Raw genomic sequence first — 115,343 nt, 5'->3', positions numbered from 1 at the left:
TCGGTCTGAACGTGCCAAACATTACTTTGGACAAGACTACTGGTGAATACCGCGTTGCTCACCGTGTTTCTCCTTCTGGAATGTACAACGGCAAGCAAGTTACTGAAAAGAAGTAATTTAACTAAAAGCCCCCTTCTGTTTAACAGATTGGGGCTTTTTTCTTTTGCTTTTCTTAAGACTGGCCGGCCAGCCTGTTTTACATAGTCGAATGGCCTATAATGGAAGTAGCATTCAAAAAGGAGAAGCCTATGCCCCTTGACGGTCTCTTCGTGCACGCATTGGCGCACGAATTCAACGAAAAACTAGCTGGTGGTCGGATTACCAAAGTCCACCAGCCCTATCCAAACGAAATCATCCTGGTGGTTCGAAACAACGGCACCAACTACCCCCTCCTGCTGTCAGCCCATCCGGCATACGCCCGGGCTCAGGTTACCCAGATTCCATACCAGAATCCAAAGACACCGACCAACTTCGCCATGTTCTTACGGCGCAATTTGGAGGGGGCTCGCTTAGACCGCATCGAGCAGGTCACAAACGACCGCATTCTCAACTTTGCGGTCAACACTCACGATGAATTGGGCGATGAACAGACGCTACTACTCACCTTAGAGATGATGGGCCGGCATTCCAACCTCTTCTTGGTCCGGCAAAAGGACCAGCGAATTCTGGAATTGATTAAACACGTTCCGGCCGATCAGAACCGAGTGCGCTCGCTGATACCCGGTGCCACTTACGTACTGCCGCCAGCCCAAAACAAGGAAAACCCCTTCACTTCTGACTTGGGGGCCCTGGCAAAAATCCTCTTGGACGAGGAAAAAGCCGACTGGGCCAAGGCCATTCAACAGCAGTACGAAGGTTTCTCTTCCCAGGCGGCCAAGGCACTGGCCACGGCATTGAGCTCTGCCGACGATGCCATGGCTGCTGCCAAGGCATGGTTGGCCAATTTCGATGCACCCAAGCCGACTTTGTACCGGTCAGACAAGAATAAGCTTTCATACGCGGCCTTTGATTGGGGGCAGGAAGCCGCCGAAAAGACCAGCTTTGACAGCCTAGGCGAATTGCTAGACGCCTACTTTGCCGGTCAAGCCGAGGCCGACCGGGTCAATCAACAGGCCGCTTCGCTCGTTCGCCTGGTCAAAAACGAATTGAAGAAGAACCTGACCAAGCAAAAGAAGTTGCAGCAGACACTAACCGATTCAGAGAACGCCGAAGCCTTTAAAGTGAAGGGCGATTTGTTGATTACCTACCCTCACCTGGTCAAAAAGGGCATGCAGTCCGTTCAAATCGAAAACTACTACGATGAAAACAAGCTTTTGACGATTGCCTTGGACCCCCGCTTCGACGGCATGCAAAACGCCAACCGATACTTCCACAAGTACCGCAAGCTGCGCTTAGCAAAGGACTACGTGCTGGAGCAACTGGCCGCCACCCAACAGGAAATCGATTACTTCAATCAGATTCAGACCCAGCTGGCCGTTGCCTCACCAAGAGACGTCGCCGATATCAAAGTCGAACTGATCGACCAGGGTTACCTGCGCGAAAAGGCCAAAGTCAAAACCAAGGGCAAGCAGACCAAGAAGCCAAAGCACGTCATGGGCAAGCCCGATCAGTTCGTTTCAAGCGACGGCACGCTGATCGAAGTCGGGAAAAACAACCTGCAAAACGACCAGCTTTCCCTAAAGAAAACCAACCGGCACAAAATTTGGTTGCACGTTCAAAAACTACCCGGTTCCCACGTGCTCATAGATTCGGAGAAACCCTCGGAAGAAACCATCGAAGAGGCAGCTAAGCTGGCCGCCTACTTCTCAAAGGCCCGCGAATCCGCCAACGTGCCTGTCGATTACCTGCCGGCTGGAAAATTACGCAAGCCAAACGGCGCCAAGCCCGGCTTTGTCATTTTTGAAGGTCAACAGACCACTTATGTCACACCGGACGCTAGCTTAGTGCAAAAGCTAAAGAAAGCATGATAAGATAGAATAGATATCATTTGTTACAGAAATGAGGAGGCAGCATGAAAATCTTAAAAGAATTTAAGCAGTTCATCAACCGAGGCAACATCGTTGACATGGCCGTTGGTGTTATCATTGGTGGTGCCTTCACCACCCTGGTCAAGTCCTTTACCACCAACCTGATTAATCCCCTTCTTGGTTTGATCACTGGTTCGGACCACCCACTCTCCGACCTCAAACTACAGATTGGCCGCCGGCTCGTCTTCACCTACGGTGAATTCTTAAACGACGTCGTTTCCTTCTTGATCACGGCCTTTATCGTCTTCTTGGTGGTGAAGTTTGTTAATAAAACCATCATCAAGCCAAAGCAGGAAGCACCCAAGCAGCCATCCGACGAGTTGGTTACCTTACGGGAAATCAAGGACCTCTTGGCCGAACAGAACAAGCAAAAATAAGTCACAAAAAAAGCCTTCCAAGTGGAAGGTTTTTTTATTTTGCCAGTTCGCCAAAGGAACAGGACTTTTGATCAATTAACGGATCTTCTTCAAAGCTTCTTCAATTTGACCCAAGACGATTTCCTGGTTCTTTGGATCTTCCAAATCGTACTTTTGCAAGTCAACGCGAATTTTTGGTGACTTGTCGTAGGATTCGAACCAGCCTTGGTAGGCCGACCACATCTTGTGGTAGTAGTTGTACAATTCGTCGTTGTCTTCGAACTGTTCGTAGTCACGACCACGCTTCTTGATCCGGTGCAAAATCGTGTCAAAATCGGCATCGGCATAGACCATCAAGTCCGGCGCCTTCTTTGGCAATTCATCCAATTCGGCCATCATTCGAGTAATCAAGTTGTGGTAGACGTCCATTTCCATGTCGGAAATGTTACCATCCTTGTGGTTTTCTTCCGTGAAGAGTTCGTCTTCATAAATGGAACGGTCCAAGACGTTGTTGTCGTCTGCTAAGGCCTGCTTAATCATTGAAAAACGCCGGTTCAAGAAGAAAATCTGCAACAAGAACCCGTATTGCTTAGGATCCTTGTAGTAGAGTGGCAAGACAGGGTTGTCCCCGACTGGTTCGAAAAAGGCCTTCGTACCAAAGTGCTTCGCTACTAATTCCGTTAAGGTGGTCTTACCGACACCAATCATTCCCGCTGTAATTATCACCATGTCTACTCCATTTCAAATTAATTCGCCTTGAATTAGGCGAGCTGCTGCATTAGCCCTGAACGAGAAGGGTCAAGCCCTTTGACACCAGTTCAGAGGTCGTGCCTTCCTCCCCAACCAAGGCCTTTTTGACCTTCGTCAGATCGCGCGCTGCGTAGCCGAGCGCTTCCAAAGCGGCCAAAGCATCTTCCAGATTGGAACGATTGGCCACCTGCTGATTGCCAGCCTCAGCAAAAGTCTCACTGGCTTCTTCCGCCAAGCCGGAAAAGTCGGCCATTTTGCCGGACAGATCCAAGACAATTTGCTGGGCCGTCTTCTTGCCGACACCGGGGAACTGCGTCAGGTAATCCACCTGGCTGTTTTCGATGGCAGCCACCAAGTCGGCTGGCTTGGCACCAGCCAGAATGGCCAGTGCCGACTTGGGCCCGATACCAGAAACGTTCAAGAGCTTGTTAAAGAGCTGCTTTTCCGTCACGGTCGCAAAGCCGTATAGGGAGAGCTCGGTTTCGCGAACAATTTGTTCCACGAAGACCTGGGCCTCCTGATTGACTTCAAAGTGGTAGGGGTTGGCCGGGTAAATCCGGTAACCGACCCCGTCCTTTGTTTCGAGAACGATGGTTCCCGGCGCAATCTGGGTAATGCGCCCCTTCAAATATTCGTACATAGCACCGTCCTTTTAAGGCAAGATGTTGGTCTTTTGCTTCTTGAGGTCAAAATAGCCGACCTCGTCACTGTTCGCCTGGTTCCAGTTCTTGAAACTAACGTACTTGGCGTTGGTGATGATTCGCTTGGTCGTGTCTGGGAAGAGGCAGGTGACAATGGTCAACTTAGCCTTCCCGTCAATCCGGTCATCGGGGTTCAAGACGGCCCCGTCGTTTTGATCGACGGTTTTTTGTCCGGTAATCTTGTACTTAAAAATACCGTTCTGGTTAGCCAGGTAAATGGTTGTGCCGTTTAGCCAATCCGACTCCCCTAATTGACCATTTGAATCTTCGTAAGGGGCGTTTTGCTTGAGCTTTTCTTGCAGTGCCGAAAAGCCAGTATAGCCGTTATCCCAGTTATGGGCGGCCAGGGTGTAGTTCCCCTGGCCCATGACCGGCACGGCCGTGTTCTTTTGGGCCGTGTTGGCGCCCTTGTCTAAGGCGACTTTGGAATAGGCGTTATCGTAGATGGGCAGGAGAATGGAAAGCTTTGGAATGGCCACAAAGCCCTGCTTATTCAGTGGCACGTTCAACTGATCCTGCTTGGCCACGGCATCCTTAATGGCTTGCCGCTCCTTTTTCGAATACTTCCCCTGCTTTTGGGTCAGCACCTTATTGGCCGTCTTCTTAATGCCGTTCGTAGCCGGTTGACTCTGAACCCATTCCCAGGCCAGTAGGCCAATCAACACGATCGTTAGGACACCGAAAAAACGGTGGAGCCACTTTCTTACCTTTTCCTTCATCTACCTTCTCCCATCCGTTCCCTTCCTCTAGTTTACAAAAACAAGGTTGCAGGGCAAAGTCTTCTATAACAATTTTTGTAAAATTGTCCTCAAGACCCCGTCATGGTTATTATCGGCTACGGCTCTTTCAAAGCCCCGCCCCATCAAGAGTGGGTCGGCGTTTGGCATGATAAAGGGCTGCCCAACAAAGTCGAGCATCTCCAAATCGTTCAAGCCATCCCCAAAGGCGGCCATCTCGTCTTTTGCAATCTGCAAACGCTCACCCAGGCCAGCCAAGGCCACCCCCTTATTGACATTGGGGGCAACAAAGTCGATTGCGCCATAGCCCGAAGTCGTCACGTGGACGGGCAGCGAAAGTTCGTCGATCTGCTTGATAAAGGGCAGCTCGTAATCGGGCAGGTTGACCGTCATCTTCAGAATTGGCTCGTCGATTTCGGCCAAGTCGTCGATTAGCGTCAGCGACTTGAAGTAAGAAGCGGCCTTATCAAGACCGAGGCCCAGTGGCGCCTGGTCTTTTAGCATGAAGGCCTTCTCGGTTCCCGTAAAGACCAGGCCCATTTGGACCCGGTCCTTCAAGGCCCGAACCTGGTCAACGACTGGCTTGAAGGCGGTCGGATCAATGGCGTAGGTGGCTAGGACTTTGCCTTGGGCTGTCACGACTTCGGCGCCGTTGTTGGCAATCAACGTGTAGCCCTGGTCAACGTCTTTGAAGTAGTGGGCGACTTTGTCCGGGTGGTTACCGGTCGCGACCACAAAGGTCACCCCGGCCGACTTGGCCCTTTCCACCATTTCCTGGTAGAGGGCGTGGTCAAAGCCCTTGTCATCGTTTAAAAAAGTCGCATCTAAATCCGTTGCAATTAATCGCACTGTCATGAATTCTTCCTCTGCTTTGCTCTTTTAAAACCAGGCGAACCGTTTCCGGACGTCCTTACGCGCAATTTTGCTTACTATTGGCCGGCTGACTTGCAGCCAGGCCAATTAGTCGACGTGCTTACTTACGGCCGCGCTTCTTCTTCATCTTCTTCATCTTGCGAGCAGCCTGCTTCATGGCGAAGTTTTGGACCTTTTGGCCAAAGTTACCACCGGGCATGCCAGCGCCACCCATCATGGAGGACATGTCCATACCGGCCCCGCCCATCATCTGTTCCATGCCAGAGAAGTTGCCCTTCGTGGCCTGGTTCATCATCTTCTTCATTTGGTCGAACTGCTTGATCATCTTGTTGACTTCAACAATTGGACGACCAGCACCGGCCGCCAAACGACGGCGACGGGATGGGTTCAACAAATCGGGGTTTTCCCGTTCCTGCTTGGTCATTGACCCAACGATGGCCTCCATGTGGGTGAAGGTCTTTGGATCAATGGACAGGTTCTGCAGGGCCGGGTTGCCCGCCATTCCAGGAATCATCTTAATCAAATCTTCCATTGGGCCCATGTTTTGGACCTGGCGAAGCTGGTCAACAAAGTCGTTAAAGTCGAAGGTGTTTTGACGCATCTTCTCCAGCTGTTCGGCCTGCTTCTTTTCATCGACTTCACGCTGGGCCTTTTCGATAAAGGTCAGCATGTCCCCCATGCCTAAGATACGGGAGGCCATTCGATCTGGGTAAAAGACATCCAAATCGGTTGGCTTTTCCCCCTGTCCGACAAACTTAATTGGCTTTCCCGTGACATCGCGGATGGAAAGGGCGGCACCACCACGGGTGTCCCCATCCAACTTGGTCAAAACAACACCGGTCAAGGCTAAGGCATTGGCAAAGCCTTCGGCCGTTTCCGTTGCGTTTTGTCCAGTCATGGCATCGACCGTCAACAGGATTTCATCCGGCTTGGCGATATCAGCAATGTCCTTCAACTCGGTCATTAAGGCCTCGTCGATTTGCAAACGACCGGCCGTATCGATGAAGACGTAGTCGTTCTTGTTGGCCTTGGCTTCCGCCAGACCATGCTTGACGATTTCACGTGGATCAACGTCCGTTCCCTCAGAAAAGACCGGAATATCCAAGTCCTTTCCCAAGACTTCCAACTGATCAATGGCAGCTGGACGGTAAACGTCGGCCGCAATCAAGAGCGGACGGGCCTTGTCTTCCTTCTTCAGCTTGTAGGCCAGCTTGGCAACGGTCGTCGTCTTACCAGCACCCTGAAGACCAGCCATCATAATGATGGTTGGAATCTTTTCGGACTTGTTCAAAGGAACGGCTTTTTCACCCATCAAGGCTGTCAATTCGTCGTTAACGATTTTGACAACTTGCTGTGGGGCGTTCAAGCCATCGAGGATTTCGGCCCCCTTGGCCTTCTCCTTGATTGCCGCAATGAACTTTTTGACCGTTGGGTAATAAACGTCGGCCTCTAAGAGGGCCAAACGAATTTCCTTGAGGGAGGCCTGTAGGTCTTCTTCCCCAATCTTGCCCTTTCCAGTTAGGTTTTTAAGCGCCTTAGAAAGGCGTTCTGTTAAGTTTTCAAAAGCCATCGTCTGCTGACTGGACCAAAGGCCCAGCTGCCTCCTTCTTAGTTAATTTCTTGGTTGACCATTTGGTCGATTAAATCTTTTAAATGCTCGTCATTCTGATAGTGCTTGGTGACGTAAGCTAAAAGGTTTTCTTCCAGGGACTGCCGTTCCAGTGATTCCTGATAGAGGGCCAGTACCTGCTCGTAGTGTTCAAGCGCCTCGCAGCCCTTTTTCAAGTTGTCGGAAACCGCCTGCCTCGAAACCGCTTCTTCTTCGGCAATCTCAATGATGGAAAAGTCGTCTTCGTAGTAATAGCGCAGGTAGGCCTGCTGCTTTTTAGCCAGCAAATCCCCGTAAAAGGCGAGCAAGGCGTTAATGCGATTCTTATGCTCGATATCCATCAGTTCTTCACCAGGTCTTTAAAGAGACCGTAGACAAAGTCCTCTGCGGAAAAGGCCCGCAAATCGCTGGCCTTTTCCCCAAAACCAATCCACTTGACTGGCAGGTGGAGTTGGTCACGTATGGCAAAGACGATGCCACCCTTGGCGGTCCCATCCATCTTGGTCAAGACCAGGCCGGTCACTTCGGAGGAATCCTTGAATAACTTGGCCTGTTGCAGGGCGTTTTGCCCAGTCGTGGCATCCAGTACTAGCAAAACTTCCTGCGGTGCCTCCGGTAGGACTTTTTGAATGACCCGGTTCATCTTGGCCAGCTCCTGCATGAGGTTGACGTTGTTTTGCAAGCGTCCGGCCGTATCCACAAAGAGGATGTCGACCTGTTCGTCTTTGGCCCGTTCAACGGCCTGATAAACCACAGAAGAAGGATCGGCCTTTTCAGGACCGGCCACAACCGGCACCTGAGCGCGGTCGCCCCACTCCTGCAACTGCTTAACTGCACCAGCACGGAAGGTGTCGGCTGCGGCCAGCATGATTTTCTTGCCCTGGTCCTTATAGCGCTGGGCCATTTTCCCAACGGTCGTTGTCTTTCCAACGCCGTTGACCCCAACAAAGAGAATCACCGTTGGCTGACCCTTTGGTGCAAAGTGCATCGACTGGTCTTCGTTTTCTCCTTGCCGTTCATAGGATTCGACCATCAGGCGAACAATCAGCTCCTTGATGGCTTCCTTGTCCTTGACGTTTTCCAACTTGACGGCTTCGCGCACCTGGTTAGAGATGCTAATGGCCAAATCAAAGCCCAAATCAGCCCCAATCAAGGTGTCTTCCAGATCCTCGAAAAAGTCTTCATCGACCGAACGGAAGTTAGCCAAGAAACGGTTGAAGCGATCGGCAAAGCCCTTGCGGGACTGCGTCAGGCCCTCTTCATAGACGGCCTGCTGGTCGGCTTCTTCCGAGCTTTTATCTTCGGCGTCCTCCGACTTTTCCTCAGGGTCAAGGGCGGCGTCAGCTTCCGACTCTGCCTCCGCTTCTTCCACTTCGACCTTGGCGTCAAGAGCTGGGGTGTCTTCTGCTTCAGAAATCAGCGCCGGCTGTTCTGCCTTCGCTAATTCTTCAGAAGAAGCTAAATCTTCTGCCTTTTCTTGATTCTTCTTTTTAAAACGATCAAAGAGTCCCATTCGGTCCCTCCTTTAGGCGAGTTTTTCTTCTGCTTGGTCCAGGTTAACGGCAACCATCTTGGAAACCCCGGCCTCTTGCATGGTCACACCATACAAAACGGTCGCGGCCACCATGGTTCCCTTACGGTGGGTAATGGTAATGAATTGCGTGCTGCCACCAAAGTTCTTCAGGTAGGCGGCAAAGCGGTCAACGTTTGCCTCATCCAAAGCCGCTTCGGCTTCATCGAGCACGGCAAATGGCACGGGACGTACTTGCAAAATGGCAAAGAGCAGCGAGATGGCGGTCAAAGCCTTTTCCCCACCGGAAAGCAGAGACATCTGCTGGAACTTCTTGCCAGGCGGCTGGGCCTTAATGTCAATTCCAGTTGTCAGCAAGTGTTCTGGATCGGTCAGCTCGATTTGCGCCTGACCCCCGGCAAACATCTTGGTAAAGACGTCCTTAAAGTGTTCGGCCACCTGATCGAAGGTCTGCTTAAAGCGAACCTGAACCTCCTGGTCCATTTCATCAATGGTGGCTTGCAAAGTCGCCTTGGCCTGCTGCAAATCTTCTGCCTGCTGAGTCAAGAAGCTGTGCCGCTCCTTAATCTCATCATACTCTTGAATGGCGGCCACGTTAACAGGGCCAAGGGCATCCAAGCTACGCTTCAACTGCGTCAAGGCTTTGTCAATTTCATCATCGGCCAAGTCGGACTGCTTCAAGTCGGCTTCGCTTTCAACCGTCAAACCGTAGGTCTGCTGCAAAGTCGTCATCTGCTTAGCCAACTTTTCCTGGGCCGTTTGCAAACGATGTGCGGCGTTGGCCTGCTCCATCATGGCCTGGTTGACCTCTTCTTGCTTGGTTGACAGGGCCTCTTCCAATTCGCGAACCGACTGGGTCAGCTCTTGGAAGGAAGTCGTCAAACCATTGGAATGACTACCGGCTTCTTCCAAGGCCTTTTCCAAGGCGCTCAGCTGTTCAGCCAAGGCAGGGCCATTGGCGGCCTGTTCCAAACGGTCGCGGATTTCGGATTGGCGGGTCTGCAAGTCGTTTTGCTGATTCTGCAATTCGGCCAACAGGGCCTGGAGGCGCTTCTTGTTTTCGTCGGCAGCTTCCTGCTTAGCCGAAACCGTAGCGGCTTCGGCTTGGAACTGAGCCTTCTCTTCCTGATAAGCCGCCTGTTCTTCTTCCACTTGGGCCAGGCGTTCCGTCAAGTCTGCCGTTACTGCCTCAGACTGCTTTTGCGCCTGCTCCTTTGCTTCAAGAGCCCGCTTTGATTCGGACTGTTCTGCTCGGCTATCCTCTTCGGCAGCCTTCAAATCGGCCAAGTCAAGGGTCAAAGTCTGCACCTTCGTTTCCTCTTGTGCAACCGTGTCCCTCAAGGCTGTCAGCTGATAATCCACCTGCTGGCCCTGGTTTTCAAAGTCGTAGTAAGAAGCCGTCAGTTCCTGCACTTGATCGGCTAATTGGTTCACCAAGGTCTGCTTGTCGTTGCGGACTTTTTGCAAGTCCAAGACGGCTGCTTCCTGATTGGCTAAAGAGTCGGCCTTTTCCTTCAATTCCGCCTGTCGTGACAAAACGGATGGGCCCTGACGGTGGTTGGCTCCGCCGGTGATGGAACCACCGGCATTAACCAGCTGCCCATCCAAGGAAACCACTCGCAAGCGGTTCTGGCAGGCCTTGGCAACACGGGTTGCCGCATCCAGATCCGAAACGACCAAAGTCGTTCCCAGGAGGTTGGACAAAATGTTTTCCATCCCCCTTGGCATCTTGACCAAGTCAGAAGCCAGGCCAATGAAGCCCCGCTCCTGTTCGGCCCGGTAGATGTCGCGCGCCTGACGGGGCTTGATGCTTTCCTCTGGCAAGAGCGTCACACGGCCCTTACGGTTTTTGGTCAGGTAGTTGACGATGCCCTTGGCCGTCTTGGTTGTATCAACCACGACGTTTTGCAAGGCCCCACCAAGAACCGTTTCGATGGCCTTGGTGTAGTCCTTTGGCACGTCCACCAGTTCGGCTACAACCCCGCGAATGCCGGGAAAGTTCCGCTTAACTTGTGGTACCATCAGGTTTTTAACACCCTGGTAGAAGCCGGCGTATTCATCCAGGGATGACTCGGCCTGGTAAATCGACTGGGCCTTGTCTAAGGCGTAAGCACCCTCCTGCCAAGCAGTCTGGGCCTGTTGGTAGGCCTGCTTGGCTTGGTCCAGGGCGACTTTGGCCTGGTCCAGCTTGCCCTCATAGGGGTTTTCACCAGTCGACTGGTCCGGGTGTCCCTTTTCGTATTCGGCAACCGCCTGCTTGGCAGCAGCCAGCGCCTGTTCGGCAGCCTGCAAGGCTTCTTCCTTGCGGGCCTTCTGCTCCTGGTTTTGCGTCAGGGCCCGTTCTTCAAAGGTCACCTTGTTGTGCAAGGCCGCCAGGTCCTGCATGATGGCCACGTATTGCTGACGGTTTGTTTCCAACTCCTGCTTAATGCTTTGCACTTGCTCTTGGCCGTGCTCTTTTTCAATCTGCTCGACCGTCTTCTTCAGCTCGCTGGCCTTCTTTGTCAAAGACTGCGCTTCTTCATCGGCAACCGCCAGTTCGCCGGCGGCTTTTTCACCCTGCTCTTGCAAAGTCGTCAGCTGCTTTGCCAAGGAGTCCTGTTCGTGCTGCAGCGATTCAGCCTCCTGAGAAGCCAACTTCTGGTTTCCAATCAACTGCTCTTTTTGCTGGGTCTTTTCCAGGATGTCTTGTGAAAGCTGATCCTTTTGTTCCTGAACGGTCGTCAGTTCGGCACGGGTGGCAGCCAACTTTTCCTTTTGTTCGGCCAAGTCCCCTTGTTTTTTGGAAACGGCCTGGTTGACTTCTTTTAAGCCTGCGTCCTGGCTAACTACCTGACCCTGCAGCGACAGGATTGAACGGGTTAAGCGGACCTGGTCCAACTTTTCGTACTGTTCCCGCTTTTCCAGGTATTCCTTGGCCGTTTCGGCCTGTTTTTCCAGTGGCAGCAGGCGTCCTTCGACTTCGTGAATAATATCGGCCACGCGGTCCAGGTTGTCGTCTGTAACGGCCAAGTCCTTTTCGGCCTGGGTTTTGTTTTGCTTGTACTTATAAACGCCGGCAACTTCTTCGATAATGCCTCGTCGTTCCTCGGGCTTGGCGGAGAAAATCTTTTCAACCTGCCCCTGGGAAATGATGGAGAAACCATCCCGACCCAGTCCGGTATCCATGAAGATTTCGTGGATGTCCTTCAAACGGCACTCGGCCCCGTTTAGCTGGTAGGAGGATTCTCCAGAACGGTAGAGTCGACGGGTGATCCGCAGCTCTGAAAAATCCGATTGGATGTAGTGATCGGAGTTGTCGAAGGTAATGGAGACTTCGGCCCGGTTCAAAGCCTTCCGGTCCTTGGTTCCGGCAAAGATGACATCGGCCATCTTGTTACCACGCAAATCCTTGGCGGACTGCTCCCCCATAACCCAACGAATGGCTTCGATGATATTTGATTTTCCCGAACCGTTTGGTCCGACAATCCCCGTCATCCCCTTTTGAAAGTCAATGACGGTCTTATTGGCAAATGATTTAAAGCCAATAATCTCCAACGTTTTTAATTTCATACTTCTCTACTCAATTTACTCTGCTAAATCAACCAGGGCCTGCTGGGCAGCAGCCTTCTCGGCATCCTTGATTGATGAGCCAAAGCCATAGGCTAGGATGCGACCGTCAACGGCCACCGAAACCTTAAAGACTTGGCTGTTATCTTCGTTTCGTTCTTCGTCTTCAATTGTGTAGTCGATATCGACCGTCCCCTTGGTCTGCAACTTTTCTTGCAGGCGGGACTTGAAATCGATGAACTGGTCAAAGAAATTGGTATCAATGGCGGCAAAGACGGTTTGGTTTAGCAAGGAAACCACGGCTGCCTGCCCCTGATCCAAATAAAGGGCGCCAATGAAGGCCTCCCAAATGTCTTCGAGCAAGGATGGGCGCTGGCGGGCACCGCTCATTTCCTCACCCTTTCCCAAACGAATGGCCTCATTTAAGTGGATTTCTTTTGAAAAGTGGGCAAAGGACTTGGTTTGGACCATCGTAATCCGCATTTCGGTCAGCTGACCCTCGTCCCAATCCGGGTAACGCTTAAAGAGGTATTCGGTAACCGAGGCCTGCATGATGGCATCGCCCAAGAACTCCAAGCGCTGGTAGTCCCGTCCCTCTTCCTTTGGGTTTTCGTTCAAGTAGTTACGCTGCGTCAGCGCCTCTTTTAGAAGGTCCAAATTATCAAAGTCAATTTGGTAGTTTTCTTTTAAATAGTCTGTGAATTCTGCTGGTGACAATTTGTCTTCCTCTCATGGTTCAGTTACCAACTATTATACCAGATTTCGCCCTTTTTCTCGGGCGGGATAGCAAGAAAAAAACCAAGAAAACGGGGTTTTCTTGGTTTTCATTCACTTTTATTTCTTGGCAATGTCTTGAACAGTTTCCACTAATTCAGCCACATAACCATCGACCAATTCGGCCGTTTTCGCTTCGGCCATCACGCGAACCAGTGATTCCGTTCCGGAAGGACGGACGAGCACACGACCGTCGCCGGCCATCTTCTTTTCCACCGAGGCAATCTTGTCGGCCAAAGCAGGATCAGCCATCACGGCGTTCTTGTCAGCTACCGAAACGTTCACCAACTTCTGTGGGTAAATCGTAACCGGTGCTGCCAATTCCTGCAAAGTCATGCCGGAATCCTTCATCACTTGCAGCAGCTGCAGAGCAGTCAAGAGACCATCACCGGTCTTCGCCCAGTCGCGGAAGATGATGTGACCGGACTGCTCACCACCGAGGTTGTCGTCGTCTTCCAACATCTTTTCCATGACATAACGGTCACCGACTTTGGTCTTCACAGAAGAAATCCCTTCTGCTTCCAACGCCTTGTAGAAACCGATGTTTGACATGACCGTTGAAACGACTGTCTGGTGCTTCAAGCGGCCCTGGTCGTTCATCGCCTTGGCGGTGATGTACATGATTTTATCACCGTCAACGATGTTTCCGTCTGAATCGACAGCGATCAATCGGTCGCCATCGCCATCAAAGGCCAAACCGGCGTCAAATTCACCTTCTTGCACCATTTGAACGAGGGCTTCTGGATGAGTCGACCCAACTTCGTCGTTGATGTTCAAACCGTCTGGTTCCGTTCCCATCGTTTCAAAGTCGACCCCAAGGTCGGCAAAGAGCCGGGGAAGCAAGTCCGCCGTGGCACCATTGGCACCGTCCAAGGCAATCTTAAAGCCAGACAGGTCAGACGGCACCGTCTTCTGCAAGAAGGCCATGTACTTTTGAGCACCCTCTTGGTAGTGGGAAACCATCCCCAGCCCTTCAGCTGCCGGACGAGGCAATTGATCGCCGTCCTTGCCATCCAAGATGGCTTCAATTTCAGCTTCCAAATCATCGGACAACTTAAAGCCGTCCTGGCCAAAGAACTTGATCCCGTTGTCCTTGGCTGGGTTGTGCGAAGCCGTAATCTGGATACCGGCATCGGCTTCCAGTGCTTCGACCAGGTAGGCCACGGCCGGGGTTGTGATAACGCCCAGGTTCAAGACGTCAACACCGACTGACAAGAGTCCTGAAATCAGAGCCTCCTGCAGCATTTCAGAAGAAATGCGGGTATCTTGACCAACGACCACAACCGGCTTTTTGTCCGGGTTGTCGTTGTGACGAGTCAAAATGGCCCCACCGGCCCGACCAAGGGCCAGGGCCAATTCAGGGGTTAAGCCCTGGTTGGCCACCCCGCGCACACCGTCTGTTCCAAAGTATTTTAAATGAGATTCTGTCATTCCTTTTTCTCCAAATAAACCTACACTGTCTTTTGTTCAAAGCCGTTTATTAATTACTGGATTTAGGAGTAATCGTGACGGTCACCTTCTGGACGGACAGTTGGTCGACACCAGATGGCTTGTCTAAGCTGACACTCGTGCTGGTCTTGCTTGAAATGTTGGACAAATCGAGCGAGACGGGCAGCGAGTCAATGCTATTTAGTGTATCACTTGACCCCGTGATTGTCACGGTTGAAGGGTCAAAGGAAATGTCAAAGTTGCTCAAGTTACCAGCAGTCGCCTGGGCTGCGAGCTTCACTGACTTGGTCGAAGAAGCACTATCGCTTTGTGCAACCGTCAACTTCACGTTGGCCTTGCTTTGTGACAAGCTGACTTGGACCGGATCACCGTTCTTATCATAGGCCGTCAACTTAGCGGACTGGGAAACGTTAGACTTGGTGTTCTTGTCCAAATCCACGTCGGCGCCAACGTAGGAAACGGCGTCAACGTTTTCCTTTGGTCCAGTGACGGTGACTGACTTCACGTCTGTTGACGTGTCGGTCACGCTGTAACCACTGGCTAGCTTGCTGCTGTCGTACTGGACTTTGACATCCTTTTTGGCCGAATTCTTCTCCGCCAAAGTCACCGTTACCGTCTGAGGCGATGCGGTGGCTGACAAGGACGAACTGACACCGGCCAAGGCCACGTTGACCGTGTGCTGACCGACCCCAAGGCCGCGCAAGTCGGCAGAGGCTGAAATGTCGTTGTGGTTCTTAGCAGCCGTGACCAGGGCCGATGACCCCTGCAGGTTAACCGAAACCGTCGAAGCCCCACCAACGATGACGTAATCATCGCTATTGTACTGATAAGTCAACGGTACGGAAACCGTCTCCTTCTTTTCGGTCACCAGTGATGAATACTGGTTGGATGAATTCGAGTTTGAATAGTTTTTAATTGAAAGCACATAGGCCGCCAGCAAAATGGCTAGTAACAGTGAAAAGACAATGTTAACGGTCTTTGATGAACCAAACTTTTTCATGACTTCCTCCCTTTCAATAAGAATTGGAGCCAGGCAAAGCGCTTCTGATCCTTTTGAACCGGCTCAACCCACTGCTTTTCAAAGAAGTTCAGGTAGGATTCCTGGTCCATGTTGCGGAGCAAGTCGCCACGCTGGGTAATTGAAATTTCCCCGGTTTCTTCCGAAACCACGACCGTCACGGCATCGGTTGCTTCCGAAATACCAACGGCGGCACGGTGCCTGGTTCCCAATTCCTTTGGAATGCGGGTTGATTCAGACAGAGGCAGGTAAGCGGCGGCAACGGCCACTTCGTCATTGTTGATGATGACGGCCCCATCGTGCAAAGGGGTGTTTGGAATAAAGATGTTAATCAAAAGTTGGCCAGTCACCGTGGCGTTCAAGGGAATGCCCGTCTTGATGTACTCTTCCAAAGTATCTTTCCCGTTGATTGTGATCAGGGCACCGATACGGCGCTTGGACATGTACTGCAAGGCCATGTCTAAGCCCCGGATCAGTTCGCGAGCCTGCTCGTTATCAAGGTGTTGCTTGCGGACCATCATCCGCCGACCCAGACTTTCCAGTCCCCGCCTGATTTCTTGTTGGAAAATTACCACCAGGGCAATTGGTGCCCAGGTAATGATTTGGTCCATCAACCAGGAAAGCACCACCAGGCCAAGCGACCAAGCGATGACTTTAACTAAGACGATGACACCGACCCCGATTAGGATCTGCAACGCCCGCGTTCCTTCAACAAATGTAATCACCTTGTAGAGCAAGAACCAGATGATCAAAATATCGACCAAGTGGGCCAAGTTACTAGAGGTCATGTACGCCCAAATTCCCATGTTTTACTCCTCATTGCGGCCAACCAGTGCCCTGGTCTCCGCGTAGTTAATGTACTGTCTTAAATTGATGCTGGTCTGCCGGGAAATCCGCTTTTGGTCGTAAAGTTCTTGGACCATGTCACGTTCGGCAGAAAGCGTCTTCAATTCTAATTCCATGCGCGTCTTGTCGTCTTGTTCCTGCTGCTCAAACGACGGTACGTGCTTGGTCTTTTCAATCTGATAGCGGTAAACCACAATCAGGTTGTAGGCCGTCTGACGGAGAATCCGGTGCGTGACCGTATCTCCCACCTGGGCCCCGACGTAGTCGGACAGGGCCTTAATGGCTGCCTTGGCCATCTCGCGAATGGCCAGGCCCGATTCCTCGTGCACAACATCCGATTCCTGGTCGGACAACCAGATGCGGAAGTTGGCCCGCAAGCGCCTGTAGTACCACTTAAAGCGGACAAAGCCCACCAGGTCACGGTCGGAACCCAAATCGGCTTCGAACTGATCCAAGCGCTTGGCCTGCAGGGAATAAGTGATTGGCGAAATGCTTTCTTCCACCAGCAGCTGCTGCAAGCGGTTGCGCTGGGCCTCCAAGGCCAGTTCCTGCAATTCGATTTCCTTTTCAGCGGCGTAGTCGGACTGGTCCTGGTCATCGTGAAGACTGTGGCGCAGCGTTCTGGCCGACTTTTGCCGACGGGAAATCAACTCGTGAATAATCCGCCGGTTTTCCTCGGTTTGCAGGTCCCGCAGCCGTTGAATGCCAACACGGATAATCCACAAACGGGCCCGCTTTTCGGAAAGGTCAGCCCGCACTGGACTCTCGCTTTCCTCTGCTGCCATTGCCGATTCCGGCTGGGTAAAGTCGTGCTGGGTCACTTGCTTAGTGACCACCGGCAGCATAATCGAAGCCATCACCAGTGACAGCACGACCACGACCGCCGCGATAAAGATAACCAGGTCGCGACCAACGAAGGCCTTGCCGGCATCCGTGACGGTTGGCACCGTCAAAACGGCGGCCATGGTGACTGCCCCGCGCACACCGGTCAGACCAGAAACAATGGCTGAACGAAGCGAGGCCACCGTTTCCTTGTGGTGCCAGTGCTGACCCCATTGAATGGCGTAGGCCCAGAGAACCCGGAGAACAAAGACAATGAGCCAAACCAAGAGCCCGTATAAGAAGGCCTGCCAGTTGGCGATTTCCGTGTTCTTTAGGATGTTGTGCAAGGCGTTTGGCAGGGTAATCCCCAGCAAGACGAAGATTAGACCGTTTAAGACATAAACAACGACTTCCCAGGAATGGACCGAAACAATGGTCGCTTCAGCCGAGAGCAGGCTAGACTTGCGATCGGAAAGAATCTTGGCTGCAATCCCCCCCGTTACCACGGCAATCAAGCCAGAGGCGTGAATGCCTTCTGCTACCCAAAAGATGATAAAGGGCATCAGCAAGGTAAAAATCGTATAAAAAACAACGTCAGCCAAGCCGGAACGGGAAACCCAGTTTCGCAAGATAATCATGCCTGAACCAAGCAAGATTCCGACCAGGGCCCCCATCACCGTCATCCAGGCGAAGTTCAAAAGGGCGTCGCCAAGCACAAAGGTGCCGGCTACCGCCGCCTTGACCGCCGTGTTAAAGGAAACCAGTCCCGTAGCATCGTTGACCAGACTTTCACCGGTCACCACGTGGAGCAGGTTTTCCGGTAGCTTAACCCGCTTGGCAATCGATTGAACGGCCACCGGATCCGTTGGTGACAGCACGGCTGCCAAAGCCAGTGAGACGGCTAGGGGCAGCTGTGGAATCAGAAAGTGGATGGCGTAGCCACCAACGATCGTCGTGACCAGAACAAGGAGAATGGCGTTTCCCAAGATTGGGGCCCGCAGTTCCCAGAGTTCACGCTTTGGAAAGCGCCAGGAATCGTTAAACAAAATCGGCGCAACAAAAAGCATCATAAACCAGTGGGAATCAACTTCTACGTTGATCTGACCCCAGGTGGCTAGAAGCACCCCGATGGCGATTTGGAAAAGTGAAATTGGGATGGCCGGAACAAAGTGCGAGATGATGCTGGAAAGCGCCACCCCGGTCACTAAGACGACCATTAATTCAATTAATGTCATGCTTAGCGGTCTCCTATAATTCGAACCTCTGGTTCGAGTTTCACTTGATAATTCTTATAAACTTCTGCTTGAACGAGATGAATCAGGTCTTCGTAATCATTTCCAGATCCGTGGTCGACGTTGACCATGAAGCCGGCGTGCTTGGTGGACACCATGACGCCACCAACGGCCGTTCCCTGGAGCCCCGAATCCATGATGAGCTTCCCGGCAAAGTATCCTTCTGGCCGCTTAAAGACCGAGCCATTTGATGGCCAAGAAAGGGGCTGCTTCAGGGCACGAGCGTAGTTGTTTTCGTCCATTTTCGCCTGGATTTTTTCCTTCTTACCAGGCTTCAAGGCAAAGCGAGCCTGGACAATCACGCCCCCGTTGTCTTGAAAGACCGAGTGCCGGTAGGCAAAGGCCAGTTCCTCCCTTGCAAAAGTCTGCAAGGACAAATCCGGCATCAAAGCCGTCACCGATTCGACCACCATGTCCGCCTGCCCACCGTAAGCCCCGGCATTCATGAAGACCGCCCCGCCGACAGATCCGGGAATCCCGGCCGCCCACTCGAGACCGGTCAGGCCCTTGTCCTGGGCAACGGCCGCCAACCAGATAATGTCACAGCCGGCTTCAGCAATCAATTGATCACCTTCCTGCTGTACAGCCTTTAATTCAGTCATTAAAATGACCAGACCACGCAAACCACCGGAGCGAACCACCAGGTTGGATAAACGGCCAAAAACATGGACGGGCAATTCGTTTTTTCTTGCCCAGGCCAGGAGATCAGACAGTTCGTCTAAGGAATTTGGAATCGCCAAATAATCCGCCACACCGCCTGCTTGCGTGTAGGCGAATGGGGCGATGACTTGATTTTTCAAAAGGGCCTTTTCAATCGTTGACATACTGCTCAAATCTCCATTCATTCTCTTCTATCATAACAAATTTTCTCATTTACAATATGAAAAAAGACGAGGTCAAAGTAGTCAAAAATAATGACAAAGTCGTGATTATCAGTTAGTGACAGTGATTTAGAAAACAGAATTTAAGGAAAATTAAAAGCAGCCCCACAATAATAGGGCTGCTTTTAATCATTTAATTTAAATCGAGGACACTCAGCCCCGGTACTTCTTACTCATCCCCGCAAGCAGCTTCCGGACATAGCGGTCCCCCGCTTCCCGGTAGTTGCGATGGTCGGGCCGACGCAAAATGGCCGACAATTCACCGTTTGAAATGCTGTCGCCAGCCAATTTCATCAGCTCCTGAATGTCATCAGAAGTGTAAGACATGGCAATCTTAATCTTTTTGATGGTCACGTTGTTCACCAACTTCGCGCTCGTGGCGTCAAAAGTCGGCGGCACGACTTTGCCATCCTTGTCCTTGCGTTGCTCACGCTTATCGATGACGAGGCCGTTCAAAAAGGCCTCCAAGTCGTGGTTCGACAGGCTGTGGTCGTGGGGCAGGTCCTTGTCTTGGCGGGTTAAAATCCGGTCCAAGTCGGAATCAGAAACCGTCACGCCACCTTTTTTAAAGATCGCTTCGACCTGCTTGTTTGTCAGTGACAGCGCGTAGCGCAAGCGAATCACGACGTCGTTATTATTCATCATCGAACAGTCCTCCTTTCGTCAATTTCTTTTTTAGAATGGGTGGGTGTCGTAGTTTTGCCAAGACTCGTGGGAATCCTGGATCCGCTTAAACATCCGCTCCATTTCGGTCAGGGTAAAGGCGGTCAAAACAGGCCGTCCATGTGGACAGTTGTAGGGATTTTCGGCCTTAGCCAAATCGGCTAACAAAGTCCGCGCTTCGGCGTCTGAAATGTGCCAGTTGGCTTTGATGGCTCGCTTACATGACATCATGATCGCCGCCTTTTCACGAAAGGCCGCCACGGTCAATTCTTCACCCGAAAGCACCCAGTCAATCATTTCTTTGACGGTATCGGCCAGTTGATCGGCCTTCATCCAAGTCGGGTGCTCATACAAAGCAATCGTGTTGGGACCGAATTCTTCGACGTCCAAGCCAACCTCCAAGAGTACCTCGCGGTGGTCCATGATTTTCAAGACATCGGCAGTCGAATAGGTCAAAGTCAACGGCTGCAGGAGCACTTGCTGATTGTCCGACACTTCACCGACCTGCTTACGGTAGAACTCGTAGTTCAACCGTTCCTGGGCCGCGTGCTGGTCAATCAAATAGAGCTTGTCCTTGTCTTGGGCAAAGAGAAAGGTTCCGTGCATCTGGCCGATGTAATCCAAGTTGGGAAAACCCTTAGGATTATCGTCTGTCGCCTGATCATCGACGTCCAAGTCCAGGTTTTCGACCCGGACTTTTTTCTTTTCTTCAACAGTACTTTGTTCGTGAAAACTGGAGAGAGCGGGCTGGGCGTTCTCAGTCACCGACTCATCAGAGACAGTGTGCTCACTCACCTGGTAGTCCACCAAGGGCTCAGCCACTTGGTCAAACTCAATCCGGCCCGCTTCAGCCGACTGCTCCTCTTCAACCAAAACAGTCGAAGGCTTTACTGCTGAAACAGCTGCAAAGGGATCGAGATAGGCCTCGTCTTGATAACGGGTCTTGAAAGCCAAAACGGCCGCGTCCTGCAGATAGGCCAAGTCAGTGAGCTGAATGACAGCCTGTTCGTTGACCTTGATGGCGGGCAGCGTCCCCAACTTCCCCCCGCGCTGGGCTTGGTTCAAGATAGCGGGCTTTTCCTCGTTAGCCGCTTGCTGGCTCGCCTTTGGACTTTGCGTCCTTTCCAATCCTGGATGGGCCAGTTCATCTTCTTTTTGCCCCAGGTTCACCAGGGCGTCTGGAATCAAGTTCTCTTCAGCCAGACGTTCGGCGATGACTTTGGTCAACAGGTCCGTTAGTTCGCCCTGTTCAGACAGGCGGATTTCGGCTTTTTGCGGGTGGACGTTGACATCAACTAGGAGTGGGTCCAGCTCGATGGAAACCACCCCGATTGGGAAGCGGCCGACCATCAACTTGGAGCCGTAGCCCTTGATAATGGCGTTTGAAACCGAAAAATTCTTCACGAACCGGTGATTGACCAAAACGGCCAGATAGGACCGTGAGGCCCGCGTCTGCTCCGGCAAGGTCAAGTAGCCGGACACCTTGAAGTGTTCCGACTGACCGGCAAAGTCGACCATCTTCTCGGCCGTCTTCCGGTCGTAGATGGCCGCCAAAACCTGGCGCAGGTCGCCGTTGCCAGCTGTCTTTACCAAGGTCTTGCCGTTGTGGGTCAAAGTCAGCGCCCGCTCCGGATGAGCGAGGGCCAAGTGGTTGACCACATCCACAATCAAGGACAGTTCGGTCTGTGGCTTTTTTAAGTACTTTAAGCGCGCCGGCGTATTGTAAAAGAGGTTGCGCACCGACACGATGGTGCCTAAGCGACCGGCCGCCGGATTCTGCTGAATCACTTGGCCACCCTTGACCTGGTAAGTAAAGCCGTTTTCGGCTTCCTTGGTCCGGGTTTGCAAGGTCACATCGGCCACCGAGGCAATCGATGGCAGGGCTTCACCACGGAAGCCCAGGGTCATGACTTTGAAAAGGTCGTGCCGGTTTTCAATTTTAGAAGTGGCGTGACGAACGAAGGCCAGTGGCACCTGGTCTTCTTCAATGCCATCGCCGTTGTCGATGACTTTAATCAGGTCCAGACCGGCGTTGTCGAGCACCACGTCGACCTGCTGAGCGTTGGCATCAATGGCGTTTTCCACCAACTCTTTGACGACCGAGGCCGGCCGTTCAATCACCTCACCGGCCGCAATCTGGTTGGCCAGCAGGTCCGATAGTTCGTGAATCTTAGCCATGCTGTTCCCCCATTTCCTGCAACTTATAAAGCAGGTTGAGCGCGTCCAGTGGCGTCAACTTATTCAGGTTGGTTTCCTGTAACTTCGCCAAAACGGCACTTTCCGCTTCAGAAGAAACCGCCTTGCTTGGCTTGCTTTCGGCCACTTCAAAGAGTGGCAGGTCTTGGGCAAAGCCGCTTGGCTTGGTAAAGGCCGCGGCCGGAGCCTTCGCATCTGGCTCCGCTGAACCAGCCGCCTCCGCCGCCCTCTTCACTGTGTCTTCGACTTCGACCTGACCGGCCCCTTCCCTTTCCAAAGCCGCCAAAATCTTTTCGGCGTTTTGCAAAAGCGGACCAGGCAGACCAGCTAAGGCCGCCACCTGAATTCCATAGGAACGGTCGGCTGCACCGGGTTGGACCTGGTGCAAGAAGTGCAGGCGGCCGTCATCTGACAGCTTGGCGCCAACGTGCACGTTTTCGATGGCCGGATAGGCATCCGCCAAGGCCGTTAATTCGTGATAGTGAGTGGCAAAGACGGTCGTGGCGTGCAGGTGCTTGGCCAAGAATTCAATGATGGCCTGAGCCAGCGCCATGCCGTCGTAGGTAGCCGTTCCCCGGCCCAACTCGTCAAAGAGAATCAAGGACTGGGCCGTTGCGTTTTGCAAAGCCAAGTTGGCTTCGGCCATTTCAACCATGAAAGTCGAGCGACCAGCCACCAGGTCATCGTTAGCCCCAATTCGGGTAAAGATTTGATCAAAGATTGGCAGTTCGGCCGCCTCAGCCGGGACAAAGGAGCCCATCTGGGCCAAGATGACGATGATCGCCAGCTGACGCATGTAGGTTGACTTTCCCGCCATGTTCGGTCCGGTCACCAATTGGATAAACTGGTCCTGTGGGAAAGTCACGTCGTTTGCCACGTATTCCCCAGCCGGTAAGAGTGATTCGACCACTGGGTGGCGGCCCTGAACGATGTTGACCGCCCGGTTCCCATCTTCATGGAAGCTTGGTCGAACAAAGTGTCGTTCTTCGGCAACGTCGGCCAGAGCAGCCAGGACATCGACCTTGGCCAAGTCGTGGGCCAGGCCCTGCAGGCGGTGCATTTCGGCCTTGACCTGTCGGCGGATTTCCAAGAAGAGCTCGTATTCCCGGTCGTAGCGCTTAGTTTGCGCAGCAAAGATCAGGTCCTCGTGCTCCTTTAGTTCAGCGGTCGTAAAGCGTTCGGCGTTGGTCAGGGTCTGCTTACGGGTGTAGCGGCCCTCTTCAAGCTTTGACAAGTTGGCCTTGGTCACCTCGATGAAGTAGCCAAAGTTCTTGTTGTACTTGACCTTTAGGGTTGGGATGCCGGTTGCTTGCCGTTCTTCTTCCTGGTAGTTGGCTAGCCAGTCCTGGTTATCGGTCAAGGCCTGCTTGTAGGAATCGACCAAATCATCATAGCCCTCTTTGATCAGTTCGCCATCGCGAACTGACACCGGCGGATCATCCACCAAAGCGGCTTCGATTACCTCGGCCAAGTCTGAAACTGGATCCAAACCGGCCCCCAGATCCTGCAAGATGGGATCAGACGAGGTTCCGGTCAAGGCGTTTTGCAGGGCCGGTACGGCCTGCAGCGACTTTTTCAGCTGGACCATGTCCTTGGCGTTCAAGGTACCCAGAGCGGCCTTTGCGGCCAACCGTTCCAAATCGTAAACGTACTTCAGCTGGTCTTGAACCGTCCCCCGGGTGAAAAAGTCGGCCGTCAAAGCAGCCAAAACGTCCTGCCGGGCCTTGATGTCCTTACGGTTCTTCAGGGGCTTAATCAGCCACTGCTTGAGCAGACGGCCACCCATGGCCGTCTTGGTCTCGTCCAAAAGGGCAAAGAGCGAACCAGCCTTTTGCTTGGTCCGGGCGTTTTGGACCAAATCCAGGTTCACTCGGGTCACCTGGTTGAAGACCAGGTAGGCCTGTCGTTCGTAGGCCTGCACGGGCATGATGTGGTCCAGCGAACGCTTCTGCGTATCAAAGAGGTACTGGAGAAGAAGCGAGGTCACGGCCTGTCCCAGGGCATCTTTCAAATCCTTGGTCAGATAAGTCAACGTGGCCGAAGGCTGAGCTGGTCCCTGGAAGGAAACCACCAGGCCCTTTTCACCAACCAGGCTGGCCACGTCGGCGGCCTTCAGGTCGTCTTGCTTGGCCAAAACGACTTCCTTGACTTCCAAAGCGCCCAATTCATCGAGGACTTCCTCTGCCGATTCCAAAAAAGTCGCCTTCAGTTCACCGGTTGATAAATCAATGTAGGCCAGAGCGTAAGGACGGGGTGCCTCCCCTTTCTTAGCCGGTGCCATGCCGGCATTGTCATGGACAACGGCGGCCAGGAAGTTGTTGGTCTTCCCGTCCCCGTTTTGTCCGGCCAGCTTGGTTCCGGGCGTGATCAGCTGAACGACGTCCCGCTTGACCATTCCCTTGGCAGTGGCGGGGTCTTCCATCTGTTCGACAATGGCGACTTTGTAACCGGCATCAACTAGGATGTCGATGTAGTTGGAGGCGGCGTGGTAGGGAATACCGGCCATGGGCACGGGATTTTCGGAGTTCTTGTTGCGCGAGGTCAGCGTCAACTCAAGAATCTTAGCCCCCTTAATGGCGTCCTCTTCAAAGAGTTCGTAAAAGTCCCCCAAGCGGTAAAACAAGAAGGCGTCGGGATAGAGGTCTTTGATCTGATGGTATTGCACCATCATTGGTGTGTCGGTTGCTTTGGCCATGGTTGTTTTCCTCCTTTAGGGACAATTTTCGTTATTTTTCGTATGTACAAGCTGACAAGTTCAGCTTTTTGGATAATCCCAAAATTTTGGATGAGTGTACGAATACATCATGTCTGCAGCAACATCGATTGCATCGTCTTCATTTCGATCAATGTCGTAGCACAAATCATCATAAAAGGGATCATAACTTTTTTCTTTAACAATGAATTGAAACATTAAATCATCATAGTTATCCTGATTCATCGAATCATAACCAGCCTGCATATTCTCACCGTAAATACCGTAATGAACAGTACAACGTTTGCCGTGATCAGACCATGTCTCCATCGTTTCATCAACGCCTTGAATTGCTAATCCGAGAGTAAATTGACCTGCATCAAACGTTTTGCATTCATAAAATTCGTCAGAGAACACTTCTTTTGGAATGATTTTCTTTTGATCATAGTGGGAATGTAAGACTAAGTCATCAAAAGAATATTTTTTTGGCAGAACAGGTTTCATGAACCATGTGTGTTCGATATCTAATGGGTATTTGAAGAAATTATGGTTTTTCAAATACCATTTTCCTTCTTTAGTGACGTCTATCAGCTGAGTATCGATTTTCTTTCCATCTTTTTCAATCCAAAATTTAATCGGACCAATATGGACATCTTTCCCTCTTTTGTATGCTTTGGAAAAGGCATCATTGGGATACACATTTGGATTAGCCCATTTAAAATGATCATGTAAATCGCGCATTGCATCGAAAGATGCGGCAATGGCAGTATCCTTCCCTCGACGTCTCACTTGTTCGTCGTAGTCAGACTTTAATTCACAACTCACCTGAAAGAACAGCCAGTTATTCTTTTTTAGTTTAATATCAGAATAAACTGCTTTAAATCGTTTAGCATTAACTTCAGGTGCTACACGATTTGAATTTGAAAAGTAATGATCAAAATGAAATAAATCGTAGATCGCTAGGCCGTATAACATGCCATTTACATTAAATATGCCACCATCGCAAAAGTCGTTATCCGCCTGGTCAATATATTCATAATCATCACCAAGTCGGTCAGTCTTAAACTCTAATTTATGAAATTCCACTTCATTCGAAATTACAGGATGAATAACAAACTCATCCTTTACAGGATGGTTTTCAGCGTTAAACCGGAAGTTTTCAATTCCACTAAAGTCATAAACCTCAAACTCAACTCTCTCCCCATCCATTTCCATCCAGAAGGTTACGTCGTTGATTTTCAATTGTTTATGAATTGACTTTTTCATCTAAAAATTCCTACTTCCGCACCAGCTTCACCACCGCTTCCACGTGCATGGTCTGTGGGAACTGGTCAACGGGCTGAACACGGCCGTCCACTTCATAGCCCTGCTCAATCAGGTCCTTGACGTCACGGGCCAAAGTGGCCGGATTACAGGAGACGTAGACCAGGCGGTCGGGTTTCATCACCCCAACGGCCTCGATAAAGTCCTTGGTCAAGCCCTTGCGGGGTGGATCAACGAAGACGACGTCGGCCGTCTTGCCTTCGCTGGCCCACTGGTGCATCTGCTCCGGTGCATCAGCCACGACAAAGTCGGCGTTCCAAATGCCGTTTAGCTTCGCGTTCTTCTTGGCATCTTCGATGGCCGGTTCGACCACTTCGACACCGAGCACCTTTTTGACGCTGTCCGCCACCGTCAAGGCGATCGTTCCAATCCCACAGTAGGCATCAATGACCGTATCGGTTGGCTTCAAATCAGCGAGGTCCTTGGCCAGGCTGTAGAGCTTGGCCGTCGTTGACGGATTAACCTGGTAGAAGGAATTCGGTCCGATCAGGTAGGCCTTGCCGAGCAACTGGTCTTCGATTTCAGGCTGACCCCAAAGCAGGTGGTTCTCTTGGCCCATAATGACATTGGTCTGCTTGGCGTTCACGTTTTGGACCAGGGAAACCATCTTGGACAGACGTTCTCTTAAGGCCGCCACAATGGCCTCCTTTTCAGGCAGCCGTTCCTTAGCCGTCACCAAGACGACCATCAATTGGCCAGTTGCCTTCCCGTAGCGGGCCATAACGTGACGAACCAAGCCCTTGCCAGTCTCTTCGTCATAGGCCGAAATACCCAAATCTTGAAGAACGTCGCGCGTAACGCGAATGGCTTCATCGACGTTTTCGTCTTGAATGTAGAAGGAATCGGTTGGAATCAACTTGTGGGAACCACGGCGGTAAAAGCCGGTTTCTAAGCGACCATTAACCATCTGCGTTGGTACCTGGGCCTTGTTTCGGTAGTGGGTTGGGTCATCCATCCCCAAGGTTGGTGCAACCGCCACCCGTAACTGGGCCTTCTTGAAGAGTTCGCGGACCTGCCGCTGCTTCCAGGCCAACTGGGCTGGGTAAGACAGGTTGGCCATCGGCGCGATTCCCGTTGTCAGGGCCAGCTTGTCTTGCAATTCGACCCGGTCGGGGGAGACTTTGACGATTTCTTGAATGCGGGCAAAGCCGTAGTTCTTCAAAACCTTGGTTACCGTCAGTAAGACTTTTTCACCGGGCAGGGCATTGGCCACAAAGAGTGGAAAACCTTCCACCTTGGCCACACCCATCCCCTGGTAGGTCAAATCAATAATGTCGGCCTCGACCCGGTCGTTCTTTTTGACCGGCGCCTTCGGCTTGTATACGCGATTGGCTTTTGCCATGTGTGTTCGCCTTTCATCTTCTTAATAACGCAAAATTGGCCGCACCAGGTGCCGCCAGTCTGCTTACTTACCGGCCTTATCAGCCGTTTCTTCGGACAGGTCATCGTGACCGCCCGTTGCTTCTAATTTTTCAACTTGTTCGACGAATTGCTCTTGAATCTTGGCCGTCGTGTCATCGGTCTTCATGGCTTCAATGTTGGCCACGAATTCGATGTGCTGCTTCAAGTTTTCAAAAGTCATCGGTGCATCGCCACCATACTCCCCGTCCAAGTTCACCTTGATCGGATCACCGTTGGTTGGCTCAATCTCCACCTTGGCTGTCTTCTTGTAAATCAAGTTCGGGTTGTGGGTGTGGGCCCCGCCCTTCAAGACTTGAGCGGCCAACTGGGCAATCTGCCAGAGGTTGGACTTTTTCACGATTAACAGCGTGAACATGCCGTCGTCCAGCTTAGCGTCGGGTACGATGGTTTCAAAGCCGGCGACCGAGTTGGTCAGGGCCAAGAAGATCATCGAAATATCGCCCTCGTATTCCCCATCGTCAAAAGTCACTTTGGCCGAGACCGGCTTCAAGCGGGTCAGCAGTTCGGCACCCTTGACCAAGTAGGCCAGGTAGCCATAGAGGGACTTCATGGCCGATGGCACGGCGTAGGTCAGTTCGGACAAAGTCCCCAGGGCCGCGATGTTCATGAAGTAGCGGACCGGCTGCTTTTCCAAAGCCGAGCCTTCCTTGCCAACTTCAGCGGGCGAAAAGGCTTGGATTTGGCCGATGTCCATCTTGATGCTCTGATTCTTCAAAATGACCTTAGCGGCTTCCAATGGATCATCACGGGAGACTTTTAAGGCCCGGGCGTAATCGTTAGTTGTACCAGCCGGAATGATAGCCATCTTTGGTCGCTTGGCCAAGGGGGCAATCCCGTTGACGACTTCGTTGATGGTGCCATCCCCACCGGCAGCGACAATCAGGTCAAAGCCAGCCAGGGCCGCCCGGGTCGCTTCCTTTTGTGCCGAAAGGGGTTCCGGTGTCGTTGCAAAAGTCGACGTTTCGTAGCCAGCCTGTTCATAAACGTTTAAAATACCAAGCATTTCCCGCTTAACCATTTCGCGACCGGAACTTGGGTTGTAAATAATTCGTGCACGTTTCATCTTGCTCACCAAAGGCGGGTCGGTCTTCTGACAAGGCCAACCACGCCCTTTCCTCCTAAATCTATGTACGGAAAACCAGGACGGTTTTCCATTTTAACAATTGCTTGGGTCAAAAAACAGCAAACCGACAGAAGGCAAGCCTTCTTCGGCCCGCAGCCGTGGGCCTGAACCACAAACAACCTTTAACGCTTGTTCAATTCTTCCAACAACAGCTTGTTCAAGACACCGGGGTTGGCCTGACCCTTGGACTTCTTCATCAACTGTCCGATCAAGAAGCCAGTGGCACGGTCCTTTCCACCCTTAAAGTCTTCAATTGACTGTGGGTTGGCGTCCAAGACCTCTGTAATCCATGGCAAGAGCGTGGCGGGATCAGAAATCTGCACCAGCCCCTTGGCCTTGGCATAGGCTTCCGGTTCTTCCCCATCCATGATGGCTTCGAAGACTTTTTTGGCCTGCTTGGTTGAAATCGTACCGTCTTCGACCAACTTAACCAAACCGGCCAGGTTATCAGGGGTCAACTTCGTCTCCTGCAACTCGACCTGGTTCTTGTTTAGGTAGGCGTTGACATCACCAATCAAGTAGTTGGCGGCACGCTTGGCAGCTGGCTTTGAATTAGCACCAGCAGCAACCGTGTTGTCAAAGAAGTTTGACATGGCCAAAGTCTGCGTCAACACTTCGGCATCGTATGGTTCCAAGCCGAGTTCGTCGACGTAGTCCTTTTGACGGTCGGTTGCTGACTTTGGCAAGTCCGCAGCCACCCGGTCAATCCAGGCCTGGTCAATCCGAACCGGTGACAGGTCGGGTTCTGGGAAGTAACGGTAATCGTCGGCCGTTTCCTTCACACGCATCAGAATCGTTGACTTGGTTGGTTCGTCGTAGCGGCGGGTTTCCTGACGGACTTTGCCACCGGAACGAATCAACTTGGCCTGGCGCTTTTCTTCAAAGGCCAGGGCTGCTTCAACGTAGCGGAAGGAAGAAACGTTCTTCATTTCAACACGGGTCCCATATTCCTTGGATCCATGCGGACGCAAGGAAACGTTAACATCGGCACGCATCTGCCCTTCCTGCATCTTGGCTTCGGAAACACCGGTAAAGAGAATCACGCGGCGCAGCTGTTCCAAGTAGGCGTAGGCTTCTTCGGGAGAGGCCAGGTCCGGCTTGGAAACAATTTCGACCAGGGGCGTTCCCTGACGGTTCAAATCAACGTAAGAATAACCATCGGTCCCGTGGGTGTTCTTTCCGGCATCTTCTTCGACGTGGAGCTCTTCGATTCCGATTCGCTTCACGTTCCCGTCGGGCATCGTCACATCCAAATAACCGTTACGAGCCAGTGGTGTCTGGTTCATTGTCGTCTGGTAAGACTTGGGGTTATCGGGGTAAACGTAGTTCTTTCGGTCCCAGCGAATTTCTTCGGTGATGTCAGCGTGCAAGGCCATGGCCACGAGCATACCATAGTCAATGGCACCCTTGTTAGCCACTGGCAAAACACCAGGGTAAGCCCAGTCAATCACGTTGGTGTTTTCGTTTGGTGAGTCCCCGTAGTGGACGGGGGATGGCGAGAGCAGCTTGGAATTTGTCTGCATCTCGACGTGGACTTCGAGTCCAATCACTGTTTCAAAATTTTCATTTCCCATCAGCTGGCCTCCTTAGAAATCCGCCCCGATTGCGGGGATGTTGTCAGTAAAGTTGTTTTCCTGTTCAAAGGCGTAGGCCAACTGGTAAATCGTCTGCTCGTCAAAGGCCTTTCCAATGATCTGCAAACCGATTGGCAAGCCACCGTTAAAGCCGGCGTTAACCGACATGGCGGGCAAACCAGCCAAGTTGACTGGAATCGTCAAGACATCGCCCATGTACATAGCCTTTGGATCGTCAATTTCAGCCCCCATCTTGTAGGCCTGAGTTGGCGTCGTTGGTGCAACAATCAGGTCGTACTCTTCAAAGACTTTGTTAAAGTCCTCAATGATCAAGGTACGAATCTGCGCGGCCTTCTTGAAGAAGGCATCGTAGGCACCGGCTGACAAGGAGTAGGTTCCTAGCATAATCCGGCGCTTGACTTCGGCACCGAATCCTTCGGAACGCGTTTCCTTATAAACTTCTTCCAGGCTCTTGGCTTCCGGTGCACGGTAGCCGTAACGGATGCCGTCGTAACGCTGCAAGTTCGAAGAAGCTTCTGATGACATCAAGACGTAGTAGGCCGCCACACCGTACTGGGTGTGTGGCAGGGATACTTCGGATACTTCGGCACCCAAGGCCTTCAACTGTGCGATGGCCGCGTTGACTTGGGCCTTGACTTCAGCAGAAATCCCCTCTTCAAAGTATTCCTTTGGCACGGCGACTTTCATTCCCTGAATGGACTGGCCCATCTTCTCGGTAAAGTCCGGCACGGCCACTTCGGCAGAAGTCGAGTCCCGGTCGTCAAAGCCAGCAATGGCGTTCAACACCAAGGCGTTGTCACGGACCGTTCGGGTCAAGGGACCAATTTGGTCCAATGAGGAAGCCATGGCAAAGAGGCCAAAACGAGACACGCGACCGTAGGTTGGCTTCATGCCGGCCAAGCCGTTAAAGGCGGCTGGCTGGCGAATCGACCCACCGGTATCGGAACCAAGGGAATAACCCACCTGACCAGCAGCCACTGCGGCGGCCGAACCACCCGATGAACCACCGGGCACACGGGAAAGGTCCCAGGCGTTTTTCGTCTGCTTGTAAGCGGACGTTTCAGAAGAACCACCCATGGCAAATTCATCCATGTTGGCCTTTCCAACGATGACCGCCCCGGCATCCTTCAACTTCTTAGTAACCGTGGCATCATAAACAGGCTTGAAACCGGCCAAAATCTTAGAAGCCCCAGTCGTTTCCAGGCCTTCAGTGGCAATGTTGTCCTTGATGGCCATCGGAATACCGGCCAAGAGGTTGTCAAAGTCCCCCTCTTCGTCGGCAATCCGAGCAGCTTCCATGGCCGCTTCTTCGTGCAGACGCACAAAGGCTTCCAATTCGCCATCCGACTGCTTAATGTTTTCAAGCGTGTCTTCCGTCAATTGCGTGGCCGTAATGTCACCGGCCTGCAAAGCGGCGTGAATGTCTTCCAGTGAGTGTTCGAAGTAGTTATAAGTCATTAGGCTTCTTCCCCTCCCTGCAAAATGGCCGGCACCTTAATCAGGTCCGCGGCTTCTTCTGGCGCCTGCTTGAGCAAGGCCTTCTTTTCGTGCCAGTTATCCGCCTTATCTTCCCGTAAGTGGTTGACGTTTTTGGTTACGGAGTAAGTTGGTTCAACGCCGCTCGTATCGACTTCGGCCATCTTGTCAACGAGCGAAACGATGTCTTGGAGCTGACTCGTGAAGGCGTTCAGTTCCTCTTCTTCAAAAGTCAACTTGGCCAAGTCGGCGACGTGGGCGACTTCTTCTTTGGAAATTGATGTTGCCATGTATTCACCTGCATGGCAGGCCCCAAGGGCGCTACCACGGCTTTCCTTTCAAGATTAATTACTGTTCTATTTTACCATTAAACGGCCCTTTCTGCCCCTTGATTTTCTAGGAAAAGTCCGTATAATTAAGACTGTTGTCAAAACAACTGACCAAATTCTTAGATTAATGTCTCACCGTCGTTTTTCTCAGACTTTGGCGACATTATAGAAAGGTGGAAATGATTATGGCCCTTACACAAGAACGTAAGAACGAAATCATGAAAGAATATGCCCGCCATGAAGGCGATACTGGTTCAGTGGAAGTTCAAGTTGCAGTTTTGACTGCCGACATCAACGAATTGAACGCCCACATGGAAATGCACAAGCATGATTTTCACTCACAACGTGGTCTTTTGAAGAAGATCGGTCGTCGTCGTAACTTGCTCCGTTACCTCCGTGGTACGGATGTTCCTCGTTACCGTGAATTGATCAAGCGCTTAGGTTTGCGTCGTTAAGCTACTGCTTTGCAAAAACCAGCATCAAATTTAAGGAGACAGACATATGCCGATTATTGAATCATCTATTCAACGCGTACGCTTGACTAAGAAGCAACACGATCGCAACGAACCACAGCGTTCCGCTTACCGCACTGCCGTTAAGCGCTTCGTCAAGGCTGCTAAGGCCGGTTCAGACGATACTGCTGAATTGTACAAGCAAGTTTCTTCTGCTATCGATCGCGCCTACTCAAAGGGCTTGATCAAGAAGAACAAGGCTTCACGTCAAAAGTCACGTTTGGCTAAGTACGTAAAGTAATTCAGATTAAATGAATAACCCCCTCACCTAACCAGGTCGAGGGGGTTTTTGTTTGCCTTAAAAAAGATTAGTATGACTACCGGTTTCAATAAACTCGACATAATCACCGTTATAGCGGTACACCAAAACACAATCAGGTTTAATATGCAAGGCCCGGTCTGTTTCACGATTTGTCAACTGGTGGTCTTCATACGATTCAGGAATGGGTAAACCTCGAAGAAGAATTTCGTTAATTCGCTCAAAATCACTTTTCTTATATCGTCCGCCCTTCATCATCTTCCGAAATTGTTTTTTAAAGCCATTAACAGAACGCGCTTGAAACTGATAGTCATTCATCTTCGTCATTGTATAAGTACTCCAAAAAATCTTCAGGATTCTCAAAAGTCACGTAATCACGACTCGCCAAGGCTTTCTTCAACCGTTCATTGGGCTCTTCAACCTGAAAGGGGATCTTCCCAATATCCAAGGTCTTAATGACAAAGTTTTGCATGGCATCCTGAGCCGTCATCCCCAGCCGCTGACAGAGCCGTTCAAAAGAGACTTTATCTCGGCTATCTAACTCAACTTGAATTTCTGCGATCATGGTTTTCTCCTTTTATTTGAATTTTCTACCGTCATCATAGCAGGTTCAAATCCCCGCTACAATAGCACGAATCGATCTTATACAAAAAGGGACCAATCGTCTGATTGGTCCCTTTCTTATCATTAATTAACTAACTTAAAGTTCAATTTTTGAATCGTTGCCCGACCGCCGTTCGCGTTGACGCAAGTCAACACGTCAGCAACCGACGCCCGGTACTGACTCGCATCGTTCTTGCTAAAGGAGAGCGGCTTCTTCTGCGCTTCCGTGTCATTGCTCGTCATCGCATAGCGGTAGTAGGCGGTCGTATTGCCACCACTCGTCGCCGTCACTGCAAAAGTCGGCACGGAATCCGACTGACGGGTCAGCGTAATGCCCTTAGCCGACTGCAAAGCCTTCCAGGAAGCATCACCATTCAGCATGCCATACAGGGCAATCATCCGATAAGCCAAGTCATCACTTGACCGAAAGTCATCTTCAGTCAGTGTATTAGACTGACTACTGCTCGATGACGAACCACTCCCTGCTGACTGACTGCCCTTTGCAGCAGAGGACGAGTCACTAGAACTCGAAGCAGCCCCTGAAGCAGCACTTGCGCTCCCACCATTCTCATTGACAGCGTTATCCTTCCAGGACGTATCCTTCGTTGTTGGCAGCGCCGTACTCGAAGAAGAAGTCTTACTCCGGTCGTTCTGATCGCTCAAATTCTTACTTGCAACCGCCACGGCGCCCGCTCCCAATATCGCCGTTGCGATAATGGTTACCAGTAATTTATTCTGCTTAATCACACTGGTCGATCTCCTAAAAATGGGTATTGATTGGAGACATTACATCCCCGCTCTTTTCACTGCCTATATTATAATTATTTCACTAAGATTGCAATGAGATATCGATAACTTTTTTAAACTTTTCCCAAAATTTCCATAAATAAAAAATGATAACCCGCAGGTTATCATTTCCTCTTATTCGCCTTCCAGCTTCTTAAAAATAAAAAGCTTACTCAAGGCATAGTTCGACACAATCACAAAGATGTTTTGAATCCCGTTCCAGATCAAATCGTTTTGGTGCAAGATCTGCACACCGAAGGCCAGAATCAACCAACCAATCACGCCCGTCACAATTCGGGCCAAGTAGAACTGCCAAATCTCCCGGAAGAGTCCAGCAAAGTCACGAACCTCGGACTTAAACACCCAGATTCGGTTGGTCAAATAGGCAAAGAGCACCGCCAAGAACCAGGAAGCCACATAGGCCAAACTATAATCCCAGTGCATCACCGCCGAAAAGAGCGAATAAGTCACAACGGAAACAACAAAAGTTGCTCCCCCAAAGAAGAGATACAAAATGGTCTCTTCATACTTCTTATACAAATCCATTAAATTCTTCATGATATTCCTCATCAAATTAAGATACATTCAATAGCATACCCGATGAGGGCACAAGAAACAATTAGTTCTTGATTTAATCCGCCAATTTCTGTGCATGGGCAGAAAAATACTTTTTATTGTCCGTTAGGACACCCTGTCCAAGTACCTTATTATTAATCATGGTGGTTTTATCACCGTCAATCTTTAACAAATAACTTGGTGCAAAGGTACTATTCTTTTCAAAGGAAGTGACAACAAAACGATTATTTTTCTTATCACCATTAGGCAGGACTAAATAGGAGTAGGTAAAGCTCTTCGAATTCGTTCCTTCTCCCTGACCAGCGATCACAAGGCCATTGCCATTAAGTGGTTCGTAGGTGCCATTAATCCCATCCTTAGAGCTAAAACCAAGCAGGTATGAGTTCTTCGTAATCTCTTCATTATCAGTCGCCATGTGGAATCCCCAGGTGGAAGTGAAAACATACCACCGGCCATTATGCTTAAACAGATTAATCCGCTCTAGCTCACCATTTGTCGCATTCCCGGTAACCATAGGCTGCATAACCTTTTTAACAGAAAAGTCCTTATTCAACTCGAGTTTTCCAATTGCCCCATTGGCAAAGTATGTTTTTTCATACTCAGAAGAATTTGGATTAGACGTTAAACGCTTTGACTCCTTTTCAAAGTATGAGGAAGAGCCATAATAACTTTTATTCGTAAAGTTGTTCTTTCCTTGGTAATTGTACTTAGGGCCGGTGTTTCCTTCGAATGCAAGGTAATACTTGTCGCCATCACGAACGAAATGTGGATCACGCAGAGTCAAATCATCGCTGAAATACTTACCCTTGCCCTCACCCTGACTAGCAGTCTGATAAATTTCACCGTCACCGGAAAAGACTGTTTTTCGGTCCGTCGTCTTTGTATGGTCGATCGTTAAACCACTTGACCATTTTTTACCATCCATTGGGTTAACCGTAATTTGAGCGGTAGTTAACACCTGGGCCGAAACCCCATTTAAAACATAGGCATTAGCATAAAAGAAGCGCAGCGTATTATCCTTAGGGTTCATCATCACGGTCGAACCCGACCATTCACCACGGCTATTTTGCAAATACTGGTCATAATCTTGGTCAGAAACACCCTCTAGTTTCGAATTAAAGACATAGCCAACAAATTGCCAGGTGCTTAAATCATCTTGCTTCGCATCGTTTTTCTGCATAAACAAGCCCATCTTAGTCGAGGCACCAGAATAACGTCCATTTTTTGCCGTCAAACCAACAACCAAACGATACCCATGGTAATTTGCTAAACCACCCTCAGGGTCTGTCACCGGCCAAGAATCCCAAACATCCATCCGAACCATTTGTTCAGTTGTTGCATCATACACCTTCGCACCTGGAATATCCTTCTGTAGTGATTCATGATCGATAGTTGGGGCTAAGTATTTTTTATTCGTAATTAAATCAGGAATCTTATTCATGCTTGAACGAGTATAGTACCCAATTCTACTCTCTCTTTTATTTGTAATTTTTTGTATTGAAGCAACTGTTCGACTATTAACGGTAAAATCGAAAACAGTCAACAAAATTAGTAGCCCTATCATGAAAAAAATGTACACCATAGCAATCTTTTTTGAATTATTTTTCTATTTTTAAAACTATTCATTCCTTCTTTCCTTTTCCTCAATCACAGCACAATCAATATACTAACAAAACATCACCAACACTCCTACAAAATAAAAAAAGCAACTTTAGAACTATAATCTAAAATTACTTTTTTAATCGACTAAATTACCACAACGTTCATCGAAGCCGGTGCACCATATCCAACAGGCTGAAGGTTGCTATTCAAATACCACCAATCACCTGTTGAAATCCAATAGTTGGCACCACGAGAATACTGTAGTGGGTCAGCTACTAAGAATCCGCCATCACGATATCCGTAAATCAATTGAACGTGGAAATGATCAGCACCACCACCAACTTGGAAATCCCATGGGATATAGGAAATAACAGGATTCCAAGACAACAGTTGGGCAATAATCTGGTTAGGACCAGCTCCCGTAATGTCTTCTGTTTGTACACCGAAAGCATTATTTAACTTTGAAGCCAAGGCTCCAGCCAATACAGTTTGAGTTTCACCTGCCCCACGGCCAAATGGATTACCGTGGAAACCATCATATGGTGAAACACCCCAACCATAACCGATCCGGTTATAGATATCTTGTAAGCTTGGAACGTTCTTCCCCTTAGCGGAAAGGGCCATTTGGAATGAAACCCCTTCACAACCTTCCGGTGCTCCAAGGCTCACCTGGTTCAATGACCAATGTGGAAAATCAATGTTCAGGCCATCTGTGTTCAGACGGCCATCTCCAAAGAAACTAACCCAACGGCCATAGATACTTTGTGACCCAGTTAAGAACCGACCGTCACCACCGGCATAATAAACGCCATCGTTATCGGCTACATAGCGGTTCGTCCGCATGTAATATGAGCCGTCCAAACCAAAGAAATACTGGCCGCCATCAATCCAATAGCGTCCTTGCACTGCACGGCCTTGATCATCCGTATAGTACTTCATTCCCCAGGAATCACGCCAACCAGCATTTTGACGAACACCGTCAATAAACCAGTAGTAAGTACCCATATAGTACTTAAATCCGGTGTAAAGATTTCCATTATCATACCAACGGTATCCACCGTTTTGACTTGATCCATCCCATACATAGCCATTTACTGGACGACTATAATAAGTTCCGTCATTACCGAAATCGTAGACGTGGCCATCGATTACCCGGGTACCTTGCACTGCACGGCCTTGATCATCCGTATAGTACTTCATTCCCCAGGCATCACGCCACCCAGCATTTTGACGGACACCATCAATAAACCAGTAGTAAGTACCCATATAGTACTTAAATCCGGTGTAAAGATTTCCGTTATCATACCAACGGTATCCACCGTTTTGACTTGATCCATCCCATACATAGCCATTTACTGGACGACTATAATAAGTTCCGTCATTACCGAAATCGTAGACGTGGCCATCAATTACCCGGGTACCTTGGACAGCGCGGCCTTGATCGTCAGTATAATACTTCATCCCCCAGGCGTTACGCCAACCGGCGTTTTGCCGAACACCATCGACAAACCAATAATAGGTCCCCATATAATAACGGAAGCCGGTATATAACTGCCCATTTTCATACCAACGATAGCCACCATTATACTGTGATCCATCATAAAGATAACCAGAGCTACGAAGGTAATAAGTGTCATCATCACCAAAGAAAAAGTCTTGGCCGCCAATATTTTGACGCCCTTGTACGGCACGGCCATCATTATCGGTGTAGTAAGTCATTCCCCAAGCCTGACGCCACCCAGCATTTTGACGAACACCATTCACAAACCAATAGTAGGTCCCCATGTAATAACGAAAACCTGTAAACAATTGACCATTTTCAAACCAGTTATAACCACCATTAGCTGTGGATACCTCAGGTGAATATATATAGCCACTCACATGTTGACTAGCAAAATTAGCCAATGCTTGATCACGAGAAGATGTTTGCTTTGTGTCACTCGAATCTACTTGATTTCCCTCTTGATCCGTTTTTGTTGCTGTTGTTTGCTGACTGGTTTCTTGATCTGATTCGGTAGCAGTTGATTCTTGACTGCTTGATTGTGCCGGCTTTGTAGTCGTTTCATCCGACTGCGTAGTTGTATCTTGTACTTCATTTACTGAAACGGCGGATTTTGCTTGTTGATTCGGAGCAGTCTCTTCCGCACTAACCGAAGTCATTCCCGCACCAACAATCGCAGCTGCGGTAAAGACTGTTAAGGCTACCCAATGTTTTCCTGATTTATATAATTTTTTGTGCATCTTCTCTTCCCTTATATATGACGAAAATTACAAAAATAACAAGTACATTATAACACAATTTGTATAATTTAAAATCAGATAAAAAGAAGGGCTTTTATGCCCTTCTTTTCATCTTTTCATAATTAATGATCGTTTTTTTAGCTTTAACTCAAAAATAGTAATCATCTAGAGATTATAATTTTGAAAAATTGAATTTGGATAAGTTAAATCTATTAGTCTATCGAAAAATGTTTTATTTTAGTCATAGAATAGCTCGATGATTTAACATTTTAAAGAGAGCTTTTATAAAGCTTAAAAATGCCTTTGCTTTTTATGTTAAAATTTTCTAGTTAAGTAAATCATTTATACAAAAAATAATTACTCAATATAATAGAAGGTAAAAGTATATGTTTTCCAAAAATAGTACACATCATTTTTTTCAAAGCGAAACACTAAAAGAAGTATATACATTTATAGGAATGCTACTTTTTTCTTTTTTACTTTTAAATGTCTTACTAATTATACCGATTCGATTCAATGGTGATTCGTTCTTTCATCTTTCCCGAATGGAGAGCATACATGGGAACCCTTTAAATTTTTTGTACCCTCAAAATTTTCTATCTCTAGGAAGAATTGGTGGCACCACTAATATTTTCTATCCTGTAGGCGTTCTGAATTTCATTGTAAATCTGATTCCAACTAATATTGGCATACTAGGAACATACCGACTGACGGTCGTCCTAATTCTATATATTAATATTTTAAGTATGTATTCAGTCCTAAGGTACTTTATTAAGGCTCCTCTCCTAAATTCTTTTTTAGCTTCAATTCTTTGGGGTACGCTCATTATTACCTTTGATATAGGAACGATTGGTGGAGAAATACTAGCTAAGATTGCCTTTCCCTTCGTTGCTGTTGGACTTTACTATTTTAAAAAAAGAAATGGATGGATATTACTATCTTTTGGATTGATTCTGTCCATCTCGTCCCACATTCTAACATCTCTTTTCTTAATAGTTTTTACCCTTCTCTATCTTTTAGTTGAATTTATCAAAACTAAAAAGAATAAACTCAACTTTGTAGTAAAAGGAATGAAAGCAGCAATAGCAACAGTATTGGGATCTCAATATATTATTTTCCCTATGGTTATGCTCTATGCAAATAATAAAATCAATACTCCACCTCAAATGGCATCTGCCTTCGTAGATTACCAACTCGTATATCTTTCAGGAATAATTACAGATCCAACCTTCATTGTAATGGCCGTATTCATTATTCTCAGCATTATTTATGAAAAAAAGTACTCCATTGGAATATTATTATTTACTCTTTCGGGCACTACTGCTTTCATCTGGCCCTATATATTCAATCATACAATCCTAAACATCATTCAATTTCCATATCGATTGTTCAATTGGGGTATCTGTCTTGCATTTGTATTTGCCATTATTACATTAAGCAGAATTCAGATTCCAATTCAATGGAAAAAAGTTGTTACTATTTCGCTACTTTTTCTTTGCTTCCTTTTAGGAACCGCAATTCACAAATCATTCTTTTCAAAAGTTAGCAACGATACAGGGTACATTCTTACTATATCTAAAGAAGATGTTATCAAAAGTTTTCAGGAAGGACACGACGGACAGCATTTGGGAGAATATGGTTCATTCACAGGAACGATCTTTAATCAACCAGAAGTTTGGAGTTTGATGAATTATTCAGATTACTCTCCATCAGAAGGCCTAAATGATCCACAAACAAAATTTCTATTTTGGGATCAAAAAGCCAAAAATATTGTAGCGCACCGGTTAACAAAAAATGCAAATGATAACATTCCTACGACTCACTTCAAAACGACCGCATCAGAAATTAGCTTTAGACCGACTAAGTCCATTTCTAAATCAACTATTGAACTTCCAGTTATGGGATATAAAGCCAATAAAGTGAAAGTCTTTATTAATCATTCAGAAATACCATTTACTATTCAAGATGGAAGAATTACTATAGACGCTGCCGTTACTGCAAAAGATACAGTTTATATCAAGCAATTCATTCCTCTTTGGCGGTTGATTCCATTCTTTGTTTCAACATTGACTATAGTAGTATTAATATTCTTGATTCTTAGGAAACACTTATTTGTTAAAAGCCAAACATTCTGGAGTAAATTATGATCAAAAAAAAAGTTCTTAAAGAATCTATACCATTCTTATTTATATTTCTCGCTTCTCTATTAATTTTGAATACCTTTATCTTGCTTCCCATTAAGTTACCTTGGGATGCTTATTATCATCTATCTAGAGTAAATAACTTATCTAGTGGACTCTTGCAATTTCTCTATCCTCAAAACTTTTTAACAAATAGCAGGATTGGGTCGATAACAAATGTATTCTATCCTTCCGTCAACATGCAATTAATTGTTAATTTAATTCCAAAAATAAGTACTAATCCACTTTTTATTTATAAAGCATTTATTATTTTAGAATTCTTCTTCAGCGCAGTAATCGCTTATATCATCTTACATTTTAAAATCAAGAGCTCCATCTTAATTGCGACACCATTATCAATTTTATGGGCAACTTTTCTCCTTACTACCGTTCAAGGTGGAGATGCACTAGGATTGATGGCAATTCCTGCCTTCGCGTATGGGTTAGAAAATCTTACAAAAAATAAAGGGTATGTTTTTGTAAGTATTGGTTTAATCTTGAGCTTCTATGGTCACCTAATTACTTCGATACTCACTATAGGAACTTTGCTCGGATTTTACTTAATTTCACTAATGAGTGATAGCGATAGATTGCGCGTAACTATAAATATAGTGAAATCCGGAATTATCAGTTCATTGGGAGCAGCTGTTATCCTTGTTCCTATCACAGTTATTTCCTTCTCCAATAAAATTCATACGCCAGAGGCGTCTGTTCAAACATTTAAAACCTGGATACAATCCCTAGATTTCTTCTCAAGTCCAACACTGATTACGATTGCTCTTGTAATTGCAGCTGGTATCTCTATATCAAAACAAATAAGTCGGGGACAAATAATCGCATTATTCATTGCAATAGCAGGTACTAGCGCAACCTGTTGGACAAATTTCGCCAGTTCAACTCCTTTGTTAATTATTCAGATGCCTGTTAGAATTTTTTATTATGGTTTATTTTTACTTCTTTTCTTTACCATGATAAATATGTCTCAAACTAAACTTTCAAAGAATGCCATCAGAGTACTATGCTTTTCCGTTATTCCCGCAATACTAGTTGTGATGTTTACCATTCATGATAACCTTTCTCCTTCCATCGATAATGAGGGGCATTTAGAAGTTTCTACAAGTCAAGACATTAAAGATTATGTTTCAGAAGAAAAGGATGGCTATGACATCATGAGCTTAAAAGCATTTTCCTATTCAACCGCGCGGAATGATTCATTTTGGCAGTTAATGAATTATTCTGACTATGCACCTAAAAGCGCCTTAGCTAATTCAAATTCTTCTATGTTGCTCTCAGACAAAAAAGGAAGACAAATTGCTAAACATTTAATTGTCACTTCTACCGGTCAAAACATTAAAACGATAAAATTCAAAGCTAGCCCAGATACAATCTCCTTCTATTCAACTGAGAAAATTGCGAAAGAAGATTTAAAGCTCCCTATCCTCGGTTACAATGGAACTGTCATTACAGTAATGATTAATAATAAAAAAATTAATCATTCTATTAAGGATGGGCAAATTCATATTCATCAAAAGCTTTCATTAGACGATAAAGTAACAGTTAAGCAATCTATTCCAGCCTGGGAAATCATTCCTTTCATAATTTCCGTGCTAACTTGGCTTTTTCTATTATTAAATAATAATTGGTTCAAAACATATCTTTCAAAGAAAATCAAATACTAAATACAAAAGAATCGATTTGATATGAGCAGCAAAATTAGGACATGTCATTGAGCTTGCTTTAGGATGAGCGCCGTTGTTCCATCGGTGTTCGTCCTTTTATTTTCCTTTTAAATAGTAAAGCCCCGAAATTTGGTTAATCCAAATTTCGGGGCTCATATCAATTAATTAAATTCTTTTATAATTACTCGTCAAGCAAAATTCCTTTAAGGTGAAAATGAATATTATAACCAGCAGTAGGAAAAATAAATGCATCTTTTGCTGAAATTTCTTCTAATTGATAGCCCACAGAAAATTTAGTCTTCGGATAATAACTAAGTCGATCAACATACACAACATCTTGAGATCCCCTCTCCTTGTCTAATACTGCATAACGTTCTCTTACAGCGTTATTAAAGTAATGAGCATCAACTGCTCCCCTACCGACTCTATAAATCCCACCAGCCGCTAATAAAAGCGAAAAAATCAGCACACCAGTTGCAGATATCCGGCTGGTCTCCCAATCTAGTTGGCTTAAAATAATAAATAACAAATTTAACAGTGCAATAATTAAAAATATTGTACCACCAAAAAAAGAGCGACCGCATCTTGCCCGATTGGTGCAAGAGAAAGAGCATAAATAGTACTAAAGCCGCCGATTAACCAAATAGCGGGAAGTATAAATTCTTTCACCCCGTATTTATAAATTACATACAAGGAAAGGACAAACAGAACAATTATTAATAGTAAGTAATGATGGTAAAGTGATTTTGTTACTAAAATAAATCCAGATTTAAAATGGGAAAAAATACTTTGCTTCAACCACCAAGTTGGCATTTGACTAGCAGTACGAATGCTATTTCCGGGTGCTAATACCAAAAAGAAATATCCAACCAGATAAGAAAAAAGATTAATAAATTGCCAAATATTGAATGTTAACTTCTTTAAGAAAAATCCAGTAAACATAAATAGAAGAACAATCAAAATCCCTCCACCAGAAGTGTTTTCACTCGACCAACCAGCGATTACAGAAAGTACCGGTAAAATATACAAAGTTCTTTTAATACTTCTACCTTGATACCACTGATAATATGGAAAAATAAATAAAAGAATTATAAATGTTGTAAATAAATAATTTCCAACACCAGCCCGCCAGAACATTGTTTGTCCCACTACGGGTGCAAAGAACATAGTGGAAAGAAATACTAACCATAAATGTCCAGCCTTGACTTCAGTTTCCTTTCTAGAAAACGAATACATAATAACTAGCAACAAAATTGACACTATCGAAATTACGACAGAAATAATGATTTGATTATTACTTACTAACAATCGCCACAGAGTCTGTCCAACTGCACGTCCATTCCAGCTAAAATAATCACCAACAGCCTGTTGATACAGAGTGCTGAAGGTTTGATGCGAACTAAGATATAAATCATCATCAAATAACGGGGTATCTAAATTGAAAGTAAAAAAATAACAAAAAATACAACTTAATGAAATGATATAAAAAAATCCATTTTTTCTAATTTTATCAGACATATATTTCCTTTTCTCTATCTAGTAAAAAAAGGACTTCTGCCCTTTTTACTAGTTTATAAAACAAATTTATCCTTTAAATTTTTACTACTAATCATAGCCAAAATCATATAGAGAAGTGGCATGACGTACATCGCAGGTAACATATAACGCTCATAACCATTAACCGGTGAAAGTAATGGCACCATCGTTAAGAGAAAAATTGGTAAAATTGCGATTACAAGGTAACTTTTCTTATAAATTGCGTATACGATGCTAAACAAAACGCACCATAATGTAAATGCTGGTTGCAATATTGTTCGAATAAATGGCAACTTAAACAAAATGTTTGGCCAGGTAATGTATTTTCTTGACTTTTCTGAAGTCCAATTATGGACCTGTCCGAACCAACTTGGTTGAAGGAATTTATTGTTAAGCATATAGCCGTTTCCATACATAATTCCACGTGAACTTGGATCATTATCAGCAAGCGGATTCAAAAATTGGCTGTTAGCTTGGAAGAATGTAATAATATAAATCTTTGGATGAACAAAGAATTCCTTTATCCAAAGTACTTCATAATCCTTCGTTTCTTTCTTAATTTGCTTATTAGCTGTCTTCTTAAATCGTCCCGACTGTAATTCTTTTATTTCTTCATTTCCCCTTAAGAATGAATTAACGGGAAAAAGTGACTTCAAATTATCGGCTTGATCAACATTGTAGTACTGTTTAACTTTATCAAGTGGGGTAATTCGATCAATTGTTTCTAAGTCTTTCTTATTTAGGGATTTTTTATCATGGATTACAACAGAAGATAATTGCCGCATAGGTATCGTAATCGTTTCTCCAGTTGAACCAGCGACAACATTCATCGCTGGTAATGCAACTTTCATCCAACTAAGATAAGTAATAACAAATACAATCAAAACGATTGATGCATTTTTAGCAAACGCTTTAGCTTGTTTTGACTTAAGTAGAACAAGAACTATCAATGACAAAAATACAATATAAGCTCCGTCATTACGAAATGCACTCATCAATATTGAAGAAATGATCAACTGAAAATATTCAAAATAACCTTTATCGACATAGTCATTCAACACAATTTTAAGGAATGACAGCACAAACCATGCTGTAAACGCAATGAATAGTGGCGTTTTTTCAATCGTTACTTGCCAAAAAGCGACAAAAGGAGAAACATAAAACAAATAAGTAACAACAGCAGGTATTTTTCCCACCTTATTTCCAATATATTGAACGATTTTTCCATATATTAATGCTGCTACCAGTACTTGCACCAATACAATTGTAAACAATCCCATATTAGTTCCACCAACGAAACGTCCGATAGAAAACAGGAAGCCAAAAATCAAAGTAGATGCCCATGGATGATGACTAGTCGGATAGTATGTAAAATTGAGATAACTAATATGAGTGTGAAAATATTCTACAAACTGACGATAGCCATCCCATGAAACCATTCCGGGAAAAAGCGGAAAAATTTGAATAAACCAAATAATAACGATGCTAATAACAATATAACTATATTTTATATCAAATCGCTGTATATTAATGCGCTCGCAAGCATTTGATAACAACAAGAATAAATGGCTAAACAAATAAGCCATTCCAACCATTGCAACCAAGGTCACTAAAATATTAATTTTACCAGTTAGATTAGCATTTGCATTCTGATTAACAGATAGAGTAAGCACATAAACAAGGGAAGCAACACTACCTAATACCAAAAATAAAACATTTTTTCGTTCGAAAATAGTATTACGTAATCGCTTTTGATAAACCAAGATCAGAATAAATACAATTGCCATCAACAAACTGTCATTAGCTGATTGCGATAATCTGTTCATTAGCTGCTCATAATTACTCCCAGCTAATTCCTTAGTATAGGAAATACTCAGAGCAAGAAAAGCAAAAAAAAGGCCAACTACATTTAATCGCTTTTTACTAACCATTTTTTTTCTTATCCTCACACTCAATTAATTTCAATTCAAAATTTCTCTTATTGCTTGTCTCGATTGCATCCAAAATGGAACCTGAGAAAAAAGTAATAAAGGCAAGCACCAACAAAATCATCGAAACAATAAGTGAAGGGAAATTAGGAACAGTATTGGTTGCCGGATATGGTAAGAGAACTCTACCAACAAATAAGATCATCGATACTAAGAAAAAGATTAATGAAAAAATTGAATAGAAAGCAAATGGGTGATAACCACGATAAAGATTAATAACAGTTTTAATTACTCGAAATCCATCTCCATAAGTATCTAACTTTGATTCTGAGCCTTCTGGCCGATCACGGTAGCTAATCACCTGGTTTTCAACTAACATGCGATATTCAGTGGCATGAATTGACATCTCCGTTTCAATTTCAAAGCCTCGGGAAAGAACTGGAAATGTCTTAACAAAACGATATGAAAAAGCTCTATATCCGGTTAGAATATCACGAATATTTGTTTTGAATAATGTATTGATTAACTTTCGTACAAGAGTATTTCCAACATTGTGAAATGGACGCTTATTTTCTTCAAAGTACGTAGATGAAAGACGGTCGCCAACAACCATATCTACATCTTTATCTACGATTTTTTGATACATGTCTGGAATGGCCTCAACCGGATAAGTATCATCCGCATCAATCATAATGTAAGCTTCAGCGTCGATTTCTCGGAACATTCGACGAATAACAGCACCTTTACCTTGTGCGTATTCATGACGAACGACCGCTCCAGCCTTTTGAGCCAACGCTACCGTATTATCCTTTGAATTATTATCATAAACATAGATAACAGAACCAGGGATTGCAGAAACAACTTCTTTTACGTCTTTAACTACTTTTTCAATTGTCTGCTCTTCATTGTATGCTGGAATTAAAATTGCTAATTTATCCATTATAGTAATCTCCATCTATTTGCTTTCTTTTTTGTTTGCGAATTCAATTACTGGGTTGAAAGTCTTCCCTGCCTTCATTCCCTTCTTCATCACCGCTAACTTTTCTGCCTTGCGGTCAGTCTTCGAGAGCTTGATTTGCCAATACTCCGCAAGAGTACGCAAACGAGCACGGTTCTTACGGTACCAGTCACGCTTACGGACATAGTAGCCCTTGTTACGGTAAGAATAATAATAACGTGGTGTCCGGTTAGGTCCATCGTTCAATAGGCTCGATCCGACATTTGTTCCCATTTTGTGCGTTACTTTAGCTGATGGTACGAAGTAACCGGGTGCAACACGACCAGCACGTTCCGTATACTCGATGTCATCACCCCAAATGAAAAAGTCTGTGATTGGCAAACCAATTTGAGCAACAATTTCTCTTTTTACTAGAAGTGAAACGAATGTTGCATTTTGCAATTGCACAGGCTCGACCTGATCTTCAGGAATAACGTGTAAACGGTTCATTGGTGCTGGCTGATTCATCTTTGCTCGATGACCGTCTGTCCAACGAACATCTGATGCTAAGAATCCAAAATCCTTCTTTTCATTGGCAAAAGTTAACAAGTTTTGCAAGGTGTCTGGATGAACCATTGTGTCATCATCCATCAACCATACGAATTCGTCATCCGTATGCTCCATGAAGTAACGAACGCCTTTGTTAAACCCTCCGGCTCCTCCAAGGTTTTCTTCCAATCGAACGTATTCGATTTGGTCACCTAGTGATTCCAAGTATTCCTTCGTATCATTTTCACTAGCGTTGTCTACAACAATTATGTGACTAACCGGCACAATTTGATTTTGAAGGGCTTGAATGGCTTCTTTAAGCATTTCAAGTCGATTGTATGTTACAAGAACTGCAGACACTGTTTGATTCATTTATCTTCTCCAAAATGTGAATATGTTATTTAGTTTCTTTAGCTATATAAATAGGGCGCCTCTTCGTTTCCATGAATATTGCGGCTAAGTAACGACCAATAACACCCAAAGAAAGCATCTGAATACCGCCAATAAACAGTATTATTGTAACCATTGATGGCCAACCAGCTACTGACGAGTTAGAAATTAATGCACGAATAACAATAAAGACTCCTCCGATAATAGAAATACCGAAAGATAAAATCCCTAAATAAGTCACAATCGTCAATGGCATTGTTGAAAAGGATACGATGCCTTCAATAGCATATTTAGTCAAGGACCAAAATGACCATGATGTATTTCCGGCAACACGTTCACGATTTTCAAATGGAATGTATTTTGTCCTAAACCCAACCCAAGTAAAGATTCCCTTTGAAAAACGTTGATTTTCTGACATGGACAAAATAGCATTAACCATTTGACGAGTCATTACACGATAGTCACGAGCTCCATCAACTAAATGAGTCTGAGAAATCTTGTTCATCCACTTATAGAATTGTGCAGAGAACCATGAACGAACCTTGGCTTCACCCTTACGATCAACCCGTCGTGTTCCAACAGCATCATACTCCCCTGACTGAACTTCCTTTAACATTTTAGGAAGCAATTCAGGTGGATCTTGCAAATCAACATCCATTACGGCAACATAGTCCCCGGTTGCCTGTTCAAGACCAGCGTACAAACCGGCTTCCTTACCAAAATTACGCGAAAAGGAAACATAGTGAACATGAGAATCCTTATCGCGTAATTTACGCAAAATTGAGAGAGTAGAATCAGTCGAACCATCATCGATAAAATGAAAATCAATTTCAGCATTGACCTGATTTTTGACATCTTGCATGGCTTGATAAAAAAGATCAATCGTATCTTCTTCATTATGAACTGGAACTACTAATGATAAAACCTCAGGGTTCTTTTCCGTTGGCATAAACTTCTCTCCCTATAAATCTATGTACGGGCTCATCAAAGCCCTTTTTATTATATCCTACTTCACTTCATCATGTGCAAAGTTGAAGTCATCATCAATACCGAATTCTTGACGGACAGTATTCAAGGCGTCGTTGAAGACCTGGTCCATGTCGAAGTAACGGTACTTACCCAAACGGCCACCAAACATCACTTCTGGGGCGTTTTCACGAGCTTCTTGGACGTACTTCTTGTACAATTCCGTGTTCTTCTCGTTGTTAACTGGGTAGTAAGCTTCCTTTGTGCGGTCCCAATCTTGTGGGTACTCACGCGTGATGATGGTCTTCCCTTCGTCAGCCAAACCATCGAAGTGACGCCATTCCATTTGACGGGTGAATGGTGTTTCGGCATCCGTGTAATTGACAACGGCGTTTCCTTGGTAGTTGTCGGAATCAATCGTTTCGGATTCAAAACGCAATGAACGGTATTCCAGTTCACCGTGCTTGTAATCAAAGAACTGGTCAATCATTCCCGTGTACAAAACCTTAGGGAATTCAGCCAAGAAGTCATCCTTGTGCTCGAAGAAGTCCGTGTTCGTCATGACATCAATCAAGCCATCGGCACGTTCAACCATGTGTTCGAAGATTTGCGTGTAGCCGCCAACAGGAATTCCTTGGTAACGGTGGTTAAAGTAGTTGTTGTCGTAGATGAAACGAACGGGCAAACGCTTAATGATGAAGGCAGGCAGTTCCGTTGCCTTGCGACCCCACTGCTTTTCCGTGTAACCCTTGATCAAGGCCTTGTAGATGTCCGTACCAATCAATGAAATGGCTTGTTCTTCCAAGTTACGTGGCTGACGGTCACCCAATTCCTTCAAAGCGGCAGCCTTTTGTTCTTCAATTTTGGCCTTGGCCTCGTCAGGGGTCTTCGTTCCCCACATTTGGTAGAAGGTGTTCATGTTGAATGGCAAGTTAAAGAGCTTACCGTTGTAGTTGGCAATCACTTGGTTTTGGAAACCGTTAAATTCAGCGAACTGACGAACGTAATCCCAAACCATCTTGTTGTCCGTGTGGAAGATGTGGGCCCCGAAATCGTGAACCGTGATCCCGTTTTCCACGTGGGTGTGGGTGTTTCCACCGATGAAGGCCCGCTTTTCGACAACCAATGAACGCTTACCGCGCTTAGCGGCTTCGTATGCAAAAGTCATACCGAATGGTCCGGCACCAACAATCAAGTAATCATAATTTTTTGTGTTAAATTTATTAGCCATTAGAAATGTACCTTTTTCTTTGAATTTGGGAAGAACTTACGCTTCAGGAACTGAGTCCCCTTATCAAGCCAATTTGTCTTCTCCAGCGAAACAACCGGCGCTTCCGTATAGGAATAACCACGGGTCATCAGCCAAGTGTCCATCAGACGTTCAGATAGAAAACCAAAGACCCGCAAATCCTGTCCTTCGAGTGTGGATAAATCAACCCGCTCTTCGACTTTATCCAAGACCCCGAATAGGAAAGTTGCGTAGTCGTTAAAGACCGCCTTCTTCATCACAAACATGTTGAAGAGATGGGCTTTCGTGGACTTTTCCATCTTCTGAAAAGCGGGATAGAAATCTGGAAAATCCGTCTTAATCACGTTTTCCATTACGAAGTATGGTTCGTTTGCATGAGCGTGCAAATAGTGATTCCGTTGGTTTTCGATGAAATAATTGCGAGCCTTGGGCAAAATGACATCATGGTCTCGCAGTAGATATTCCATCTGTGCCTTCGTTAAACGGTCGCGTGTATCGTGTGACTTTTTAGAACCAAGGAAACGCCGGTAGTGCATCAGACCAATCACATTTGAATTGGCATGCTTCCAGGCCCAGTAGATGGCTGTCAGCTCATTATAGTTGGGATTCTTTCCCGAAATATTATCCCCTTGATCATCACGAAGATAATTTTCAGGCACCTCATCTCTGAGTGTTGAACCAACCATAATTGGCTGATAGCAACCATCATCCGGAATATCATATTTTTTATGTGTGGCAACGTAAACGGTCATGGTTGGAGCTCCTGTTCAAGACGCATGATGTGTTTGCGATAAAAGAAAAACATGAGTAAGTAAGGCCATAAGAAGACCTGAATAACAAAGATGGAAGAGAAGGCTGCAAGAATAATCATGGTGATAAAAGCAATCATCATCGCTTGGTTCCATCTCTTAGAGTCATCACTGAGATGAGACATCTGTACACGGTACTTTACCAGATAACTTCTTGCAACCAATCGGCAGAGCAGCCAAATAGCAGGAATCATAATGACGAGGCCAAAGGATGCAAACCAACCGAGCAAGTCCGAAAGGTTCGGATAGCCAAACTGTGAATAGACGTGTTGAAATTCAAAGTTATGGGTTGTTGATTCGGGGACGTTTTTAATGATGAAGTAGGACGTGAAACCATAGCCGACACCGAAAATTGGATGGGTCAAGAAGGTTAACAATAATCCAATCGTTCCACCTAATCGGTTATCTGTCCCCCCTTTTGCAAAAAGGAATTGGTTCAACAAATTATGAATTACTCCTACCTTAAAGTAAGCAAACACAATCATTAAAATTCCGAATGCCGCAAGGAAAATGAGTGACCAACGGCCCTTTCCTTTCGACCAAAAAATCCATAAAAGATAGGCAATACAGGCAGTTAAAATCCCTGTAGTCGTCTTTGCTAGTAACAATACTCCGAATATACTGATAGCGAAAACAGAATTCAAGAAGATGTCACTACTAGTCCTTCTAGTATGACCCCAAATTTTGGATTTTGCGGCCGTTAAACCAATCAAAAGAGGAAGGTAAGCAACACCAACCAAATTAGCTAAAAAGGCTGCTTCAGGTTCAAATCCATTCACTCGGTGCTCACTAGTTACGTATGAGCCATTTCGATAAAAGTCATAATTGGGGCCATGCATCTGCCAATGTCGTTCAAATAATTTGGCAAGATGATTAACATATGAATTCAGATGACCGATGTTTAAGGTTACAAAAATTTGTGGAAGGATAACAACTACTAAGTAAATACCTAAAGCTACTAATCCTGATTTTATAAATTGGCGTTCGTCTCGTTCGCTATTAATACTCAATTGAATTGTTGCCCAAGCAACATATACAGTAAGCGTCCAAGTAAATAAAATAATACCCGAATGAATAATTCCCATTGTTAAAATGGTTTCACCAGTTATGCTGTATGACACGAGCATTGAACCAATCTGCATTACCCAGAAAAAGCCAGTCAATGTCAATGCCGCTTTTGAAGGCAAAATTGACTTTAACCGGCTAGGATAACGAAATAATTGAACAAGAATAAAAATAACAAATAACGGAAAAGCAATCATCGCACTTGTTTCTGCTACCGAGTTACTATAGTTCTTTGAAAAGAATGTAATTGGAAGAAGAAAGTTTACCATATTGCTAAATTATCCTTGTTTCTTTGCTAATAGATAATTACGACGAATTCCAGTTAATAGAATGATAAACATCGAAACAACCATACCGGCAATTGCTCCAAATACGGTCAACTTCTTGGTTGATTTCATTCCTGAGCGTGTAACATCTGATCCTGAAGCTTTCGCCAAGAGTTCAGGCGCTTGCATATCAGGGTAGAGCTTCGGAGCTTGAGTAGAAAAGACATCAGCATAAACATTTGCTAAAGTCTTAGCTTTATAAGGTGTAGACCCCATTGCCTTAAATGATAACATCAATGTGTCTGATGGGCTATCAATTGTAATGGCAGAAATAATTTCTTGCTTAGTTAATTTATAAGGTAATTCATTCTGTACTTCTGAAACAATTGAATCATCTTGTCCAAGTTTCTGATAAGTCGCTAGAAGAGACTTATCAGCTGAAAACCTCGAATTAGGATCCTTAACACCTGTATTGTTCTTAGCCACCAAAACTAAGCGAGTTGCCGAATAATTGGTAATCGTTTTTGCTGATTTGGCATAAGTTAAGCCTGCTGCTGCAAAAACAACCATTGCTAATACAATCGTCCAACTATACTTCCAAAAACGTTTCATTAAATCCATAAACGTAAATTCCATTTCTATCTCCAAACCTAAAAGGCGCCATCACCCTTAAATATTGCAATAACCGTCAAAAACATAATTTTAAAATCAAGCCATAAATTGGCTTCATCAACATAACCCAGTTCAATCTGAGCCCGTTCGGGATACCCTATGTTTGATCGTCCCGAAGCTTGCCACAAGCCAAAGACGCCGGGCTTAACTGATAGGAACTTGTTAATCCGTTCCTGATCGCCGTATTCAACCAACTCTTTTTCAACAACTGGCCTTGGACCAATGATGGACATGTTACCGATCAATGTATTCCAAAATTGTGGTAGTTCATCTAGAGAAGTCTTTCGAAGAATTGCCCCGATTTTCGTAATCCGTGGATCTTCAGCGGTTGGTAACTTGTAACCGTTGGCAACGAACTTATCGTATAAATCCTTATTAGATCTCAAAATATCATCAGCATTATCGACCATTGATTGGAATTTATAGATTTTAAAATGTTTTCCGCCCTGACCGACACGGTCTTGACTGTAGAAGACATGTGACGTCCCCTCTGACAAACGAATCCAGAGTGCGATTATAAGAAAAATTGGTGAGAAAACCACCAAGGCAACGATGGACACCACAATATCTAATAAACGTTTGGGAAGACGATAGAACAAGAGCTTTTTCACTGCCCCATCCTCCATAATTTATTATTTGTTCACAACCGCTAATTATACCAGAAAGCAATGCTTAGCGGAAGGAAGTGCGTTTTAAGAGCTGTTTAAGAATTGGTGCTCGGAGTAATAACAACACGATGCCATAAACAATCAGGCCAATTACAGCTTCAATGGCCGTCGAAACAAAACCAATCCCGTGGCTATCAACATAAACAGTCACAGCACCATACATAACTAATGCCGCGAGTATGTACCGCCAAATTCCATGGAAGTGTGCGTGGACAGTCATGTCTCGACGCGTAACAACTAGTTGATAGCCAATAACGGCCAGCTCAGAAAGTGCAGTTGCAATGGCCGCTCCTTCCACTCCCCAAAGGTAAATGAAGAAAAAATTCAGGAAAATATTTAGGACGGCACCAAAAGTGACCGACCAAGTATAATCATTTAATCGTTTTGTTGGAATCAAGAACTGGTTACCAATGACATTCGACCATCCAATGAATACAATAATGGGTGTCAAGAGGACCAATGCCGTTCCGACCTCACCCCAGGACTTCCCCAGAAACCACAGCATGGCCGTCGGGCCGACGGCTGCTATTCCTGCAGCCAAGGGAATGGCGATTGCAGAAACGAAGTCCATTGATGAGTGAATGGCTTTTTTCATCTGGGCATGCTCCCCGGCTGCGAAATGAGCTGACATTCGAGGAAGCATCACCATGCCAACCGAGGTAACCAAGGCCAGACAAACCTTAATGATTTTATCGGCATTATCGTAAATACCAGATGAAGCGGTCGATCCAGTGATAAAGGGTAGCATCGTCTTATTCAACTGGAGATAAATCTGGGTGGCAATCGTTGGTAAAAACATCAAAAAAACTGGTTTCCAATGGACATTTAACTCCAAAGAAGAGAGCTTGGGTAACTTAAACTTACCAATGAGGTAAAACCACATCGAAAGATTACCCACCACCTGTGAGATCGCAAGAAGCAAAATATAGGCGCCAACATCTCCAGGTTTCTTTACTAACCAGAAGATTAAAGCCGTCATCAATAACTTGATCAGCATGTTCCGCAGAACGGTCTTTTTGAAGTCTTCCAATCCCATGAAGTACCAGGAAATATCAAAGATTCCTGAGAAGATTACCCAAATTTGATACCACAAGAAGAGTTCGTTTTGGTGAATACGAGTGTTAACTGCCCCACCACCATAAATAAAGGCAATGTATAGGATAATGGCAACCAGTCCCGCAAAGAAGTGAATTGTTTGAATTTCCCAGAACTTCTTTTGCCGGAGGGCTTCATCCTCATGTACGTAGGCAATTTCTCGTGAACCATAAGTAACAATCCCAAGTGAAGCAATTAAAAGGAAATACGTCACTAATGAATTAGTCCAGGAAGCAATTCCAACCCCTTCTTTTCCAAGAACACGAGCCAGATATGGCAAGGTAATAATAGGAACAATAATGTTTAACAGCTGATAGGCCGCATTATATAAATAGTTTTTAGCAACTTGCATAAATCGGAATCCATTTCATTTTGCTTATCCCTACTATTCTACAATATATAGTATTAACATTTCTTTAAGTATTTAGTAAAAAAAAGCGCACAACTAGTACGCTTCTCGATCTATACAGCTCTTCTTAAGAACGGAATTTTTTTAATTAAAATCGTGATTAAGATGGAGCATCCCCATACTACAAAAGGCACGATTATCATATGTTTAATAGAATTTACTGCGATTAAATGATAGCGATCAATATGATCAATCATGAAATAATGAATCACATAAACGCCTAGTGATGCACTCGCCATTTCCCTAATAATTCTCTGAACTTTTTCGCTCGGCTGCCAATCATTAAATTTATCTTTAAAAGCATAAAAGATAGTGGTTGACCAAGCTAATCCAAACACACCCCAAATACTGTACACGTTACTCTGATATTGGCCACGAACATGTGATAAATGAATGGTTAACACTACCATGCATATTACGGAAAATATTCCAAATATGTATAAATATTTTTTGTACTTTCCAATCGAAAAATGTTGTAGATACCAGCCAACTGAAAAGATACCAATTGATCCTGCACTGCCAATGCTTAATGCACTTTCAAAAGCAAGAGCTGGTTGTTGACGCAGCTGATAATAATATCCAATTAAGGCAACAATAATTACGTTTAGTAAAATAAGATATTCTATTGTTCTTTTATTATCAACATTAAAAATTCTCGTTAACACAGGCGCTGATAAATAAAAGCCAATAATAACGTAAAAAAACCAAAAAATTGGTTGAACATTTCCGTGTAAGAATTTATCAATGAAAATATTATAGGTATTTAACTTTAATAACGAGTAGTGCCAATCATAGTGATTAAAATATAAAAACCACACAATCGACCACATTAAAAATGGCACCGCAATCCGTTTCAGTCGTTTCCTAAAAAAGACTGACGTAGTTTCTCGAGTTCGATAATCTAAAATATTCGCACCAGAAATCATAAAGAATATCGGAACAGCAAAAATAAATAGGACTTGTAGAGTTACAGCCAAATCCCAATGCCAACCAGCTGCATTCGAAAATGCAAAACTAGATGAATGCAACATTACAACCGCAAACGTTGATAAGATATTCAATAGATCCATATAGTAATAGCGACGTTTCATACTGTTTTCTCCATCAATTAAAAATTATACTTTTAACAAATCTTTTCTTTTCCTTCTACTCGTACAAAAAATAACGAAATTAAAGGTATTAATGGCAAAAGATAACGTGCCTGGAATCCTTGTATATTAGTCATATCAAACGTTTGTCCTATTCCACCCTCATATAATTTTGTCCAAGTGGTTAATAGGGCAAAGTTAGTTAGAAAGAGTGAACCTAAACAAGCAAATACAAACATAAGGATTGGAAAATAACTTCGAATTTTAATCGCGAACGATTCATGGTTCATTGCACTGTAATAACTATAATTCATGGTGATAGAAAGTACAATCAACAGAATAACAAATATCATTAGCGTAGATTCGATTGTGGATGAAGCATTATCATGGCCTAACCCACGTAGCATGAGTAATGGAATATTCCACGTAAACGCCAACACTGAAAAAACAGCCTGAACGAAATGTGCTTTTACAACATGCATATTTGCTGAAAGATCAGTGAATCCAAGAAGAACGGTACCAAACAGTTTTGACCACAGTACACTACTTAATACTCCAATTAAACTGCTGGTTACGATTACTCTTAATTTATTTATTAAATTAAAGAAATTATTAGGAATTAAAAATAAAATAATGATTTCAGGAACATAGGCAATCTTCAGGTTAAACATTAGCAATATTAAACAAGCAAATAATATTTTTTCTTTAAAGTTAATGACCCGATTTGAACCATTAGCAGCAAAAATATAATGCATAACCACTGCGATGAATAGTGCAGAAAAAGCAATGTTAATTGCATCGCCTGCAACTGAAGAAGCAAGGAATACGGACAACGGGAAAATACCAGTTGCAACAATGATCCACTTTGCCTTTGGCATAATAATAATTGCAACAACAAAAATAATACTATAGACAATCAGATTACTTATCCTTGCCAACTGCCAACTTGAATAGGGTTCAAGATGCATCGATAGCCCGATACGGAGTCCTATAGCGGGTGCCGCCCAATTTACCGGCGAGTACTGTGTTCGAGACAACCCCTCGACTAACTTTGTAGAAGTATGCTGTTCAGCATCCTTTTGCTTTACAATGTTACTATCTTTTTCAAAGGGAGAAATGACTCGAGAAGCATAATCTAAATCCCCACCATCTAAAGTTATGTAGTTTTCATGGCCATGAAATACCATTTCTTTTACATTATTTTCAAAGTAACTTTTCTTAAACTCTCGATGTAGGTAGCCTGTTGCAACTGTATAAGTATTATATAAGTGCATTGCATTGTCGCCAAGGGTCTTAGCTCCGACATTGCTGATATAGAGGCTACCTAATGTTATTATACTGATAATAAAAACAATTAATGGCATGCTACTATCTAGTAATTTATTCCGCATTATATTTCCATCTCCCTAGAATTCCTAATTAACAAAGAAAAGTATAACAAATTTAAAAGAATAATTTCTAAATAAAAAGCCGTAGTATCCAAGAATACTGCGACTCTTTCAATTAACGTAAGTAAAATGTCCCATCATTACCAAAATAATAATGATGGCCATCAATCATTTGGTCTCCCTGAACAGCCCGACCATTATTATCTGTCCAATAAGTATAACCCCATGCATGACGCCAACCGGCATTTTGACGGACGCCGTCAACAAACCAATAGTAGGTCCCCATGTAGAAGCGGAAGCCAGTAAACAGCTGGCCATTTTCATACCAACGGTATCCGCCGTTTTGACTTGATCCATCCCAGATATAACCGGAAACAGGTCGCTCATAATAGGTGCCATCATCACCAAAGTTGTAAACTTTCCCGTCAATGATTTGGATACCTTGAAGGGCACGGCCTGTGTCATCTGTATAGTACGTCATACCCCAAGCAGAACGCCATCCAGCGTTTTGGCGGACACCATCAACGAACCAGTAATATGTTCCCATGTAGTAACGGAAGCCAGTAAAAAGCTGACCGTTCTCATACCAACGATAGCCGCCATTAGCGTTCGAACCATCGTAAAGATAACCCGAAGAACGCATATAATAGGTCCCATCATTACCGAAATCAAAGTTTTGACCATTGATATTAACAATCCCCTGGACAGCACGTCCATTATCATCAGTATAGTAAAGATGTCCCCAAGCTTCTCGCCAGCCAGAGTCCTGACGGACACCGCGAACAAACCAATAGTAGGTTCCCATATAATAACGGAAACCAGTATAAACATAGCCATTTTCTAACCAGCGCCAACCAGATAAGGTATTGACGTATCCACTCACATTACCCAAATCATAGTTTTGGTAATTTGCCTGATAATTCTGGCTATTTGTTTGGCTAATCGTTGAAGCAATTTTTTGCCCAATTAGCTTGTAGGTGTCATTTGTTGGGTGCACGCCATCCGGAATTGTTTCAGCATGGTTAGCATCTGTCACAACACCAGCATCAATTACCGTAACACCTAGGTCATGCCCGATTTGTGTTAAGACACTCTTTAATTGGTTGATTGAAAAACCATCATTCCCAATAGCATCATTATTCATGCCATTTGCAAAATCCCCCTGTGGCAAAAGAAGGAAAATTTTAACGTTTGGATTAGCTTCGTGAATTCGACGAATGCTATCTTGGTAAATTTGAGCAATCGTGTTCAAATTTTTACCACCACCATAGTTCACATCATTCACGCCAAGAGCGATGACGATTTCAGTTGCCTTGGTAAAAGAAGGATCGGACGTTAGTTGATCCGTCATCCATACCATGTCCTTTCCAATTTGTGTACCAGAATAGGCTGTCTTATTTTTATAAAGTTTTTGCAAGTCTTGTGCTGCATATACATCATAAGATTGAGAACCATCATTGTAGGGGTTCCAACCAACTGTGGTCGAATCACCAAATCCCCAAAGAATACCGTTTTTAGCAGTGAGCTTTCCACTATCGTCAACGGAATACGGAACGTTATTAATAATCAAATTACTATTTGATTTTTGAAGAATAAAGTTATCGCCAAAATAGTATTCATCTTGTCCAATTGTCTGTAAACCATTATAAGATTGTCCGTATTGGCCAAAGTAGTAGGTATTGTTATCCACTGTAACAAATTGATTAGTAGCACGTACACCATCGTTATAATAAGCATAGCCATCCGCATCAGAAAGCTTGATTAAGCCATTCATAACGGCCGCAATACCATTTCCATCAAATTGATAACGCTTACCATTGACAGTTTGTTCCGTGCTTTTTACAACTTGATAATTATCAAATAAGTAAGCATGACCATTGATGTTATCTTGCCAGCCGTTAACTGCCTGACCATTAGAATCAAAATAATAGCCATCATGCCAAGCGTTTTTGTCAGCTTGTCCACTAACCATATATTGATAGCCTTGCCCATTGGCATTTTTTACTAGCCCATCCGTTATGGTCGTGCTTGTTTCAGTTTCATTAGCTGAAACAAGATTTTGAGACTGATCTAGGCCTATTGCCATAGAAGCTGCAAGAATCATCGAAGCAGCAAGGACCCAATTTTTACCACTCTTGTACATCTTAACACGCATGATTTTCCTCATCTTTTCTAATAAAAAAGCCACTACTTCCGTAGTGGCTTAGGATTAACGTAAGTAATACGTTCCATCATTACCGAAGTTATATGTTTGACCGTTAATCGTTTGAATACCTTGTACCGCTCGACCATCTTGATCAGTATAGTACTTCATTCCCCATGCTTCGCGCCAACCGGCATTTTGACGAACACCATCTACAAACCAATAATAGGTGCCCATGTAGTAGCGGAATCCAGTGAATAACTGACCATTCTCATACCAGCGATAGCCACCATTTTGTGAGGAACCATCAAATAGGTAACCACCACGTTCATAATAAGTACCATCATCGCCAAAGTAATAGTAGGTTCCATCAATTTTTTGAGTCCCCTGGACCGCACGTCCGTTGTCATCGGTATAATATTTCATACCCCAGGCCTCACGCCAACCGGCATTTTGACGGACCCCGTCAACAAACCAATAATACGTGCCCATATAGTAGCGGAAGCCAGTATACAGTTGGCCATTTTCATACCAGCGATAACCACCGTTCTGTGATGAACCATCATACAGGTAACCAGATGATCTCATGTAGAATGTACCATCTGAACCAAAATCAAAATTCTGGCCATTGATATTCTGAACCCCCTGGACCGCCCGTCCATCTGCCCCGGTATAGTACATGTGTCCCCATGCTTCATGCCAGGCCTTATCAGAGCGAACACCATTTTCAAACCAGTAGTAAGTACCCATGTAGTACTTAAATCCGGTAAACATTTTACCATCTTCAACCCAACGCCAGCCACCAGCTTCCGGTACATAACGGTAACCAGAGTCTCGAGAAGCTAACCCAGTGTAGTCAACAGACATGTCAAAGGTTCCGGAAACACCGTTCACATGAGCGTTTGAAGTCCACTGCCACATGCCATACTGTGTGTTCCACAGATGATCACTCGAAGGTTCATATGGATAAGAAGCCATCCAAATATGGTCATTAGACATAAAAGACCGATCCATATTGTATGTAGAATAAGTATAAAGGGCAGTATCAGAAAATCCACGAGCGTGTAATTGGTCATTAAATACCCGGGCATTATTTGAAACATTATCTTTAATCAAAGTATTATCTTCAACATCATCAACCATCAAATCAGACGAAGAAAAACCAAGGCTGTATGCTACATTAGCAAAATAATCAGCCTCTGCACGTGCACCGTTTTCATCGTGGAAACGTGCAAAATGATAAGCTGAGACCTTCATTCCAGCAGCGCGAGCGTTATCCACTTGAGTTCGTGCATATGGATTTGTATAATCCGTCGACTCGGTTAACTTTACAATGACACCTTTAATACCAGCTGCCTTCATCTTGTTAAAGTCATCAACTGAAAGATTTCCCTGATAAGAAGCGATGTCAACAACATCCATAGCGGGTAGCCCTGATTGTCCGGCAGTAACGTACGGAACACCATCAGCTACAACACGCTGAACATTAATTTGGTTAGCAGTTATTCCAAAAACCGAAGCAGCTGCCAACGCTAATAAAGTATTTTTAAAATTCATTTTTTATTCCTTATTGATGAAAATTCTGCTTAGCATAATCGACAACAGAAATCCCTTGTTGACTGGCATCTGACACAATCTTTTGAATGTCTGAAGGTGCCCACTGATCAACCGGAAAACCTGCATTTCGTAGCTGTGACGTTGCATCGGCTACTGATTCAGAAGAAGGAGTCGTAGGCTCTGCTGCTCCTTGACCACCAAATGCCGTATGTTTTTGAGATGAACTACTTGTCACTGAAGCTCCCGTCATACTCGTGGTAGAAGAGGTCATTTTTTGACTTTTTTTAACCGATTGGTTCGAAGAGTTATTTTGACTGCTAGTGTTTTTAACGCCCAAAGAAAATGCTCCCCAAGCTATTAATCCTGCTACAATCAATGTGCCAATAGCAATTAATACTTTTTTCATATTTATTTTCTCCTTTATTAAATTAAAAAAGACGAAACCATCCAACATAAATATACATTAATTACTAACTAAAAAAAAGATGACAATTGTGCTATAGCAAAAAGTTATCATCTTCTTAAAATTTATTCAAAATATCATTGCTTATCATAGAACAAAACTTCATAAAAATTACTAAGCAAGTAAATGTTACAAATCAAGAATACAAACAACCATAACAAAATTTTCACGATAAATATCAAAAGAACTTTCATTTTGGTATGCATTACTTCGAATTAAAAATATAAACTTACTCAGTTTACTTAAACAAGTTCTTAAATTGATACGTCTTTATTTCTGGCGCATCAGTCGTGTAATCTGAATAAGTACTTTTTTTATCGTTCTTTGCAAAGAGCGAAGTTGAGTTCTTATTGTTCGAAGATGTTTTCAATCGATTGACAGTCTTTTTAACTGAATAATCCGAAGAACTAATCTTATTCTTGACGAATCCATTTTGGTAAAAGCGTAAAAGATTTCGTTCGTTCATTTCATCAGAAACGTTTAGTTTCTGTTCTGCCGCCTTCGAATTAGCAGTTACTTGTTTTTTCTGTACATCGGTTAGATTCTTAATTTCTTTTTTTATCTGTACATCCCAGATTTTCTTAGAAATGGAAGCGAGTGTTGGTGACACCCAATCACCATTTCTCATGACAACCAATTGGGAACGATTTTGTGATAACAAATCTTGACCCAGCTGAAGGTACTTACTGGTTGAAATCCCCATTAGGTGCTCAATTGTTGGTAACACATCAATTTCACCACCATAGGTATGATTAACACCACCATCAGTCATTCCAGGAATATGGATGATTAACGGAACCTTCTGAACGTTTTGACTATCTAAGTCCGTCCAAGAAGAACTCTTTTTCCCAGTGGCTGCAGCCAGGGATTTATAGTCCGTGCTAGAAATACCGTAATGATCACCATAAAGAACAACCATCGTATTATCGTATAATCCAGACGTTTTGAGATACGTAAAGAATTCCTGTACTGACTGATCCAAATAATGGTTGGTTATAAAGTAATTATCAACGACTTTGCTACCAGAATTAGAAGTTTTAAAGTTAGCGTCTTGATCAACTTTATCCAACGTATAGGGAACATGGTTCGTAACAGTTAGATACTTGGCATAGAATGGCCGCTCTAATCGTTCCAAATAAGGAACAGATTCTTTAAAGAGCAGCTTATCCTTCAAACCATACGTAGCAAGATTTTTCTTAGAGTTATCGAAGTAGTCAGAAGAAATAAAGTTCTGATACCCCATATTCTTATAAACGTTTGATCGGTTATAAAAGAGTGGATTATTAGCGTGAAAAACAGCCGATTAATAGCCGGCTTGCTGCTGCAAAATTCCTGGCAATGCTTGAAATACTTGGCTAGAACCCAACTGATTAAAAAGCGATCCCTGTGACAAACCAAAGGTCGAGGTATCAATCAGGTTTTCTGCATCAGATGTCCTTCCCTGCCCCACCTCATTGTAAAAATTATCAAAAGACAGTGAGCTGTTACTATGAAAGAGCGAATTCAAGAATGGCGTCACCTCTTGGCCATTCACCTTTAAATCAATCGAAGACATCTGTAACGATTCCAGGTGAATTACAATAAGGTTTTTACCGTTCGCCTTACCATAGTAAGACATATTCAAATCCGTTTGGTTATTCTTAACGAATTGCTCGACCGTTTTAATGTCTTGAGCACTAGCATTTCGACGCTTTTCGTTTAATTGACGCGCATTATAGCCACCAACAGCCAAAAAAGGGAAAAGACCATTATTCCGAACAACATACTCTCGATTAAAGGACTTTCCATACGCTTCTGAATCATGAAAAAAGGAAATGGTAAAGTTGAAAATCAATAAGGCAAATCCGACTGCGATAAATTTCAAAACTCTGGGCCATCTTACTGCATAATTTTGATCATGACGAATGACCGAAATGGTCGCAATCAAAGCAAAAAAATCAAAAAAATACATGATATCATGCTTTGTAAAAATAATTGCCTGCGCTAATTCCCCCTGCTGTCCACTAATCGAGGAATGCAGCATCGTATTAATCGTTAGAAAATCCGAAAAGCTCCGGAAATACAAAATAAAGGCATAGAAAAAGAGTGATAAGAACACCTGACTAATGATCAATGTTCCATAATAAAAGCTTCTTCTTTTCACAAATAGCGGAATTGCGAAATAAATCAATAAGAAGCTTAAGGGTGTGATAATGAGAATCACGTATTGAAGGATACTACTCGTGTGCAAGCCATTAAATTCTTTCCAATAGGCCACCACCGTTTTTATCCAAAAATAAAATTACAGTTAATGCGTATAACTGTAATTTTTGATTTCCACGATGAATACGATTCATCATGTTTGTGTATAATTTTCTAAATGTTTTCTGCATATTAAGTATATAAAATGATCAAAACATCAATATTGATTTCAAATAGTTATACAAATGAATACTGACTTCAATCGTCTAAATTATTTTGGAATTAAAATTCCTACTTCCCCACAAACCCACTCAGCATGGCTGTTGCAATGCTGAAGTAGATCAAAATTGAAGCCCAGTCACAGACCGTGGCGACCAGGGGACCGTTGATGACGGCTGGGTCGATGTTGAGGCGGTTTAGGAGGGCTGGGACAAGGTGGGCCAAGAGTGATGAGGCCAAGATTGACAAAGCCAGGGAGAGGCCGACTGCAAGGGCCAGGCCGTCGTTGCCTTGCCAGAGCATGGTGACGAGGGCGAGGACGGCCCCACCGATGATAGAAAGAACAAGGGCCGAGATGAACTCGGAAATGAGGTTCTTCCAACCGGATTGGTCGGAGCCGTTGCCGAAGTGGCGGATGGCCAGAGCCAAGGACTGGGTACCGGCGTTACCTGCCGTTCCGGCGATGATGGTGATGAAGGCGGCGAGGATAGGTGCTTGGCGGATGGTGTGTTCAAACATGCCGATTAAGGCCGTTGAGGCCAGCCCAAGGACCAACAGTGTTAGTAACCATGGAATCCGCTTAATGGCGGAATGCCAGGCGGAGTCGTCCGTGTCGGAGACATCGACGGCGGCAAGGCCGGAGTAGTCTTCGACCGCTTCTTCGTCGATGACGTCAACGATGTCGTCGACTGTGATGATACCAAGCAAGTGCTTGTCAGCATCGATGACGGGAATGGAGAAGAAGTTATAATCGGCCACGACCTGGGCCACGTCCTGCTGGTCGCTATCGGCCGAAACGGAGATGACACGGGTATTGGTGATCGAATCGATGGCCATGTCGTCCGGGTGGGTCAAGAGGTCACGCAATGAGACAACCCCAATCAGATGGTTCTCGTCATCAATGACGTAGACGTAGATGATGGATTCGGCTTCTTCAGCCTGCTTTTTTACCTGGCGGAGAACGTCCTTGACTTTTTCAGAGCGCTTCACGGCCAGGTATTCGGTGGCCATCAAGGAACCAGCCGTATCGTCCTCGTAGTTGATCAGCTGCTTGATTTCCTTGACTTCGTCAGCGGGCATCAGGGCCAGGTAATTGGCGACTTTTTTAGCGGGCATAGCTTGGAGCAGGTCAGCCTCGTTATCGGCAAACATGGCCACCAGGATGTCGGCCCCCTTCTGCTCTGGCATCTCTTCTAGGAGGGCGACGATTTCTTCGGGATCGATTTCCAAGTTGTCAAAAATCGTGGCCAAGGTCTCGTCGTCCATGATCCGCCAGGCCACTTCGCGAATGTTTTCAGGCAGAGCCGCGTAGACCTGCCCCTTTTCAAAGTCGTGCAGGGCCGTGAAGCGGTTCATAAAGAGATCGTCTTGACCAGTGGTAATCAGGTTTGCTAACTCATGAACAGTTTCTGCTAACTGTTGTTCATTATCAAGTGCCATTCTTGCTGTCTTCCTTTCGAGGGGCTGTGCCCGCTCTAATCCGTCTAAATGCTTAATTTTCTTCGATATCTTTTAGGGCCGTGAGGTCCTCTGGCAGATCCGTTTGCAGGTGCCGTGTTATTTCTGCAAAGGGGTCGTAAAAGGACATTTGATAGGCGTGTAAGGCCTGGCGCTTCAAGCCGTACCAGAGTGGACCACCGTAGAGGTCATCACCCACCAGCGGAAAGCCAATGTGCTTGAAGTGGACGCGAATCTGGTGGGTCCGGCCGGTGTGCAGCTGGACTTTGACACGGGTCATGGGGTGTTCAGCATCCTGCTCGTAGCGCTTTTCGACCCAGTACTCGGTCTTCGATGCCTTTCCGTCTTCAGTGACCGTCCGCTTGATAAAGTCCCCTTCGAGGCGGCCAATTGGCGCTTCAATGATGCCATGGTCGTCAGGCAGAATGCCTGAAACGTAGGCCGTGTAGAACTTTTCAACCGAATGGTCCTGGAGCTGCTGGTCCAAAACGGCGTGAGCAAAGCGGTGCTTAGCCAACAGAACCAGACCGGACGTGTCACGATCCAAGCGGGTCACGACGTGGGGCACCAAGTCCTCGGCCTCCTCGTCAATCAGATGGCCCTTCACCTGGTTGACCAGAGTGTGCAAGCGGTCGGCATGGCCGGGCACCGTCGTCACCCCGTAGGGCTTATCGACGGCCAAGAAGTGCTCGTCTTCGTAAATCACCTTAATTGGTGAAAAGTCCGGCACAACCAGGTCGTTCCCCTGCTCAACCGGCATGATAATCGTGGCCACATCCCCCTTCTTCAGGTAGTCGGAGGTGTAGACCTGCTTATCGTTTACTAAAATGGCACCGCCGTTATGCTTCATCTGTGAAAACATGCGGTGGGAAACGCCATGACTCTGGAGGAAGGAACGAACCTTGCGGTCCTCATCGCCTTCATATGTCCAAGAAAATTTCATAAGTAATCGTGATTTTCGCGGTGACCACTGGGTCTTCGCGTCCTTTCGGGTGGGAATTTGGTGGGTATGTAGATGGGACAGTGATTATGACTGTCGAAAACGACTCGTCAATCGCTTGAATCGTCGTCGGTCGAGTGCAAGAAGTATTTCTCGCCGTCGACCTAGTGGTCGATATCGGCGATAAATGCTTCTTGCACTCTGTGCCAAAAGTCGAGGTGCCGGTAAGAGGCAAAGTGAATCGATTGCTCTGCCACTTCAAAGGTGACCGACACAACGTCTTCGGCCAGAATCTCCAGCTGATCGCAGGTAATCAAAAAGGACTGGTGCTTTGGCTTGACCGTAATGCTCTGGCCCGTGGGCACAATCAGGGGTGAACCAAGGGTACGGAAGACCCGGTTGTTGATTGAGGCAATTTCTGACATCTGGATAGCCTGAAGGGATGGGTGAAGGACCGCCCCGCCGTTGGCCTTGTTGTAGGCTGTCGATCCGGTTGGCGTGGCGATGGCAACACCATCACCACGGAAGCCTTCGAAGTGGTGGTCACCCAAGTAAATGTCGGCCACTAGCGTTCCAACCGGCTGCTTAACCGTTGCCTCGTTTAGGGCCAGGTACTCCTCCGTTGTGCCATCGACCATCTTAGTCGTCAACTTCAACAGCGGATAGGAAACCCGTTCACCGGAATCCTTGACCAAGGAGGCAACCAATTCCTTGACTTCGTTTCCCAGCCAATCGGTGTAAAAGCCGAGGTGGCCGGTGTGCAGGCCGACAAAGCGGAGGTCTTCCTTCAAACCGATGTATTCGTGAAAGGCGCCGAGCAAGGTGCCGTCCCCTCCGACCGTGATGACCAGGTCCGGGTTGGCATCGTCTTGTTCAATGCCCTGACGGTCCAATTCGGCTTTCAATTCTTTCACAATTTTCAGTGACCGTTCTTGGTCATTGTGATAGAGTGCGACTTTCATAAAACTTCTTTCTTTGGTGCGGTTCGAGTCTGGGCGGGTGCATCATCGAGTGATGCGCAATCCGTGAGTCAAACCCTAATCCATTTCCTTTACTTCGGCCAGTTCCTGTTCTAAGGCAAAGGTCTGCTCGGAAATCTCAGCCAGCTTTTCGGCCACTTCCGGCTTAATTTCACCGTGCTTATAGTTCAGGTCGTGTTCAATGGTTGACCAGAAATTCATCGCCATCGTGCGAATCTGAATTTCGGCCAGCACCTTGGTCTCACCAGAGTAGAGCGAAACCGGGTACTCGATGACCATGTGATAGGAACGGTAACCGGATGGCTTGGCGTTCATCACGTAATCGCGCTCTTCTAAGATGGTAAAGTCGGTCCGCTTACGCAGCAGCTCAACCACCTTGTAGATGTCATCGATGTACTTGGTCATGATGCGCAGGCCAGCAATGTCTTGCAAGTCCAAAGCCAGACGATCCTCGTGGAGGTGCCGACGGACGATTTTTTCTTCAATGGAGGCCTGGGACTTAACCCGGCCCGTCACGGATTCAACCGGACGGGTGCCCGTTTTGACCTGACCAGTCGTCAAATAACCGAGCTTGACTTTCAACTCGGCAACAGCCTGTTCGTATGGTTCAAAAAACGTTGTCCATTCCATGCTTGGACCTCCTTTTCCCGCAATGGCAAAATAACGCCACAATACCCTTTTATTTTACCATAACTTCCTGACTGCTTAAGCAGACAAAAAAGAGCAGCCAGCTGGCTGCTCTTTGATTAATTATTCAAATTACTTGTTCTTTGCCAATGAAGCGGCACCGATAACACCGGCGTCGTTTCCAAGTTCGGCCAACTTAACGGTCGTTGACGTGCGAACCGTTGGGAAGGCGAAGACTGACCAGTTCTTTTCCACGCGTTCACGCAAGAATTCACCGGCTGCGGCAACCCCACCACCGATAACGATGGCTGATGGGTTCAAAATGTTTGAAATCGTAGCGGCTGCGTAACCCAAGTAGTAGGCCAACTTGTCAACCGTTTCGTTAGCAAGGAAGTCCCCTTCCTTGGCCAAGTCAAAGATAATCTTTGACGTCACTTCATCCCCGTCATCAATCATCTTCTTCAAACGTGATTCACCAACGTATTGTTCGGCAAAGTCCTGTGCCAAGTGCACAACACCCGTTGCCGAAGCGTATTGTTCCAAGCAACCGTGGTTACCACAAGTACACAAGTAACCGTTTGGTTCCACGATGATGTGGCCAACTTCACCACCGGCACCGGCCACACCATGAATCAATTCGTGGTTGGCAACCAGCCCACCACCAACACCGGTTCCAAGCGTGATGAAGGAAACGTCGGCATCGTTGTTTCCGGCACCCTTCCAGGCTTCACCCAAGGCAGCGACGTTTGCGTCGTTGTCAATCGTGAGTTCAAAGCCGGTTCCGGCCTGAATTGGTTCCTTGACAGCTTCTTCCTTAGCCCAACCAAGGTTGTAGGCACCCTTAACGGTTCCGTTCACACGGTCAACCGTTCCAGGCGTTCCCATTCCAATTCCGATCACGCGTGAACGGTCCAATTGGTACAGGTCCAAGTGGTGGTTAATGGATTCAATGATGTCTGGCACGATGTGCATGCCATCGCCCAAAACGTTTGTTTGAATTGACCACTTTTGTTGCACTTCACCTTGGTCAGTCAAAATTGCAAACTTGATGGTCGTTCCACCAAGGTCAACACCAATTAATTTATCTTTTGTCATGATGATTAATTGGTTCCCATTGGCCAAGGCAAAATGGGAACCGCCTCCTATTTCATAAGTTACAAGTCTATTTTAACAAAGGACACGAAAGTTTTGCAAGCGTTTACAAAACTTTTCTTTTGGGCATTGCTGAGCAATCAACCACTCCCAAAAAGCCTTCTAAAATCGTCTAATGGCTAGCCGATTGCGACGCATTCACATCGTAATGACTGTTGTCGCCAGTCCGTTCAACCTCTTGTCGGTGTTCCTTAGCCAAGATGACTTTCATCGTTTGGTAGTCTTGATCCGACAGGACTTTGGCCTTGTAGAGATTGTCCACCTCAAGGGCAGCCACTTCGATATCCCAAAGTCGCTTACCGACGTGAATGTAAATCTCGTACTTCTTCAAATACTGCAAAATATCGTAAAAATTCTTCACGACCGTCTCCTTTGCTTTCATCAGCGTCAAGGGTGCTTCGAACTTTTTAGCAATTATAGCCGCTGCCCGAAGAAAGTGCAAGCAGTCCACCGGCCGTCTCCACTCAGTCCAAAGTCAGGTTCAACCCGGCCGATAGCAAGACCAGCTGTCCTGGCAAAACGTCGTAATCCGGGTACTCTTCCTGAAGGGCCTGGCGGTACAAATTCAACTGTCCCGTATAGTTCTTACGCATCCGCTTCAGGGCCTCTTTTTGACGGGCACCGGGCCGTTTTGGCACATAATCGGTCTTATAGTCAAAAATCGTCACCGTCTTCTTCCCCTCGTCAACGAAATAACCATCGACAATCCCGTGAACCAGAATGGGCTGTTCGTCATTCAGACCAGGATAGACCTGCTTGGCAGGAATTACCATGGCAAAGGGCGCTTCTCGTTTCAGGCTTTCATTGTGCCGGGCAATTTCTTGGGCAAAGTCCGAATGCAAGAAGGCAAGCACCTGCCCCAAATCAACCAGGGGCGCCACTTCTTCTGCAATCTTCCCCTCTGAAACGAGGTCAGCCAGCAGCTTTTCCAGGTCCCTTTCCTCAATCCAGGAGGTAAAGTCGACCAGCTGCATCATCAAGTGGGTGGCCGTTCCAACGGCCGTTGGCGACGGTTTGGCCTTCCCATCGGTCATGAAGTCCGGCAGTGGCAGCTCGTCTTGGGTCAGCATGCGGGCGGCAGAAGAATTCGCCGCCTCCGCTCTGCTTTCTTCCACAAGAACAGCGTCTGCATGGTCATCCTTCTCTTCATCTCTTCGGCCAGCATCAACTGCCTGTCCATCTTCATCCAAGTAGAGGTCGGCCATAAATGGCCGGTCCGGATCTTCGAAGAGTGACTTGATTTCTGACACCGATTGGTAGGCGGCTGTCTTCGTGGCGGCTTCAAATGGGTAGCGGTAGGAAAGCTTTGCTTGCAGCTCCCTTAAATCAGCTGGCTTCAAAGCGGCTGGCTTGGCGGTAGCCGCCTGAGAGTCAACCTTATTCACCTGACTGATGCCAGCAACCAGCAAATCCGCCGTTTGAGGCAAATCTTTCTCTAAAATCAGCTGCGTGCTGATTTCGCCCCCTTCCAGCTCAATTGGATGAGTCGCCTGCCCCAAAGTTTTGAGGCTTGCCGAAGTCATGATTTGATTCAAAACCGTATTCTTCGTCCGAGCCAGGGCTTGCAGGGTCCAATCCAGGTAGGAACTGGCCTTTAAGCGCTGACTCTCTGGTAGGAACTGGCCCTCTGCCAACTGCGCGTTTTCATAGAGCCGTTGAGTGGCCGTTTCTTTTTCACCATCCATTGGATCGACGCGACCAATCAGGTGCAACTGCTGCTTGGCACGGGTCAGGGCCACGTAGTATAGCCGCATTTCTTCCGACCAGCTTTGCTTTTTAATGGCCTGCTTCACCGCGTACTTTCCAAGGGTTGGCAATTTCACCTTGGCCTTTGGCTCCAGGTAATCCAGCCCAGCACCGGCATCCTTTTGGAGGACAAAATTCGTCTGACTGTCCATTTGGTTAAAGGACTTATCCAAGTCAGGCAAGATGATGACGGGGAATTCCAATCCCTTGGACTTGTGGATGGTCATCAAGGAAACTGCGGATTCCGAAGTTTCCTGGGCGACTTCACCAACGTTGCCACCGCCGTCTTGCACCTCCTCAATGTATTCAATGAAGGCGTAGAGACCGGACTGGCCGTTTTCTTGGAAAGTCGTCGCCCGCTGATACAAGGCATGCAAGTTCGCCTGCCGCTGGGCACCCCCCTGCAGGCCGACGACGTAGTCCAGCCAGCCAGTGTCCTGGTAGATGGCCCAAATCAAGCCAACCAGGTCGTTTTGCCGAGCATAAAGGGACCACTTATCAAACTGTTCCAAGACTTTTTCAGCCTTCTTGTCCTCTTTAGCGTAGGCCAGAAAGGCCGTGTAAAAGTCGTGACGCTCATCCGCCAAACGAATGGCTGACAGCTCGTCCTCGTCAAAGCCAAAAATCGGCGAACGAAGGGCGGCCGCCAAGGGAATGTCCTGGTGGGGATTATCCAGCACCCGCAACAAATCCAAGACTAAATAGACTTCCATGGCCTTATAGTAATCGCCGACCGACTCCGACTGAATCGGAATTCCGGCCTCGTGGGCCAAGCGGAGCAAGTCTGGATAGACAGTTTTCGAACGGGTCAAAATGGCAATGTCTGAATATTGGATGGCCCGCATGCCATTTGGGGCCTCCTTGTCGTAGACCTGGCCGTGCAAATGGAGGTCCTGGACTTTTTTCAGCAGGTAGGTCAGCGTCTTTTCCCGGGTATCGCGATCATCATCGTCTGCCTCTGCCTCATCAGCTGAGCTGCTGCCCTGATTCTTCTTTTGAATGGACAAGAGGTCCAGGTGAAAGACCGGGGGTACTTCTTCTGGGAAGGCGGCCTTTGGAATCAGCTTAGCCGATCCCTGATAAGGGACATCCCCCAGCTTTTCGTCCATTATCTGCGTAAAAATCTGGTTGATAGCCCGAGTCACGTTATTGTGCGACCGGAAGTTTTCCGCTAATTCAATTCGCTCATCGTCACTATCAGCACTGGCAAAGTCGTCGTACTTCGAAGCAAACAGCTGCGGAGCCGCCTGGCGGAAGCCGTAAATCGACTGCTTAATATCGCCGACCATGTACATGTTGTGACCATTGGACATATCCTTTAAGAAGGCTTCTTGCAGGCGGTTGACGTCCTGATACTCATCAACCATGACCTCTTCGAACTGGTTTTGAACCAATTCTTTGATGTCGTCCTGCTTTAAAATCTGCCGGGCTAAGACAACCAAATCAGAGAAATAAAGGACATTTGCCTCGGCCTTTGCCGCTTTAAAGGCGGCCAGGTAATCACGGGTGACCGTCACTAAGTCGGCCAAAATCCGCTGGCCCCGTGCGTTAACAATCTGCCATTCGCTTTCCCTCAAACGGAAGAAGGATTCGCGAATCTTTTTCAGCGGGCTGTCCTGACTTTTCCCACTCGTAATGTAATCTTCGCGATAAGTGGCGACTTTTTCAAGCACTTCGGCCACCGCAATCCGGTCCGAATCATCCGCTTCAAAGGCCTTTTTATCACGGTTTGGCCATTTCAACTTGGGGAGAACCATGGCTGCCCGAAGGCTTTCATAGTCGCCCTTTTCGTCAATGATGGCAAGCAGCTGGCTAAGGTAGTGATCAACCTCAGTGAAGGCCAAGGCGGCATCGTCCAGCTTCTTATTCTCCTGTCCTTCAACAAGGGGCAGGAGATTTCTTGCCTCAACCAAAGCCTCTTCGACCGCCGGGCGCACTTCGCCTGCCAAATAATCCTGGTAGGCCTTTTGTTCAGCAAGTGGTCGATTGACATCTTCCCCATCGGCCAATGAGTCCAGCCAGTGGTCCTCTTCTGGACGGGCAATGTCAAAGTCCGCCAACTTTAAGATGATTTCTTTTAAGGCATTGTCTCGTGAAACCGAGGCGAAGTTTTCCAGAACGTTCAAAAAGGCTTGGTGATCGGGGTTTTCATCATCGTAAAGGTCGTTAAAGAGCCTGTCCAAGACGCGGTTCTTGAAAAGCGCTTCCTCGGCTGAATCGGCCACCAATTGGAAGGCCGGGTCCAAATCGATTTCGTAGTAGTAAGACTCGATCAGTTGCAGGGCAAAACCATCAATGGTCGTTACCGCAGCCGTTGGCAAAAGGGCCAGCTGTTCCTGCAGGTAGACTCGTTCTGCCGAATCTTGGCTGGCCTGCAAGACCTTGGTCAGCGCCTTTTCCAACCGCTCCTTCATCTCTCCGGCCGCAGCCCGGGTGAAGGTCACGATCAAGAAGCGGTCGACCGGGATTCGTTCGTCGACGATTTTTCGAATCAACCGTTCGATCAAAACGGTCGTCTTTCCGGAACCAGCGGAGGCCGAGACCAGGATGTTGTGTCCCTTGTGGGCAATGGCCGCTTGCTGATGTGCTGTGAATTCAGGCATTGTCGGCCTCCTTTCCGTCTGTTTCACTGCCTAGATTATTTTCAAGGGCCTTTAGCACGGCGCCCTTCTTTCCCTGGTAGGTAAAGTTTTGGTACTGATCGCCCAGGGCGGCATCGAAGCGCATCACGTCGGTGTACTTCGAATAGGTCAACGACTGCTTGCTTGGGGCAATGTCAAAGTCCCCGGCGGCAATTTTGGCCGCCGCATTCAAGATCAATTGACGGTTGCGGGCCATGAGCAAGCTTAATTCGTCTGCACTGACAACATCGGACTGGTTGGCGTTAAAGCCGCCCTTTTGCTTTTTGGCAATGGCGTAGGCCTTAGAAGGCTGACCATACTCGACATAGTCAAGGGCATCGACATAATCCTCATTATCCAAATAGAGCCCGTGGAGCTTGTTGCCTGGTGCCTTTAGCTGACCAGCCAAAAGTTCACCAAAGTCTCCCTTGAAGTCCTTAAAGCTGGTGACTTGGTCATTAATTGGCGCAAAGAAGGCTCCAGCGACTTGACCCTCTGCGGCCATCCCCATGGCCTGGGCGTTTTCATTTGCCGCCTGCCAGTAGGCCAAAAGCTGCAGTTCTAGTCCGTTGGCCGCGTCGGCATAGTTGAACTTCTTACCGTTCAGCTTGTAATCGACAATGGTACCAAAGTCGCCCGCTGCATCCTGGCGGTCGAAGCGGTCGACTTTTCCACGGAGCTTGACGGACTGACCGGTCTGGTCTGCCATTACCATGGCGGGCAGGCCTTGTCGGCCCATTCCAAACTGCTCTTCGACCTGGGTTGGCCGCGATGTATTGCTCAAACGGGCAACGTCGCGCAGGTTTTTCAGGACCTTCTTGGCCTGCTTGGCCATAAAGTTCGCCTGGGCCTGTCCCTGACCGGCCTCGGTCAGCTCGGCATACTCTGGCAGCTGTAACTGTTCTTCAAAAAGCTGGTCAACTTGGCCGTCGATTCTTTCATCGGCCAGGTCCGCCAGACGGTCGGTTTGCTGAACCACTTGCAAAACCGCCCCTTCAAAGAGCGTGTGGTAAATGGTTCCTTCCAGCATGTTGTTAATTTCAACGGTCGGTTTTTCTTTCAAGCGCAGACCGTACTTCAAGAAGTACTCGTAGGGGTTGCGGTAGAAGGATTCGACCTGGGAAATGGACAGCATCAGCGGCCCTTGGAAGAGCCGCTTGGCTATTTCGACTGAGAGTTTTTTGGTCTTATTTTCGTAGTTCTGGCTTGAAAGCACCCGTTCGGTTCGCTTGCCATAACCTGCTTGGTCCAGCACCTCTTTTACGCGGTCAAAGTCTGGACCGACTTTTTCATTGTTTGGCAGTTTCACCAACTGCGAAAGGGTCGCAGCGGCCGTTCCGGCATAGTCCGAAGCCAACTGACTCAAGTTTTCCGCCTGGGCCTTGACCGTCGTCAATTCGTCAATGCCAAAGGCTGAAGTCAGGCGCAGAACGTAGGGCGAGGCTTCGTTTAGCCCACCGTCTTGGTCGAGCAAGGGATAGGAAAAGGTCACGGAATCGCTGGCCGCCTGCAGGGCATTGTAAAAGACCAGCGCTTCTGAGGCCATCTGCTGCTTGGCCGTTTCCTGCAAGTAGCGGGGATCTTCTTGATCCGCCAGGGCCGGTTGAACCAGCAAGCGGTCCTGGTCAGAGAGCAGGGATTTGTTTTTAATTTGAGCGGGCAGAGCGTTGCGCGTTGCCCCAATGAAGTAGAGCTTCTTGTATTTTTGACTCTGCACGATACCGGCTTCCGACACCGTTAGCTGGTCTAACTGGTTAGGAATGCCAGAGAAGGTCCCGCCGGAAAAGCCGGCCTGCAAAGCAGACAGGAAGGTCTGCCGGGAGAAGGCGTCAGCGCCTGCAATCGAAACAACTTGGTCCAAGATGTTGACAAAGAGTTGCCAGACTTCGCGCACCCGCTGGGCGGCAATCAGATCACCCTTTTCAAGTAGGTAGTCGCCTTGTTTTTGCACGGCCTCTGGGACTTTGGCCTTGACCAAAAAAGTCATCAAGGCCCGGGCGGCCGCCAGGTTCGTATCGGCCCCATCCAGTGCCGCCTTCAACTCCTCCATCCGTTGGTGGATGAAGACTTTGAGCTGGGAGAGGCGGCGGTTAACTTTGGCATCTTCGCTAAAGCCTTCGGTCTCATCGGCCGGCAGCTCAAAGAGGGCAAAGCCCCTGCTGTCGTCCTGCCAGGTCTTCTTTGACACCCGGTGGCCGTCTAAGTACTTTTCCAGATAGGCGACGGCTTCGAAATACTGCTCGTCATCGAGTAGCTGACCATTTATGATTGGTCGCAAATAGCCGGTCTTCAAGACCGTTAGCAGTTGATCCTTTTGATAGAGCGCACTTGGATTAGCTAAGAGCGTCGTCGTCAGCTCAACCAAGGGATGGTTGCCCATCTTGACGTCGTTGTCCAAGAAATAGGACAGGTCAAAGGCATCCATCACGGCTGGCAAGTGCTTGCTGTAGGGATTTAGGTCGCGAGCCAAAACGAGAATGTCGCGCAGGTGCAAGTCAGGATTCAAACGCAAGTCTTCTCGAATCCGACGAGCGACTTCTTCCAGTTCGGCCACGGCGTTGGCCGCAACAAAGGCATGGAGATTGGTTTCAGCAACTTGCTTTTCGTCTGCGGAAAAGTCCTGGTAGGCCCCCAACTTTTCCCAGGCCTGCAGGAGGTTTTTCCGGCTGACCGTCGCACTTTTGCCAGGCTTGGCTTCAGCCTGGCTAGTCGAACCCGGCTGGCCTTCTTTCGACTGGCTCTCTTCTTCCAACACCTTGATCTGACAAGTCTGTCCGGCCTGCTTGGCCATTTCGCGGATTGTCCGAGCGGTTTCTAAGGGCTTTTCAAAGACAGATCCGGCCGTCTGGTACTTCAAGGGGTCGTCTTTTGCCACTCTGCCAAGCAGGGCGATTTGGACTTCGCCTTTTTCAATCAAGAGCTTCACCACGGCCCATTCGGCTGCGGTAAAACCGGTGAAACCATCAAAGTAAAAGATGGCGTCCGATAGGTCGGCGTCCTTCATTCGGCTGGCAAAGTCCGGCAGCATTTCTTGGGCCAGCAAGTAGTCCTCGCCCATTTTTTTATTAAAGGAATCGGCCACAATGGCCAGGTCGCGAAGCTTCTGCTTTAACGCTTCAGCCGTCAAGGCCTCCTGCTTGTCTTGGCCATTGACTGCTTCGACAATGGTTAACAGGTCCTCAGCCGAAACCCGGGATGCCCGCAATTCAGTCAATTGGGCGACTAACTTCTCAATAAAGCCCTTCTTGGCGGCCATGCGCGCAAAGATGGGCAGACGGTCCTTTTCTTCTTTTAGAATGTTTGAAACCAGGACAAAGAGCCCGGCCGAACCAAGGATGGCCGGCTGGGTCAGGCCCTCGTCGTCCAGCAGGCGCCAGGCCAAACGGGACATGGAATAGACCTGCAGCTGTGATTGGGCATAGGGCTGGTTCTTGCCTTTGCCATTGGCCTGGGCCAGACGGGATAAAACGTCGACTTCACCATCGAATTTGACGTGGTTTGGCACCAGGTAGAAGATCCGCCGCTTCTCACCCGCCTTCATGCGGTCGGCAATGGCCTGCACCAGTGCCTGTCGGCTATCGATTTCCCCTGCTGCAATGTTTACGGTAACCGTCATCGAATACCCCTTCTACGCCTGTTTACAAGTCAAAGCAATCGTGCGCTATTAGCTCTAACTGTTTGTGAAACTATCTCTGTCTATTGTACAAAAAAAGCCCGGATAAAATCCGGGCTTTTTTCTTGGTCAACGACGATCGTTCAACCGCTGCTGCATCAAATATTGGTAACGGGAGTACCAGACATCCACATACCCTTTTGAAAAAGGACCCTTGCCCTGGTCGATCCAATCAACCAGGATTTTAACGTGGGCCTTCAAGATCTGGTCTACCTCTTTTGGGTAGTGCCATTTCTTACTGTGGGCCGCGTATTCATCCGCGTCCAACAGGTGCTTCTCACCGTCTGGAAAGACTTTGACATCCAAGTCATAATCAATGTACTTGAGCGCCTCTTTATCTAATGTATAGGGAGAAGCCAGGTTGCAGTAATAGGAAACCCCGTTATCGCGAATCATCGCAATAATATTAAACCAGTACTTTTTATGAAAGTACACAATGGCCGGTTCGCGGGTCACCCAGCGCCGGCCGTTATCTTCTGTCACCAAAGTATGGTCGTTTAATCCAATGATGGCATTCTCACTGGTTTTTAACACCATGGTGTCACGCCATGTCCGATGCAACGAGCCGTCGTGCTTATAGCTTTTGATCGTGATGACATCCCCTTCGCGTGGACCGCGACTCGGCTTATCAACAATCATGCTCGTCCCACTTTTCTGACAAAAAATTCCTTTTCGATTATATCATATTTTTTACGAAAGGAGATTAAAGATTTGTACTGGCTGGTAGAAGGAATTAAGCTTCTTCTTTGCGCTCGGATCACCTACTCCGCCCCTTAGTGACAGAGCGCCCTTTGACCGCTTTCGTTCAATCCATGCCAAAGTCAAACTGTTCTAATGCCCAGTCAATCGTCTCAGCCGTAAAGCCCTTGGCGTAGAGTTTGCTTTTGACTTTGTAATAGCGTTCCTTAGCCGTTCCGGTCCGTTGGCGGCGGATCGCCTTTTCGGCCTCCTTGCGGGCGTTTTCCCGCTCGTCTTCCTCGTCGGCTTCAATGTCAATCGCGTTAACGGCCCGGCTGGCAATATCAAAAGAGAAGCCCTTTTGAGCCAGTGACTGGGCGGTCTTTTGCTGACGAATCCGGGTGGAATCCCGTTTGTGTGTCCGGGCAATCTTTTCGGCCAGCTTCACGGCCACTTCCAGCTGAGCCTCTTCCGGATACTCTTCCATGGCCGCTTCAATGAGGGGTTCGGCCACTCCGGCCTTCTTCAGATCCATGGCAATCGCCCGAGGGCCCTTGGGTGAAAAGACTTGCTTGGTGTTGACATAGGCCTTGGCGTAGGTTGCGTCATCTAAAAGCTGCTGTTCGACCAGGTAGTCGATGACTTGGTCAATGACCCCTTCTTTGATATCCTTGCTCTTCAGGCGATTTGCGACCTGTTTTTTGGTCCGAATGGCCGGAGACAAGTAATTCAGCGCCACCTTCAGGCCCTGGTCAACCAAGTCGGCTGCCTTAATGCGCTCGATTTCTTCCTTGTCCAGCTCTCGCCCCTTCATCAGCCCAAACTTGGCCAGGACGTTTTCGGAAATACCGAAGGCAAAGCGTCCGTCTAATTCAAGATTGTAGCGACCCGCTCTTTTTTGAGTGGAAATTTTCGTGATTTTTGCCATAGCTTTATTCTATAGAGAAAGTTTCCAAAAGAAAAGTCGCCCTTTCGCCCGTGGATTTCTAAACAATTTTATCTATTTTAGACTAGGTTAAAATCGCTCTAAACTTTATCAAAACACCCCGTCAAAATGGGTTATAATACTTTTATCAAAGAGAAGTGAGGATATAAAAATGCCAATCAACCCAGCGATTGCCCAAGATGTCTGGAAGGACATCGGGCAAAGTGTCCAATTCACGGTTTTGAAGTTTAAGGACTTGCCAGCCGAAGAATTGAAGGAAGTCGTCGAAGCCTTCGCCGACCGCTCCCAAGCCATCATCCGCTCATTGAAGATTCGCGATGGCCAAAACGATGGAACCCCTTCCCAATTGAAGGTGGCCATCGGAATTTCAAACCACGCCTGGGATATCTTGTTCCCCAACACGAAGAAGCCAAAGGAATTGGAAACGTACGAGACTTTGAAGGGTCCTAAGTACGAAATGCCAGCGACTGAAGGTGACCTCTTCTTCCACATCCGAGCCAACAACCAGGCCATCGTTGTGGAATGCCAAACACAGTTCATGAAGTTCTTAAAGGACTACACCGAAGTCTTAGATTCAACCCAAGGTTTCCGTTACTTTGAAGGACGGGCCATCATCGGCTTTATCGATGGTACGGAAGCACCTGCCATGGAAGATGCAGCCCCATACGCCATCATCGGTGATGAAGACCCCGATTACGAAAACGGCTCTTACGCCTTTGCCCAGAAGTGGCGTCACGACATGGACTTCTGGAACAAGATGAAGACCGAACACCAGGAAAAGGCCGTTGGACGTGAAAAGTTCACCGACTTGGAATTGGAAGACGAAGACAAGTACGAAAACGCCCACAACGTGGCTTCACAATACGATGAAGACGGCGAAGAGCAGAAGATCATTCGGATGAACGTTCCCTACTCTGATCCAGCCACTGGCGTGACCGGTACCTACTTCATGGGCTACTCCCGCTACTGGCACGTGACGAAGGGGATGTTGATCAACATGTTGGACCAATCTGACTTCTTGTTGACTTTCTCAGACATTTTGACTGGGCAACTCTTCTTCATCCCATCGCGTGAAACCCTTGAACAAATCGCCGATGGCGAATTTAACTAAAGTAAATGAAAAAGTCCCGCACAGAGGTGTGGGATTTTTTTATTTCTCGGGCATGTTTTAATTCTTTTAACCGACTTTGTTCGGACAACTTTTCTTTTGCAAAGAATCTGTTATACTGTAGTTGAAAAAGGAGCTGAGTAGCAGTTCAGCTCCCCGCGATGCCGCTTACACGGTGGTCGCCTTTAGTTCATGTTAAGAACCGTCGGTGTCCAAAACTTTAACGGTTCTTTTTATTTTGCCCATCAAAATGTCTTTCGACAAATTCAATGATGTGGATACTAACATCCACAGTGGCTAAAACCAAAAGAATGATGCTAACCATTGCTGATTAACCGGCCTCCTTTCTCATGAAATTTCGTTAATCCGATTACTAGAATCATCCATTAACCTCCTTTCATTGTGAAAGGCGACCCTCGAAAAAGCTTCATCGCTACAAAAAACATAACAAGTTATTGAAGAAAAAACAGCCCTTGTGGCCTAAATAACCAAAAAAGAACCCGTCCAGCGCCAGTGCGCCATAGCGGGTTCTTTTTTGATTATTGTTAAAAGTTCACCATAAAGGTTTCAAACAGAAAAAGCGGATCGACCTGCTTGGATTTCATCTGAATTTCCATATCGAGAATTTTCAAAAAGCCGTCGCGGACTTTACCCAAAGGATAAGTACGGAGGGCCTGACGGGCCAACTTCACCCGGAAGGGGTGAATGCCCAGGGCCTTGCCCGCTTCGGCATCCGAGCCTTGCAGGGAAGCCACCTGTAACAGCAAGCGGAACTGCCCCAGCAAGAGGGCGTTCAAGCGGAGGGGAGCTTCCCCGTTTTTGACCAAGTCGTGGTAGGTGCGAATGGCGGCTTCCCGCTGTCCCTTTAAGACCAGGTCGGCCAAGTCAAAGGCCTGGGCCGTCGACTCCTTAATAACCAGGTCGTCCACGGCTTGGCGGGTAATGACTTTGCTATCGGCGGCAAAGGCCAGCAACTTGGGCAGTTCTTGAAGAACTTTGCTGTAGGAGGCCTGGGTCCGCAGCAAGAGTTCCTGCTCGGCGGCCGGTTCGATTCGAAAGCCCCGTTGTTCTAAGAGTCCGTGTAAGGCCTGGGCCACCTGCCGCTCGTTTAACCTTGGTAAATCCAAGTTCTCGGCGGCCTTTAGTAGCGTTTTGGTGATTTTCTTCCGCTTATCCAGCTTCAGGTCTCCGGCAAAAACCACCAGTAAGTTGCCTGGAATTGGCTGCTCAATGACCGACAACAGAGCCTTCTCCTGGCCATCGGTCAACTTCCCCGTCGCCGTCAAAAAAGTCGGATTGTTCAGCATGACGACGCGGTGGTCGCCAAAGAATGGCGGTGTCGTAATGTCGGCTATGGCATCATCCAAGCCAACCGCTGCAAAGTCGTAGCTAGCATAGTTCATTTCCTGGTCTTCTTCTGGAATGATTGACGCAAAGAGCCGCTTGGCCTTTTGCAGCAAGGCCGTCTCTTCCCCTGTCACCAAATAAAGGTTGGGCAGTGCCTGCTGTTCAATTTGTCCTTTAAGATTCTGAAGGTTCATGTCTGCTTACCTCAAAATGTCCATGCTTTCCTTGATAGCTATATCTTAGCATACCCTGGGTCTGCGTACTGTAGACAATCATCCCCTCTTTATTGGCGACGTCCAACACTTCTTGATGGGGGTGGCCATAGCGGGAGTTGCGCCCGGCTGACACCAGGCCGACTTTGGGCTGCCACTGGGCAAAAACGGTTGGACTGGTGGCTGTTTTCGACCCATGGTGGCCGAATTTGACAATATCCGGGGCAAAGTCCGGGTACTTCGCCAAGATTTTCTCCTCACCATCCCGGTCCAAGTCACCGGCCGTGTAAATGTTTTGGCCACCAAAGCGCCCCGTCCAGGCCAATGAATCGTCGTTGCCTGCTTCACCCCTGAAAAAGGGATAGCGGATGATTAAGGGGCAATTCGGCACGGTCGTCTGGTCCGTTGCTTCCACCACCTTGGTCTGCTTCAAATAAGGCTGAATCTTTTTCTGAAAGGCCGGTAATTCGGCCATTCCCGCTGGAATCACCAGACGATCAACGGTGAAGTTTTCTAAAATGACCCGACTGTCGCCAATGTGATCTTGGTCCTGGTGAGAGAGGGCCAGAGTGTTGATGTGTCGAATGCCTCGGGCGTGCAAGTATGGCAAGATGACGGAGCGGGCCAGCCCTTCTTCTTGTTTGGCCCGCTTGAAAGCCTTTACTTGCGTTCGCTCATCCTTTGGGCCACCGGTTTCAAAATGGGGCCGGGGGCCGAACTGGACTTTGCCACCCGTATCAATCATGGTGACCGTTTGATGCCTTGGTTCAATCAAGACCGCGGCATCCCCCTGCCCAATGTCAAAAGTCGTCCATTCACCATGGCTTGGGAAGCGGACCATCAGCCAGTTAGCAGTCAAGAGAACAACCCAAGCAAGCAGCAGCGCCCTTTTTCCCCGCTTGTCAAGCGAAAGGGCAGAGAAGGGCAGCAGGAAAAGGAGGACTAAAATTGGCCAGGTCAGGGCTCCAACCACCAGCTGCCCGGGCAAGCGACCAAAGAGGGCCACCGCGCTGTCAAAGAGCTGAATCAGCCCATTACAAAGCATTGGTAAAACAGGCAGAAAAGATAGGCTGTAGCCCAAAAGCGTGGCTGGCAGCACCAGAGTGGTGAAAACCGGAATGGCAATCAAGTTCGCCACCGTCTGCCAAAGGTTCCAGACGTATTGGGAAGAAACAATCAACGGAAAAGTCACCAAGGACAAGAAGAAGGCTCGCTTAACCACAGACAATTTAGAAGACAAAGTCACCGCCAAGGTCAAGGCAAAGGAGAGCTGGCCACCCAGGGTCAGTAAAATTTGTGGCGCCAGTAGCAGACTCAAAATTAAGGAATAGGACCAAATCTGAATGGGTGCCAGAGGGCGGTTGAAGTTTTGACTAAAAATACGCAACTCCCCCGCCACCGTTGCCCGAAAAAGGACGCTTGGTGAACCCGTAAAGAGATAGAAGAGTGGCAGGAGAACCGCTAGGAGACCGTCCGCCACTTCCCGGTCAATCCGCAGACGACGGCAGACTTTTCGAAAGTAGTTACTTAAAAAGGAGACGTGGAGGCCGGAAAGAGCGAAGAGGTGGATAAGCCCCAGTTCGGCAATCATGGGGTTATTGTCATAGAGCTGACTCCCCTTAGCGGCCAATAAAAGGGAAAGGGCGTAATCACGGAGTGGGTTAGGCAAACCATCCGCCATTCTTGCAGCCCGAGCGTGCAAGGCGTGCAGGCGATTCATGACGGCTGACAGCGGATTGGCAGCCTTCGCCTGCTGGATGTCGAGGCGCTCAAAGCGAACTTGCTGAGTCACCTTCTGACTGCGCCAGTACTGTCGAAAGTCGAATTGATAGTCGTTAGTTGCGCCCATCACAGGCGTGCTTTCACCACTTCCCACAAAGGCAACCGTCTCTTTTACCGCAGCAAAACGATCCATTTCCGCCTGACTCTTCGCCTGGTAAAAGAAGAGCTGCTTTTCCCCCTGCACCGTACGTCCCTGACCCGAAATCACGCCGTCTTCCGAACGACGAAACTGGTCGGGCTGAACGATTAAGGACTGCGGGCCAGTTTCTAATCCGCGCTGACTGGCCTGCAGTAAATGACGGTTATCAAAGTGACAATAGAGAAAGAAGAGCAAGGTAAAAAGCCAAAGCAACAAAAGCTGCCTTTGATCATTCAATGTAAGGCTGAGCAGCGCCGTAGCAAGCAAAAGCGTCTCGGTCATTGCATTTTGTCGATAAACTAGCATGGCTACAGCCGCCAATTGGAGGGTCAACAGAAAGGAAAAGCGGGGGTCCTTCATAGCAGCACGTTGTCCTTTAGTTGTTCAAAGCGCTTCGGACCAATTCCCGGAATATCCTTCAATTCATCGACTTTTTGAAAGGGATGTTCCTCTCGGTAAGCGATAATCTGTTCCGCCTTTTTAGGCCCGACACCGGAGAGGGATTCGAGTTCCTGTTGGCTGGCCGTGTTCAAGTGGACTTTGTCAGCCGAATTCCTCCCCTGCTGGCCCGCTCCAGTTCCAGTCGTTTTGGTTCCGGGAACTGCACCAACGTTATGAAAGTCCGGTACTGCCTCCCCCTCCTTTGGTATATAGACGACCATCCCCTCCTCCAAGGGCTGCGCCAGGTTGAAGCGGTTGGCATCGGCCTCCTTGGTCAGGCCACCGGACTTTTCAAGAAGGTCGGCCAAAACCGACCCGTTCGCTAAGGTATAAAGCCCGGGCTTTTTAACTGCTCCCTTCAAGTCGACTTTGATCGCAGACTTGCTCGTCTGACTGGCTCCTTCTGGCCCCTTTTTTCCACTTTTCCCAGTTGTGTTTTGCTCTTTGCCCCCGGCTGTCACCGGGGCAGGCTGAGCTGATTGAGCATCCTTCGGCTGTCGTATCATCAGCAGTAAAGCGAGCAAAATCACGAATCCTAAAGCTGCTAGACCGAGGACCTTCCAATGTTTCTTCGCCCAGGGCAAGAGCCTTTCCCAGTCGATTTGATCAAACATTTCAACCACCTCCTAAAAAATAGCACGGCTGAGCAATAAAAAAAGCTTCCGAAGTAGCGGAAGCTTTTTCTTAATTGAAATGTTCTTGGAGGGCTTTAACAACCACCGGTGGCACGAAGGCTTCCAAGCGATTTGAGGAGAGCTTGGAAATTTCTTTGACCATTGAAGAGGAAATGTTTTGGTTTTCCGGCTTTGCAAAGAGTAGGACCGTTTCGACATCGTCTAAGATGGAGTTGGCTCCGGCAATGTCTCGTTCGTATTCAAAATCCTTGCAGTTTCTAAGGCCGCGAACGATGTAGCGGGCGCCAACCTCTTCCATATAATCAACCGTCAGGCCGTCGATTTGTCCGACCGTCACGTTTGGCAAGTCTGAAACGGCCTGGCGCACAAGTTCCAGGCGCTCCTCGGTTTCAAAGAGGCCCTTTTTATTGGTGTTCTTTCCGACCGCCACCACGACCTCGTCAAAGAGGTCAGCAGCACGGGTGATAATATCCAAGTGCCCGTTGGTCAAGGGGTCAAAGGATCCTGGAAAAACGGCTTTTTTCATCATTTTGCTCCTTTGATTTCGTAGCGGTAAAGGGAGACACGGGTAATCCCGTAATCCTTTTGCTTCAAGAGTTCCAGGCGTTCATCTGGCTCGGGCAAGTCGGCCACCTGGTCGGATTCAATCATGACCACAGCGCCGTCCTCCAAAAGCCCGTTTGAAATCATTTTATCGATATCTTCTTTCAACTTTTCCTTGGCATAGGGCGGGTCTAACAAGACCAAGTCAAAAGTCGCCTGCTGCAAAGCTAAACGGGTCAAAACAGCTGAAGCCGCCCCACGAATCACCGTGAAGGCATCCTTTGCATGGGTCTTCTCGATGTTTTTTTCGATGACGGCCAAAGCCGCTGCCTGCTTATCGACCAAGACGGCCTCGTCCATCCCCCGGGAAATCGCCTCAATGGCTAAGCCACCGGTCCCAGCGTAGAGGTCCAAAACCCGGCCGCCGTTTAGGTAGGGCATCAACATGGAAAAGATGGCTTCCTTGACTTTATCGGTGGTGGGCCGAGTTGCCCGGCCCTTTACGGCCTCGAGGCGCAGGCCACCAAATTGTCCAGCAATGACTCGCATTTACTCACCTTCGTTTCCCGTCTTGTTCGTTTTGTCTGCATTCGTTACAAGAGCTGGCTGTTCCGACTGATCAACCTGCTCGGCCGGCTTCTGCTCATTTTCCCTTTGGCCAGCTTTCTCCTGATCGTATTCCTCAAAGAAGACGTCGTCGTGCAAGTCACCCAAGTCCGGATCAATGTCCGGCCGTTCCGACTGCTTAACCGTTTTCACGAAACGATACTTTTTCAGCTTTTCAACTAAGTCCGCCACCGATTCCTCGTTGACATAGAGGGCGACATAGTTCATTTTATTGGAAATATAAGCAATTTCACCAAACTTCTTCAGCTGGTTCACCTGCTTCAGCCCTCTCATGTAGACGTAGAGGGCCCGTCGTTTTTTCATTTCAAACATTAGCGTTTCAATTCCCTTCTGGCCGCATCATCCTGCGGATTTGGTCGGGCGGGTTCCTTGTTTTGGGCGGCAATGTTCAAGGCGTAGCCAACGGCCGCCGAGAAGAAGACAAAGGAGGAACCTCCCCCGGAAATGAAGGGGAAAACCACTCCGGTGATGGGTAGAAGGCCCAAGACACCGCCCAAATTAACAAAGGACTGCATGATTAGAAGCCCAGCCAGGCCGTACAAAAAGAGTCGGTTGTACTGGGACTTTTGCCGAATGCCAATCAGCACAAGGCGGCCAATCAAAATCATCATCAAGCCAAGCACCACAACAACCAAGACCGCCCCTAGCTCTTCGGCTGCCACCGCCATGATAAAGTCGGTGTTTGATTCTGGCAAGTAGGGTTTAATCAATGAATTTCCCAGCCCGACACCAAAGAGGCCACCGTGGGAAATGGCGTAGTACGAATACAGTAACTGCCGACTCTGGTCCATATTATACCAAGGATCAACGAAGTTCGATAACCGTCTGATGGCATAAGAAGAGGACTCCTTCAAGTCAAAGAAGGAGAAGATTTCGGGCAAAAAGGCCAGGGCAAGGAAGAAGACCACAACCAAAATCAAATTGGCCTTTGGCTTCACACCGGAGGCAAGAACTAAAAGCGTGAGCACGGCCAGTGTAATAAAGAGGTTTCCCATATCGGGCATAGCCAGGGTCAAGGCTAAAATGGCAATTGGCCAAAGCAGCTTAACTGGACGACCTGGTTGTAACCAGGAACGGATGAAGCCCGAGAGGCCCCTTCCGGGCCGCCAAGGAACCTTGGAAAACCAGTGGGCAAAGTAGAGAATTAAGATGATTTTTGCCAATTCGACTGGCTGCAAGGTTACCTGACCCAGATTGATCCAACCGTGAGCCCCGTTAACGGCCGGTGCTAAACGGGCCAGGACTAACAAGACCGTGGTCCCAAACAAGAGCATGTTCAACAGTGACTGAGACCGCAACACCTGCCGGTTAATCTTAAAGGTGAAAAAGGCGGCCGACCAGCCAGCCAACACAAAAATCGCCTGCTTGGCAAAGGACATCACCGGTGCCAGGTAAGCGTTTTGAGTGGCCGAAAAGACCATGACAATTCCGATTAAGGACAGCACGGCAAAGGGCACGGCAATCCAGTAATCTAAGCGTTGCAGTTTCTTAAACATTACTTCCCCACAATGTCATCAACGGCGGACCGATCCAAGTTCTTAGAAAGGGCGACAATCAAGGCACGGGCTGCGTCAAAGTCCGGAATCGACCAAACGGTTTCGTGCGTGTGAATGTAGCGCGAAGCCACCCCCAGGGCAACGGCTGGAATCCCCTGTCCATACTTCTGAACGGCACCGGCATCGGTACCACCCTTTGAGACAAAGTACTGGTAAGGAATCTTATTATCCTCTGCCGTTTGCAAAATGAATTCCTTCAAACGGGGGGACGTCACAACCGTCGGATCAAAGACCCGAATCAAGGTACCCTGATCCAAAAGTCCCTGCCGACCAGTCGTTTGATCAAGGTCGTTGGCTGCCGAGGAATCGACGGCAAAGAAGAGGTCGGGTGCTTGCTGCTGAACGGCTGGCAAGGCACCGCGAAGACCGACTTCTTCTTGCGTATTCGCCCCCATGATCAAGGTGTTTGGCGTTTTGACACCCTGCAGATCGGTCAGGGCCGACAAAATGGCGGAAACCCCGAAACGGTTGTCGTAGGCCTTTGACAAGCCCCGGTTGGGATTAGCCATCTTGATGGTCTTTGTTTCTGGCACGATAAAGTCACCCGGGCGAACACCCATGGCTTCGGCCTGCTCCTTTGATTCAAACCCGGCATCAAAGAGGATGTCGTCAATCGTCAAGGTAGCGGCGCCACCGGCTTTACCACGCAGCAGGTGGGGTGAAACGGAGGAGGAAACGACCGGGTACTGGCCGACTTTGGTAAAAAGTGTGAAGCGATGTGCGGGAACCGTCATTGGGTTCCAACCGCCAAGGGCCACAACTTGCAGGGCACCGGTTGGCAAAATGCCTGCCACCATGAAGCCAACTTCATCAAGGTGGGCAGCAAACATCACCCGGGGATCGTCAGCTTGACCCTCTTTGACACCAAAGATACCGCCCATACCATTTTTCTCAACCCGGTCAACCAAGGGGGTCAAATCCTTTTCAAAGGCCTTAAAGACGGCGTCTTCCTGTCCGGAAGTCCCCTGCAGTTCGGTATACTTCACAATGCGTTCCCAAGTCTGTTGATCCATCCGTTTGTCCCCCTAAAAAGTTTGTTTTCCCTATTATAGCCCAGTCGAGCCTAAGCTGGCAAAGAAAGGCGCTTTAAAAGAAAAAAACTTCATGCCCGACCAGTGGGATTGAAAAAGTCCCCCCTTCCACTTCCAGCAAGGGAAATTTTCGAATAAAATCTGAACATTTCGTTAAATTCCTTTACATTGTTCGTATTTTATCCTTTATTTTCTAATTTTTTATCAGACAAGTCCGTTTATTACTGTTACACTATTCAAGTAGTCATTTAAGAAAAAGAGGAGTTTTTGACCGATGTCACGACTTGCATCCTACTTCCAGTTTAATAAGCTGGGCACTTCCTTTAAAAAGGAAAGCATCGCTGGCTTGACCACTTTCGTGGCCATGTCCTACATCTTGTTTTTGAATCCAAACGTTCTGGCAGCCGCCGGCATGGATAAGGGGGCCGTCTTTACGGCGAGCGCCATTGCAGCCGCCACTGCCACCATCTTCATGGGCTTGGTTGCCAAGTACCCAATCGCCATTGCGCCAGGTCTTGGTGTCAACGCCTACTTCGCCTATTCTGTTGTAATTGGGATGAAGGTTTCCTGGCAAACGGCCATGGCCGGTATCTTGGTTGCCGCCTTGATTTTCCTGGTCTTGACCCTGACCCACATTCGGGAAAAAATCATCGACGCCATCCCCCACAACCTGCGCATTGCCATTGCGGCTGGAATCGGCCTCTTCATTGCCTTCATTGGTCTGCACAACGCCGGTTTAATTATTGCCAATTCCGAAACCATGGTTGCCATGGGGCCTTTGACAAAGGGAAGCACTCTCTTAGCCATCTTTGGAATCGCCTTGACTTTGATCTTAATTGTTAAAAAAGTCCCTGCCGCCATCTTCTTTGGAATGGTGGGAACGGCCGTTGTCGGTATTCTCTTCGGGCAAATTGCTCTACCAAGTTCAGTTGTTTCAAGCGCCCCTTCGTTGGCCCCAACCTTTGGCCAGGCCTGGACGCACCTGGGCGACATCAACAGCTTTGAAATGATCATCGTGGCCTTGACCTTCTTGATCGTTGTCTTCTTCGATACGGCCGGTACCCTGATTGGTTTGACGGAACAGGCCGGACTCTTGGAAGACGGCAAGATGCCCCGGGCCGGCAAGGCCCTGATGGCCGATGCCGTCGGAATGACGGTGGGGGCCACCCTTGGTACTTCCCCTACCTCTGCCTTTGTCGAATCCTCTTCTGGAATCGCCGTTGGTGGTCGTTCCGGTTTCACTTCCGTCGTTACCGGCCTGCTCTTCATCCTGGCCCTCTTCTTCTCACCTCTCTTGGCCGTGGTCACTTCCCAAGTTACCGCCCCAGCCTTGATTGTTGTCGGCATTATGATGGCCGGTAACTTGAAGAAGATTCAATGGGAAGACATGGCCATTGCGGCACCAGCCTTCCTGATTGTCATCGGCATGCCCCTGACTTATTCCATTTCAGACGGTATCGCCCTTGGCTTCATCGCTTACCCAATCACCATGATTGCTGCTAAGCGGGGCAAGGAGGTCAACTTCTTGATGTACGCACTGGCCGTCATCTTCGTTGCCTTCCTCTTCTACACACACAGTTAAAGCAAAGGCCCTTGTCAATCGACGAGGGCTTTTTTCTTTGCCAATTAAAAAGTCGGCAGGAATTCTTCCTGCCGACTTTTTCAGGTGCTTACTGTCTTGTAAAGTACTCTTTATGCTGGTCAACTTCGCGGTAAAACTGCTTACGGCCATGGACAAAGGCGCCCTTATAGGTCTTACCATCAACCACCACCGTCAGAGCATCGCCGTTCAAGTCGTAGTGCCCCGTTGTCCAACGGTCCACCTTCTCCAGGTTAGTCACGACTTCTTGATTGCGAAAGTCGATGCTGTCGTTAATCAAAACCTTGTTCTTTTGGCTATCCGCTGAATAACTCCCGTTTAAACGGGTCAGCTGATAAGTCAGCAGTAAGAAAACGGAAAGGAGGAAGAAGAGGCCAAGAAAAAGCCCGGTCTTCGATGGCCGATAGGCTTCCTTTGCATTTAAATTGACCTCTTCAATTCGGTTAAACATCCTAACCTCCTCTATGACATGCCGCTTCTAAGGACTATGATACAACATTAACAAACTTTATCAAGTAACAGATACCTGAACCATTCCTTAGGAGTTATTCAATCATCAGGACAATAAAAAATGCTGAACACCGTCATTTTTCGATCCGATCGTTCAGCATTTCATTCATTCTTTATTGATTGCCTGCGTGGGCGCGCAGGTCTTTTGCATTGGCCAGGGCGGCATCCGTGATTTCATCGCCGGAAAGCATCATGGCAACGGCTTCATCCCGTGCCCCCTCGGCCAATTCTGTCACTTGAGTAACCGTTCGTTCCCCTTGCGAGGACTTTTCGATTAAGAAGTGGTGGTCGGCTGCAGCAGCAACCTGTGGCAAGTGGGTAATGGCAAGCACCTGCGTCTGCTTTGAAATCGCCCGCATCTTTTGCGCGATAGCCGAACCGACTCGGCCGGAAACCCCGGTATCGATTTCATCGAAGACAACCGTTGAGAGGCCCTGCTGGGCGATGAAGACCGTCTTTAAGGCCAGCATCAAACGGGAGGCTTCCCCACCTGAGGCGGCCTTTTCAAGCGGTTTGACGCCTTCCCCCTTGTTGGTTTGGACTTCAAAAGTCACGCGGTCTTGACCCGATGGCAAGAAGCCTTCGACTGGCTCAAAGGCGACTTTGAAGAATGCCTCTTTCATTAGCAAGTCCGCCAACTCCTGGTTGACCGCCTCTTCCAACTTCTTCGCCACTCGTTTGCGACCATCTCGAAGGCGGTCGGCAGCCGCTTGGATTTTTTCCTTCAGCGCGGCCTTCTGCGCCGTCAATTGGTCAATGTCTAAGGAGCCACCATCGAGTGCGGAAAGGTCTTCTTCCACTCGTTTTTGAAAGGCCAAAATATCGTCGACCGTTTCCCCGTACTTGCGTTTCAACTGGTGGATAACCTGCAGGCGGTCGTCAATCTTGACCAAAGCCCCCTCGTCAAAGGTGAGGTTGGCCACGGATTCATCCAGCTCCCGACCGGCATCCTGGGCTGCGTAGTAGGCTTCGGAAAGTGATTGGGCTAAGTTTTCGTAGTCCTTGTCATAGGAAGCGGCCGTACTCAAGGCACTGTTAGCCGCGGCCAAGAGATCGATGGCCCCACCCTCTAAGCCAGGGTTTAAGGCCTGCTGAGCCTGATCGAGCGCATCGGCAATCTTCTTGTGGTTGGCCAACTTGGCCCGGTCGGCCAAGAGCTCTTCCTCTTCACCCGGCTGTAAATTGGCGTTTTTTAGCTCCTCTGCTTGAAAAGTCAACAGGTCCAAGCGCTGATTCAAATCTTGCGCCTGGTTTTGAACTTGGTTCAAGCGCAAAGCCAGATCGCGGTAGGAAGTAAAGAGCTTGTCATAATCAACCCGGGCCTGCTTCAACGAAGCATCGGCAAAGTCGTCCAAGAGGCTCAAGTGCGAATCCGGGTTCAAGAGCAGGGAAGTGTCGTGCTGGCCCTGGATTTCCACAAGCCTAGCCCCCAAGTCAGCTAAAAACTTCAAGGGCACAATCGTCCCGTTCATTCGCGAAACCGAGCGGCCCTTCTGGTTGAATTCCCGGTAAATGACGACCTGACCTTCGGAAACATCAATGCCGGCTTCCTCAAAAGCAGCAAGCAACCCCTTCTTTTCGTCATCCAGGGAAAAGACCGCCTGCAAAACCGCCTTGTCGGCGCCCTTTCGAATCATTTCAGTACTTGCCCGACCGCCGGTGAGCATGGCTAAGGCGTCGATGATAATCGACTTTCCCGCCCCCGTTTCACCGGTCAAAACAGTCAAGCGGTCGTCAAAGGACAGTTCGACCTGGTCAATAATGGCAAAATTTTCAATGACAAGCTGTTCCAGCATTTTCTGCCTCCAAACAAAATATGTACGCGCCAAAGAACTTCTTTGGCAGCCTTTTTAGCCTTCTTGGTCAAGCTGACCGTGGGCCTCTTCGATGACTTTGTCGATTGCCACGTCATCGGCGATAACGGCTTCATCTGACCGTTCCAACCAGGCCAAAAATTCAATGTTCCCCTGGCCACCCTTGATGGGTGAATAGGTCAGTCCCTTCACGGAAAAGCCGTTTTCGACCATCATTGGCAAGGTCTTTTCTAAGACCAGGCGGTGTACGGCCGGATCCTTGATGATGCCGTGCTTACCGACCAGTTCACGACCGGCTTCAAACTGTGGCTTGATCAAGGCAGCCACCTCCCCACCCTTAGCCAAGATGTCCTTTAGGGTTGGCAAAATCAGGCTGAGGGAAATAAAGGAAACGTCGATGGTCGCCCGGGTCGGTTGTCCTTCCATGAAGTCTGCCAGCTTGGCATAGCGGAAGTTGGTGTTCTCCATGACCGTCACGCGCTCGTCAATGCGTAGCTTCCAGGCCAGTTGGTTGGTGCCAACATCCAAAGCATAGACATGCTTTGCCCCGTTTTGCAGGGAAACGTCGGTGAAGCCACCGGTTGAAGAACCAATGTCTAAGACAATTTGCCCTTCCATGGCCATACCAAAAGTCTCGATGGCCTTGACCAACTTGTAGCCGCCACGGGAAACAAAGGGCAGTGGCTGCCCCTTAAAATGTAGTTCGGTCGTAACCGGAATCTTCTGTCCGGCCTTGTCTAAGCGTTCTTCGTTTTCACCGAGAATCTGCCCGGCCATGACGGCCCGCTTGGCCTGTTCACGAGAGGTAAAGAGGCCCTGCTGGACGAGTAAAATGTCAACACGTTCTTTTGCAACTGCCATTGCTATGCTCCAATTAAATCAATCAAATCAGTGAGTAAGGCCGGATCAAAGCGGCCGTCTACCGCCTTTAAGTCAGCCAAAGCCCCATGGGCTTGGTCAAGCAAGTCAGCCACCATTTTCTTGGACTCTTCCAGTCCGTAGAAGCGGACAAAGGAAACCACGTCTTCTTTGACATCTTGCTCATAGTCATCGATGTCGTCTTGAATCTGGAAGATGATACCAAGCTTTGTGGCGTAGCGTTCCAAGTGTAAGAGGGCTTCCTGCCCCAATCCGAGGTAGTGCCCCCCAATGAGCGCAGCGGCCACCAGGAGATCGGCCGTCTTCATCTGGTAGACTTTCATCAGGTTTGAAAAGGCTTCGACCCGTTCCATGGAGCCGACCTCACCAATTCCCTTGGCATCGTGGTTACGCATGTCTAGGACTTGGCCGTAGACCATGCCAAAGGCCCCCGAACGGTTTGCCAAAGTCGCCACCATCTTGACCTGCTGCTCGGCCGAAATGGCTGTCAAGGAGGAAAGAATGGCGTAGGCATTGGCCTGCAGGGCATCGCCCACCAAAACGGCCAGGGCTGGCCCGTACAAAGCGTGAACCGAAAGTTTTCCACGGCGGTAGGCATCGTTATCCATTTCAGGCAGATCATCGTGAACCAGCGAGTAGGCGTGCACCCACTCGATGGCAGAAGCCGCCTTAACGGCCTGCCCATCAATGTCTTGACCAAAGGAATCAATGACGGCCAAAGCCAAGAGCGGCCGCAAGCGCTTGCCCGGCGTTAACAAGGCGTACTGCAGGGCCTTTTCGTAGGCCGCATCCTCTTCGTAGTTGGAAATTAACGCTTTTTCTGGCTTGGTCGTTTCCGCCACCAGGGCCGCCTCAACTTGCGGCTTATAGGTCTTGATAAAGTCCTTGAAATTAGTCATTGTTGGTCAATTCCAGATTCGTCATGGACCCATCGTCTTGCATGACTTTGGCCAAAGTCTTCTCGGCTTCTGCCAGCGTCTTCTGCAAGTCCTTTGCCAAGCTAACGCCCGTTTTAAAATCATTGAGGGCCGTTTCCAAGGGGCGGTCACCCTTTTCCAAGGCCGTGACAATCTGGTCCAGCTGTGACAATTTTTCTTCAAATGTTGCTTTTTCAGTCATGTTCTTCTCCTAAAATCTCAGCAGATAAATCGCCGTCTGCAAAAGTCAGCGCCACCTTCTGGCCGGCCATTAAGTCCTTCTTTGCTTTGACCACTTGGCCATCTTCGCCCTTCACAATGGTGTAACCGGAAGACAGAATCTTTAGCGGTGAAACCAAGTCCAGCTTGGCGGCTGCCAGAGACAGGCGTTCTTGGTAGGGACGCAGGAGCTGACCCTCTTGGCTGGCTAGACGTTCCGTCAGGGCCTGCTTTTGGTACTTGCCCTGCTCCGTTTTGCGTGAAAAGGCTTGAATCAAGCGCTTTTCAAGGGAATCGACCTCTTGCTGGTAGGCCGCATACAAGCGGTCTGGCTGCTTCATAATTGGTCGATCAACGACGTACTTCAGTGCTTGTTGCTTTTGTTGAATCAGCTTCTGCCCAGCCAAGTTCAAGCGGGAGGATAATTCCAAAACACGGTCAATCAAATTCTGCTTCGAGATTGGCGTGGCCAACTCAGCCGCTGCCGTTGGTGTGGCCGCTCGTTGATCAGCAACCAAGTCGACCAGAGTGTTGTCCGTTTCGTGCCCAACGGAAGCAATAATTGGAGTTTTCAAGGCCGCGACGCGTCGAACCAGCGCTTCGTCATTAAAGGCCCAGAGGTCTTCAATGGAACCACCACCACGACCGATAATCACGGTGTCAAAGTCCATTTGATCCACTCGTTCAAGTTGCTTCAAAAGCGATGGAACGGCGCCTTCACCCTGAACAACGGCCGGTAAGAGAACAACTTGGGCCTGGGGCAAACGCCGTTCGACCGTCTTGGCCACATCTTCGACAACGGCCCCGGTTGGTGAGGTAATCACGGCAATCTTTCTTGGCAATGGGGGAATGGGCCGCTTCGCTTTCGAAAAGAGTCCTTCTTTTGCTAACTTATCCTTCAACTGCTGAAGGGCTAAGAAGAGGTCCCCAACACCGGCCGGTGTCATTTGTTCCAAGATGATGGAGTAGGATCCGGAAGGTTCGTAGATCTGCACACGCCCAATGGCCTGGACTTTCATCCCCTCTTCCGGCTCAAACTTCAAGCGAGAAGCATAGGAAAACATGGCGGCACGGATAACGGCCTTTTCTTCCGGATCCTTAATTGAAAAGTAGAGATGGCGGGAACGGCGGTTACCCAGGTTGGAGATTTCACCGGTCAAATAAACCTTGCCCAGGTGCGGATCCCGGTCAAACTTGGCCGATAAATATTTCGTTAAGGCCGCGACGCTGACGTACTGTGATTGCTCCACGAAAGTCCCCTCCAAATCCATTGATAGCTTTCTTTATTATAGCAGAAAGCGCATGCTTTTTAGGACAGTAAAAAAGGACGAACCGTAGTTCGCCCTTAGTTTGGCATGCCGAATTCGCTTCGACGGGCGGTTTCAATCAGTCACGATCAAAACAAGTCAGCGTCACCCTTGCAAAAACAAGTAGTCATGGTGAGATATGAAAGTTCCACAACAGTCATAACACCTGCACCAAATCCGTGGCTTGGAATTTAATCCGAGCAGGCCGCGTGAGCGTCCTAAAAGACGCGTTCGACTCATCGCATACCTTTATTATGCCAGCTTTACTTCAAAAAGGCAAGCTTTACTAAAGCACTGCTTGGCCTTACAATGGCACTATGTTAGTCATTTCAAAAATTCAAACAAAAGAACTCAAGGCCCTTGGCCAGGCCGAAATTAAAGACTGGGACGAGCTGGCGATTCCCGAATCCGACTTTATCAGTAAAAAGGACCTGGTAAAGGCCGTGATTGAAGCCTACGACCTAGGTGATCTACAAACTCTCTCTCACGTATCTTCCCCCTCGGTCTTAAAGGCAACCGTGGAAAAAGAGGGTCAGGCCTACCACCTATCCGCTAGAATCAGAGAAGAGTAAAAAACTGCTCCGTCGAAATGACGAGCAGCTTTTTTATTACTGACAAATATAATCAAGCAGTGCGAACATCACTCGCCGATTTTCTCTTGGAACGGGTTGTTCTAAAATGTCTTCTGCCGTTTGTCCTAAAACAGAACCTTCAATATAGGAAAAGTCGTTGACCACCATCTCCCGAACATTATTGGCTAATGGTTCAAAGTGGAACTGTAACCCAATCACCCGGTGGTTCATCACAAAGCCTTGATTTTTTAATCCCTCAGTTGAAAAAAGCAAATCAGCACCTGCGGGAATTTCAAACATTTCCTCATGCCAGTGCAGCGCAAACAACTCGTCGGGTACGTTTGGAATTATATGACTCTGCAAAGTAACTGGTGCCCAGCCAACTTCCTTTTCCGGCGATTTGGAAACGGGATAGCCCAGCGCCTTTGTAATCTGTTGAGCACCGAAGCAAGCCCCAAAAATCGGCTTGTCCAAATCCATCAGAGCCAGAATTAATTGTCGTTCTTCAAAAATCCAAGGAAAGTCATCATTTGGACTCATGGGGCCGCCCAAAATAACAAGCAGATCGGTTTCAGCTACCTTCGGCAAAGTACCGAATTGATCGGGATGATAAGTATATACCTCGTGTCCCCGCTCATTGGCCCAGTCGATAATGGCCCCCGGCCCCTCGTTTGAAGTATGTTGAAGAATATTAATGCGCATCAAAAAAACCTTTCTACACTTACTGTGTCGACGGCAATTTGATATGGGTTTCGCCTGCAAATACCCAAATTATCTTTCATTATAAACTTTTTTTAAAAGAAGCGACAAAAAAACGTTTATAACAAGAGAAAATTTGGTTCCCGCTATAAACGTTTGGTTCATTATTTATTTTTTGAATCTTCGTTATCCGCTTCTTTAACGGCTTCCTCCTGGTTTTCTCGAATCTGATCCAAGAGTTCGGCAAAGCGCTTGGCAGCCTTGGCCAAAACGGAATCCGGATCATCCAAGTAGGCCGACAGCGAAGCCAGCTTTTCAATCTTCAGAGCGGACTTGGTGACGTAGGCGTTGTCAACAACCAAGTAAACGTTCAACTCATAGGCCTGGTCAACGTAAACCAGCTTCTTTTCCTGGTTCTTGTAGCGCAAAGGCAGGTTAATCACGTTCAATTCCATGGACAAAGTCGTCCCACCCGCTTCGATGCCACCGTCGATGGCAAGGGCAGCCCGGGCTGGCTCTTCATTTTCAGCCAGCTTGGCAAAGGCGGCAAAGAGCCCGTCCAAATCGACGGCTTTGCCCTCGGGGTTATCAATGACCTTTTCCTGGTAGGATTGGTTATCGACCAAGTCGACGATGTTTTCACCTGAAAGTTCCATGAAATTCTCCTTTGCTTAACAAAAAGAGTATAGCATAGGCCCTTGCTCCACAAAAGTCAAAAATCCGCCGCTCTTCATCAAAGCGACGGATTTTTCAATTAAACAAGTGGCAAGCGCCGCTGCAAGGTGTAGGCGATTGATGGGAAGACGTAAACAAAGTCGTTTAGTTCTTCCTTGGTCAAGGCCATCTGGACGTAAGGGACAATCGTGTTGATCGTTTCCTCAGCCGCGTTAGCCATTTCAGCTGCCCCAACGAGCTTTTGGCTTTTTCTTTCAAAAATCAAGGAGAGCTTGGCTCCCTGTTCGTTTTCAACCTGACGGTACCAGTCCCCATCGTAGGAAGCCTCAACGACTTCGTACTGGTCTGGCTTGGCCTTAGCTTCATCTAAGGAAACACCAACCTGGGCGATTCTTGGCGAAGTAAAGACGATTTCAGAGATGGCTGGGTAAGCAATTGGTCCTTCGTTTGTCCCCATAAACTTGGCAGCCAAGTAACGGGATTCGAAGGCGGCCGTGGGCGTCAACTTCGGAATGGTCTTGTCCACGGCATCCCCAGCGGCGTAAATATTTTCGACGTTTGTCTGCAGATATTCGTTTACTTCGATTCCCCGGCTATTAGCCTTCACGCCAACCGCTTCCAGGTTCAACTGGTCGTGGTTTGGAATACGACCGGTCGCATCCAAAACGTAGTCGGTCGTCAACTGGAATTCCTTTGGTCCGAACAAAGTCAGGCTACCATCGTCGTTTTTCTCCGCCTTTTCAACGTTCATGTCCGGAATAAAGCGGACGCCAGCCTTCTTCAAGTCAGCCTGAACAGCCGCCACGTATTCGGCTGGGAACTGCTTTAGAATCCGGTTACCACGAGTAATCACGTCAACTTTGGCACCAACGGCTGAGGCAATCGTGGCAAATTCGATGGCCACGAAACCACCACCGAGAATCGTCACGTGTTCAGGCATGTGTGGCAGAGACAAGAAGTCCGTGGAGTTGGCAAGTTTTCAGCCCCTGGGATGTTTAGGCGGTGTGGACGCAGTCCGGTGGCAATGACAATCTTGTCAGCCGTGTATTTTTTTCACCAACCCGAACCGTGTGGGCATCAACGAATTCGGCATGTCCGTTAATGGTCGTAATTCCGACGTTATCCAAGCGGTCCTTACCGTGCTGATCCTGGGGCACGATGAGCTCGTGCTTGTGGGCCATCAGGTCCTCCCAGTTTACCTTGGGCAAACCGTCCAAGCCGCGACCCTGCAGGGCCTTAATTTGGTCAACGAGTTGCAGCGGCTTATCCAAGATAATCTTGGCATTGCAGCCCTTGTTGGAGCAGACACCGCCGTACTGGGATTCTTCAATCACCCCAATCTTAACACCGGTTTTGGCAAGTGGGACCGCCCCGTTCCAGGTAGCTTGTCCTGAGCCAATGTAGAGAACTGAAAAATCCATGCTGTTTACCCCTTTCAAAACAATTCGTTAAGTCTATTTTAGCGAGCCTTAATTTCAGATTCAACCAAGTACTTGTGGTTCTTGACCATGTCACCACCGTTGGTTGGCTGGTAGTTGACGGCATAGGCCGGTCCATCAACAACCTTGGTAATGGTTGCCTTGGCCCCCTTCATGTTTGCCATGTGCTCACTTTCAAGGGTTACCTTGTCACCCTTCTTGTGGTCCTTCATGTCCTTAAAGTCGTCCTTGGTCAACCACTTGTGGCCCGTGACCTTCTTACCACCGTTGGTTGGCTGGTAAGTGACTTCGTAGAGCTTCGTATCATAAGCGGCTGCAACCGTTCCTTCCGCCCCCTTCATGCCAGTCATGTGGTCGGCCTCCAAGGTAATGGCAGAGCCGACTGGGTACTTAGGATTTTCGGCCGTCTTCAAGTTGGTTGGCAAACTTTCGTCCATCTTCATGGATGACATGTTCATGCTTGAAGAAGAAGACATATCCATGCTTGAGGACATAGCCATCTTTGATGATGACATCTTCATGTTTTTCATTGAATGGTCCTCCTTCTTTTTTCCGGAATTACCACCGATTGTAACCGCGGCAATAGCCCCGGCAACAATCACAAAAACGGCAGCAATCAAGGCAACAGCTTTCTTATTCATCTTTCGCTCCTTCAATATTGGTATAGTTGTAATAATAACTGAATTGAGTATACCACAAAATTTTTTAGCGGAAAAGAAAGCAGCAAAAAAGGACCGCTTTCGCTGTCCTTTTCATTGCTTATTTTTTATGAGGCATCCGCTTCCAAAAGTCTTCCTTATTGGTTTGACGCGAACGGGCAATGCCCATGGCGTGCTTTTGGATGTCGTCTGTAATCGTCGAACCGGCCGCCGTGATGGCTTCGTCTGCAATCGTCACAGGGGCAATAATCTTCGTGTTGGAACCGATGAAGGCCCGGTCGCCGACTTTGCTATCAAATTTGTTGACGCCGTCGTAATTGACAAAGATTGTTCCGGCGCCAACGTTGACGTCTTCACCTAGCGTGGCATTGCCCACGTAGGACAGGTGGCCAACCTTGGAACGCAGGCCAACGGTCGCCTTCTTGACCTCGACAAAGTTACCCAAGTGGGCCTCGTCTTCAATCACTGCCAGTGGACGCAGGTGGGCGTATGGTCCGATGGTCGTCTTGTTCTTAACCGTCGCTTCTTCCAAGTGGGAAGAAGTGATGACGTTGCCATCGCCAATTGTCGAATCTTCAATCCGCGTCCCGGCCGTCAAGACGTTATCACGCCCAATGACCGTCTTCCCCTTCAGGGTGACGTTGCCTTCAATAACCGTATCCTGGCCAATTTGCACATCGGCTTCGATGTAAGTCTGGGCAGGATCCAATAATTCAACCCCGTTTCTCATGTGCTTTTCGTTAATCCGAGCGCGCATGATTTCGTTGGCCTTGGCCAAGGCCACCCGGTCGTTGACGCCCAAAGACTCATCAAAGTCCATGGTTTCATAGGCCCCGATGGGCTGCCCCGCTTCACGCAGGATATCCAGCGTATCGGGCAGGTAGTACTCCCCCTGGGCGTTGTCGTTGCCGACTTTGGAAAGGACCGAAAAGAGCAACTGGTTATCAAAGACGTAAACGCCCGTATTGATTTCTTGAATCCGCCGCTCCGTGATGGAGGCGTCCTTTTGCTCAACAATCTTTAAGACCATGCCCTCATCGTCGCGGACAATCCGTCCGTAACCGGTTGGGTCATCGGCGTGGGCGGTCAGAACCGTCACCGCTGCCTTGGTCCGTGCGTGCTCTTCTAACAAGGCTTCCAGCGTCTTGGTGGTAAAGAGTGGCGTATCGCCGGACAAAATCAGGGTTGACCCCTTGGCGTTACCAAGCGCAGCCTTGGTCTGCAAGACCGCGTGGCCCGTTCCCAGCTGCTTTTCTTGGATGACAAAGTCGGAGCGCTTGCCAATGTGGGCCTGGACTTTTTCGTTGCCGACACCGGTTACCGTCAAAATGTTCTTGGGTGACAGTGGTTCGACCGCTGATAGTACCCAGTCCACCATCGCCTTGCCGGCTACTTCGTGGAGGACTTTGGGCAGGTTAGACTTCATCCGTGAGCCGTTTCCGGCCGCCAAAATGACTACGTTTGTTCCTTCCATCTTATGCCTTCTCCTGGTAAATCCGTGTGTCAAAGTTTCCTGGGGTAACCTTGATTTGCGTCTTCGTTTCAGGACTCGTTTCAACGTGCAAGAGTGACGTGAAGTCCTCAATCAAGCGGACGTTGGAACGACCTTCGGCAAAGACCGCCGTTCCGACAACCGTGCCACCAAATTCGCGAACCAGTGTCTGCATCCCCTGAATGGTTCCACCAGCCTTCATAAAGTCATCGACAATCAAGACTTTGGCACCAGAGCGCAAAGAGCGCTTTGACAACGCCATCTTTTCCACTCGCTTGGATGAGCCGGTCAAGTAGTTGACCGAAATCATCGACCCTTCGGTCACCTTGGCATCGTCACGGACGATGACAAAGGGCACGTTTAGTTCGCTTGCAACGGCCTGAGCCAGGGGAATCCCCTTCGTAGCCGCCGTCATCACGGCATCGATTTCCTGTCCGACGTATTCCGTCGTCAGCAAGCGACCCGTTTGCCGCAAAACAGCTGGATCGCCAAGCAGGTCGGAGAGATAGACGTAGCCACCGGGCAGAACGCGACTTTCGTCTGAGACGGCTTCGCAAACACTGTTAACAAAGTCGGCCGCTTCGACCTGCCCCATCATTGGCGTGTAGTAGACCCCACCGGCTGCGCCTGGATAGGTCTTCAAGTCACCGGTTCCACGACTCTTAAAGACGCGGCGAACGATGGCTAAATCTTCGGAAATCGAGGACTTGGCCGTCTCGTAGCGCTCCGCAAAAAAGTTCAGGGAAACCAGGACCCGTGGGTGTTCTAATAAGTAGTGTGTCATGTCGACCAAACGGTCTGCGCGGCGTGTTTTCATCTTCTTTTGTCGGGCTCAAGGGCCCGCCCCCTTTTAAACAAAATATCCAGATAATTATAGCATAAAAAAAGCTTGAAAAGACGAACATTCGCCTTTTCAAGCTCAAATTTTCAAAATTAAAATTCCCTAGTCCAGCTTGGCCAGCAAGAGTGACAGCAGGTAAATGGCGACTTCAATTAGGGCGATGAAGACGGAGGTTGGCAGGTTGGTCAAGTAGGCCAAGGCCAGACCCACCCAGGTACCAAAGAGGGCGAAGAAAACGGCCAAGCCAATCAATCCGGCAATCGACTTTTGAAAGGCCCGGGCCGAAGCCGCTGGTAAGGTCACTAAGACAAAGACCAGAAGTGAGCCAACCAACTGGGATGAAATGGCCACCGAAAGGGCCATGATCAACAAAAAGGCAACCCGCAACAGGCCCTTCTTCTTGGAGGAAAGCAGCAGGCCCGCTTCATCAAAGGCCAAAAGCGACAGTGGCCGGTAGAGGAAAAAGAGCACGGCGGCCACGATGGCAGCCATGGCAAAGAGCAGCTGCAGGTCAGCCGTTGAAATGCCCAGGACTGAACCGAACAAAATCCCCGTGGCTGAAGAAGAGGACGAGTGGCCCAGAGCCAAGAAGAGAATGCCAAGACCAATGGCCAAGGCCGAAATGGCTGAGGTCACGTTATCCGACTTAACCTTGGCATTCTCTAAGGAACCAATGGCCAGAGCCGAAGCGGCCGTCAAGACGACCATCCCCAAAAGCGGTGCAAAGCCCAGCCAAAAGCCAAGCGCCGCCCCCGCAAAGGCAATTTCGGAAAGGGAGTGGGTCAAAAAATTATAGGAACGAGCCACCACAAAGGTGCCGACCAAAGCCGAAATCAAGGCAACGACCGTTCCAGCAATGAAGGCGTTGACCATGTATGCTTCAGAAAACATTTAAGACCTCCTCCTGGTGCTTGGATTCCGCTTCAACCGGCAAGTCCTTGGCTAAACCAAGGGTCGCCGTTTGATCATGCAGCCAAAGGTAGTAATCGGCCGACTGACGAACCCAGGACGTATCGTGGGAAATCCAGAGAACAGCAATTTGGCGCTCTTTTTGGACCTGACGAATCTGCATAACCAATTCTGCTGTGTGTTGGCTGTCTAGAGCCGACGTCGGTTCGTCAAGAATTAAGAGATCCGGCTGCTTGGCTAAGGCCTGGGCAATGTAAGCCCGCTGCTTTTGGCCACCGGAGGCCTTGGCCAGGGGTAGGTCGGCCAAATCGTTCAAGTCTAAACGCTTTAAGGCTGACGAAACACTGGCCTTTTCCTTTTTAGTCAGCCAAGGCAGGCCATGATCGCGTACACCAAGGGCCACAAAGGCCTTAATGGACAAGGGATAGTCGGCACCCAAGTCGCGAAACTGAGGCACGTAGGCCAGACGCTGAGCCGAAACCGTCATCGTCTCTTGACTCGACTGGCCCAACGCGGCTGCAATCAAGGCCTTGATTAAGGTCGTCTTCCCCGCCCCGTTCTCACCAAGGACAACGGTCAATTGGTCTTTTGGCAGTGTAAAGGACACATCCTTTAAAATTATCTTTTTTCCAAAGGCCGCCTGAAAGTGGCGAACCTGAATGAAGTCAGTCATGATCATTTCTTTCTAAAATAAAAAAGGCCCATCTGGGCCTTTAACTAAAATCATTACTCTGCAAAATCCACGTCGACATTCTTAGTCAAGACGTCGGCATAGCTGTATGATGCTTGCTTAAACTGGGCTTCCTCGTCCAGTTCAACAACGAATAATGAAGGGAAAGTTGAACGTAAGATCCCGGAACGTTTTGTAAATTTCTTGCGTCCGGCTTGGGACACAACGGTAACCGTTTCGCCGATGTGGGCGTCTAACCGTGACTTAATCTCTTCTAAGGTTGACATATAAACCGCCTTTCTTTCTAAACAAGAATAATTATAACTTATCGTTACGAATTGTTCAAGTAATATGAGATTTCTATTAGAAAGAGAGGTTTAAAGCAGCCCTTCCGCCTTTAAAGCCTTGTACAAGTTGGTAAATTCCGCCAAAGTCAAGCGTTCGGCCCGAATGCCTGCTTCGATGCCGGAAGCCGCCAAAGCGGCCGTCAGCTTCGCCTTGGTCTCCTCTTCCTTGCCAAAGCGTTGCAGCAAGTTGTTCCAAAGGGACTTGCGCCGGTGAGCAAAGCAGGCTTTGACCAAGGAGAAGAGCTGCTTTGGTTCATCAACCGGTTCTTCGGCCGGCTTTGGCGTCAAGGAAACCACGGCCGAATCAACGTTTGGCGCCGGGTTAAAGGCGGCCGCCGGTACCTTCAAGGCGACCGAAACCGAGGCGTAGTAGTCTAACATGACCGTCAGCACCCCGTACTCCTTTGTGCCGGGCTTTGCGCTCAATCGGTCGGCGACTTCCTTTTGCATCATGACAACCAGTTGCTGCCAGTTCAGGTCTGCCTGCAAAAGGGCCAGCAAAATGGGCGTAGTGATGTAATAGGGCAAGTTGGCGACGACTTTGACGGCTTCCTGATCGCCAAAGGCACCAGCTAGTACTGTCTTCAAGTCCGCTTCCAAGACGTCTTGTTCCAGCACCTGCACGTTTTCGTAAGGTGCCAAAGTCTCACTTAGAATCTTGACCATGTCCGGGTCAATTTCAAAGGCCAAAACGTCCTTTGCAGCCCGGGCCAGGTATTCCGTTAAGCCACCAATTCCAGGCCCAATCTCAACGACGTGGTCCTCTTTCGTTAAATTAGCAGCCGCAACGATGCCGGCCAAAATGTTACCATCCGTCAGGAAGTTTTGACCAAACTTCTTCTTGGCACGCAGTCCGTATTGGTTCAGAATCGCCTGAGTCCGTGCTGGTGAGGCAATATCAATTGTTTTGGCCATCTGGGCCTCCTTTTAACGCATTTAACACATCGTGTTTTTGAAAGCCAAGGGCTTGAAGGCGTGCCAGCAACTGTTTGCCATTGGCATAGCCAATTGACAATCGGTCCCCCAAAAGCCGCCTCTTCTCCTTCGCCTGTCCGGCCCCGAGCAAGCCATAGTCAAGCAAAAAGGCCAAGTCAATGTCGGATTCTTGCCGCTTTCCCTGGGCCTGCTGGTCGGCCTTCAGCAAGACTGATTGCAGGTCTGCAATGGGCGCGTGCTCGATTCCTAAGGACTTGTGCGGATTATCCTTGGCCGCCCGCCCCTGGTCGCGGGAAATGCTGGCCAAAGTCACGCCCGGCACCGCGGCCAAAATCAACTGCCGTAAGCGGTTCCCGTTAAAGTCCGGATCGGTCAGTACAATCACGCCCCGCCGTTTTTGAGCAAGTGAAATGCGTTCGAGAACGCGTTCCCCCAAGGCCGAACCACCCGTTTCAATGGTGTCGCATTGAACGGCCAAGGCCAGACGCTGGGTATCCGACCAGCCCTCGACGACGACCATGGCGGAAATGACCGGTCGCTTTTCATTAGCCGCCGTCACTGCCGCAATTTCGGTTCTGGGAAAAGCCTTTTCTTCTCGGTCTAATCCATTCTTAGTCATGGTTGAAAAAGGCCCGGTGGGCGTTTTTGACCGTTTGGGCGGCCAGTTCATCGCGGTTCATGCCCAAAGTCTCGGCCAGGGAATCAACGACGTACTTGGTCCAGCCTGGTTCGTTGGTCTTGCCACGCATGGGCGTTGGTGCCAAGTAAGGGGCGTCGGTTTCCACTAGGATTTTGTCCACTGGGACGACTTTGGCCGCTTCCCGAACGTCTTCGGACTTCTTAAAAGTCGCGACGCCGGAGAAGGAAACATAAAAGCCCAGATCGACCCAGGCCTTGGCCTGTTCGGCTGTACCAGAGAAGGAATGAATCACAGCCTTCTTAATACCGGATTCCTTGAGGACGCGGTAGACATCGTCAAAGGCTTCGCGGTTGTGAATAATCACGGGCAAATCGTACTTCTTTGCCAGGTCAACTTGGGCCAAAAAGGCGGCCATCTGAACATCCCGATCCGTATCCCAATGGTAGTCCAGGCCGGTTTCACCAACCCCAACAACGGCCGGATCCGACAACTGTGCTTCCAATTCGGCCTTGGCAGCCTCATCAAAGTCCGGCGTGTCTTCAGGTTGATAACCAATCACCGCTGCTACGCCATCGTTTTCGTGGGCGATTTCCAGTGCCCGGGCATTGCCGACCTGGTTATAGCCAACCACGTTCATTTCAAGCACCTGAAATTCGTGGGCTCGGCCTAGGTAGGCCGGCACGTCAAAGTAGAGCGCATCGTCGTTTAAGTGCGTGTGCGCATCATAGGTTGCTGCTGGTTGTTCATTTGGATGGTAGATTGCCATGAAAGCCTCCTCAAAATCTTCTCTTATTTTAGCACAGGCAGGACGAACTCCGCCCGCTTCAGCGGTAAGAAAGACAAATAAAAAAGTCGACCGAAGTCGACTCTTCCATTAACTTGCTAAGTCCGGTGCGTAGTTCTTCAACACACCGTTGACAAACTGGGCGTCTTCCTGCGTGGCGAATTCCTTAGCCAACTCAACGGCTTCGTCGACCACCACCTTGTATGGTGCTGGTTCTGGCAAAGTCAGTTCGTAGGCTGCAATACGCAAAATAATCAGGTTCACACGGGCAATTCGGTCGATCTTCCAACCGGTTGCCAAGTGCTTGGCCAGGTTTTCATCGAGATCGGCCGACGTTGCCAAAACGCCGTTGACCAGTTGTGGTAAAAAGGCTTGAAAAGTCCGGTTATTCACCACTAGGTCGTAGTTCAAATCCATTTGGTTATCGTCGGGAACTTCCTTAAAGGCGGCGAAGAGAATTTGAACGGCCGCTTGTCGTTCCTCGTGTCGTGACATTTCCGTCATTTGGCAGACTCCTTCGTCGCGCTTTGATCAAAGAGGTGCTCTGGGTCAATCGTTTGGTGGTCCCCATCGGGTACCAGGCCAGCAACCGTGACGTTGACGGTTTCAACCGTCAAACCGGCCAAGTTGGCCAAGTCGGTCTTCACCGCTTGTTGAACGGCAAAGGCCACCTTAGGAATAACGGCCCCGTATTCCAGGATAACGGCCAAGTCGAAGGACACGTTTTGTTCTTCGTCTTGCTTCATCACCACACCGGAAACGGCTGGTTGAACACCGGTCACCTTCGTCAAGTACTTAGGCAAGTGGTCGTAAACCTTGGCCTGCATGGCGACAACGCCATCAACACCCTGGGCAGCTGCCTTGGCAACTGCTTCCAGCGCGGCCTTTGACACAAGCATCTGGCCGTCTTTCATCTGCTCTTTCGTCAGTAAAAAGTTCTTGTTCGTTAAATCAGTTGACTTTGCCATGGGCTTTCCTCCTTGATTGACCAAAATTGACTGCTTTTAAACAGTCTAACAAAACACAAAAGACTGCTTCACCAGAGCAAAGCAGTCGTCATGATTACGCGCGGCCCTTGTATGAACCGTCTTCCGTGTTGACGATGATGGTTTCACCTTCGTTAACAAAGTCAGGAACCGTAATCGTTGCACCGGTTTCAACAACGGCAGGCTTACCTGAACCCGTTGCAGTAGCGCCCTTGATACCTGGTTGCGTTTCAACAACCTTCAGTTGAACGGATGAAGGCAATTCAGCCCCCAACACTTCTGAACCATACATCGTGATCTTAACTTCCATTCCTTCAAGCATGTACTTCAAGGCTTCCTTCAAGTTTTCATCAGGAATGTTGATCTGTTCGTATGATTCCGTATCCATGAAGACACGACCATCGTTTTCAGCGTACAAGTAAGACATTGGACGCGTCGTAATTTCAGCTTGCTCGAACTTGTCACCAGGACGGAAAGTCACTTCGTTGACCGCACCCGTACGCAAGTTCTTCAACTTTGAGCGAACAAAAGCCGCTCCCTTACCAGGCTTCACGTGTTGGAATTCAATCACGCGCCAGATTGAATTTGAATATTCAATCGTCAAACCTGTCTTCAAATCATTCATGCCAATTGCCATGAGCATATCCCTCGTTTATCAGTAATTGACTGTTATTATATCAAAAAAATCCAGTCTTCGCACCTTTTCCAAGAGAATTTATCACCGGTTTTTATCTAATAAAAGTCACCACTTCCTTCTATTTATGGTAAAATGACAGATAAGGTTTTCGTTTCGTGACAAAAAGAATTCATTATTTTGGAGGAACCACAATGGTTTACAAAGTTTATTATCAAGAAAGCATGGACCGCAACCCAAAGCGGGAAAACACTCAATCTTTCTTTCTAGAAGCAGATTCACACGCCGAAGCTTACGCACTGGCACAAAAGAACACTGATTTTAACATTGAAACGGTCGAAGAACTCTCTGACGCAGCACTGGTGTACGAACAGGCTGACCCAGAATTTTCACTGACGACTTTTAACTAAGTTTCATGGAAAAAATCGATATTAAGCCAAACGAAGTTGCGGTTTACGCCCTTGGGGGCCTTGGCGAAATCGGGAAAAACACCTACGGAATCGAATACCAAGACGAAATCGTCATTGTCGATGCCGGTATCAAGTTCCCCGAAGACTCCCTCTTAGGAATTGACTACGTCATTCCAGACTACTCGTACTTAGTCGAAAATATTGATAAGGTTAAAGGCCTTGTCATCACCCACGGACACGAAGACCACATTGGTGCCATCGCCTACTTCTTGCAAGCGGTGAACGTACCCGTTTACGCCGGTCCACTGGCCATGGCGCTGATTAAAAACAAGCTGGAAGAAAAGCAGATGTTAAACCGCGTGGAACTCCACGAAATCACGGATGGCTCCGTGGTGAACTTCGGTAAGACCTCGGCTGAATTTTTCCGGACCACCCACTCAATTCCCGACGTCTTTGGCATTGCCATCAAGACTCCGGTTGGAACGATTGTTGAAACCGGTGACTTTAAGTTTGATTTGACTCCTACCACCAAGCAAAAGCCAAACCTCTGGTCAATGGCGCGCATCGGTGAAGAAGGCGTCTTGCTCTTGATGTCTGACTCAACCAACGCCGAACGCCCTGAATGGACCAAGTCCGAAGCCTGGGTGCAAAAGACGGTTGATAAGCTCTTTGACCAGTTGCAACACGGTCGAATCATCTTTGCCACCTTCGCTTCCAACATGAACCGAATCAAGATGGCAACGGATGCCGCCATTAAGCACGGCCGTAAGATTGCCGTCTTTGGTCGTTCCATGGAATCAGCCATGACAAATGGCCGGGCCCTTGGTTACTTGGACATTCCAGACGATGCCCTGATTGAACAGTCACAGATCAAAAACATCCCAGACGATGAACTTTTGATTATGTCAACTGGTTCCCAGGGTGAATCAATGGCGGCTTTGGCTCGCATTGCCAACGGTACCCACAAGCAAGTGCGCCTGAAGCCAAAGGATAACGTCATCTTCTCCTCTTCGCCAATCCCTGGTAACACCGCGTCAGTGAACGCCGTGATTAACAAGTTGGAAGAAGGTGGCGCCAACGTCATCCACGGAAAGCTAAACAACATTCACACTTCTGGTCACGGTGGTCAAGAAGAACAGAAGTTGATGCTTTCTTTGATGAAGCCAAAGTACTTCATGCCCGTCCACGGTGAATACCGCATGTTGAAGGTCCACGCCGGTTTGGCTGAGGAATTAGACATTCCAAAGGAAAACACCTTCATCCAGGAAAACGGTGATGTTTTGGCCTTGGATGGTGTTAACCCACCACGCCTGGCCGGACACTTCCCTGCCGAAGATACCTACATCGACGGTTCTGGAATCGGTGACATTGGTTCGGTTGTCTTGCACGATCGTTTGAAGCTGTCGCAAGACGGTTTGGTGATTGTGACGGCAACCATCGACCTGAAGAAAAAGGAAATCCTTTCCGGTCCAGATATCCTCTCCCGTGGTTTCGTTTACATGCGTGAATCCGGTGACTTGATTAACGATGGTCGTCACGTGATTTTCAATACGATTCGTAAGGCAATGTCTCAAAAGTCCGCCTCCGAATCCGACATTCGTCAGGCCATCATCGATGATCTGTCAAAGTATCTACACAAAGAAACCGCCCGCAAGCCAATGATTTTGCCAATGCTCATCATGGTTTAAGGCCGAAGGCATGCCTCAGCATGCCTTTTTTATCGCCATCTTTTTGGAGAAAACATGCAAAAGCAAGCACACATTTTTATTGAAAGCACCCTCTTACCAAACAAAAACAAGCAAGGTCTCTTGGATCAAATCGAAGGCGAACTGACTAAGGTCGGCCTCGCCGCTTCCTTTAAAAAGTCCAAGCCCCACCACTCGCTATACCAGAAAGCCCGACTCGTTGCTCGAGACAAAGCCTTTGCAGGCACTTCCCTGCCCATCATCGTGATTGGTAACGAAGCGGCCGAAAACGAGGTTCTTTCCGGCTTTATGTCCGTTGATGCTGATCAACGACGACCAATTCTGCTCTGCCCATTACCGGATAAGAACGTCAAGGTGGCTGATTTGGTCAACGACTTGATGACGGCCCTTGCTGAAGAACACGTTGTGGAAAATCCGCTAGCTAAAATCGTTGGCAACGTTCCTAACAAGGGTGAACGGTACTTCCGGTCTTACCTCCAGATCGGACCGGACTTTTCGGCCCTGCTACCAACCTTTAATCAAAAGCTGATTTGGAAACAGGCTTGGCAGCAATTCTTAGACTTTTGGAGCATGCTCTCCCGCAACCAAGACAAAGTCTCCTTTGCCTGGAGCCTTCGTCAGGGAAGCACTTACCAGCTCTCATCAAAGACGCTGGGACTGCAGGTGCTGCTTGAAGCGGACGGCGATAAGCCCTTTACCCTTCGAGCCGTTAACCAGGTGGCCTGGCCAAAGATCTTCTTGACTTATTTCCAAGGAAAAAAGGGACGGCAAAATCCTTCTCGCCGAGGCTTCATCACCTTCCCCCTTCAAAGCGGGGCCGCCATTCACATCCGTGACTTGCAAGTCTTGAAGTTGGACGGAAACGCCCTTGAAAACGGGGCCTACACCTTCGAAGTCAAAGAGGCTGGCAGCTACCCCTTCATGCAAATGCCCGAAAAGAAAAAGAACAAAAAGGCTAAATAAGAACAAAAAAGATGACCCGCTTGGGTCATCTTTTTTCTTATAGTTCGTTTTGAATGGCTTGGACTTTATCCAACTTTTCCCATGGCAAGTCCAGGTCTGGACGGCCGAAGTGACCATAAGCAGCGGTCTGCTTATAAATTGGCCGCTGCAGATCCAGGGCCTGAATAATGGCCAACGGGCGGAAGTCAAAGAGCTTTTCAACGATTTCTTCAATTTTCTTTTCAGAAACCTTAGCCGTTCCAAAAGTCTCGATGTTCAAGGAAACGGGTTCGGCCACGCCAATGGCATAGGCCACCTGCAATTCGGCTTTGTCAGCCAAGCCAGCGGCAACCAAGTTCTTGGCGACATAGCGGGCGTAGTAGGCACCGGAACGGTCAACCTTGGTGGCATCCTTTCCAGAAAAGGCACCACCACCGTGGTGAGCTGCCCCACCGTAAGTATCAACGATAATCTTACGACCGGTCAAACCGGAATCGGCCTGGGGCCCACCAAGAACAAAGCGACCGGATGGGTTGATATAGTACTTGGTTTCGTCATCCACCAGGCTCTTTGGCAAGACCGGATCAATGACCAACTTCTTCATGTCTTTTCGAAGGTCTTCCAAGTCGACTGCCGCATCGTGTTGCGTGGACAGGACAACGGCCGCAATTCGTTCAACTGAACCATCGTCGGCCAAGGCCAGGGTCACTTCCCCCTTGGCATCGGGCCGCAGGTAGGCCACCTGGCCCTCTTCACGAACGGCGCGAATTTGACGCATCAACTGGTGGGACAAGTCCAAGGCTAGTGGGAGGAAGTCTTCTGTTTCGTTTGTCGCGTAACCAAAGACCATCCCCTGGTCACCGGCACCGAGCTGGTCCGGATCATCATCAGCGGCGTCCACGGCCTGGGCGATGTCTTGTGACTGTTCAACAATCTTGTTGGAAACGTTAATGGAATCGGCTGAAAAACCAAGTTCCGGCTTATCGTAGCCAATTGAACGGACCGTTTCGACGGCGATTTGGCGAATGTTCACGTAAGCCGTCGTTGACAGCTCACCAAAGATGGACACGTCGCCCGTCGAAGTCGTCACTTCAATGGCGGCGCGGGCCTTTGGATCTTCAGCCAAGACGGCGTCCAGGATGGCATCGGCGATTTGGTCGGCGACTTTATCAGGGTGACCATTGGCCACCGATTCAGCAGTAAAGTACTTTGTCATGTTCTTCTCCTTCTTTGCACACATCAAGAAGAGGCCAATAAAAAACGCCCAGGCAGCAGCCTGAGCGAATCAAAAGAGCTTGCCTATCTTACAGAATTACCACCGTGCGTTAGCCGGTTGGTGCAGGTTCATCGTGCTGTATCACTTCCCTGCTCTTGATAGTGTTGTCATATATATTTGCTATTTTACATGATAAAATAAGAAAGTACAAGAAATTTGATTGAGGACAAAGCAAATGGACGAAAACAAGCAGTCAGATCAAAGAAAAAAAGAGAGCGAAAGCGCCCGTCCGGCACAAAACTTCTTTTCCAGAAGCAAACGCCGGCAAAGTCAACCGGCAAAAGAAGCAACGACGGTACGCTTCCAGAATTTACCGGCTGTACACCCCTGGACCATTCCAGCTGTGACCCTCTTGCTCACCCTGGTCTGGTGGCTCAAGCCAATTCTCTCCGGCACTCTGGGCAGTCAGCTTTCCTTTGCCCAAATTTGGCCACTCTTAGCCTATTCGCTTTTTTGTTCGGCTGCCATCGGCTACCTGGTTAGCAGCCGTTTTGAACAAAAGGACTGGCGGCTCTACGCCTGCCTAGCTGGTTCAACCATGGTCCTCTTTTCATCATCGCTTCGAAACCGCTTCGAAGTGTTGGCCCTCCTCTTCTTATTCCTACTCGTTTTGGCACTCTTGCCACTGAACCTGGTCCAACTAAAGAGCGGCATCGGCCTGCTTGCTTTAGCCACCCTAGTCACCTTTTCCGTGCCCGTCTGCATCGCCTTTCTTGGCAACAACTATGTCGACCAGACCTTCCTCACGGGCTGCTGGAACCTCTTTTACGCTAGCCTCTTCTACCTGACCGCCCTCTTTCTACCAAGGGCCTCAGGGCGGCTCTTAGGCCTTGTAACCGGTGGCCTCTACTTTGCCCACCTTCTGTTCTTCCACGCCTTTGGTCTGCCTGATCTGGCCGCCATGGTAATTGCCCTGGCCGTTTACATTTTGTCCTTTATTCGACCGCTCACCTATCGCTATCAACCACTGGCAGCAATAAGCGCCTTACTAATTTCCGTTCTCATCCTATAAAAATCGAAAAAGCCCCAATCGCTATTTTTAAATAGCAATTGGGGCTTTTATTATTTAATCAACCATCAGTAAAAGTTCACTTAAACATTCTTTTTTGTTCTAAAATAGCCAAGTGAAACGACTGATAACATACACAGTAAAGTCATGGTCCAATGATTATTTCCCATCCGTCGACCGGTCTCCGGCTGAACATGCGTTGGAAGTTCATTTTTTTCAACCATTTGTTCGACAACAGGAACAATTTGTACAAGTCGTTGAATAACCGTTTGACTGCTGTGATCAAAAGTCAAATCTTTCACATCAGCTAGAACTGCATCCGCGTTTACTTCGGCATCAATTTTATTCTTAGCAAATGCTGCAGCGGATTCGATTTCTGCAATCGCTGCCGCCTTTTGTTCATCCGTTAAATTCGTCATCATGGCAATCTTTGTTTTCATCGCCAGGACTTTATCATCGATAGCTTGCTTAGCGGCTGCCTTCTGTTCTGAAAGCGTATCATGGTGTGCCAAATCTTGATTTAAGCGATCCGTTTCTTCCTTGAAGTTAACGGGTGCCACACTTTGATTCAATTCATCAGCATTGTTGATGCTATCCAATTGCTTTTTTGCTTGATTGGCTGCATCATCAATGGCCTGCTTTGCTTTCAACTTTTCGTCGATTGACAAATCTACACGGCCATCAATCGCATCCTTTGTCTGATTGGCTTGAGCATCGATCGCATTCTTAGCGGCATTTTTTTGCTCATCCAAAGTCATATGACCAGTCAAGTCAGCCATTGCTTGGTCGACATTTACTGTAAAGTTTGACGCCTTCACATTAGCGTAAACTTGATCGGCCGTTTGACCTTCATCAACAGCGGCCTTGGCAACAGTCGATTGTTCATCCAACTTTTTCTTCGCCACTTCTTTTTCTGATTCAGTTAGATGGTACATCCCGTCAATCTTTGCTTTTTCAACTTTAATTCGTTCATCGATTGCACTCTTGGAATCAGTGATTGCCTTAGCAAAAGCTTTTACTTTTTCTTCGGCTTCCTTAATATCCTGATCAAAGTTCGTGTGCTTCACAATATCCGATAGGTCCGTGGCCTGAGCGCCATTGTTAACCAATTGTTTCAAACCAGCCACTTTGTCTTCAATACCCTCAAAGGCCTTCTTCGCATCAGCTTGAATCTTACCTTCTAAGACTTTCTTACTTGCTTCATCAAGCCCTGACATACTATCCAATTGCTTTTGAGCTTCCTTGATTTTATCTTCAACAGCAGATTTGGCAGCCTTCTTTTCGTCGTCTAGCTGCTTTAACTGCTCCAACTTTGTTGAAACAGCAGTCATTGGCGTTGTCGTATCAAAACCAGCTTGGACACCAGATAAAGCCGTCGCATCCGCTGCCGCATCAACTTGAGCAAGTGCTTGTTTCAGGCCATCATCAATTGCCTTCTTCTGCTGATCAGCTTCCGTCACCATTGCTGGCTCTGAGTTACCATCATCATCTTTTGCCAAGGTTGCCGTTGCATCAATTTTTGCTTTGGCATCCGCTGCTGCCTTTTTTAGGACTGCGGTTGTCGCCTTCTTTGCTTCATCAAGGCTCTTCTTGGCTGCATTTTCAACATCTTGCTTTGTAGCCGCATCCGTCGCTTCTTTCAAATCGGCATCAACCGTCAGTTGCTTATTAACCGTATCAAAGTCATCCGAGTTCTTTGCAGCAGCAATGGCCTGACGAGCCTTGTCAGAAGCATCCTTCACCGCTGGCTTTTTAGCCGCCTTTTCGTCATCAGACAAGTTTGCCAAAGCATCAATTGCTTCGTTTGCTTCATTAACCTTGGTATCAATCAATGAATTAGCAGCCTTTTTCTTGTTGCTAAGTTTGAGTACTTCTTCTTGTTGCTTGGCATCGTTAAATTGGTCAGTTAGTTCTTGTTGATTGGTTGCACTCGAAAGATTGTCAACAGAAGTCACCGCATCAATTCGACCATTGATGCTTTCTTCGGCAGCTGTGATGGCTGCTTTCATCTTCTCCCGTTGATTTTCAGAAAGATCATCCATTTTATCAATGGCGTCACGATCCTCCTTTGCTTTTTCACTAACAGCTGCCTTTTCGGCCGTTTTCTTATCAACCAAAGACAACCACTTTGCCAATTCCTTCTGGGCATCACTGACATGCGCATCAGCATTGGAATTAG

The 115,343-nt window shown here is 47.8% G+C and carries 104 protein-coding genes, 1 pseudogene and 1 riboswitch (2 of these 106 cut by a window edge); of the genes and pseudogenes, 14 read left to right on the top strand and 91 right to left on the bottom strand.

The features are described from left to right. From rpmF to mscL, 3 genes are all read left to right on the top strand, one after another. Positions 1 to 116 carry the 3' portion of a 50S ribosomal protein L32 gene (rpmF, locus tag G6R28_RS01070; protein ID WP_091501350.1) on the top strand. Its footprint begins 58 nt before the window's first position, so the window shows 116 of its 174 coding nt (coding positions 59-174); its start codon lies off the left edge, out of view; its stop codon occupies positions 114 to 116. A gap of 132 nt (positions 117 to 248) precedes the next feature. Continuing rightward, positions 249 to 1,967, top strand: coding sequence for an NFACT RNA binding domain-containing protein (locus G6R28_RS01065; RefSeq protein WP_213792396.1), 1,719 nt, complete (start codon positions 249 to 251; stop codon positions 1,965 to 1,967). 50 nt (positions 1,968 to 2,017) lie between these two features. Beyond that, the gene (gene mscL, locus G6R28_RS01060; protein WP_213792836.1) at positions 2,018 to 2,404 is read left to right on the top strand and encodes a large-conductance mechanosensitive channel protein MscL; all 387 of its coding nucleotides are present in this window, start codon (positions 2,018 to 2,020) and stop codon (positions 2,402 to 2,404) included. Positions 2,405 to 2,479: 75 nt separating this feature from the next. On the opposite strand, the gene G6R28_RS01055 is transcribed toward mscL, so the two are convergent. The 23 genes from G6R28_RS01055 to gatC all read right to left on the bottom strand — a co-directional run bounded on the left by G6R28_RS01055 (position 2,480) and on the right by gatC (position 31,995). Then, entirely contained in the window at positions 2,480 to 3,112 is a 633-nt protein-coding gene (locus tag G6R28_RS01055; RefSeq protein WP_213792395.1) for a deoxynucleoside kinase, read from the bottom strand. A gap of 49 nt (positions 3,113 to 3,161) precedes the next feature. Next, the gene (ruvA, locus tag G6R28_RS01050; protein WP_213792394.1) at positions 3,162 to 3,773 is read right to left on the bottom strand and encodes a Holliday junction branch migration protein RuvA; all 612 of its coding nucleotides are present in this window, start codon (positions 3,771 to 3,773) and stop codon (positions 3,162 to 3,164) included. A 12-nt stretch (positions 3,774 to 3,785) separates the two neighbouring features. Then, positions 3,786 to 4,553 carry a class A sortase gene (locus G6R28_RS01045; protein ID WP_213792393.1) on the bottom strand — a complete coding sequence of 256 codons (768 nt, stop codon included), beginning with the start codon at positions 4,551 to 4,553 and terminating at the stop codon, positions 3,786 to 3,788. Positions 4,554 to 4,616: 63 nt separating this feature from the next. Next, complete coding sequence (locus tag G6R28_RS01040; RefSeq protein WP_213792392.1) at positions 4,617 to 5,426, bottom strand: HAD family hydrolase; 810 nt, start codon at positions 5,424 to 5,426, stop codon at positions 4,617 to 4,619. Positions 5,427 to 5,544: 118 nt separating this feature from the next. Then, positions 5,545 to 7,014 carry a signal recognition particle protein gene (gene ffh / locus G6R28_RS01035; RefSeq protein ID WP_213792391.1) on the bottom strand — a complete coding sequence of 490 codons (1,470 nt, stop codon included), beginning with the start codon at positions 7,012 to 7,014 and terminating at the stop codon, positions 5,545 to 5,547. 38 nt (positions 7,015 to 7,052) lie between these two features. Further along, positions 7,053 to 7,394 carry a YlxM family DNA-binding protein gene (gene ylxM / locus G6R28_RS01030; protein ID WP_213792390.1) on the bottom strand — a complete coding sequence of 114 codons (342 nt, stop codon included), beginning with the start codon at positions 7,392 to 7,394 and terminating at the stop codon, positions 7,053 to 7,055. Continuing rightward, entirely contained in the window at positions 7,394 to 8,566 is a 1,173-nt protein-coding gene (ftsY, locus tag G6R28_RS01025; RefSeq protein WP_213792389.1) for a signal recognition particle-docking protein FtsY, read from the bottom strand. The genes ylxM and ftsY overlap by 1 nt, the downstream gene beginning before the upstream one ends. 12 nt (positions 8,567 to 8,578) lie before the next feature. Continuing rightward, positions 8,579 to 12,136 (bottom strand): chromosome segregation protein SMC, encoded by a 3,558-nt coding sequence (gene smc / locus G6R28_RS01020; RefSeq protein ID WP_213792388.1) that lies wholly within the window; start codon positions 12,134 to 12,136, stop codon positions 8,579 to 8,581. 15 nt (positions 12,137 to 12,151) lie between these two features. Further along, positions 12,152 to 12,850, bottom strand: a complete 699-nt coding sequence (gene rnc, locus G6R28_RS01015) for a ribonuclease III (protein ID WP_213792387.1) — start codon at positions 12,848 to 12,850, stop codon at positions 12,152 to 12,154. 117 nt (positions 12,851 to 12,967) lie between these two features. After that, positions 12,968 to 14,338 (bottom strand): phosphoglucosamine mutase, encoded by a 1,371-nt coding sequence (gene glmM, locus G6R28_RS01010; RefSeq protein ID WP_213792386.1) that lies wholly within the window; start codon positions 14,336 to 14,338, stop codon positions 12,968 to 12,970. Positions 14,339 to 14,387: 49 nt separating this feature from the next. After that, positions 14,388 to 15,356: a CdaR family protein gene (locus G6R28_RS01005; RefSeq protein ID WP_213792385.1), complete on the bottom strand. Its 969-nt coding sequence runs from the start codon at positions 15,354 to 15,356 to the stop codon at positions 14,388 to 14,390. Next, positions 15,353 to 16,180 (bottom strand): diadenylate cyclase CdaA, encoded by an 828-nt coding sequence (gene cdaA, locus G6R28_RS01000; RefSeq protein WP_213792384.1) that lies wholly within the window; start codon positions 16,178 to 16,180, stop codon positions 15,353 to 15,355. The genes G6R28_RS01005 and cdaA overlap by 4 nt, the downstream gene beginning before the upstream one ends. Positions 16,181 to 16,183: 3 nt before the next feature. Continuing rightward, complete coding sequence (locus G6R28_RS00995) at positions 16,184 to 18,277, bottom strand: cation:proton antiporter (RefSeq protein ID WP_213792383.1); 2,094 nt, start codon at positions 18,275 to 18,277, stop codon at positions 16,184 to 16,186. A 2-nt stretch (positions 18,278 to 18,279) separates the two neighbouring features. Next, positions 18,280 to 19,158: a UDP-N-acetylmuramate dehydrogenase gene (gene murB, locus G6R28_RS00990; protein WP_420798096.1), complete on the bottom strand. Its 879-nt coding sequence runs from the start codon at positions 19,156 to 19,158 to the stop codon at positions 18,280 to 18,282. Positions 19,159 to 19,368: 210 nt separating this feature from the next. After that, positions 19,369 to 19,857 (bottom strand): YehS family protein, encoded by a 489-nt coding sequence (locus G6R28_RS00985; protein WP_213792835.1) that lies wholly within the window; start codon positions 19,855 to 19,857, stop codon positions 19,369 to 19,371. Positions 19,858 to 19,890: 33 nt separating this feature from the next. Continuing rightward, complete coding sequence (mutL, locus tag G6R28_RS00980) at positions 19,891 to 22,056, bottom strand: DNA mismatch repair endonuclease MutL (protein WP_213792381.1); 2,166 nt, start codon at positions 22,054 to 22,056, stop codon at positions 19,891 to 19,893. Continuing rightward, complete coding sequence (mutS, locus tag G6R28_RS00975; RefSeq protein WP_213792380.1) at positions 22,049 to 24,769, bottom strand: DNA mismatch repair protein MutS; 2,721 nt, start codon at positions 24,767 to 24,769, stop codon at positions 22,049 to 22,051. Before mutS ends, mutL begins: the two co-directional genes overlap by 8 nt. Before the next feature lie 60 nt (positions 24,770 to 24,829). Beyond that, positions 24,830 to 26,032 carry a hypothetical protein gene (locus tag G6R28_RS00970; RefSeq protein ID WP_213792379.1) on the bottom strand — a complete coding sequence of 401 codons (1,203 nt, stop codon included), beginning with the start codon at positions 26,030 to 26,032 and terminating at the stop codon, positions 24,830 to 24,832. Between the two features lie 10 nt (positions 26,033 to 26,042). Then, positions 26,043 to 27,431 (bottom strand): 23S rRNA (uracil(1939)-C(5))-methyltransferase RlmD, encoded by a 1,389-nt coding sequence (rlmD, locus tag G6R28_RS00965; protein ID WP_213792378.1) that lies wholly within the window; start codon positions 27,429 to 27,431, stop codon positions 26,043 to 26,045. A 63-nt stretch (positions 27,432 to 27,494) separates the two neighbouring features. Beyond that, on the bottom strand, positions 27,495 to 28,574 hold the full coding sequence (locus G6R28_RS00960) for a diacylglycerol kinase family lipid kinase (RefSeq protein ID WP_213792377.1): 1,080 nt from the start codon (positions 28,572 to 28,574) through the stop codon (positions 27,495 to 27,497). A gap of 182 nt (positions 28,575 to 28,756) precedes the next feature. Beyond that, positions 28,757 to 30,208 carry an Asp-tRNA(Asn)/Glu-tRNA(Gln) amidotransferase subunit GatB gene (gatB, locus tag G6R28_RS00955; protein ID WP_213792376.1) on the bottom strand — a complete coding sequence of 484 codons (1,452 nt, stop codon included), beginning with the start codon at positions 30,206 to 30,208 and terminating at the stop codon, positions 28,757 to 28,759. 12 nt (positions 30,209 to 30,220) lie between these two features. Beyond that, positions 30,221 to 31,687 carry an Asp-tRNA(Asn)/Glu-tRNA(Gln) amidotransferase subunit GatA gene (gene gatA, locus G6R28_RS00950; protein WP_213792375.1) on the bottom strand — a complete coding sequence of 489 codons (1,467 nt, stop codon included), beginning with the start codon at positions 31,685 to 31,687 and terminating at the stop codon, positions 30,221 to 30,223. Beyond that, entirely contained in the window at positions 31,687 to 31,995 is a 309-nt protein-coding gene (gene gatC / locus G6R28_RS00945; RefSeq protein ID WP_213792374.1) for an Asp-tRNA(Asn)/Glu-tRNA(Gln) amidotransferase subunit GatC, read from the bottom strand. Before gatC ends, gatA begins: the two co-directional genes overlap by 1 nt. Positions 31,996 to 32,219: 224 nt before the next feature. Here gatC and rpsO point away from each other — a divergent pair, with 224 nt between their 5' ends. Both rpsO and rpsT read left to right on the top strand, forming a co-directional pair. Then, the gene (gene rpsO, locus G6R28_RS00940) at positions 32,220 to 32,489 is read left to right on the top strand and encodes a 30S ribosomal protein S15 (protein ID WP_091501309.1); all 270 of its coding nucleotides are present in this window, start codon (positions 32,220 to 32,222) and stop codon (positions 32,487 to 32,489) included. A 46-nt stretch (positions 32,490 to 32,535) separates the two neighbouring features. Continuing rightward, positions 32,536 to 32,787 (top strand): 30S ribosomal protein S20, encoded by a 252-nt coding sequence (rpsT, locus tag G6R28_RS00935; RefSeq protein WP_213792373.1) that lies wholly within the window; start codon positions 32,536 to 32,538, stop codon positions 32,785 to 32,787. A 57-nt stretch (positions 32,788 to 32,844) separates the two neighbouring features. On the opposite strand, the gene G6R28_RS00930 is transcribed toward rpsT, so the two are convergent. From G6R28_RS00930 to G6R28_RS06650, 7 genes and pseudogenes are all read right to left on the bottom strand, one after another. Next, positions 32,845 to 33,132 (bottom strand): type II toxin-antitoxin system YafQ family toxin, encoded by a 288-nt coding sequence (locus G6R28_RS00930; protein WP_213792372.1) that lies wholly within the window; start codon positions 33,130 to 33,132, stop codon positions 32,845 to 32,847. Next, on the bottom strand, positions 33,116 to 33,370 hold the full coding sequence (locus G6R28_RS00925) for a type II toxin-antitoxin system antitoxin, RelB/DinJ family (RefSeq protein WP_213792371.1): 255 nt from the start codon (positions 33,368 to 33,370) through the stop codon (positions 33,116 to 33,118). The genes G6R28_RS00930 and G6R28_RS00925 overlap by 17 nt, the downstream gene beginning before the upstream one ends. 122 nt (positions 33,371 to 33,492) lie before the next feature. After that, positions 33,493 to 34,155, bottom strand: a complete 663-nt coding sequence (locus tag G6R28_RS00920; protein ID WP_213792370.1) for a hypothetical protein — start codon at positions 34,153 to 34,155, stop codon at positions 33,493 to 33,495. Positions 34,156 to 34,329: 174 nt separating this feature from the next. After that, positions 34,330 to 34,752 carry a GtrA family protein gene (locus G6R28_RS00915; protein WP_213792369.1) on the bottom strand — a complete coding sequence of 141 codons (423 nt, stop codon included), beginning with the start codon at positions 34,750 to 34,752 and terminating at the stop codon, positions 34,330 to 34,332. 73 nt (positions 34,753 to 34,825) lie between these two features. Further along, positions 34,826 to 36,211 (bottom strand): glycoside hydrolase family 68 protein, encoded by a 1,386-nt coding sequence (locus G6R28_RS00910; protein ID WP_213792368.1) that lies wholly within the window; start codon positions 36,209 to 36,211, stop codon positions 34,826 to 34,828. A 305-nt stretch (positions 36,212 to 36,516) separates the two neighbouring features. After that, the gene (locus G6R28_RS00905; RefSeq protein WP_238479210.1) at positions 36,517 to 38,157 is read right to left on the bottom strand and encodes a C39 family peptidase; all 1,641 of its coding nucleotides are present in this window, start codon (positions 38,155 to 38,157) and stop codon (positions 36,517 to 36,519) included. A 363-nt stretch (positions 38,158 to 38,520) separates the two neighbouring features. Further along, a pseudogene (locus G6R28_RS06650) lies at positions 38,521 to 38,613 on the bottom strand (KxYKxGKxW signal peptide domain-containing protein); the annotation flags it as partial. A 386-nt stretch (positions 38,614 to 38,999) separates the two neighbouring features. Between G6R28_RS06650 and G6R28_RS00900 the strand changes: the two are divergent. Together G6R28_RS00900 and G6R28_RS00895 are read left to right on the top strand one after the other, a co-directional pair. Then, a complete protein-coding gene (locus G6R28_RS00900; RefSeq protein WP_213792366.1) occupies positions 39,000 to 40,760 on the top strand; it encodes a hypothetical protein in 1,761 nt (586 codons plus the stop codon). Continuing rightward, positions 40,757 to 42,472: a hypothetical protein gene (locus tag G6R28_RS00895; RefSeq protein WP_213792365.1), complete on the top strand. Its 1,716-nt coding sequence runs from the start codon at positions 40,757 to 40,759 to the stop codon at positions 42,470 to 42,472. Before G6R28_RS00900 ends, G6R28_RS00895 begins: the two co-directional genes overlap by 4 nt. 181 nt (positions 42,473 to 42,653) lie before the next feature. On the opposite strand, the gene G6R28_RS06600 is transcribed toward G6R28_RS00895, so the two are convergent. The 29 genes from G6R28_RS06600 to recX all read right to left on the bottom strand — a co-directional run bounded on the left by G6R28_RS06600 (position 42,654) and on the right by recX (position 78,853). After that, entirely contained in the window at positions 42,654 to 43,001 is a 348-nt protein-coding gene (locus G6R28_RS06600) for a hypothetical protein (protein WP_213792364.1), read from the bottom strand. Between the two features lie 17 nt (positions 43,002 to 43,018). After that, positions 43,019 to 43,990 carry a DUF6056 family protein gene (locus G6R28_RS00885; protein WP_213792363.1) on the bottom strand — a complete coding sequence of 324 codons (972 nt, stop codon included), beginning with the start codon at positions 43,988 to 43,990 and terminating at the stop codon, positions 43,019 to 43,021. A gap of 53 nt (positions 43,991 to 44,043) precedes the next feature. Continuing rightward, positions 44,044 to 45,939: a DUF6020 family protein gene (locus tag G6R28_RS00880; protein ID WP_238479208.1), complete on the bottom strand. Its 1,896-nt coding sequence runs from the start codon at positions 45,937 to 45,939 to the stop codon at positions 44,044 to 44,046. Continuing rightward, the gene (locus G6R28_RS00875) at positions 45,932 to 46,876 is read right to left on the bottom strand and encodes a glycosyltransferase family 2 protein (RefSeq protein WP_213792361.1); all 945 of its coding nucleotides are present in this window, start codon (positions 46,874 to 46,876) and stop codon (positions 45,932 to 45,934) included. The genes G6R28_RS00880 and G6R28_RS00875 overlap by 8 nt, the downstream gene beginning before the upstream one ends. A 15-nt stretch (positions 46,877 to 46,891) precedes the next feature. After that, on the bottom strand, positions 46,892 to 47,794 hold the full coding sequence (locus G6R28_RS00870; protein ID WP_213792360.1) for a glycosyltransferase family 2 protein: 903 nt from the start codon (positions 47,792 to 47,794) through the stop codon (positions 46,892 to 46,894). A 25-nt stretch (positions 47,795 to 47,819) separates the two neighbouring features. Beyond that, positions 47,820 to 48,761 (bottom strand): glycosyltransferase family 2 protein, encoded by a 942-nt coding sequence (locus G6R28_RS00865; protein WP_213792359.1) that lies wholly within the window; start codon positions 48,759 to 48,761, stop codon positions 47,820 to 47,822. Between the two features lie 57 nt (positions 48,762 to 48,818). Next, a complete protein-coding gene (glf, locus tag G6R28_RS00860) occupies positions 48,819 to 50,009 on the bottom strand; it encodes a UDP-galactopyranose mutase (protein WP_213792358.1) in 1,191 nt (396 codons plus the stop codon). Next, the gene (locus G6R28_RS00855; RefSeq protein WP_213792357.1) at positions 50,009 to 50,779 is read right to left on the bottom strand and encodes a DUF4422 domain-containing protein; all 771 of its coding nucleotides are present in this window, start codon (positions 50,777 to 50,779) and stop codon (positions 50,009 to 50,011) included. Before G6R28_RS00855 ends, glf begins: the two co-directional genes overlap by 1 nt. Continuing rightward, positions 50,776 to 52,098: an O-antigen ligase family protein gene (locus G6R28_RS00850; protein WP_238479206.1), complete on the bottom strand. Its 1,323-nt coding sequence runs from the start codon at positions 52,096 to 52,098 to the stop codon at positions 50,776 to 50,778. The genes G6R28_RS00855 and G6R28_RS00850 overlap by 4 nt, the downstream gene beginning before the upstream one ends. An 81-nt stretch (positions 52,099 to 52,179) precedes the next feature. Beyond that, on the bottom strand, positions 52,180 to 52,803 hold the full coding sequence (locus tag G6R28_RS00845; RefSeq protein ID WP_213792355.1) for a YveK family protein: 624 nt from the start codon (positions 52,801 to 52,803) through the stop codon (positions 52,180 to 52,182). Positions 52,804 to 52,817: 14 nt separating this feature from the next. After that, the gene (locus G6R28_RS00840) at positions 52,818 to 53,450 is read right to left on the bottom strand and encodes a sugar transferase (RefSeq protein ID WP_213792354.1); all 633 of its coding nucleotides are present in this window, start codon (positions 53,448 to 53,450) and stop codon (positions 52,818 to 52,820) included. Between the two features lie 61 nt (positions 53,451 to 53,511). Further along, positions 53,512 to 54,954 (bottom strand): flippase, encoded by a 1,443-nt coding sequence (locus tag G6R28_RS00835; protein WP_213792353.1) that lies wholly within the window; start codon positions 54,952 to 54,954, stop codon positions 53,512 to 53,514. Between the two features lie 110 nt (positions 54,955 to 55,064). Further along, complete coding sequence (locus G6R28_RS00830) at positions 55,065 to 56,102, bottom strand: acyltransferase (protein ID WP_213792352.1); 1,038 nt, start codon at positions 56,100 to 56,102, stop codon at positions 55,065 to 55,067. A 32-nt stretch (positions 56,103 to 56,134) separates the two neighbouring features. Then, positions 56,135 to 57,490, bottom strand: coding sequence for a DUF2142 domain-containing protein (locus G6R28_RS00825; protein WP_213792351.1), 1,356 nt, complete (start codon positions 57,488 to 57,490; stop codon positions 56,135 to 56,137). Between the two features lie 112 nt (positions 57,491 to 57,602). Further along, positions 57,603 to 59,642: a GDSL-type esterase/lipase family protein gene (locus G6R28_RS00820; protein ID WP_213792350.1), complete on the bottom strand. Its 2,040-nt coding sequence runs from the start codon at positions 59,640 to 59,642 to the stop codon at positions 57,603 to 57,605. Positions 59,643 to 59,696: 54 nt separating this feature from the next. Next, complete coding sequence (locus tag G6R28_RS00815) at positions 59,697 to 61,187, bottom strand: GH25 family lysozyme (RefSeq protein ID WP_213792349.1); 1,491 nt, start codon at positions 61,185 to 61,187, stop codon at positions 59,697 to 59,699. Between the two features lie 10 nt (positions 61,188 to 61,197). Next, complete coding sequence (locus tag G6R28_RS00810) at positions 61,198 to 61,593, bottom strand: hypothetical protein (RefSeq protein WP_213792348.1); 396 nt, start codon at positions 61,591 to 61,593, stop codon at positions 61,198 to 61,200. Between the two features lie 295 nt (positions 61,594 to 61,888). Further along, the gene (locus G6R28_RS00805; protein ID WP_213792347.1) at positions 61,889 to 62,893 is read right to left on the bottom strand and encodes an LTA synthase family protein; all 1,005 of its coding nucleotides are present in this window, start codon (positions 62,891 to 62,893) and stop codon (positions 61,889 to 61,891) included. Positions 62,894 to 62,953: 60 nt separating this feature from the next. Further along, positions 62,954 to 63,907: an LTA synthase family protein gene (locus G6R28_RS00800; protein ID WP_213792346.1), complete on the bottom strand. Its 954-nt coding sequence runs from the start codon at positions 63,905 to 63,907 to the stop codon at positions 62,954 to 62,956. A 215-nt stretch (positions 63,908 to 64,122) separates the two neighbouring features. Beyond that, entirely contained in the window at positions 64,123 to 65,490 is a 1,368-nt protein-coding gene (gene mgtE, locus G6R28_RS00795; RefSeq protein ID WP_213792345.1) for a magnesium transporter, read from the bottom strand. 52 nt (positions 65,491 to 65,542) lie between these two features. Continuing rightward, a complete protein-coding gene (locus G6R28_RS00790; RefSeq protein ID WP_213792344.1) occupies positions 65,543 to 66,451 on the bottom strand; it encodes an RluA family pseudouridine synthase in 909 nt (302 codons plus the stop codon). 161 nt (positions 66,452 to 66,612) lie between these two features. Then, positions 66,613 to 67,410 carry an NAD kinase gene (locus G6R28_RS00785; RefSeq protein WP_213792343.1) on the bottom strand — a complete coding sequence of 266 codons (798 nt, stop codon included), beginning with the start codon at positions 67,408 to 67,410 and terminating at the stop codon, positions 66,613 to 66,615. Between the two features lie 75 nt (positions 67,411 to 67,485). After that, complete coding sequence (locus tag G6R28_RS00780; RefSeq protein ID WP_213792342.1) at positions 67,486 to 68,058, bottom strand: GTP pyrophosphokinase; 573 nt, start codon at positions 68,056 to 68,058, stop codon at positions 67,486 to 67,488. A 129-nt stretch (positions 68,059 to 68,187) separates the two neighbouring features. Next, complete coding sequence (locus G6R28_RS00775; RefSeq protein ID WP_213792341.1) at positions 68,188 to 69,150, bottom strand: ROK family glucokinase; 963 nt, start codon at positions 69,148 to 69,150, stop codon at positions 68,188 to 68,190. 169 nt (positions 69,151 to 69,319) lie between these two features. Continuing rightward, a complete protein-coding gene (locus tag G6R28_RS00770) occupies positions 69,320 to 69,568 on the bottom strand; it encodes a YqgQ family protein (protein WP_213792340.1) in 249 nt (82 codons plus the stop codon). A gap of 103 nt (positions 69,569 to 69,671) precedes the next feature. Then, positions 69,672 to 73,556: a helicase-exonuclease AddAB subunit AddA gene (gene addA, locus G6R28_RS00765; RefSeq protein WP_213792339.1), complete on the bottom strand. Its 3,885-nt coding sequence runs from the start codon at positions 73,554 to 73,556 to the stop codon at positions 69,672 to 69,674. Beyond that, a complete protein-coding gene (locus tag G6R28_RS00760) occupies positions 73,549 to 77,190 on the bottom strand; it encodes a PD-(D/E)XK nuclease family protein (RefSeq protein WP_213792338.1) in 3,642 nt (1,213 codons plus the stop codon). The genes addA and G6R28_RS00760 overlap by 8 nt, the downstream gene beginning before the upstream one ends. Before the next feature lie 126 nt (positions 77,191 to 77,316). Beyond that, a complete protein-coding gene (ntdP, locus tag G6R28_RS00755; RefSeq protein ID WP_213792337.1) occupies positions 77,317 to 77,886 on the bottom strand; it encodes a nucleoside tri-diphosphate phosphatase in 570 nt (189 codons plus the stop codon). Between the two features lie 166 nt (positions 77,887 to 78,052). After that, positions 78,053 to 78,853: a recombination regulator RecX gene (gene recX / locus G6R28_RS00750; protein ID WP_213792336.1), complete on the bottom strand. Its 801-nt coding sequence runs from the start codon at positions 78,851 to 78,853 to the stop codon at positions 78,053 to 78,055. Between the two features lie 169 nt (positions 78,854 to 79,022). Between recX and G6R28_RS00745 the strand changes: the two genes are divergently transcribed. Beyond that, the gene (locus G6R28_RS00745) at positions 79,023 to 79,982 is read left to right on the top strand and encodes a Dyp-type peroxidase (RefSeq protein WP_213792335.1); all 960 of its coding nucleotides are present in this window, start codon (positions 79,023 to 79,025) and stop codon (positions 79,980 to 79,982) included. A 542-nt stretch (positions 79,983 to 80,524) separates the two neighbouring features. Here the strand turns inward: G6R28_RS00745 and holA are convergent. From holA to pepA, 8 genes are all read right to left on the bottom strand, one after another. Next, the gene (gene holA / locus G6R28_RS00740) at positions 80,525 to 81,520 is read right to left on the bottom strand and encodes a DNA polymerase III subunit delta (RefSeq protein ID WP_213792334.1); all 996 of its coding nucleotides are present in this window, start codon (positions 81,518 to 81,520) and stop codon (positions 80,525 to 80,527) included. Beyond that, positions 81,501 to 83,765, bottom strand: a complete 2,265-nt coding sequence (locus G6R28_RS00735) for a DNA internalization-related competence protein ComEC/Rec2 (RefSeq protein WP_213792333.1) — start codon at positions 83,763 to 83,765, stop codon at positions 81,501 to 81,503. The genes holA and G6R28_RS00735 overlap by 20 nt, the downstream gene beginning before the upstream one ends. A 50-nt stretch (positions 83,766 to 83,815) precedes the next feature. Then, positions 83,816 to 84,514, bottom strand: coding sequence for a helix-hairpin-helix domain-containing protein (locus G6R28_RS00730; protein WP_213792332.1), 699 nt, complete (start codon positions 84,512 to 84,514; stop codon positions 83,816 to 83,818). 70 nt (positions 84,515 to 84,584) lie between these two features. Then, entirely contained in the window at positions 84,585 to 85,061 is a 477-nt protein-coding gene (coaD, locus tag G6R28_RS00725; RefSeq protein WP_213792331.1) for a pantetheine-phosphate adenylyltransferase, read from the bottom strand. Continuing rightward, complete coding sequence (gene rsmD / locus G6R28_RS00720; protein ID WP_213792330.1) at positions 85,061 to 85,627, bottom strand: 16S rRNA (guanine(966)-N(2))-methyltransferase RsmD; 567 nt, start codon at positions 85,625 to 85,627, stop codon at positions 85,061 to 85,063. Before rsmD ends, coaD begins: the two co-directional genes overlap by 1 nt. Further along, the gene (locus G6R28_RS00715) at positions 85,628 to 86,017 is read right to left on the bottom strand and encodes a YlbG family protein (protein WP_213792329.1); all 390 of its coding nucleotides are present in this window, start codon (positions 86,015 to 86,017) and stop codon (positions 85,628 to 85,630) included. It lies immediately after the preceding gene. After that, positions 86,017 to 87,201: an FtsW/RodA/SpoVE family cell cycle protein gene (locus G6R28_RS00710; RefSeq protein ID WP_213792328.1), complete on the bottom strand. Its 1,185-nt coding sequence runs from the start codon at positions 87,199 to 87,201 to the stop codon at positions 86,017 to 86,019. The genes G6R28_RS00715 and G6R28_RS00710 overlap by 1 nt, the downstream gene beginning before the upstream one ends. Continuing rightward, positions 87,201 to 88,274 carry a glutamyl aminopeptidase gene (pepA, locus tag G6R28_RS00705; RefSeq protein WP_213792327.1) on the bottom strand — a complete coding sequence of 358 codons (1,074 nt, stop codon included), beginning with the start codon at positions 88,272 to 88,274 and terminating at the stop codon, positions 87,201 to 87,203. The genes G6R28_RS00710 and pepA overlap by 1 nt, the downstream gene beginning before the upstream one ends. A 292-nt stretch (positions 88,275 to 88,566) precedes the next feature. Between pepA and G6R28_RS00700 the strand changes: the two genes are divergently transcribed. Continuing rightward, positions 88,567 to 89,874: an NCS2 family permease gene (locus G6R28_RS00700; protein WP_213792326.1), complete on the top strand. Its 1,308-nt coding sequence runs from the start codon at positions 88,567 to 88,569 to the stop codon at positions 89,872 to 89,874. Between the two features lie 88 nt (positions 89,875 to 89,962). On the opposite strand, the gene G6R28_RS00695 is transcribed toward G6R28_RS00700, so the two are convergent. The 6 genes from G6R28_RS00695 to xseA all read right to left on the bottom strand — a co-directional run bounded on the left by G6R28_RS00695 (position 89,963) and on the right by xseA (position 95,502). Then, a complete protein-coding gene (locus tag G6R28_RS00695) occupies positions 89,963 to 90,343 on the bottom strand; it encodes a hypothetical protein (protein ID WP_213792325.1) in 381 nt (126 codons plus the stop codon). A 172-nt stretch (positions 90,344 to 90,515) separates the two neighbouring features. Continuing rightward, the gene (recN, locus tag G6R28_RS00690) at positions 90,516 to 92,198 is read right to left on the bottom strand and encodes a DNA repair protein RecN (RefSeq protein WP_213792324.1); all 1,683 of its coding nucleotides are present in this window, start codon (positions 92,196 to 92,198) and stop codon (positions 90,516 to 90,518) included. Positions 92,199 to 92,252: 54 nt separating this feature from the next. Then, the gene (locus G6R28_RS00685; RefSeq protein WP_213792323.1) at positions 92,253 to 93,077 is read right to left on the bottom strand and encodes a TlyA family RNA methyltransferase; all 825 of its coding nucleotides are present in this window, start codon (positions 93,075 to 93,077) and stop codon (positions 92,253 to 92,255) included. A 2-nt stretch (positions 93,078 to 93,079) separates the two neighbouring features. Then, positions 93,080 to 93,994 (bottom strand): polyprenyl synthetase family protein, encoded by a 915-nt coding sequence (locus G6R28_RS00680; RefSeq protein ID WP_213792322.1) that lies wholly within the window; start codon positions 93,992 to 93,994, stop codon positions 93,080 to 93,082. Then, the gene (locus G6R28_RS00675; protein WP_213792321.1) at positions 93,987 to 94,214 is read right to left on the bottom strand and encodes an exodeoxyribonuclease VII small subunit; all 228 of its coding nucleotides are present in this window, start codon (positions 94,212 to 94,214) and stop codon (positions 93,987 to 93,989) included. Before G6R28_RS00675 ends, G6R28_RS00680 begins: the two co-directional genes overlap by 8 nt. Then, positions 94,207 to 95,502, bottom strand: coding sequence for an exodeoxyribonuclease VII large subunit (gene xseA / locus G6R28_RS00670; RefSeq protein WP_213792320.1), 1,296 nt, complete (start codon positions 95,500 to 95,502; stop codon positions 94,207 to 94,209). Before xseA ends, G6R28_RS00675 begins: the two co-directional genes overlap by 8 nt. Positions 95,503 to 95,855: 353 nt before the next feature. On the opposite strand from xseA, the gene G6R28_RS00665 reads away from it, so the two are divergent. After that, on the top strand, positions 95,856 to 96,110 hold the full coding sequence (locus G6R28_RS00665) for a hypothetical protein (protein ID WP_213792319.1): 255 nt from the start codon (positions 95,856 to 95,858) through the stop codon (positions 96,108 to 96,110). 36 nt (positions 96,111 to 96,146) lie between these two features. On the opposite strand, the gene G6R28_RS00660 is transcribed toward G6R28_RS00665, so the two are convergent. The 16 genes from G6R28_RS00660 to efp form a co-directional block, all read right to left on the bottom strand. After that, positions 96,147 to 96,812, bottom strand: a complete 666-nt coding sequence (locus tag G6R28_RS00660) for a type 1 glutamine amidotransferase (protein ID WP_213792318.1) — start codon at positions 96,810 to 96,812, stop codon at positions 96,147 to 96,149. 161 nt (positions 96,813 to 96,973) lie between these two features. Continuing rightward, positions 96,974 to 97,465, bottom strand: coding sequence for a hypothetical protein (locus G6R28_RS00655; protein WP_213792317.1), 492 nt, complete (start codon positions 97,463 to 97,465; stop codon positions 96,974 to 96,976). 98 nt (positions 97,466 to 97,563) lie between these two features. Continuing rightward, the gene (locus tag G6R28_RS06525) at positions 97,564 to 98,424 is read right to left on the bottom strand and encodes an FAD-dependent oxidoreductase (RefSeq protein ID WP_238479201.1); all 861 of its coding nucleotides are present in this window, start codon (positions 98,422 to 98,424) and stop codon (positions 97,564 to 97,566) included. Positions 98,425 to 98,479: 55 nt separating this feature from the next. Beyond that, the gene (locus tag G6R28_RS06520; RefSeq protein ID WP_238479199.1) at positions 98,480 to 98,905 is read right to left on the bottom strand and encodes a hypothetical protein; all 426 of its coding nucleotides are present in this window, start codon (positions 98,903 to 98,905) and stop codon (positions 98,480 to 98,482) included. A 38-nt stretch (positions 98,906 to 98,943) separates the two neighbouring features. Beyond that, entirely contained in the window at positions 98,944 to 99,564 is a 621-nt protein-coding gene (locus tag G6R28_RS00645; protein ID WP_238479197.1) for a YdhK family protein, read from the bottom strand. 118 nt (positions 99,565 to 99,682) lie between these two features. Continuing rightward, a complete protein-coding gene (gene glmU, locus G6R28_RS00640) occupies positions 99,683 to 101,056 on the bottom strand; it encodes a bifunctional UDP-N-acetylglucosamine diphosphorylase/glucosamine-1-phosphate N-acetyltransferase GlmU (RefSeq protein ID WP_213792316.1) in 1,374 nt (457 codons plus the stop codon). Between the two features lies 1 nt (position 101,057). Next, positions 101,058 to 101,891: a pur operon repressor gene (purR, locus tag G6R28_RS00635; protein ID WP_213792315.1), complete on the bottom strand. Its 834-nt coding sequence runs from the start codon at positions 101,889 to 101,891 to the stop codon at positions 101,058 to 101,060. 126 nt (positions 101,892 to 102,017) lie between these two features. Then, the gene (locus tag G6R28_RS00630; protein WP_213792314.1) at positions 102,018 to 102,806 is read right to left on the bottom strand and encodes a metal ABC transporter permease; all 789 of its coding nucleotides are present in this window, start codon (positions 102,804 to 102,806) and stop codon (positions 102,018 to 102,020) included. Next, positions 102,796 to 103,497 carry a metal ABC transporter ATP-binding protein gene (locus tag G6R28_RS00625; protein WP_213792313.1) on the bottom strand — a complete coding sequence of 234 codons (702 nt, stop codon included), beginning with the start codon at positions 103,495 to 103,497 and terminating at the stop codon, positions 102,796 to 102,798. The genes G6R28_RS00630 and G6R28_RS00625 overlap by 11 nt, the downstream gene beginning before the upstream one ends. A 53-nt stretch (positions 103,498 to 103,550) precedes the next feature. Next, positions 103,551 to 103,781 (bottom strand): Veg family protein, encoded by a 231-nt coding sequence (locus G6R28_RS00620; protein ID WP_213792312.1) that lies wholly within the window; start codon positions 103,779 to 103,781, stop codon positions 103,551 to 103,553. Positions 103,782 to 103,871: 90 nt separating this feature from the next. Beyond that, positions 103,872 to 104,756, bottom strand: coding sequence for a 16S rRNA (adenine(1518)-N(6)/adenine(1519)-N(6))-dimethyltransferase RsmA (gene rsmA, locus G6R28_RS00615; RefSeq protein WP_213792311.1), 885 nt, complete (start codon positions 104,754 to 104,756; stop codon positions 103,872 to 103,874). Then, positions 104,740 to 105,297: a ribonuclease M5 gene (gene rnmV, locus G6R28_RS00610; RefSeq protein WP_238479270.1), complete on the bottom strand. Its 558-nt coding sequence runs from the start codon at positions 105,295 to 105,297 to the stop codon at positions 104,740 to 104,742. The genes rsmA and rnmV overlap by 17 nt, the downstream gene beginning before the upstream one ends. Positions 105,298 to 105,388: 91 nt before the next feature. Beyond that, the gene (locus G6R28_RS00605; RefSeq protein ID WP_213792309.1) at positions 105,389 to 106,183 is read right to left on the bottom strand and encodes a TatD family hydrolase; all 795 of its coding nucleotides are present in this window, start codon (positions 106,181 to 106,183) and stop codon (positions 105,389 to 105,391) included. Positions 106,184 to 106,291: 108 nt separating this feature from the next. Next, entirely contained in the window at positions 106,292 to 106,705 is a 414-nt protein-coding gene (gene nusB, locus G6R28_RS00600; protein WP_213792308.1) for a transcription antitermination factor NusB, read from the bottom strand. Further along, entirely contained in the window at positions 106,702 to 107,169 is a 468-nt protein-coding gene (locus tag G6R28_RS00595) for an Asp23/Gls24 family envelope stress response protein (RefSeq protein ID WP_213792307.1), read from the bottom strand. The genes nusB and G6R28_RS00595 overlap by 4 nt, the downstream gene beginning before the upstream one ends. Positions 107,170 to 107,263: 94 nt before the next feature. Beyond that, positions 107,264 to 107,824: an elongation factor P gene (gene efp / locus G6R28_RS00590; protein WP_010017787.1), complete on the bottom strand. Its 561-nt coding sequence runs from the start codon at positions 107,822 to 107,824 to the stop codon at positions 107,264 to 107,266. Positions 107,825 to 108,015: 191 nt separating this feature from the next. Between efp and G6R28_RS00585 the strand changes: the two genes are divergently transcribed. Genes G6R28_RS00585 through G6R28_RS00575 form a run of 3 tightly spaced genes read left to right on the top strand, consistent with a single transcriptional unit; the run spans position 108,016 to position 110,900 of the window. Continuing rightward, complete coding sequence (locus tag G6R28_RS00585) at positions 108,016 to 108,231, top strand: RNA polymerase epsilon subunit (protein ID WP_213792306.1); 216 nt, start codon at positions 108,016 to 108,018, stop codon at positions 108,229 to 108,231. Positions 108,232 to 108,236: 5 nt separating this feature from the next. Then, positions 108,237 to 109,919 carry a ribonuclease J1 gene (rnjA, locus tag G6R28_RS00580; RefSeq protein WP_213792305.1) on the top strand — a complete coding sequence of 561 codons (1,683 nt, stop codon included), beginning with the start codon at positions 108,237 to 108,239 and terminating at the stop codon, positions 109,917 to 109,919. 54 nt (positions 109,920 to 109,973) lie between these two features. Next, positions 109,974 to 110,900 (top strand): hypothetical protein, encoded by a 927-nt coding sequence (locus tag G6R28_RS00575; RefSeq protein WP_213792304.1) that lies wholly within the window; start codon positions 109,974 to 109,976, stop codon positions 110,898 to 110,900. Between the two features lie 37 nt (positions 110,901 to 110,937). Here G6R28_RS00575 and metK read toward each other — a convergent pair whose 3' ends face one another. Continuing rightward, complete coding sequence (gene metK, locus G6R28_RS00570; RefSeq protein ID WP_213792303.1) at positions 110,938 to 112,095, bottom strand: methionine adenosyltransferase; 1,158 nt, start codon at positions 112,093 to 112,095, stop codon at positions 110,938 to 110,940. An 80-nt stretch (positions 112,096 to 112,175) separates the two neighbouring features. Then, positions 112,176 to 112,260, bottom strand: a riboswitch (SAM riboswitch). Positions 112,261 to 112,330: 70 nt separating this feature from the next. On the opposite strand from metK, the gene G6R28_RS00565 reads away from it, so the two are divergent. Beyond that, complete coding sequence (locus G6R28_RS00565; protein ID WP_213792302.1) at positions 112,331 to 113,167, top strand: hypothetical protein; 837 nt, start codon at positions 112,331 to 112,333, stop codon at positions 113,165 to 113,167. Between the two features lie 80 nt (positions 113,168 to 113,247). Here G6R28_RS00565 and G6R28_RS00560 read toward each other — a convergent pair whose 3' ends face one another. Next, on the bottom strand, positions 113,248 to 115,343 hold the end of the coding sequence (locus G6R28_RS00560; RefSeq protein WP_213792301.1) for a DUF1542 domain-containing protein. It continues 2,848 nt past the right edge of the window; the window shows 2,096 of its 4,944 coding nt (coding positions 2,849-4,944); its start codon lies beyond the right edge, outside the window; its stop codon occupies positions 113,248 to 113,250.

This window comes from Fructobacillus papyrifericola, from assembly GCF_018437235.1.
Lineage (GTDB): Bacteria > Bacillota > Bacilli > Lactobacillales > Lactobacillaceae > Fructobacillus > Fructobacillus papyrifericola.
This window is presented reverse-complemented; position numbering and strand designations above follow the sequence as displayed.

Excerpts from the sequence above, each read along its gene's own strand:
- G6R28_RS00915 (WP_213792369.1), bottom strand. The coding sequence starts at position 34,752 with ATGAAGAATTTAATGGATTTGTATAAGAAGTATGAAGAGACCATTTTG.
- glf (WP_213792358.1), bottom strand. The coding sequence starts at position 50,009 with ATGGCTAATAAATTTAACACAAAAAATTATGATTACTTGATTGTTGGT.
- holA (WP_213792334.1), bottom strand. The coding sequence starts at position 81,520 with ATGAACCTTCAGAATCTTAAAGGACAAATTGAACAGCAGGCACTGCCC.
- G6R28_RS00910 (WP_213792368.1), bottom strand. The coding sequence starts at position 36,211 with ATGAATAAGATTCCTGATTTAATTACGAATAAAAAATACTTAGCCCCA.
- mgtE (WP_213792345.1), bottom strand. The coding sequence starts at position 65,490 with ATGGCACTTGATAATGAACAACAGTTAGCAGAAACTGTTCATGAGTTA.
- G6R28_RS00905 (WP_238479210.1), bottom strand. The coding sequence starts at position 38,157 with ATGGGGACCTACTATTGGTTTGTGAATGGTGTTCGTCAAAATGCTGGG.
- G6R28_RS00775 (WP_213792341.1), bottom strand. The coding sequence starts at position 69,150 with ATGACAAAAGATAAATTAATTGGTGTTGACCTTGGTGGAACGACCATC.
- G6R28_RS00835 (WP_213792353.1), bottom strand. The coding sequence starts at position 54,954 with ATGCAAGTTGCTAAAAACTATTTATATAATGCGGCCTATCAGCTGTTA.
- G6R28_RS00830 (WP_213792352.1), bottom strand. The coding sequence starts at position 56,102 with ATGAAACGTCGCTATTACTATATGGATCTATTGAATATCTTATCAACG.
- G6R28_RS00780 (WP_213792342.1), bottom strand. The coding sequence starts at position 68,058 with ATGGAATGGACAACGTTTTTTGAACCATACGAACAGGCTGTTGCCGAG.
- G6R28_RS00745 (WP_213792335.1), top strand. The coding sequence starts at position 79,023 with ATGCCAATCAACCCAGCGATTGCCCAAGATGTCTGGAAGGACATCGGG.
- G6R28_RS00875 (WP_213792361.1), bottom strand. The coding sequence starts at position 46,876 with ATGGATAAATTAGCAATTTTAATTCCAGCATACAATGAAGAGCAGACA.
- xseA (WP_213792320.1), bottom strand. The coding sequence starts at position 95,502 with ATGGATTTGGAGGGGACTTTCGTGGAGCAATCACAGTACGTCAGCGTC.
- G6R28_RS00785 (WP_213792343.1), bottom strand. The coding sequence starts at position 67,410 with ATGAAAGTCGCACTCTATCACAATGACCAAGAACGGTCACTGAAAATT.
- G6R28_RS00960 (WP_213792377.1), bottom strand. The coding sequence starts at position 28,574 with ATGAAACGTGCACGAATTATTTACAACCCAAGTTCCGGTCGCGAAATG.
- G6R28_RS00620 (WP_213792312.1), bottom strand. The coding sequence starts at position 103,781 with ATGTCAACCTTAGAAGAGATTAAGTCACGGTTAGACGCCCACATCGGC.
- G6R28_RS00715 (WP_213792329.1), bottom strand. The coding sequence starts at position 86,017 with ATGTTTGAAATGAAAAAACGACGGGCCCTCTACGTCTACATGAGAGGG.
- ruvA (WP_213792394.1), bottom strand. The coding sequence starts at position 3,773 with ATGTACGAATATTTGAAGGGGCGCATTACCCAGATTGCGCCGGGAACC.
- rsmD (WP_213792330.1), bottom strand. The coding sequence starts at position 85,627 with ATGCGAGTCATTGCTGGACAATTTGGTGGCCTGCGCCTCGAGGCCGTA.
- G6R28_RS00630 (WP_213792314.1), bottom strand. The coding sequence starts at position 102,806 with ATGTTTTCTGAAGCATACATGGTCAACGCCTTCATTGCTGGAACGGTC.
- G6R28_RS00995 (WP_213792383.1), bottom strand. The coding sequence starts at position 18,277 with ATGACATTAATTGAATTAATGGTCGTCTTAGTGACCGGGGTGGCGCTT.
- G6R28_RS00685 (WP_213792323.1), bottom strand. The coding sequence starts at position 93,077 with ATGGCAGTTGCAAAAGAACGTGTTGACATTTTACTCGTCCAGCAGGGC.
- G6R28_RS01045 (WP_213792393.1), bottom strand. The coding sequence starts at position 4,553 with ATGAAGGAAAAGGTAAGAAAGTGGCTCCACCGTTTTTTCGGTGTCCTA.
- metK (WP_213792303.1), bottom strand. The coding sequence starts at position 112,095 with ATGACAAAGTACTTTACTGCTGAATCGGTGGCCAATGGTCACCCTGAT.
- mutS (WP_213792380.1), bottom strand. The coding sequence starts at position 24,769 with ATGGCCAAAGCAACCGACACACCAATGATGGTGCAATACCATCAGATC.
- addA (WP_213792339.1), bottom strand. The coding sequence starts at position 73,556 with ATGCCTGAATTCACAGCACATCAGCAAGCGGCCATTGCCCACAAGGGA.
- G6R28_RS00790 (WP_213792344.1), bottom strand. The coding sequence starts at position 66,451 with ATGAAATTTTCTTGGACATATGAAGGCGATGAGGACCGCAAGGTTCGT.
- gatC (WP_213792374.1), bottom strand. The coding sequence starts at position 31,995 with ATGGCAACATCAATTTCCAAAGAAGAAGTCGCCCACGTCGCCGACTTG.
- G6R28_RS00870 (WP_213792360.1), bottom strand. The coding sequence starts at position 47,794 with ATGAATCAAACAGTGTCTGCAGTTCTTGTAACATACAATCGACTTGAA.
- pepA (WP_213792327.1), bottom strand. The coding sequence starts at position 88,274 with ATGGATCAACAGACTTGGGAACGCATTGTGAAGTATACCGAACTGCAG.
- G6R28_RS00895 (WP_213792365.1), top strand. The coding sequence starts at position 40,757 with ATGATCAAAAAAAAAGTTCTTAAAGAATCTATACCATTCTTATTTATA.
- purR (WP_213792315.1), bottom strand. The coding sequence starts at position 101,891 with ATGAAAACACGCCGCGCAGACCGTTTGGTCGACATGACACACTACTTA.
- gatB (WP_213792376.1), bottom strand. The coding sequence starts at position 30,208 with ATGGGAAATGAAAATTTTGAAACAGTGATTGGACTCGAAGTCCACGTC.
- G6R28_RS00930 (WP_213792372.1), bottom strand. The coding sequence starts at position 33,132 with ATGACGAAGATGAATGACTATCAGTTTCAAGCGCGTTCTGTTAATGGC.
- G6R28_RS00625 (WP_213792313.1), bottom strand. The coding sequence starts at position 103,497 with ATGACTGACTTCATTCAGGTTCGCCACTTTCAGGCGGCCTTTGGAAAA.
- G6R28_RS00760 (WP_213792338.1), bottom strand. The coding sequence starts at position 77,190 with ATGACGGTTACCGTAAACATTGCAGCAGGGGAAATCGATAGCCGACAG.
- G6R28_RS00865 (WP_213792359.1), bottom strand. The coding sequence starts at position 48,761 with ATGCCAACGGAAAAGAACCCTGAGGTTTTATCATTAGTAGTTCCAGTT.
- G6R28_RS00850 (WP_238479206.1), bottom strand. The coding sequence starts at position 52,098 with ATGATTGCTTTTCCGTTATTTGTTATTTTTATTCTTGTTCAATTATTT.
- G6R28_RS00985 (WP_213792835.1), bottom strand. The coding sequence starts at position 19,857 with ATGAATAATAACGACGTCGTGATTCGCTTGCGCTACGCGCTGTCACTG.
- ntdP (WP_213792337.1), bottom strand. The coding sequence starts at position 77,886 with ATGATTGTTGATAAGCCGAGTCGCGGTCCACGCGAAGGGGATGTCATC.
- G6R28_RS01065 (WP_213792396.1), top strand. The coding sequence starts at position 249 with ATGCCCCTTGACGGTCTCTTCGTGCACGCATTGGCGCACGAATTCAAC.
- G6R28_RS00595 (WP_213792307.1), bottom strand. The coding sequence starts at position 107,169 with ATGGCAAAGTCAACTGATTTAACGAACAAGAACTTTTTACTGACGAAA.
- efp (WP_010017787.1), bottom strand. The coding sequence starts at position 107,824 with ATGGCAATTGGCATGAATGATTTGAAGACAGGTTTGACGATTGAATAT.
- recX (WP_213792336.1), bottom strand. The coding sequence starts at position 78,853 with ATGGCAAAAATCACGAAAATTTCCACTCAAAAAAGAGCGGGTCGCTAC.
- nusB (WP_213792308.1), bottom strand. The coding sequence starts at position 106,705 with ATGACGGAAATGTCACGACACGAGGAACGACAAGCGGCCGTTCAAATT.
- G6R28_RS01040 (WP_213792392.1), bottom strand. The coding sequence starts at position 5,426 with ATGACAGTGCGATTAATTGCAACGGATTTAGATGCGACTTTTTTAAAC.
- G6R28_RS00700 (WP_213792326.1), top strand. The coding sequence starts at position 88,567 with ATGTCACGACTTGCATCCTACTTCCAGTTTAATAAGCTGGGCACTTCC.
- G6R28_RS00575 (WP_213792304.1), top strand. The coding sequence starts at position 109,974 with ATGCAAAAGCAAGCACACATTTTTATTGAAAGCACCCTCTTACCAAAC.
- ftsY (WP_213792389.1), bottom strand. The coding sequence starts at position 8,566 with ATGGGACTCTTTGATCGTTTTAAAAAGAAGAATCAAGAAAAGGCAGAA.
- G6R28_RS00655 (WP_213792317.1), bottom strand. The coding sequence starts at position 97,465 with ATGGAACTTTCAGGTGAAAACATCGTCGACTTGGTCGATAACCAATCC.
- rlmD (WP_213792378.1), bottom strand. The coding sequence starts at position 27,431 with ATGGCAAAAGCCAATCGCGTATACAAGCCGAAGGCGCCGGTCAAAAAG.
- G6R28_RS00730 (WP_213792332.1), bottom strand. The coding sequence starts at position 84,514 with ATGTTTGATCAAATCGACTGGGAAAGGCTCTTGCCCTGGGCGAAGAAA.
- G6R28_RS06520 (WP_238479199.1), bottom strand. The coding sequence starts at position 98,905 with ATGGATTTTTCAGTTCTCTACATTGGCTCAGGACAAGCTACCTGGAAC.
- G6R28_RS00815 (WP_213792349.1), bottom strand. The coding sequence starts at position 61,187 with ATGAATTTTAAAAATACTTTATTAGCGTTGGCAGCTGCTTCGGTTTTT.
- G6R28_RS00710 (WP_213792328.1), bottom strand. The coding sequence starts at position 87,201 with ATGTTTAAGAAACTGCAACGCTTAGATTACTGGATTGCCGTGCCCTTT.
- G6R28_RS00820 (WP_213792350.1), bottom strand. The coding sequence starts at position 59,642 with ATGCGTGTTAAGATGTACAAGAGTGGTAAAAATTGGGTCCTTGCTGCT.
- G6R28_RS00680 (WP_213792322.1), bottom strand. The coding sequence starts at position 93,994 with ATGACTAATTTCAAGGACTTTATCAAGACCTATAAGCCGCAAGTTGAG.
- G6R28_RS00735 (WP_213792333.1), bottom strand. The coding sequence starts at position 83,765 with ATGCTAGTTTATCGACAAAATGCAATGACCGAGACGCTTTTGCTTGCT.
- G6R28_RS00880 (WP_238479208.1), bottom strand. The coding sequence starts at position 45,939 with ATGGTTAGTAAAAAGCGATTAAATGTAGTTGGCCTTTTTTTTGCTTTT.
- ylxM (WP_213792390.1), bottom strand. The coding sequence starts at position 7,394 with ATGGATATCGAGCATAAGAATCGCATTAACGCCTTGCTCGCCTTTTAC.
- G6R28_RS00925 (WP_213792371.1), bottom strand. The coding sequence starts at position 33,370 with ATGATCGCAGAAATTCAAGTTGAGTTAGATAGCCGAGATAAAGTCTCT.
- G6R28_RS00845 (WP_213792355.1), bottom strand. The coding sequence starts at position 52,803 with ATGGAATTTACGTTTATGGATTTAATGAAACGTTTTTGGAAGTATAGT.
- gatA (WP_213792375.1), bottom strand. The coding sequence starts at position 31,687 with ATGACTTATAACTACTTCGAACACTCACTGGAAGACATTCACGCCGCT.
- G6R28_RS01055 (WP_213792395.1), bottom strand. The coding sequence starts at position 3,112 with ATGGTGATAATTACAGCGGGAATGATTGGTGTCGGTAAGACCACCTTA.
- G6R28_RS00585 (WP_213792306.1), top strand. The coding sequence starts at position 108,016 with ATGGTTTACAAAGTTTATTATCAAGAAAGCATGGACCGCAACCCAAAG.
- G6R28_RS00900 (WP_213792366.1), top strand. The coding sequence starts at position 39,000 with ATGTTTTCCAAAAATAGTACACATCATTTTTTTCAAAGCGAAACACTA.
- coaD (WP_213792331.1), bottom strand. The coding sequence starts at position 85,061 with ATGAAAAAAGCCGTTTTTCCAGGATCCTTTGACCCCTTGACCAACGGG.
- G6R28_RS00855 (WP_213792357.1), bottom strand. The coding sequence starts at position 50,779 with ATGACCGTTTACGTTGCCACACATAAAAAATATGATATTCCGGATGAT.
- G6R28_RS00565 (WP_213792302.1), top strand. The coding sequence starts at position 112,331 with ATGGACGAAAACAAGCAGTCAGATCAAAGAAAAAAAGAGAGCGAAAGC.
- rpsO (WP_091501309.1), top strand. The coding sequence starts at position 32,220 with ATGGCCCTTACACAAGAACGTAAGAACGAAATCATGAAAGAATATGCC.
- mutL (WP_213792381.1), bottom strand. The coding sequence starts at position 22,056 with ATGGCTAAGATTCACGAACTATCGGACCTGCTGGCCAACCAGATTGCG.
- G6R28_RS00695 (WP_213792325.1), bottom strand. The coding sequence starts at position 90,343 with ATGTTTAACCGAATTGAAGAGGTCAATTTAAATGCAAAGGAAGCCTAT.
- G6R28_RS00645 (WP_238479197.1), bottom strand. The coding sequence starts at position 99,564 with ATGAATAAGAAAGCTGTTGCCTTGATTGCTGCCGTTTTTGTGATTGTT.
- G6R28_RS00810 (WP_213792348.1), bottom strand. The coding sequence starts at position 61,593 with ATGAAAAAAGTATTAATTGCTATTGGCACATTGATTGTAGCAGGATTA.
- recN (WP_213792324.1), bottom strand. The coding sequence starts at position 92,198 with ATGCTGGAACAGCTTGTCATTGAAAATTTTGCCATTATTGACCAGGTC.
- G6R28_RS00825 (WP_213792351.1), bottom strand. The coding sequence starts at position 57,490 with ATGCGGAATAAATTACTAGATAGTAGCATGCCATTAATTGTTTTTATT.
- rsmA (WP_213792311.1), bottom strand. The coding sequence starts at position 104,756 with ATGGCCAAAACAATTGATATTGCCTCACCAGCACGGACTCAGGCGATT.
- G6R28_RS01005 (WP_213792385.1), bottom strand. The coding sequence starts at position 15,356 with ATGAAAAAGTTTGGTTCATCAAAGACCGTTAACATTGTCTTTTCACTG.
- G6R28_RS00885 (WP_213792363.1), bottom strand. The coding sequence starts at position 43,990 with ATGTCTGATAAAATTAGAAAAAATGGATTTTTTTATATCATTTCATTA.
- G6R28_RS06525 (WP_238479201.1), bottom strand. The coding sequence starts at position 98,424 with ATGCCTGAACACGTGACGATTCTCGGTGGTGGTTTCGTGGCCATCGAA.
- glmM (WP_213792386.1), bottom strand. The coding sequence starts at position 14,338 with ATGACAGAATCTCATTTAAAATACTTTGGAACAGACGGTGTGCGCGGG.
- G6R28_RS00805 (WP_213792347.1), bottom strand. The coding sequence starts at position 62,893 with ATGGGGTATCAGAACTTTATTTCTTCTGACTACTTCGATAACTCTAAG.
- murB (WP_420798096.1), bottom strand. The coding sequence starts at position 19,158 with ATGTCAACGATTGAAAAGGCCCTTTTGAAAAATCAAGTCATCGCCCCA.
- G6R28_RS00605 (WP_213792309.1), bottom strand. The coding sequence starts at position 106,183 with ATGGCAATCTACCATCCAAATGAACAACCAGCAGCAACCTATGATGCG.
- G6R28_RS00970 (WP_213792379.1), bottom strand. The coding sequence starts at position 26,032 with ATGAAAAAGTCAATTCATAAACAATTGAAAATCAACGACGTAACCTTC.
- ffh (WP_213792391.1), bottom strand. The coding sequence starts at position 7,014 with ATGGCTTTTGAAAACTTAACAGAACGCCTTTCTAAGGCGCTTAAAAAC.
- G6R28_RS00660 (WP_213792318.1), bottom strand. The coding sequence starts at position 96,812 with ATGCGCATTAATATTCTTCAACATACTTCAAACGAGGGGCCGGGGGCC.
- G6R28_RS00675 (WP_213792321.1), bottom strand. The coding sequence starts at position 94,214 with ATGACTGAAAAAGCAACATTTGAAGAAAAATTGTCACAGCTGGACCAG.
- G6R28_RS00665 (WP_213792319.1), top strand. The coding sequence starts at position 95,856 with ATGTTAGTCATTTCAAAAATTCAAACAAAAGAACTCAAGGCCCTTGGC.
- rnmV (WP_238479270.1), bottom strand. The coding sequence starts at position 105,297 with ATGGTCGTCGTCGAGGGCTGGTCGGATACCCAGCGTCTGGCCTTGGCC.
- smc (WP_213792388.1), bottom strand. The coding sequence starts at position 12,136 with ATGAAATTAAAAACGTTGGAGATTATTGGCTTTAAATCATTTGCCAAT.
- glmU (WP_213792316.1), bottom strand. The coding sequence starts at position 101,056 with ATGGAAGGAACAAACGTAGTCATTTTGGCGGCCGGAAACGGCTCACGG.
- rpsT (WP_213792373.1), top strand. The coding sequence starts at position 32,536 with ATGCCGATTATTGAATCATCTATTCAACGCGTACGCTTGACTAAGAAG.
- rnjA (WP_213792305.1), top strand. The coding sequence starts at position 108,237 with ATGGAAAAAATCGATATTAAGCCAAACGAAGTTGCGGTTTACGCCCTT.
- cdaA (WP_213792384.1), bottom strand. The coding sequence starts at position 16,180 with ATGGGAATTTGGGCGTACATGACCTCTAGTAACTTGGCCCACTTGGTC.